The organism is Acinetobacter sp. HZNU-JH01, assembly GCF_037996845.1.
Lineage (GTDB): Bacteria > Pseudomonadota > Gammaproteobacteria > Pseudomonadales > Moraxellaceae > Acinetobacter > Acinetobacter haemolyticus.
The window spans coordinates 403701-519043 of record NZ_JBBMZX010000001.1; the positions used below are offsets into that span (position 1 = coordinate 403701).

120 protein-coding genes and 2 pseudogenes (2 of these 122 cut by a window edge) are annotated in these 115343 nt (G+C 38.5%); 54 read left to right on the forward strand and 68 right to left on the reverse strand.

The genetic code is table 11. The features are described 5' to 3' along the window. Positions 1 to 1721, reverse strand: partial view of an insulinase family protein gene (locus tag AAC851_RS01955; protein WP_340600419.1) — the 5' portion only. It extends 1219 nt beyond the left edge of the window; 1721 of the gene's 2940 nt are visible here — the first part of the coding sequence; its start codon is at positions 1719 to 1721; its stop codon lies off the left edge, out of view. A gap of 226 nt (positions 1722 to 1947) precedes the next feature. On the opposite strand from AAC851_RS01955, the gene AAC851_RS01960 reads away from it, so the two are divergent. From AAC851_RS01960 to AAC851_RS01995, 8 genes are all read left to right on the forward strand, one after another. Continuing rightward, positions 1948 to 2961 carry an adenosine kinase gene (locus AAC851_RS01960; RefSeq protein WP_004639253.1) on the forward strand — a complete coding sequence of 338 codons (1014 nt, stop codon included), beginning with the start codon at positions 1948 to 1950 and terminating at the stop codon, positions 2959 to 2961. 16 nt (positions 2962 to 2977) lie between these two features. Further along, positions 2978 to 3286 carry a Rieske (2Fe-2S) protein gene (locus tag AAC851_RS01965; protein ID WP_005080525.1) on the forward strand — a complete coding sequence of 103 codons (309 nt, stop codon included), beginning with the start codon at positions 2978 to 2980 and terminating at the stop codon, positions 3284 to 3286. A gap of 21 nt (positions 3287 to 3307) precedes the next feature. Beyond that, a complete protein-coding gene (locus tag AAC851_RS01970) occupies positions 3308 to 3919 on the forward strand; it encodes an OB-fold-containig protein (RefSeq protein WP_005080523.1) in 612 nt (203 codons plus the stop codon). A gap of 522 nt (positions 3920 to 4441) precedes the next feature. Beyond that, entirely contained in the window at positions 4442 to 4633 is a 192-nt protein-coding gene (gene cydP / locus AAC851_RS01975) for a cytochrome oxidase putative small subunit CydP (protein WP_008942550.1), read from the forward strand. Continuing rightward, entirely contained in the window at positions 4633 to 6210 is a 1578-nt protein-coding gene (locus tag AAC851_RS01980) for a cytochrome ubiquinol oxidase subunit I (protein ID WP_005080519.1), read from the forward strand. Before cydP ends, AAC851_RS01980 begins: the two co-directional genes overlap by 1 nt. Beyond that, positions 6207 to 7352, forward strand: coding sequence for a cytochrome d ubiquinol oxidase subunit II (gene cydB / locus AAC851_RS01985; RefSeq protein ID WP_005090409.1), 1146 nt, complete (start codon positions 6207 to 6209; stop codon positions 7350 to 7352). Before AAC851_RS01980 ends, cydB begins: the two co-directional genes overlap by 4 nt. A 15-nt stretch (positions 7353 to 7367) precedes the next feature. After that, positions 7368 to 7472: a cytochrome bd-I oxidase subunit CydX gene (gene cydX / locus AAC851_RS01990; protein WP_005080515.1), complete on the forward strand. Its 105-nt coding sequence runs from the start codon at positions 7368 to 7370 to the stop codon at positions 7470 to 7472. A gap of 1 nt (position 7473) precedes the next feature. Continuing rightward, positions 7474 to 7770 (forward strand): cyd operon YbgE family protein, encoded by a 297-nt coding sequence (locus AAC851_RS01995; protein WP_125501693.1) that lies wholly within the window; start codon positions 7474 to 7476, stop codon positions 7768 to 7770. Positions 7771 to 7864: 94 nt separating this feature from the next. Here the strand turns inward: AAC851_RS01995 and AAC851_RS02000 are convergent, their stop codons facing one another. The 6 genes from AAC851_RS02000 to AAC851_RS02025 all read right to left on the reverse strand — a co-directional run bounded on the left by AAC851_RS02000 (position 7865) and on the right by AAC851_RS02025 (position 12200). Then, positions 7865 to 8440: a GNAT family N-acetyltransferase gene (locus tag AAC851_RS02000; protein WP_008942553.1), complete on the reverse strand. Its 576-nt coding sequence runs from the start codon at positions 8438 to 8440 to the stop codon at positions 7865 to 7867. Between the two features lie 24 nt (positions 8441 to 8464). Next, positions 8465 to 9142, reverse strand: a complete 678-nt coding sequence (locus AAC851_RS02005) for a YccT family protein (RefSeq protein ID WP_340600420.1) — start codon at positions 9140 to 9142, stop codon at positions 8465 to 8467. A gap of 225 nt (positions 9143 to 9367) precedes the next feature. Then, the gene (locus AAC851_RS02010; RefSeq protein WP_340600421.1) at positions 9368 to 9964 is read right to left on the reverse strand and encodes a nitroreductase family protein; all 597 of its coding nucleotides are present in this window, start codon (positions 9962 to 9964) and stop codon (positions 9368 to 9370) included. Between the two features lie 174 nt (positions 9965 to 10138). After that, positions 10139 to 11254: a signal recognition particle-docking protein FtsY gene (gene ftsY, locus AAC851_RS02015; RefSeq protein WP_005090397.1), complete on the reverse strand. Its 1116-nt coding sequence runs from the start codon at positions 11252 to 11254 to the stop codon at positions 10139 to 10141. 117 nt (positions 11255 to 11371) lie between these two features. Beyond that, a complete protein-coding gene (locus AAC851_RS02020) occupies positions 11372 to 11701 on the reverse strand; it encodes a hypothetical protein (RefSeq protein WP_005090393.1) in 330 nt (109 codons plus the stop codon). Between the two features lie 139 nt (positions 11702 to 11840). After that, a complete protein-coding gene (locus AAC851_RS02025; protein ID WP_005080500.1) occupies positions 11841 to 12200 on the reverse strand; it encodes a hypothetical protein in 360 nt (119 codons plus the stop codon). A 241-nt stretch (positions 12201 to 12441) separates the two neighbouring features. Here AAC851_RS02025 and AAC851_RS02030 point away from each other — a divergent pair, with 241 nt between their 5' ends. From AAC851_RS02030 to AAC851_RS02040, 3 genes are all read left to right on the forward strand, one after another. Continuing rightward, positions 12442 to 12675 carry a hypothetical protein gene (locus AAC851_RS02030; protein ID WP_005090384.1) on the forward strand — a complete coding sequence of 78 codons (234 nt, stop codon included), beginning with the start codon at positions 12442 to 12444 and terminating at the stop codon, positions 12673 to 12675. 489 nt (positions 12676 to 13164) lie between these two features. Beyond that, on the forward strand, positions 13165 to 13542 hold the full coding sequence (locus AAC851_RS02035; RefSeq protein ID WP_004639267.1) for a DUF2750 domain-containing protein: 378 nt from the start codon (positions 13165 to 13167) through the stop codon (positions 13540 to 13542). Between the two features lie 141 nt (positions 13543 to 13683). Continuing rightward, entirely contained in the window at positions 13684 to 14115 is a 432-nt protein-coding gene (locus tag AAC851_RS02040) for a CBS domain-containing protein (protein ID WP_004639268.1), read from the forward strand. A 55-nt stretch (positions 14116 to 14170) separates the two neighbouring features. Here the strand turns inward: AAC851_RS02040 and AAC851_RS02045 are convergent, their stop codons facing one another. Next, positions 14171 to 15385: an aspartate aminotransferase family protein gene (locus AAC851_RS02045; protein ID WP_005090382.1), complete on the reverse strand. Its 1215-nt coding sequence runs from the start codon at positions 15383 to 15385 to the stop codon at positions 14171 to 14173. A gap of 167 nt (positions 15386 to 15552) precedes the next feature. On the opposite strand from AAC851_RS02045, the gene grxD reads away from it, so the two are divergent. Beyond that, complete coding sequence (grxD, locus tag AAC851_RS02050) at positions 15553 to 15894, forward strand: Grx4 family monothiol glutaredoxin (protein ID WP_004639270.1); 342 nt, start codon at positions 15553 to 15555, stop codon at positions 15892 to 15894. 63 nt (positions 15895 to 15957) lie between these two features. Here grxD and AAC851_RS02055 read toward each other — a convergent pair whose 3' ends face one another. After that, the gene (locus AAC851_RS02055) at positions 15958 to 16281 is read right to left on the reverse strand and encodes a hypothetical protein (protein WP_005090380.1); all 324 of its coding nucleotides are present in this window, start codon (positions 16279 to 16281) and stop codon (positions 15958 to 15960) included. Between the two features lie 128 nt (positions 16282 to 16409). Between AAC851_RS02055 and AAC851_RS02060 the strand changes: the two genes are divergently transcribed. Beyond that, positions 16410 to 17330: a LysR family transcriptional regulator gene (locus AAC851_RS02060; RefSeq protein ID WP_340600422.1), complete on the forward strand. Its 921-nt coding sequence runs from the start codon at positions 16410 to 16412 to the stop codon at positions 17328 to 17330. A gap of 41 nt (positions 17331 to 17371) precedes the next feature. Here AAC851_RS02060 and map read toward each other — a convergent pair whose 3' ends face one another. Further along, positions 17372 to 18166 carry a type I methionyl aminopeptidase gene (gene map / locus AAC851_RS02065; protein ID WP_100833632.1) on the reverse strand — a complete coding sequence of 265 codons (795 nt, stop codon included), beginning with the start codon at positions 18164 to 18166 and terminating at the stop codon, positions 17372 to 17374. A gap of 355 nt (positions 18167 to 18521) precedes the next feature. Between map and brnQ the strand changes: the two genes are divergently transcribed. After that, on the forward strand, positions 18522 to 19823 hold the full coding sequence (gene brnQ, locus AAC851_RS02070; protein ID WP_340600423.1) for a branched-chain amino acid transport system II carrier protein: 1302 nt from the start codon (positions 18522 to 18524) through the stop codon (positions 19821 to 19823). A gap of 396 nt (positions 19824 to 20219) precedes the next feature. Continuing rightward, the gene (locus tag AAC851_RS02075; protein ID WP_005080487.1) at positions 20220 to 20480 is read left to right on the forward strand and encodes a hypothetical protein; all 261 of its coding nucleotides are present in this window, start codon (positions 20220 to 20222) and stop codon (positions 20478 to 20480) included. Between the two features lie 12 nt (positions 20481 to 20492). Here AAC851_RS02075 and AAC851_RS02080 read toward each other — a convergent pair whose 3' ends face one another. Further along, complete coding sequence (locus tag AAC851_RS02080; protein ID WP_008941256.1) at positions 20493 to 20948, reverse strand: hypothetical protein; 456 nt, start codon at positions 20946 to 20948, stop codon at positions 20493 to 20495. A 140-nt stretch (positions 20949 to 21088) separates the two neighbouring features. On the opposite strand from AAC851_RS02080, the gene AAC851_RS02085 reads away from it, so the two are divergent. Further along, on the forward strand, positions 21089 to 21949 hold the full coding sequence (locus AAC851_RS02085) for an alpha/beta hydrolase family protein (protein ID WP_008941257.1): 861 nt from the start codon (positions 21089 to 21091) through the stop codon (positions 21947 to 21949). 681 nt (positions 21950 to 22630) lie between these two features. Beyond that, positions 22631 to 23095: a MarR family winged helix-turn-helix transcriptional regulator gene (locus AAC851_RS02090; RefSeq protein ID WP_125501702.1), complete on the forward strand. Its 465-nt coding sequence runs from the start codon at positions 22631 to 22633 to the stop codon at positions 23093 to 23095. 72 nt (positions 23096 to 23167) lie between these two features. On the opposite strand, the gene AAC851_RS02095 is transcribed toward AAC851_RS02090, so the two are convergent. The 5 genes from AAC851_RS02095 to AAC851_RS02115 form a co-directional block, all read right to left on the reverse strand. Further along, positions 23168 to 23830, reverse strand: a complete 663-nt coding sequence (locus AAC851_RS02095; protein ID WP_100833629.1) for an SOS response-associated peptidase family protein — start codon at positions 23828 to 23830, stop codon at positions 23168 to 23170. A gap of 80 nt (positions 23831 to 23910) precedes the next feature. Next, the gene (locus AAC851_RS02100; protein WP_004639284.1) at positions 23911 to 24531 is read right to left on the reverse strand and encodes a 2OG-Fe(II) oxygenase; all 621 of its coding nucleotides are present in this window, start codon (positions 24529 to 24531) and stop codon (positions 23911 to 23913) included. 135 nt (positions 24532 to 24666) lie between these two features. Beyond that, the gene (locus AAC851_RS02105; protein WP_100833628.1) at positions 24667 to 26829 is read right to left on the reverse strand and encodes a malate synthase G; all 2163 of its coding nucleotides are present in this window, start codon (positions 26827 to 26829) and stop codon (positions 24667 to 24669) included. 294 nt (positions 26830 to 27123) lie between these two features. After that, positions 27124 to 28269 (reverse strand): cell division protein ZapE, encoded by a 1146-nt coding sequence (gene zapE, locus AAC851_RS02110; RefSeq protein ID WP_075315656.1) that lies wholly within the window; start codon positions 28267 to 28269, stop codon positions 27124 to 27126. A 118-nt stretch (positions 28270 to 28387) separates the two neighbouring features. Beyond that, on the reverse strand, positions 28388 to 29407 hold the full coding sequence (locus tag AAC851_RS02115; protein WP_035375114.1) for an AraC family transcriptional regulator: 1020 nt from the start codon (positions 29405 to 29407) through the stop codon (positions 28388 to 28390). A 155-nt stretch (positions 29408 to 29562) separates the two neighbouring features. Here AAC851_RS02115 and AAC851_RS02120 point away from each other — a divergent pair, with 155 nt between their 5' ends. Together AAC851_RS02120 and AAC851_RS02125 are read left to right on the forward strand one after the other, a co-directional pair. Further along, the gene (locus tag AAC851_RS02120; RefSeq protein WP_340600424.1) at positions 29563 to 31077 is read left to right on the forward strand and encodes a flavin-containing monooxygenase; all 1515 of its coding nucleotides are present in this window, start codon (positions 29563 to 29565) and stop codon (positions 31075 to 31077) included. 47 nt (positions 31078 to 31124) lie between these two features. Further along, positions 31125 to 32042 (forward strand): lysine exporter LysO family protein, encoded by a 918-nt coding sequence (locus tag AAC851_RS02125; protein ID WP_340600425.1) that lies wholly within the window; start codon positions 31125 to 31127, stop codon positions 32040 to 32042. Here the strand turns inward: AAC851_RS02125 and pyrF are convergent. From pyrF to AAC851_RS02270, 29 genes and pseudogenes are all read right to left on the reverse strand, one after another. Continuing rightward, positions 32039 to 32719 (reverse strand): orotidine-5'-phosphate decarboxylase, encoded by a 681-nt coding sequence (pyrF, locus tag AAC851_RS02130; protein WP_004639290.1) that lies wholly within the window; start codon positions 32717 to 32719, stop codon positions 32039 to 32041. The genes AAC851_RS02125 and pyrF overlap by 4 nt on opposite strands. Positions 32720 to 32752: 33 nt before the next feature. Further along, positions 32753 to 33112 (reverse strand): lipopolysaccharide assembly protein LapA domain-containing protein, encoded by a 360-nt coding sequence (locus AAC851_RS02135; RefSeq protein WP_004639291.1) that lies wholly within the window; start codon positions 33110 to 33112, stop codon positions 32753 to 32755. 15 nt (positions 33113 to 33127) lie between these two features. Further along, a complete protein-coding gene (locus AAC851_RS02140) occupies positions 33128 to 33430 on the reverse strand; it encodes an integration host factor subunit beta (protein ID WP_004639292.1) in 303 nt (100 codons plus the stop codon). Between the two features lie 157 nt (positions 33431 to 33587). Then, complete coding sequence (gene rpsA, locus AAC851_RS02145; protein WP_004639293.1) at positions 33588 to 35270, reverse strand: 30S ribosomal protein S1; 1683 nt, start codon at positions 35268 to 35270, stop codon at positions 33588 to 33590. Positions 35271 to 35385: 115 nt separating this feature from the next. Then, a complete protein-coding gene (cmk, locus tag AAC851_RS02150; protein ID WP_125501715.1) occupies positions 35386 to 36066 on the reverse strand; it encodes a (d)CMP kinase in 681 nt (226 codons plus the stop codon). Positions 36067 to 36075: 9 nt separating this feature from the next. Further along, positions 36076 to 36516 (reverse strand): SRPBCC family protein, encoded by a 441-nt coding sequence (locus AAC851_RS02155; RefSeq protein ID WP_004639295.1) that lies wholly within the window; start codon positions 36514 to 36516, stop codon positions 36076 to 36078. Positions 36517 to 36583: 67 nt separating this feature from the next. After that, positions 36584 to 37096, reverse strand: a complete 513-nt coding sequence (gene tadA / locus AAC851_RS02160) for a tRNA adenosine(34) deaminase TadA (RefSeq protein ID WP_005080470.1) — start codon at positions 37094 to 37096, stop codon at positions 36584 to 36586. 4 nt (positions 37097 to 37100) lie between these two features. Further along, positions 37101 to 38225, reverse strand: a complete 1125-nt coding sequence (locus AAC851_RS02165; RefSeq protein WP_340601030.1) for an enoyl-CoA hydratase/isomerase family protein — start codon at positions 38223 to 38225, stop codon at positions 37101 to 37103. Further along, positions 38222 to 38935, reverse strand: a complete 714-nt coding sequence (gene ung, locus AAC851_RS02170) for a uracil-DNA glycosylase (RefSeq protein WP_005080468.1) — start codon at positions 38933 to 38935, stop codon at positions 38222 to 38224. The genes AAC851_RS02165 and ung overlap by 4 nt, the downstream gene beginning before the upstream one ends. Positions 38936 to 38981: 46 nt before the next feature. Continuing rightward, complete coding sequence (locus tag AAC851_RS02175; RefSeq protein WP_017394547.1) at positions 38982 to 39578, reverse strand: 6-pyruvoyl trahydropterin synthase family protein; 597 nt, start codon at positions 39576 to 39578, stop codon at positions 38982 to 38984. 85 nt (positions 39579 to 39663) lie between these two features. After that, positions 39664 to 40641: a type II secretion system minor pseudopilin GspK gene (gene gspK / locus AAC851_RS02180; RefSeq protein WP_005080465.1), complete on the reverse strand. Its 978-nt coding sequence runs from the start codon at positions 40639 to 40641 to the stop codon at positions 39664 to 39666. Position 40642: 1 nt separating this feature from the next. Continuing rightward, on the reverse strand, positions 40643 to 41422 hold the full coding sequence (gene gspJ, locus AAC851_RS02185; RefSeq protein WP_340600426.1) for a type II secretion system minor pseudopilin GspJ: 780 nt from the start codon (positions 41420 to 41422) through the stop codon (positions 40643 to 40645). 5 nt (positions 41423 to 41427) lie between these two features. Beyond that, a pseudogene (gspI, locus tag AAC851_RS02190) lies at positions 41428 to 41850 on the reverse strand (type II secretion system minor pseudopilin GspI); the annotation flags it as partial. A 64-nt stretch (positions 41851 to 41914) separates the two neighbouring features. After that, a complete protein-coding gene (locus AAC851_RS02195; RefSeq protein WP_340600427.1) occupies positions 41915 to 42526 on the reverse strand; it encodes a prepilin-type N-terminal cleavage/methylation domain-containing protein in 612 nt (203 codons plus the stop codon). A 14-nt stretch (positions 42527 to 42540) separates the two neighbouring features. After that, positions 42541 to 43146 (reverse strand): TetR/AcrR family transcriptional regulator, encoded by a 606-nt coding sequence (locus tag AAC851_RS02200; protein WP_017394545.1) that lies wholly within the window; start codon positions 43144 to 43146, stop codon positions 42541 to 42543. Positions 43147 to 43187: 41 nt separating this feature from the next. After that, positions 43188 to 43961 carry a TatD family hydrolase gene (locus AAC851_RS02205; protein WP_340600428.1) on the reverse strand — a complete coding sequence of 258 codons (774 nt, stop codon included), beginning with the start codon at positions 43959 to 43961 and terminating at the stop codon, positions 43188 to 43190. 20 nt (positions 43962 to 43981) lie between these two features. Then, positions 43982 to 44326 (reverse strand): PilZ domain-containing protein, encoded by a 345-nt coding sequence (locus AAC851_RS02210; protein ID WP_340600429.1) that lies wholly within the window; start codon positions 44324 to 44326, stop codon positions 43982 to 43984. Positions 44327 to 44648: 322 nt separating this feature from the next. Beyond that, the gene (locus AAC851_RS02215) at positions 44649 to 44957 is read right to left on the reverse strand and encodes a hypothetical protein (RefSeq protein WP_340600430.1); all 309 of its coding nucleotides are present in this window, start codon (positions 44955 to 44957) and stop codon (positions 44649 to 44651) included. Between the two features lie 143 nt (positions 44958 to 45100). Then, on the reverse strand, positions 45101 to 46084 hold the full coding sequence (locus AAC851_RS02220) for a DNA polymerase III subunit delta' (protein ID WP_445290548.1): 984 nt from the start codon (positions 46082 to 46084) through the stop codon (positions 45101 to 45103). Between the two features lies 1 nt (position 46085). Beyond that, positions 46086 to 46847, reverse strand: coding sequence for a 3-deoxy-manno-octulosonate cytidylyltransferase (gene kdsB, locus AAC851_RS02225; RefSeq protein WP_005080453.1), 762 nt, complete (start codon positions 46845 to 46847; stop codon positions 46086 to 46088). 9 nt (positions 46848 to 46856) lie between these two features. Further along, a complete protein-coding gene (gene lpxK / locus AAC851_RS02230; protein ID WP_340600431.1) occupies positions 46857 to 47864 on the reverse strand; it encodes a tetraacyldisaccharide 4'-kinase in 1008 nt (335 codons plus the stop codon). A 2-nt stretch (positions 47865 to 47866) separates the two neighbouring features. Continuing rightward, on the reverse strand, positions 47867 to 49594 hold the full coding sequence (gene msbA / locus AAC851_RS02235) for a lipid A export permease/ATP-binding protein MsbA (RefSeq protein ID WP_005090356.1): 1728 nt from the start codon (positions 49592 to 49594) through the stop codon (positions 47867 to 47869). Continuing rightward, positions 49591 to 50019: an ExbD/TolR family protein gene (locus tag AAC851_RS02240; RefSeq protein ID WP_005080448.1), complete on the reverse strand. Its 429-nt coding sequence runs from the start codon at positions 50017 to 50019 to the stop codon at positions 49591 to 49593. The genes msbA and AAC851_RS02240 overlap by 4 nt, the downstream gene beginning before the upstream one ends. A 14-nt stretch (positions 50020 to 50033) precedes the next feature. Further along, positions 50034 to 50663, reverse strand: a complete 630-nt coding sequence (locus AAC851_RS02245) for a MotA/TolQ/ExbB proton channel family protein (protein ID WP_340600432.1) — start codon at positions 50661 to 50663, stop codon at positions 50034 to 50036. Between the two features lie 58 nt (positions 50664 to 50721). Continuing rightward, the gene (locus AAC851_RS02250; RefSeq protein WP_005080444.1) at positions 50722 to 51609 is read right to left on the reverse strand and encodes a ParB/RepB/Spo0J family partition protein; all 888 of its coding nucleotides are present in this window, start codon (positions 51607 to 51609) and stop codon (positions 50722 to 50724) included. Continuing rightward, entirely contained in the window at positions 51606 to 52388 is a 783-nt protein-coding gene (locus AAC851_RS02255) for a ParA family protein (RefSeq protein WP_004639316.1), read from the reverse strand. The genes AAC851_RS02250 and AAC851_RS02255 overlap by 4 nt, the downstream gene beginning before the upstream one ends. 18 nt (positions 52389 to 52406) lie before the next feature. Further along, positions 52407 to 53042 carry a 16S rRNA (guanine(527)-N(7))-methyltransferase RsmG gene (gene rsmG / locus AAC851_RS02260; protein WP_004639317.1) on the reverse strand — a complete coding sequence of 212 codons (636 nt, stop codon included), beginning with the start codon at positions 53040 to 53042 and terminating at the stop codon, positions 52407 to 52409. A 152-nt stretch (positions 53043 to 53194) separates the two neighbouring features. Next, a complete protein-coding gene (gene murU / locus AAC851_RS02265; protein ID WP_005090351.1) occupies positions 53195 to 53884 on the reverse strand; it encodes an N-acetylmuramate alpha-1-phosphate uridylyltransferase MurU in 690 nt (229 codons plus the stop codon). Then, on the reverse strand, positions 53884 to 54897 hold the full coding sequence (locus tag AAC851_RS02270) for an aminoglycoside phosphotransferase family protein (protein WP_325771451.1): 1014 nt from the start codon (positions 54895 to 54897) through the stop codon (positions 53884 to 53886). Before AAC851_RS02270 ends, murU begins: the two co-directional genes overlap by 1 nt. Before the next feature lie 118 nt (positions 54898 to 55015). Between AAC851_RS02270 and AAC851_RS02275 the strand changes: the two genes are divergently transcribed. Together AAC851_RS02275 and AAC851_RS02280 are read left to right on the forward strand one after the other, a co-directional pair. Next, positions 55016 to 57484, forward strand: a complete 2469-nt coding sequence (locus AAC851_RS02275) for an LPS-assembly protein LptD (protein WP_340600433.1) — start codon at positions 55016 to 55018, stop codon at positions 57482 to 57484. Beyond that, the gene (locus tag AAC851_RS02280; protein WP_340600434.1) at positions 57484 to 58797 is read left to right on the forward strand and encodes a peptidylprolyl isomerase; all 1314 of its coding nucleotides are present in this window, start codon (positions 57484 to 57486) and stop codon (positions 58795 to 58797) included. Before AAC851_RS02275 ends, AAC851_RS02280 begins: the two co-directional genes overlap by 1 nt. A 49-nt stretch (positions 58798 to 58846) precedes the next feature. On the opposite strand, the gene fba is transcribed toward AAC851_RS02280, so the two are convergent. From fba to AAC851_RS02295, 3 genes are all read right to left on the reverse strand, one after another. Then, positions 58847 to 59884, reverse strand: a complete 1038-nt coding sequence (gene fba, locus AAC851_RS02285) for a class II fructose-bisphosphate aldolase (protein WP_005080433.1) — start codon at positions 59882 to 59884, stop codon at positions 58847 to 58849. A gap of 210 nt (positions 59885 to 60094) precedes the next feature. Then, a complete protein-coding gene (rhlB, locus tag AAC851_RS02290; protein ID WP_004639323.1) occupies positions 60095 to 61246 on the reverse strand; it encodes an ATP-dependent RNA helicase RhlB in 1152 nt (383 codons plus the stop codon). 101 nt (positions 61247 to 61347) lie between these two features. Next, positions 61348 to 61560: a cold-shock protein gene (locus AAC851_RS02295; RefSeq protein WP_000126912.1), complete on the reverse strand. Its 213-nt coding sequence runs from the start codon at positions 61558 to 61560 to the stop codon at positions 61348 to 61350. A 377-nt stretch (positions 61561 to 61937) separates the two neighbouring features. Here AAC851_RS02295 and AAC851_RS02300 point away from each other — a divergent pair, with 377 nt between their 5' ends. From AAC851_RS02300 to AAC851_RS02325, 6 genes are all read left to right on the forward strand, one after another. Further along, the gene (locus AAC851_RS02300; RefSeq protein WP_004639324.1) at positions 61938 to 62180 is read left to right on the forward strand and encodes a sulfurtransferase TusA family protein; all 243 of its coding nucleotides are present in this window, start codon (positions 61938 to 61940) and stop codon (positions 62178 to 62180) included. A 146-nt stretch (positions 62181 to 62326) separates the two neighbouring features. Further along, on the forward strand, positions 62327 to 63196 hold the full coding sequence (gene rpoH / locus AAC851_RS02305; RefSeq protein WP_004639325.1) for an RNA polymerase sigma factor RpoH: 870 nt from the start codon (positions 62327 to 62329) through the stop codon (positions 63194 to 63196). A gap of 107 nt (positions 63197 to 63303) precedes the next feature. Continuing rightward, a complete protein-coding gene (locus tag AAC851_RS02310; protein ID WP_340600435.1) occupies positions 63304 to 63669 on the forward strand; it encodes a DUF423 domain-containing protein in 366 nt (121 codons plus the stop codon). 9 nt (positions 63670 to 63678) lie between these two features. After that, the gene (thiS, locus tag AAC851_RS02315; RefSeq protein WP_005080426.1) at positions 63679 to 63876 is read left to right on the forward strand and encodes a sulfur carrier protein ThiS; all 198 of its coding nucleotides are present in this window, start codon (positions 63679 to 63681) and stop codon (positions 63874 to 63876) included. 23 nt (positions 63877 to 63899) lie between these two features. After that, the gene (locus AAC851_RS02320; RefSeq protein ID WP_004639328.1) at positions 63900 to 64685 is read left to right on the forward strand and encodes a thiazole synthase; all 786 of its coding nucleotides are present in this window, start codon (positions 63900 to 63902) and stop codon (positions 64683 to 64685) included. A gap of 122 nt (positions 64686 to 64807) precedes the next feature. Continuing rightward, positions 64808 to 65965 (forward strand): IS4 family transposase, encoded by a 1158-nt coding sequence (locus tag AAC851_RS02325; protein ID WP_008942576.1) that lies wholly within the window; start codon positions 64808 to 64810, stop codon positions 65963 to 65965. A 59-nt stretch (positions 65966 to 66024) separates the two neighbouring features. On the opposite strand, the gene AAC851_RS02330 is transcribed toward AAC851_RS02325, so the two are convergent. From AAC851_RS02330 to yaaA, 4 genes are read right to left on the reverse strand one after another with little or no spacing between them, the layout of a single operon-like run. After that, the gene (locus AAC851_RS02330; RefSeq protein ID WP_262569316.1) at positions 66025 to 66717 is read right to left on the reverse strand and encodes a hypothetical protein; all 693 of its coding nucleotides are present in this window, start codon (positions 66715 to 66717) and stop codon (positions 66025 to 66027) included. A 13-nt stretch (positions 66718 to 66730) separates the two neighbouring features. Then, positions 66731 to 67351: an HD domain-containing protein gene (locus AAC851_RS02335; RefSeq protein ID WP_262569315.1), complete on the reverse strand. Its 621-nt coding sequence runs from the start codon at positions 67349 to 67351 to the stop codon at positions 66731 to 66733. Positions 67352 to 67360: 9 nt separating this feature from the next. Then, a complete protein-coding gene (locus tag AAC851_RS02340) occupies positions 67361 to 67624 on the reverse strand; it encodes a hypothetical protein (RefSeq protein WP_262569314.1) in 264 nt (87 codons plus the stop codon). A gap of 22 nt (positions 67625 to 67646) precedes the next feature. Further along, entirely contained in the window at positions 67647 to 68429 is a 783-nt protein-coding gene (gene yaaA / locus AAC851_RS02345; RefSeq protein WP_340600436.1) for a peroxide stress protein YaaA, read from the reverse strand. A 125-nt stretch (positions 68430 to 68554) separates the two neighbouring features. Between yaaA and AAC851_RS02350 the strand changes: the two genes are divergently transcribed. Both AAC851_RS02350 and AAC851_RS02355 read left to right on the forward strand, forming a co-directional pair. Continuing rightward, entirely contained in the window at positions 68555 to 69184 is a 630-nt protein-coding gene (locus AAC851_RS02350) for an alpha/beta hydrolase (RefSeq protein WP_340600437.1), read from the forward strand. Between the two features lie 93 nt (positions 69185 to 69277). Next, a complete protein-coding gene (locus AAC851_RS02355) occupies positions 69278 to 70351 on the forward strand; it encodes a DUF2157 domain-containing protein (RefSeq protein WP_340600438.1) in 1074 nt (357 codons plus the stop codon). Positions 70352 to 70354: 3 nt separating this feature from the next. Here AAC851_RS02355 and AAC851_RS02360 read toward each other — a convergent pair whose 3' ends face one another. The 5 genes from AAC851_RS02360 to AAC851_RS02380 all read right to left on the reverse strand — a co-directional run bounded on the left by AAC851_RS02360 (position 70355) and on the right by AAC851_RS02380 (position 75308). Beyond that, positions 70355 to 71584: a type II toxin-antitoxin system HipA family toxin gene (locus AAC851_RS02360; RefSeq protein WP_008941274.1), complete on the reverse strand. Its 1230-nt coding sequence runs from the start codon at positions 71582 to 71584 to the stop codon at positions 70355 to 70357. Continuing rightward, positions 71584 to 71904 carry a helix-turn-helix domain-containing protein gene (locus AAC851_RS02365; protein ID WP_008941275.1) on the reverse strand — a complete coding sequence of 107 codons (321 nt, stop codon included), beginning with the start codon at positions 71902 to 71904 and terminating at the stop codon, positions 71584 to 71586. The genes AAC851_RS02360 and AAC851_RS02365 overlap by 1 nt, the downstream gene beginning before the upstream one ends. A gap of 450 nt (positions 71905 to 72354) precedes the next feature. Beyond that, positions 72355 to 73815 carry an aminoacyl-histidine dipeptidase gene (locus tag AAC851_RS02370; protein ID WP_340600439.1) on the reverse strand — a complete coding sequence of 487 codons (1461 nt, stop codon included), beginning with the start codon at positions 73813 to 73815 and terminating at the stop codon, positions 72355 to 72357. Between the two features lie 103 nt (positions 73816 to 73918). Further along, complete coding sequence (locus AAC851_RS02375) at positions 73919 to 74302, reverse strand: hypothetical protein (protein WP_340600440.1); 384 nt, start codon at positions 74300 to 74302, stop codon at positions 73919 to 73921. A gap of 235 nt (positions 74303 to 74537) precedes the next feature. Continuing rightward, positions 74538 to 75308, reverse strand: coding sequence for a glutathione S-transferase family protein (locus AAC851_RS02380; RefSeq protein WP_325771437.1), 771 nt, complete (start codon positions 75306 to 75308; stop codon positions 74538 to 74540). A 358-nt stretch (positions 75309 to 75666) separates the two neighbouring features. On the opposite strand from AAC851_RS02380, the gene AAC851_RS02385 reads away from it, so the two are divergent. The 7 genes from AAC851_RS02385 (at position 75667) to ychF (ending at position 82892) form a co-directional block, all read left to right on the forward strand. Beyond that, positions 75667 to 76878 (forward strand): SfnB family sulfur acquisition oxidoreductase, encoded by a 1212-nt coding sequence (locus tag AAC851_RS02385; protein WP_340600441.1) that lies wholly within the window; start codon positions 75667 to 75669, stop codon positions 76876 to 76878. 13 nt (positions 76879 to 76891) lie between these two features. Next, positions 76892 to 78115: an SfnB family sulfur acquisition oxidoreductase gene (locus tag AAC851_RS02390; protein ID WP_340600442.1), complete on the forward strand. Its 1224-nt coding sequence runs from the start codon at positions 76892 to 76894 to the stop codon at positions 78113 to 78115. Next, the gene (locus AAC851_RS02395) at positions 78115 to 79527 is read left to right on the forward strand and encodes an LLM class flavin-dependent oxidoreductase (protein WP_340600443.1); all 1413 of its coding nucleotides are present in this window, start codon (positions 78115 to 78117) and stop codon (positions 79525 to 79527) included. Before AAC851_RS02390 ends, AAC851_RS02395 begins: the two co-directional genes overlap by 1 nt. A gap of 35 nt (positions 79528 to 79562) precedes the next feature. After that, entirely contained in the window at positions 79563 to 80393 is an 831-nt protein-coding gene (locus AAC851_RS02400; RefSeq protein WP_340600444.1) for a MetQ/NlpA family ABC transporter substrate-binding protein, read from the forward strand. Positions 80394 to 80404: 11 nt separating this feature from the next. Then, complete coding sequence (locus AAC851_RS02405) at positions 80405 to 81061, forward strand: ATP-binding cassette domain-containing protein (RefSeq protein ID WP_340601033.1); 657 nt, start codon at positions 80405 to 80407, stop codon at positions 81059 to 81061. Continuing rightward, the gene (locus AAC851_RS02410) at positions 81042 to 81701 is read left to right on the forward strand and encodes a methionine ABC transporter permease (protein ID WP_340600445.1); all 660 of its coding nucleotides are present in this window, start codon (positions 81042 to 81044) and stop codon (positions 81699 to 81701) included. The genes AAC851_RS02405 and AAC851_RS02410 overlap by 20 nt, the downstream gene beginning before the upstream one ends. Before the next feature lie 99 nt (positions 81702 to 81800). Then, positions 81801 to 82892: a redox-regulated ATPase YchF gene (gene ychF, locus AAC851_RS02415; protein WP_004639352.1), complete on the forward strand. Its 1092-nt coding sequence runs from the start codon at positions 81801 to 81803 to the stop codon at positions 82890 to 82892. A gap of 102 nt (positions 82893 to 82994) precedes the next feature. Here the strand turns inward: ychF and AAC851_RS02420 are convergent, their stop codons facing one another. Both AAC851_RS02420 and AAC851_RS02425 read right to left on the reverse strand, forming a co-directional pair. Next, entirely contained in the window at positions 82995 to 83663 is a 669-nt protein-coding gene (locus tag AAC851_RS02420; RefSeq protein ID WP_151211942.1) for a hypothetical protein, read from the reverse strand. A 215-nt stretch (positions 83664 to 83878) separates the two neighbouring features. Then, the gene (locus AAC851_RS02425) at positions 83879 to 84412 is read right to left on the reverse strand and encodes an Mpo1 family 2-hydroxy fatty acid dioxygenase (protein ID WP_151211941.1); all 534 of its coding nucleotides are present in this window, start codon (positions 84410 to 84412) and stop codon (positions 83879 to 83881) included. 107 nt (positions 84413 to 84519) lie between these two features. Here AAC851_RS02425 and AAC851_RS02430 point away from each other — a divergent pair, with 107 nt between their 5' ends. Further along, positions 84520 to 85224, forward strand: a complete 705-nt coding sequence (locus tag AAC851_RS02430; RefSeq protein WP_151211940.1) for a Crp/Fnr family transcriptional regulator — start codon at positions 84520 to 84522, stop codon at positions 85222 to 85224. A 94-nt stretch (positions 85225 to 85318) separates the two neighbouring features. Here the strand turns inward: AAC851_RS02430 and AAC851_RS02435 are convergent, their stop codons facing one another. Continuing rightward, positions 85319 to 86449, reverse strand: a complete 1131-nt coding sequence (locus AAC851_RS02435; RefSeq protein ID WP_075315686.1) for a CNNM domain-containing protein — start codon at positions 86447 to 86449, stop codon at positions 85319 to 85321. Between the two features lie 139 nt (positions 86450 to 86588). Further along, positions 86589 to 87053, reverse strand: a complete 465-nt coding sequence (locus AAC851_RS02440) for a hypothetical protein (RefSeq protein ID WP_340600446.1) — start codon at positions 87051 to 87053, stop codon at positions 86589 to 86591. Between the two features lie 271 nt (positions 87054 to 87324). Here AAC851_RS02440 and AAC851_RS02445 point away from each other — a divergent pair, with 271 nt between their 5' ends. From AAC851_RS02445 to dapC, 4 genes are all read left to right on the forward strand, one after another. Continuing rightward, positions 87325 to 87714 (forward strand): tautomerase family protein, encoded by a 390-nt coding sequence (locus AAC851_RS02445; RefSeq protein WP_075315688.1) that lies wholly within the window; start codon positions 87325 to 87327, stop codon positions 87712 to 87714. 120 nt (positions 87715 to 87834) lie between these two features. Further along, positions 87835 to 89052 carry a formate-dependent phosphoribosylglycinamide formyltransferase gene (gene purT, locus AAC851_RS02450; protein WP_171055795.1) on the forward strand — a complete coding sequence of 406 codons (1218 nt, stop codon included), beginning with the start codon at positions 87835 to 87837 and terminating at the stop codon, positions 89050 to 89052. Between the two features lie 54 nt (positions 89053 to 89106). Then, positions 89107 to 91773, forward strand: a complete 2667-nt coding sequence (gene glnD, locus AAC851_RS02455; protein ID WP_125501761.1) for a [protein-PII] uridylyltransferase — start codon at positions 89107 to 89109, stop codon at positions 91771 to 91773. A 79-nt stretch (positions 91774 to 91852) separates the two neighbouring features. After that, a complete protein-coding gene (dapC, locus tag AAC851_RS02460) occupies positions 91853 to 93022 on the forward strand; it encodes a succinyldiaminopimelate transaminase (protein ID WP_125501763.1) in 1170 nt (389 codons plus the stop codon). A 54-nt stretch (positions 93023 to 93076) separates the two neighbouring features. Here dapC and AAC851_RS02465 read toward each other — a convergent pair whose 3' ends face one another. Then, positions 93077 to 93694 carry a LysE family translocator gene (locus AAC851_RS02465; protein ID WP_075315690.1) on the reverse strand — a complete coding sequence of 206 codons (618 nt, stop codon included), beginning with the start codon at positions 93692 to 93694 and terminating at the stop codon, positions 93077 to 93079. A gap of 151 nt (positions 93695 to 93845) precedes the next feature. On the opposite strand from AAC851_RS02465, the gene AAC851_RS02470 reads away from it, so the two are divergent. From AAC851_RS02470 to AAC851_RS02480, 3 genes are all read left to right on the forward strand, one after another. Continuing rightward, positions 93846 to 94298 carry an Lrp/AsnC family transcriptional regulator gene (locus AAC851_RS02470; protein ID WP_005080377.1) on the forward strand — a complete coding sequence of 151 codons (453 nt, stop codon included), beginning with the start codon at positions 93846 to 93848 and terminating at the stop codon, positions 94296 to 94298. Between the two features lie 164 nt (positions 94299 to 94462). Then, entirely contained in the window at positions 94463 to 95653 is a 1191-nt protein-coding gene (locus tag AAC851_RS02475; RefSeq protein ID WP_340600447.1) for an efflux RND transporter periplasmic adaptor subunit, read from the forward strand. A gap of 1 nt (position 95654) precedes the next feature. Beyond that, a complete protein-coding gene (locus tag AAC851_RS02480) occupies positions 95655 to 98795 on the forward strand; it encodes an efflux RND transporter permease subunit (RefSeq protein ID WP_125501766.1) in 3141 nt (1046 codons plus the stop codon). Positions 98796 to 98847: 52 nt separating this feature from the next. Here the strand turns inward: AAC851_RS02480 and AAC851_RS02485 are convergent, their stop codons facing one another. Continuing rightward, complete coding sequence (locus tag AAC851_RS02485) at positions 98848 to 99336, reverse strand: glutathione peroxidase (protein WP_004639367.1); 489 nt, start codon at positions 99334 to 99336, stop codon at positions 98848 to 98850. Beyond that, the gene (gene msrB, locus AAC851_RS02490) at positions 99333 to 99752 is read right to left on the reverse strand and encodes a peptide-methionine (R)-S-oxide reductase MsrB (RefSeq protein WP_004639368.1); all 420 of its coding nucleotides are present in this window, start codon (positions 99750 to 99752) and stop codon (positions 99333 to 99335) included. The genes AAC851_RS02485 and msrB overlap by 4 nt, the downstream gene beginning before the upstream one ends. A gap of 154 nt (positions 99753 to 99906) precedes the next feature. Between msrB and AAC851_RS02495 the strand changes: the two genes are divergently transcribed. The 9 genes and pseudogenes from AAC851_RS02495 to AAC851_RS15900 form a co-directional block, all read left to right on the forward strand. Beyond that, on the forward strand, positions 99907 to 101142 hold the full coding sequence (locus AAC851_RS02495) for a pyridoxal phosphate-dependent aminotransferase (protein ID WP_004639369.1): 1236 nt from the start codon (positions 99907 to 99909) through the stop codon (positions 101140 to 101142). A gap of 339 nt (positions 101143 to 101481) precedes the next feature. Further along, positions 101482 to 102549 (forward strand): asparaginase, encoded by a 1068-nt coding sequence (locus AAC851_RS02500; protein ID WP_026057248.1) that lies wholly within the window; start codon positions 101482 to 101484, stop codon positions 102547 to 102549. 169 nt (positions 102550 to 102718) lie between these two features. Next, positions 102719 to 106282, forward strand: coding sequence for a DNA polymerase III subunit alpha (gene dnaE / locus AAC851_RS02505; RefSeq protein ID WP_004639371.1), 3564 nt, complete (start codon positions 102719 to 102721; stop codon positions 106280 to 106282). Positions 106283 to 106295: 13 nt separating this feature from the next. Continuing rightward, positions 106296 to 107132: an RNA methyltransferase gene (locus AAC851_RS02510; RefSeq protein WP_005081202.1), complete on the forward strand. Its 837-nt coding sequence runs from the start codon at positions 106296 to 106298 to the stop codon at positions 107130 to 107132. Further along, positions 107129 to 107950: a serine O-acetyltransferase gene (gene cysE, locus AAC851_RS02515; RefSeq protein WP_004639373.1), complete on the forward strand. Its 822-nt coding sequence runs from the start codon at positions 107129 to 107131 to the stop codon at positions 107948 to 107950. The genes AAC851_RS02510 and cysE overlap by 4 nt, the downstream gene beginning before the upstream one ends. Positions 107951 to 108055: 105 nt before the next feature. Beyond that, positions 108056 to 108955 carry an ABUW_2363 family tetratricopeptide repeat lipoprotein gene (locus tag AAC851_RS02520; RefSeq protein ID WP_005081200.1) on the forward strand — a complete coding sequence of 300 codons (900 nt, stop codon included), beginning with the start codon at positions 108056 to 108058 and terminating at the stop codon, positions 108953 to 108955. A 113-nt stretch (positions 108956 to 109068) separates the two neighbouring features. Continuing rightward, positions 109069 to 111084, forward strand: a complete 2016-nt coding sequence (locus AAC851_RS02525) for an esterase/lipase family protein (protein ID WP_340600448.1) — start codon at positions 109069 to 109071, stop codon at positions 111082 to 111084. An 88-nt stretch (positions 111085 to 111172) separates the two neighbouring features. After that, on the forward strand, positions 111173 to 111565 hold the full coding sequence (locus AAC851_RS15895; protein WP_026070416.1) for an IS3 family transposase: 393 nt from the start codon (positions 111173 to 111175) through the stop codon (positions 111563 to 111565). Between the two features lie 140 nt (positions 111566 to 111705). Then, positions 111706 to 111888 (forward strand): annotated as a pseudogene (locus AAC851_RS15900) (IS3 family transposase); the annotation flags it as partial. 170 nt (positions 111889 to 112058) lie between these two features. On the opposite strand, the gene AAC851_RS02535 reads toward AAC851_RS15900, so the two are convergent. From AAC851_RS02535 to AAC851_RS02545, 3 genes are all read right to left on the reverse strand, one after another. Further along, positions 112059 to 112619: an FxsA family protein gene (locus AAC851_RS02535; protein WP_100833588.1), complete on the reverse strand. Its 561-nt coding sequence runs from the start codon at positions 112617 to 112619 to the stop codon at positions 112059 to 112061. A gap of 200 nt (positions 112620 to 112819) precedes the next feature. After that, complete coding sequence (locus AAC851_RS02540; RefSeq protein WP_005081013.1) at positions 112820 to 113254, reverse strand: I78 family peptidase inhibitor; 435 nt, start codon at positions 113252 to 113254, stop codon at positions 112820 to 112822. Between the two features lie 113 nt (positions 113255 to 113367). Next, positions 113368 to 113529 (reverse strand): hypothetical protein, encoded by a 162-nt coding sequence (locus AAC851_RS02545; RefSeq protein WP_004638809.1) that lies wholly within the window; start codon positions 113527 to 113529, stop codon positions 113368 to 113370. Between the two features lie 507 nt (positions 113530 to 114036). Between AAC851_RS02545 and AAC851_RS02550 the strand changes: the two genes are divergently transcribed. After that, entirely contained in the window at positions 114037 to 115083 is a 1047-nt protein-coding gene (locus AAC851_RS02550) for a hypothetical protein (RefSeq protein WP_125503317.1), read from the forward strand. A gap of 101 nt (positions 115084 to 115184) precedes the next feature. Here AAC851_RS02550 and AAC851_RS02555 read toward each other — a convergent pair whose 3' ends face one another. Next, on the reverse strand, positions 115185 to 115343 hold the 3' portion of the coding sequence (locus AAC851_RS02555; RefSeq protein WP_004638805.1) for a cold-shock protein. Its footprint extends 54 nt past the window's final position; 159 of the gene's 213 nt are visible here — the last part of the coding sequence; the start codon falls outside the window, past its right edge; the stop codon is at positions 115185 to 115187.

Sequence of the window (115343 nt, forward strand, 5' to 3'; positions counted from 1 at the left end):
ACAATTTCATCAGGGATTTGAATCAAAACTTGTTGATAATAAATACCATTGGTTCCCGCATGATAAAGATTCAATGGCGTGTCTAAACGATTACAAATGATCTCACGCAATTGACCTTGTACGATCTGAAGATCAGCAGGAATGTCCTCCAAGCCAACTTTTGGCAATAACTCAAGGTCATCAGGCGTATCTTGACGCTTTTTTAAAGCATCCGTTTTTTGCTGAATCTCGATCCTTTGTTCTTCAGTTAGGTTCGCAGTAATTTCAGCCAAACGCGCTTGTTCATCTTGTTGTTCTTTTGCTGACTTAGTTGCATCTGGCACCAAAGTCATTTGTACGCGATGTGGATTATCCAACAAGTGTGTCTGTATTAGATTAGACAACCACATCGGATCTTTAAGCTCTTCTTTGACTTGCTCAATTGCTGAGTCTACATCCCAAACATGAATTGGATCGTTGTGGTGAATTGCACTACTCAAACCATTCAGAATCAAACTTAAACCATAAGGTGTACCATCACCATTGATTTCACGCTGATGTAATTCGATTTGATGAAGAATTGCATCCACGAGATCCTGATCAACAGGTTTTGATGCAACCTCTTTTAAAATATTTAAAACACCATTTTTGAATGTTTCAGCATGCTCAGCATTTGAACCTTGCACGCCGCAGTAGAAAGTCATTTCAAAGTTACTGTCATCAACACCCATAATTGGTCCTGTAGATTGAGCGTAACCACAGGTTTCTAAATAATGGCGCAATGGCGAGGCAGAGTTTTCTAATAAGATCCCTTCGACTAAACGCATGCCTAAGCGTAACTTAATATCACTTGTTTCTGGCAATAACCATGACAATACGTGATAAGTCTTATCGTTTAAATCATCACTATCAACTGCATAAGATTCTGTTACTGTAATCGGTGCTGCTAAACGCTTCTCTGGTTTTGAATATAAAGTAGTCCCTTGAGAAAACTTATGTAACGCCAACTTTTCAAATTGCTCTTGTAGATCATAAGCACTTTGATTGCCAAAAGTCATAAATACGGCATTACTTGGGTGATAATGGGTTTTATAAAAATCCACCAACTGTTCATAGCTCAAATCTGGTATGTCTTTAGGATCACCGCCAGAGTTATAGTGATAGGTGGTTTCAGGGAATAAATGATGTGCAAGCTGATGATAAAGCTGATCTGTAGGGGCACTCATAGCGCCTTTCATTTCATTAAAAACAACACCTTTATAAACGGCTTGATCATTCTCAAGTTCAATTCGAATCCCTTCTTGAGCAAAGTCCAAAGGATTCAAATTCGCTGAGAAAGCTGCATCTAAATAAACAGATAATAAATTTTGAAAATCTTTTTTATTCTGTGTTGCAAATGGATAAGCGGTCCAGTCTGCTGCCGTGAAAGCATTCATAAACGTATTGAGTGAACGGCGAATCATTAAAAAGAAAGGGTCACGAACAGGAAATTTTTCAGAACCACATAATGCGGTATGTTCTAGGATATGCGCAGTCCCTTTCGAATCCATAGGTTGGGTTCTAAATGCAACCAAAAATACATTTTCGTCATGATTGGTTGCTAAGTGATAATGAACCGCACCAGTAACTTTGTGCTTATATTCTAAAACGTGAATATCGAGTGCTTCTACATGGTGTTGGCGTAATAACTGAAACGCTGGATGAGTCGTTTTAGCAATACTTTCAGAAACATCGACAGTCATATGATCTCCAATTTATCTATTTAAATAGTTACTCTTGAGAGTCTACCGAAGAATCGTAATCGATATCCATGTAAATTAGTCTATTTTTGTAGAAAAATTCATCGACTGAGCAATATCCAAGATGAATATCTAAAATCATTCTAAACTTGATTTTTTCTCAACAACCTACAGTAATCCTGAGCATTAGTGTAAACTTTATGTTTTGATTTTTAATGTGATGACAAACATGGCAACTGTTGATCTTTTTGCAATTGGGAATGCGCTCATTGACCAAGAATTTAAAGTCTCAAATGAGTTTTTAACAGAACATGCTTTGCAAAAAGGCACAATGCAGTTGGCTGATGGTGAAACTCAATCTGCGTTATATCAAAAACTACAAGATACCCAGACTTATAAAGGGCAAGCAAGTGGCGGTTCAGCAGCAAATACAACTGTTGCTTTTAGTTCATTAGGTGGAACAGCATTTTATGGATGCCGTGTCGGGAACGATGAACTTGGTTCGATTTATTTAAATGGCTTAAATGACGCTGGTATTAAAACCACAGCTCAATCAATCAGTGAAGGTGTCACTGGTACATGCATGGTCCTGATTAGTCCTGATTCAGAACGTACTATGCAAACTTATCTTGGTATTACTGCTGAGCTTTCTGATGAACAAATTGATTTTGAACCATTAAAAACAGCGAAATGGCTTTATATCGAAGGATATCTATCAACCAGTGAATCAGCTCGTGAAGCTGTGAAACAAGCACGCCAAATCGCTAGAGAACATGGTGTTAAGATCGCTCTTTCGCTTTCAGATCCAGCAATGGTGCAATATGCACGTACTGGGCTTGAAGAACTATTGGGTGATGGCGTAGATTTATTGTTTTGTAATGAACAAGAAGCGTTGATGTTTAGCGAGACTGATAATCTCAATGATGCTATTGAAGTTTTGAAAATCAAAAATCAACATATTGTGATTACACAAGGTGCAAATGGCGCAATGATCATTGATCCAGCTCAACAATTTCATGTTGCGGGCCGACATGTTGAAGCGGTAGATGCTAACGGTGCTGGTGATGCTTTTTCTGGAGCATTTTTGTATGCAATTAATGCCGGATTAAGCCTACAAGCAGCTGCACAACTTTCAATTTTGATATCAAGCGAAGTTGTTGCCCAATTTGGTCCACGTTTATCAGTCGATCATTACGCTAAACTCTTTGAGCAGTTTAAAACCACACAACAGGAATGTGCTTAACATGGAAAAGATTTGCATGACTGAAGAAGTCCCTGAACGTGAATCGCGTGCGTTTGACACAATGAAAGGGACAACTATTTTTATTACTCAAAAGGATGGTGGTTTTTACGCTTATCAAAACGTATGCCCACATTTGCAAACCGAACTTGAGTATTTAGAAAATCAGTTCTTAGATCAAGATCGTGAATACATACAATGTTCTACTCATGGTGCACTGTTCTCAGTTGAAACTGGTGAATGTATTTCTGGACCATGTCTTGGTGACTTCCTTGAAAAAGTTAATTTGGAAGTCCACTCTGATGGTGGTATTTATATTGTTGATTAATTCTTAAATTAGTATTCTGCTATGACTGAGTTTTTTCTAAACTACTATCTGATGCCTTTTCACATGAGTGTAGTCGCTTTGATTGTGCTCAGCATCGCAGAAACAATTGGTATTCTGATTGGGTTACGGCCAAGTCATCTGGTCAAAAAACTGACTCCTGAGTGGATTTTAAACTCACCTCTTTTAGACGTTAAATTTTCGAAATATCTAATCGTTGTTTTCCTGCTGATTAATTTTAGTTTTGCAGGCTATTTTTTAGAACTTTCTTTTTTTGCAATTCAACATTACTTTATCTCCCCTTACTATTTATTTATTCCAGCATTAATTATCGACATATTTTTTACGGTCTTTATGATTCACTGTCTAGATCAAGTGATTAAACCTAAAGTGACTCATACTCACGCTAACTTGGTGGGTCGTTTGGCAACAATTTCCACTGGGAATGCTCGTCCTGGGTTTTCAGCTCAAGCACGTGTTCGTGATGAATTTGGACAACTGTATTATGTACAAGTTGAGCCAGAATATGGTGAGTTAGAGCTACAATCTCAAGTACTATTAATAAGTCAAAGATCAAATGCACACTACCTTGCAAAAAAAATATCTACCTCAAACAAGCTCTTTACTGCTGATTAAAGTGTTAAAAGCACGTTTTGCAGTGCAATGTTACAAAAAATAACAATAAAGTATCCAAAAACATCTTCTTTGTCACTTTTTTAAATCAGAACAAATCAATAGAAAAAAGCTAGAGCAATTTCCTCATTTATTCTCCCCCAGAAAACATAGTATTTTACTTGGTTTAATTCATTTTAAATCTTTACGCTGTATATTTTTAAGGCACAGATATACAACCTCATGTAAACATTAAAATTTATTTAATACCCACCATTTTAATCAACTTTTTATTTTGATAAAAAATAAATAACCAACAATTTAAGTTGGAATTTAATATTTAATTATAAGTATTTTAGTCGGATTTAAAATAAATAACCAACCATTTTAATAAGGAATCAATATACAAAAGAATATAATAAATATATCACACTGATTATTATAATAATTTATGAAAAAATATATTCAAAATACATCTAAATTTTATTTTTATTTATATTTAGTAAATAATACAAATATCTTCACTTTAATATGAACTCCAGTTTTATGAACACAAGTTCTCAAAACTCAAATCGGCGATTAATTCGAGAAATCACGATTATCCTTATTATTAAAGTAATCCTTCTCATGGTAATTAAACACGTCTGGTTTGATGCACCAACAATTCCAAAAGATTTTAACAATCAAGTTGCCGAGCGTATTGCTGGTGACTTATCTAACACTCAGGAGACACGTTGATGATTTCTGAAAGCGTGGTCGATCTTTCGCGGTTCCAGTTTGCAATGACTGCGATGTATCACTTCATTTTTGTCCCTTTAACTTTAGGTCTTGCTTTTATTCTTGCCATTATGGAAACCACTTATGTGATTTCTGGTAAGGAAATTTATAAGGACATGACCAAATTTTGGGGAAAACTTTTTGGGATTAACTTTGCTTTAGGTGTTACCACTGGACTAACAATGGAATTCCAGTTCGGAACGAACTGGGCATATTATTCTCACTATGTCGGTGATATTTTCGGAGCACCGCTTGCAATTGAAGGCTTAATGGCTTTCTTCTTAGAGTCAACCTTTATTGGGTTATTCTTTTTTGGCTGGGATCGTCTCTCAAAATTTCAGCATTTAGGAGTAACTTGGTTAGTCGCAATCGGTTCAAATATGTCCGCATTATGGATTTTGATTGCAAATGGTTGGATGCAAAACCCAGTCGGTGCTGCATTCAATTATGAAACCATGCGAATGGAGCTCGTAGACTTTGCAGCCTTGATTTTCAACCCAGTGGCTCAAGTTAAATTCGTCCATACTGTATCTGCTGGTTATGTGACAGGTGCCATCTTTGTTTTAGCGATATCTAGCTACTACTTATTGAAAAAACAGGATTTACCTTTTGCACGTCGTTCTTTCGCGATTGCAGCTATCTTTGGTTTAGCATCTACTTTATCTGTCATTTTACTCGGTGATGAATCTGGTTATGAATTAGGTGATGTTCAGAAAACTAAACTTGCGGCTATTGAAGCTGAATGGCATACAGAACCAGCACCTGCTGCATTCACCTTATTTGGTATTCCAAATCAAGAAAAAATGCGGACTGACTACGCCATTAAAATACCTTATGTCATGGGTATTATTGCAACACGCTCCACTGACAAAGAAGTAACGGGTATTCATGATCTCATGAAACAACACGAGGTACGTATTCGTAATGGTATGGTGGCATATAGTGAGTTAGAAAAACTACGTGCGGGTGATCGCTCACCAGAGTTACTTGCATCATTTGAGCAAAATCAGAAAGACCTTGGTTATGGCCTTTTATTAAAGAAATATGCACCAAATGTTGTTGATGCAACTGAAGCTCACATTCAGGCAGCGACCAAAGATACCATTCCAAATGTTGCAGCGTTGTTCTTTTCATTCCGTGCAATGGTTGCTTCTGGCTTTTTGATGCTTCTACTCTTTATCTTGGCAACTTGGGCAGTGGCTAAACGTAATGCTGAAGATAAGCCATGGTTACTCAAATTTGCACTATTCTCTCTCCCACTCCCATGGATTGCGGCTCAAACAGGTTGGTATGTTGCTGAAGGTGGGCGTCAACCGTGGTCAATTGGTGAAATTTTGCCAACACACTTATCTGCATCTAGTATCAGTGCCGGTGATGTATGGGGTTCGATTATCGCTCTCGCTGCTTTCTATACAGTTCTTCTCATCATCGAAATGTATTTGATGATCAAGTTTGCACGTCTAGGTCCAAGTTCTTTACACACTGGTAAGTATCACTTTGAAAAACTTGAAGCAAAATCAGTGGAGGCTCAACCATGATCGAATATGAATTACTCAAAATTATTTGGTGGGTATTGGTTGGTGTATTGCTTATCGGCTTTGCACTCACCGATGGCTTCGACATGGGAGCAATGGCCCTAATGCCATTTGTCGGTAAAACAGACAATGAACGCCGAGCTGCAATCAATACCATTGCACCACACTGGGATGGTAACCAAGTTTGGTTTATTACAGCTGGTGGTGCATTATTTGCAGCATGGCCTATGGTGTATGCAGTTGCCTTTTCGGGTATGTATTGGGCACTACTACTGGTCCTGTTTGCACTATTCTTACGACCCGTTGGCTTTGACTATCGGTCTAAATTAGAAAACACGCAATGGCGTACGTCATGGGATTGGGGGTTGTGTATAGGTGGTGCTGTTCCTGCTCTAGTCTTTGGTGTGGCTTTTGGTAATTTGTTCTTAGGTGTTCCATTTGGCTTAGACGAAACTCTACGTTCCCAATATACAGGTAGCTTCTTCGCTCTCTTAAATCCGTTTGCATTGGTTTGCGGTATTGTGAGCTTATCCATGCTCTGCGCTCATGGTGGTTCATGGTTGATGTTACGTACAGATGGAGATTTATTTCATCGTTCTGCCAAAGCAACACAACTGATGGCGGCTATTTTTCTTGCCTGCTTCCTTGTAGCAGGTGCATGGCTATACTTCGGCAGTATTGAAGGTTATAGCTATGCCACTGCTATCGACACCAATGCCGCACTCAACCCTCTTGCAAAAGAAGTTGTAACGAATGCAAACCATGGCTGGATGAATAATTACTCAACCTACCCAATCACGGTAGCCGCACCTGTTGCTGCCATTTTAGGTGCAATACTTGCACTGATCAGTGCAGTCAAACAAAAAGCTGCTATTACCTTTACAGGCACAAGCTTAATGATCGTTGGTGCGATTCTTACAGCTGGATTTGCACTATTCCCATTCCTATTACCATCCAATATCGATCCAACCTCTAGTTTAACAATGTGGGATGCTGTATCTAGCCATAAAACGCTCGGAGTGATGACGGTTGCGGCTTGTATTTTTGTTCCACTCATTTTGATCTACACCTCTTGGTCTTATTACAAAATGTGGGGCGTAATTACCAGCAAACACATTGAAGAAAATTCACATAGTTTGTACTGATTGAGGAGCAATGATATGTGGTACTTTGCATGGATTCTAGGCATTTTAATGGCATGTTTTGCAGGTGTTCTGAGTGCACTATATATCGAACATCATCAAAATCTAGATGAGGAATCGTAAGATGGCGAAAGCAATGGCGACACCGAAAAATAGTAAAGCGCAAATGCTTGCAATGACCGTTTCGTTTTTGTTGGCATTGCCACTCGCAGCTATTTTACTGGTACATCCTGCCTTAATGTTAGATGCTCAGGGAAATTACAACCATAGCTTACTGATGTTGGTTATGATTGGAATTTCTGGTGGCTTTATTCATGGTGTAGGATTTATTCCCAAGTTTTGGTTATGGAAATGGTTATTCAGTCCATATGTTGCATGGCCACTCATGGTTTTAGGCTATTATATTTGGGTCGGTAATTAAACCTTATACAACGATCAAGTAAAGAGGCATTTTAGGTTAAACTCGAAATGCCTCTTTTTCAACACCAAACACATACAATGTAATTTAAATGCAATTACAAAATGCATTTTATCTTCTTTTTTAATTCAATAAGTTGGATGAATGTCAGAGGTAAGCCAACTTCCGCATCTAAGGGATAAGGCAACATCTTTCCTGTTTTTTGATAACCACGACGTTGATAATAAGCGATTAATTCTTGTCTTAGATCTAAAACACTCATGAAAATATCAGAAACTTGAGGATGATCAACCATAATATATTGCTCAACGAAATTAAGCATTTTACGACCACAGCCTAGATTTTGGATCATAGGATGAACTGCAAATGTACCTATCTCTACACTGCTACCATCAAATGTTAAACCCACACACGCAATAATTTTGTTCTGCTCGTCTTCACCCACAAATAATTCAAATTGTTCTTTTTCTAGCTCATCATTTAATTGCTTTTCCGTTATCCGACTGCCTTCTACTAAATCTTTTTCCGTGGTCCAACTGCGACCAGACCGCGTTCTGTATGCTATGTTCAATAATTCTATAAGTTGATCTACATCATGCCTTATTGCTTTTCTAATTTTTAAGCTCATCATTTCTTCGTTATATCTTTTTAATAAAAAAGCCGATGATAACATCGGCTTCACTAAACTATAAATACGTTAGTTACTCTGACCAGCTAACCAAGCCATAAACTTTTGACGTTCAGCTTTAGAGGCTTTTTGCCACAACTCAACCAATTGCTGATCAGTGGTTCTGTTAGCATTATTAGATGTTGTTGCAACTGTAGCAACAGGCTCAGCTATTGTTGGTTTTGCAACTGCGTATACGGCTGCAGGTTGATTAGCGGTATTATTTTTATTCTTTTGAGTTAGATCAAGTGTACGGCTTAACAAGCCATTACCAGTGAACCAAGGTTTTGCCTCATTATTAGCACCAGTTTGTTGTACGATCAATTTCTTATTTTGGTCATAAAGTGCAACTGTAGGCTGTTCGGCATATTTTTTTGCGGCTTCAAAATCTTTTGGAGCATTAACCAAACCCAAACGATAGCTTTGGTTATCTTTTAAATTTGGAGCTTGAATGGTGACAACGCCCGATCTCACGATGTCATGCTCACCACTTAAATGCTCAAAATACTCACGGTATCGAACATTCAGAGTTATGTCACCAGCATCAACTTGATAGTTATTTTTACTTGAAGGTAATAAACCAGAGTTTACCTCTTGGCCATTCACCGCAACAATAACGATTTCTTCAGGCGCAGTAATTGTAACCGCTGAAAAAACTGAACCACTGAATAACAACCCGAAAGCAGCAATACCAACTCTTAAAGACATTAGACTTTTCTCGATATAAACTATTTATGAAACCGTATGCACTATGCTACGAGATTATGACTATTTTATGACAATAAGGCGAATGACCTATCTTAAGCCTTCTCCCATCAAGTGATATATACCTCATATTTGCCGTTAAAGACCATACCACTTTTGCCCAATCTTACTGTTTTTTCTTATTACAAAAAAAGAGCGCACAAGCGCCCTTTTTATTTCACGACAATTTTAGTTAAACGTTTTAAAACGTGCTGCATCATCCATATAGGTTTTTTCACCTGCTGGTGCTTCAATTGAACCAAATACAAGCTGAGCACGTAGTTTCCAATTAGCAGGAATCGCAAAAGTTTCTGCAACTTCTTCGTCAATGATTGGGTTGTAATGCTGTAATGAAGCACCGATACCAATTTCAGCTAACGCAGTCCAAGTCGCAAATTGCGCAATGGCACTTGAATGTTCTGACCATACAGGGAAGTTATCTGCATACAATGCAAATTGTTCTTGTAAACCTTTTACAACATCTTGATCTTCATAAAATAGCGCTGTACCAAATCCAGCAGCAAAACTATCAATTTTTGCATTGGTGCTTTCAAATGCTTCAGCTGGTACGATTTTGCGTAATGTTTCGCGCACAATATTCCAGAAATTTGTATGTGACGCACCATATAAAGTGACAACACGTGATGTTTGTGAGTTAAAAGATGATGGGCTTTGCTTTACAGCCTCACGAATTGTTTCTTCAATCGTTGCTTGATCAACTGAAACATTTTTACCAATGGCATAGATTGTACGGCGTGCTTTAATGCTATTTAAAAAGTTACTCATGTTGTTATTCCTACCTCTACCCGATGGGAGTTATCTTGGATTGAATGTAGTGTATAACGACTCATTTTCCTGTAATAGCCTAAAAAATATAACAGATCGTTTCGTTTTTGAAACAACACTATTCTCAGACTATAAAAAAGACCCCTTATATGGGGTCTTTTTAGTAGAATTTCATTATTTATCTGTTTCAAACAATGCTGCTACAAATGATTTAGCTGAAAATGGACGTAAATCGTCAATCTTCTCACCTACACCAATATAACGGATTGGAACATGGGTACGGCTTGCGATATTGAAAAGCACGCCACCTTTTGCTGTGCCATCTAACTTGGTAATCGTGATACCCGTTAATCCAACTGCTTCATCAAACAATTGCACTTGATTAATTGCATTTTGACCTGTACCAGCATCAACAATCAACATGATTTCATGTGGTGCAGTCGCATCAATCTTCTGCATAACACGTTTAACTTTTTTGAGCTCTTCCATCAAATGAGATTTATTTTGCAAACGTCCAGCCGTATCTGCGATTAATACATCAATCCCTTTAGCACGAGCACTTTCAAAAGCATCAAAAATCACTGATGCACTATCAGCACCATGACCCTGAGCAACAACTGGGATGTCATTACGCTCTCCCCAAATCTGTAATTGCTCTGTGGCAGCTGCACGGAAAGTATCACCCGCAGCCAACATCACTTTCTTGCCCTCACCCTGTAAACGTTTTGCTAGTTTACCAATAGTTGTCGTTTTACCAACACCATTTACACCGACCATAAGAATCACATAAGGAGACTTATTTGGGTCAATATGTAAGGGCTTAACACGCGGAGCAAGCAATGCAACTAACTCTTCTTGTAGTGCTTTGTACAATGCATGTGAATAAATCAAATCACCGCGTGCTGTCCGTTCTGTCAAGTTTGCAATAATCGTTTTGGTAGCATCGACACCAATATCAGCAACCAATAATTGCTCTTCTACTTCTTCTAATAATTCATCATCGATTTCTTTACCACCAATCAAGATATTCACCATACCATCCGTAAAACTACGGCGTGTTTTGGTTAAACCATCTTTCATGCGACCAAAGAAACCACCTGATTTTTCTTCTTCGACAACAGGTGTAGCTGACTCCACAGAAACAACAGTAGGCGTTTTTTCTACTGTTGTTGGTGTTGCAGGTTCAATAATCGGAACATCGACAGCAGGTAAACTTGGCAGGGTCACATCATCATCACCGATGTCAGCATCTATCAAGAATTTATTTTGAATGTTCGATTGCTGTTGCATGTCGATTCCTTGAGAATAAAGCAGCTTTTAAAAAAGATTGTCAGTCTAGCACAAATTGATTTCTTTTTCCCGACTGACATAAACCATTCATTTATCATTAAAAATTTTGATTTAAAACTACTCATCCTCTCGTGCCATTGCTGGATATTGTTTAATCCGATTTGATTCAAATTGATAGGCATGCATGAGACGTAAATAGCTGAATTTTTGAATTTTAGGAAACTTTAAAATCTCTTTAGCCATCGACTGCGTCCTAGGGTGGCTTGCTTGCAGAGATAATTGAATTACATGATCAAGTTGCTGGTCATTCACTGGGCGTAGTAAAGCTTTATAACCCACTATAAAAATAGACAAAATAACAATAATGACCAAAATATTAAAAAATCGGTCTAGTTTCAGTCGATACTTAGACTGCAAAATTTTATGTTTAGAAATGATAGACAACATAACCAACCTCAGTGTTATGAAGCAGTGTATGTATCTACCTCACTTAGAGCAAGTATCAACATTCATCAATGTCTAGCAAAGTATGCGTTAAAGATTGTTTTTCAACCAATAACGCACCACCTACCAGATATCCAACTATTTAACTTGTTAGCGTACGCACGAAAGCAAAATATAAAATAAATGCAATAATGAGCAAGGTTATAAATATCGCAAACATCCCAACTCCACTTTCAGCATCTGCTGGATGCAAATCATCTTCATCTGCAATTCTAAGTAGCTCACCATTGTAAATTTCGTAAAAACGATCTTTTTCTTGAGGACTAAGATTTATCGCAAAATCATAAACACGTTTACGTTGCGCTAAACAATAATCACCAAGGTGGATCTCTTGATGAAAAACAGCCTCATCAAGCAATTTGCGATGATGATGTGCTAAAGCAATAATTTGATTCTCAGTTGGCGGCATATCAAAGCTTAAACCATCAATTGTATGTGACATATTTTTCTCCTTTTCTATTCTTCTCACTTTGATTTTACTTAAAATTATTTGCACAGAGTGTTTCATCGTGTAAGCTTTTATTTAATGTAAATAAAAATCTGCTCAGTCACTTTGGTTATTTGACAATTCAATTAATTTTGTCATAATAACTTCACAAACAAGTGATAAATTAGCTTAAATTCGGAGCAATGTAGCTTCGAATAGAATATGCGGTAATCATAATTAAAATAAGGAGTTATATATGATTCAACATTTTACACAACATGAACTAGAGCATGTTTATGCGAATGCGGTAAATACAATCCAATCGCAAAAAAACTTTCAAGACGCAGTAAAAGATCTTGAACAAGTTGCACAAGCAGGACATGGTAAAGCAGCGTTATTTCTAGCAGAATTGTACTATCAAGGTTTCCGAGTCGAACGAGACTCTTTGAAAGCCCAATACTGGCAAAAGATGGCAACCCTACAAGCATAAAGAGACGTCACCTAGGTGGCGTTTTTTTTATGCCTGAATATTCATAATACATTTTTTAAATACAGACTACGCACTTCGTTTGTCTTGCGCTGCGCCAAAGCTATAATCGCTTTGCTTCGCTCAGGTGGCGTTTTTTAATCCTTGTATAAAAGCAATGTATCAATAATACCCCTATTTATCTTGCGCTACACCAAAGCTACAATCGCTTTGCCTTGCTCAGGTGGCGTTTTTTTATGCCTGATTATTTATAATACATTTTTCAAATAGAGACTACGCACTTCGTTTGTCTTGCGCTACACCAAAGGTCGCTCATTTGTTTTTAAAATTAGCATGAAATCACTACTATGTTATCTCCTACATGAACGTAGTTATAGGCATGTTTTCATCACCTAGAATATTTGCTTACGATTTATATGAATAGTTTAAACATAAATGCCATCTAGATTTCTTATAATAAAACATAAGTTTAAATAAGATCAGTTTAACGACATGTATCGGTTCAATCATTTCAAACCAGTATCAAGTGAGTTGATGATTAAAATATCAATTCTAAAAACAATGATGTATTGCGGAGTTCTTTGGGGTCTTTATCATGATGGTTGGGCAATTAAGTCTGATCAAAATGGACATGTATTTCCTTTTTGGCTCAACGGTGTTCAAGCACATCGCTATGCTCAGTCAAATTGGAAACACTACAAACCGCGTAAAATCACATCAAAAGATTTTCATGAATCCTTACTTCCATTGCTGACGCGTTTGCAAGTAGAACCAGCTCTCTTTAACTCATCTCATTGCAAATTTAAACTCTCTACACAGCAGATGCAGCACTTTTTCTTTATGCACCATCAAACTGCAATAGCTGTTTAGGAGAAATTAGACACATGAACGGATATTTTTATTCAGAATATGTATAAAAAGTCATCACCAAGCTGCAATTAGGGCTTTGCAATTAAAAAAAATACCGTTAAGTTAAATGAAAACGACAATACAACACAGGTGGAATAAACAATGACAATCGTTGCTCAAGTCATCAAAAATAAAGCTGAACAATCTATTTTTACAATCTCGCCAAATTCGACTGTACTTGAAGCAATTAAAATTATGGCAGACAAAGGTGTTGGTGCTTTGGTCGTTGCAGAGGATGAGAAAGTCATTGGGATTTTTTCTGAACGTGACTATACCCGTAAGATTGCATTGATGGAGCGTTCATCAAATAGTACGTTGGTTGCGGATATTATGACCTCAAAAGTCATCACCGTAAGTCTAAACAACACTGTTGAAGAGTGTTTACAGCTGATGACTGATCGTCATTTACGCCATTTACCAGTATTAGAAAATGACAAGTTGGTTGGTTTTATTTCCATTGGCGATTTAGTTAAAGCCGCAATGGAAGATCAACGTATTTTAATTGAACAGCTACAACAGTATATTTCAGGCTAAATTCCTGAATAAAAAAAGGGCAATATAAAATTGCCCTTTTTTATAGAAATAAAACTTATGCTGTCAAGAAATTACGAATAGCAGGAACCAAACGTTGTAATAATTCATCTGCTTGTGCTTGAGTCATATTCAATGGTGGTAATAAACGAACCACAGATCCCGCAGTTACATTAATAATCAATTTATATTGATCTCGTGCAACTGCAACTAATTCAGCACAATCCTTAGGTAGTTGAATGCCAATCATCATACCAAAACCACGCACTTGAACATTATTTTCAGCGAGTTGAGCTCTTAATTGATCAACGATATACGCCCCAACCGTTGCTGCATTCTCTACCGCATTTTCTTGTTGAATCGTTTCAATTACGGTATAAACCACACGTGAACCCAATACAGTTCCACCATACGTAGAACCGTGACTTCCCGCACCGAGTATTCCAACAGCTTTCCCTTGCGTCATCACTGCACCGACTGGAAATCCATTACCTAAGCCTTTAGCAGTTGTCATCACGTCAGGAATAATATTGGTGTGTTGATAAGCAAAATACTTACCAGTACGACCATTCCCAGTTTGAATCTCATCAAGCATCATGAGCCAATTATGTTGATTACATAACGCACGTACTTCTTCAAGATAACTGAAGCCTTGTGGAGCAGTGTTAACACCACCCTCACCTTGAATTGGTTCAATCAAGATTGCAACAATATCAGGATGATGAATCGCAGCTTCTTGAATCGCCTCAACATCCCCAAAAGGCACACGAACAAAACCATCGACTAATGGTGCAAAACCTTCCTGAACTTTCTTATTCCCTGTTGCAGACAAAGTTGCCAATGTACGTCCATGGAAAGACTGCTCAGCTACGATAATTTTAGGATTTGAAATACCTTGTTGTGCCCCAAACTTACGTGCAATTTTAATTGCACCCTCATTTGACTCGGCACCACTGTTCGAAAAGAAAATTTCTTCCATGCCAGAGACTTCAGCAAGTTTCTGCGCTGCTGCAGTTTGCCAAGGGATTTCAAATAAATTACTAGTGTGCACTAATGTTGCAGCTTGTTCTGCTATAGCAGATGCAATGACTGGATGTGCATGCCCCAAACCGCATACTGCGATTCCTGTCAAAGCATCGAGATATTCGGTACCATCTGCTGTATATAAATACGCCCCTCGTCCTCGCACAAAACTGATCGCTTGGCGACCATAGGTTGCCATAAGATGAGACGGTTGATCAGGTTGCACAGGAGCAAGAGTAATATTTGTCATAACAAACTCAATCTATCAGTAGTTGTGTGGAAAAAAGTTATATAAGCAAAAACTTGCCTAGATTGAAAGCATAAACTCACATTTATACAAGAAAAATCTTGGGCAATGCTCGGCGAAGCGATTTTTTTAGGTATATAATGTCCGAAGTTTAGTTGAGGATCTATCTAATGACGGAACAAGCGCGTGATACAGTAGCGTTAATTCGTGATCAAATTGCGAAACACCCTGTTTTACTTTACATGAAAGGCACTCCACAATTCCCGCAATGTGGTTTTTCTGCTCGCGCAGTAGAAGCACTTAGCCAAATTGGTCGTCCATTTGCCTATGTAAATATTTTGGAAAATCAAGATATTCGTGCAACTTTACCACAAATTGCGAACTGGCCAACTTTCCCACAATTATGGATCAATGGCGAGTTAATTGGTGGTAGCGATATCATGCTTGAAATGTTCCAAAATGGCGAATTAAAGCCATTAGTTGAACAGTATAGCCCAGCGCCTGAAGCATAAGCTATCAAGCAAAAAGCCAATCATATGATTGGCTTTTTTATTGGAAATTGAGAATAGAAAGTCTTACTCTTTACTAAACCCGATATAACGAAACATCCCTTCCACGCCCAAATCTGCTTTAAAAATCTGTATATTTAAGTATTTTGCCTGAGTCACTGTTGCATAGATGTTCATATTGGGATCATCGTGAATTTCATCCACTGATTGAGACAAAGCTGCTTCAAAACGATCAGCAATGAACTCAAACCCTAAATCCATTGCCATAAACAAAGTATGTTCACATGGTTGTATATATTGCTCTTGCGTCCAATCTAAAACTGCTTGGTCACAATAAGGACAGCTAATATTCGCACTAGCATCAGACACTTCAAAGAGTTGATAAGTCATATTTATCGATCATAAAAATTTTCTGAATTATAAAGGACTTTTTACTTCACAAAAAATATCGAATACGCTCTTATTTTTGCAACGACAAATCTATAAAATATCGAATGTTGCAGAAATGGAATTGAATAATGCTAACCGATTTAGATGATTTTTACTGTTTTGCGCTAGTCGTTGAACATGGTGGGTTTAGTGCGGCTGAACGCGCAACTGATATTCCAAAATCAAAACTCAGTCGGCGCGTTTACAACCTCGAAGAGCAACTCGGTGTACGTTTAATTCAACGTAGTTCTCGACATTTTGCAGTTACAGATATTGGTATGGATGTCTATCGTCATGCACAGGTCATGATGAATGCTGCACAAGCTGCACATGATGTAGTCAACCATTTAAGCAGCGAACCTAGAGGTGTAATTAAAGTCAGCGTACCTGTAGATATAGCTCAAAACCAAATGGCTAAAATTCTACCCACTTTTCTAAAAAAATATCCTGAAGTACGAGTGCAAATGCTGGTTAGTAACCGTCGGGTTGATGTGATTAACGAAGGAATTGATCTCGCACTACGCGTCCGCTCAAATCTTGATGAAGACCCTAACTTGGTTTTAAGACAGTTTGAAACAATCGAACAACGACTTTTCGCAAGTCAGGCCTATTTAAACGAGTTTGGTCATGTCACCACACCGGAACAACTCACTGATCATCGCATCATCAGTATGTCTGAAGATCATCTTGATCAACAGTTTTTACTATCTGGACCGAATAATATTCAAAAGAAGGTTAAGGTTAATCCCGTGATTATGGGCTCAAATTTATTGATGTTAACTGAGCTAGCCAGTCAAAACTGTGGAATTGCATTATTACCGGATAGTATTGCTCAAAACTTTGTAGAATCAGGGCAACTGGTCAGAGTATTACCAGAATGGACAGCACCTCATGGTATTTTCCATGCTGTTTATCCTTCACGAAGAGGACTACTGCCTGCGGTGCGCGTTTTTATTGATTATCTAGTGGAAGAGTTAGCTCAGTGCACAACAAAAAAGGTTCGATCTTAAATCGAACCTTTCGCTTTATTCATCTAACAGTCTAAGAAATATTAAACAGATGGATAATTTCCTGTTCCATTTGGCCATGGTGTGAGTAACTCAAAACCATCATCAGTCACAGCAACCATATGCTCCCATTGCGCAGATAAAGATTTATCTTGTGTGATGACAGTCCAACCATCGCTTAACTCTTTTACAAAAGGTTTCCCTGCATTCACCATAGGCTCAATGGTAAATACCATACCTTTCTTTAACACCATGCCTTGACCTTTTTGACCATAGTGCAAAATATTTGGCTGCTCATGATAAACACGTCCAATACCATGCCCGCAATACTCACGAACAATACTATAGCCCTCGCGATGAGCCACAGATTGAATTGCGTAACCAATATCCCCTAAAGTCGCACCAGGTTTAACTGTATGAATACCAGCTAACATTGCTTCATAAGTGGTTTCAACCAGTTTTTTAGCTGCTAGACTTGGCTCACCCACAAAATACATACGACTTGTATCACCAAAATAACCATCTTTGATTACGGCCACATCAATGTTTAGGATATCACCATCCTGTAAAATCTTTTTAGCAGAAGGAATCGCGTGACAGACCTCTTCATTAACAGAAATACAAGTGGTCTTGGTAAAACCATGGTAACCCACATTTGCAGGAATAACCTGCAATGTATTCACGATGTAGTCATTGCAAATATCATCTAAATACTCTGTTGAAACGCCGGGTTTAATATAAGGTCCGATCATTTCTAATACTTGTGCCGCTAAACGCCCAGAGATACGTAGCTTTTCAATATCTTGTTCAGACTTAATGGTCACAGTAGAAGCTCTCATTCGAGATATTCCTTATAAAAAACAATTTCAATTCAAAAATGGAGCTAAAAAGATCAGCCACAATAAGTATGAGGAATAGTTTTACGCTTCAAAAGAAAAATCTTCAATCATTTTATGACTAAAATAACACTTTTATTTTACATTTAATTTCAATGCTGATTATAGAAAAAAACAATAAACTATTAAATCAGCTGAACTTTTAAACACTTACCTATAACTCAAATGAATCAAAATCATATTTTGATTTATACATGTTCTTTTTAGTCAAAAATAAACCAGTTTTCACATAAAATTGGTTCCAATTGATCATCTTTCTGTTCTAAAATCCGCACTTTTATTTAATCATCCCGCTTTTATGAACCAACTCCGTACAGGAGATATTATTGCCTTAGGTTTTATGACCTTCGCACTGTTTATCGGTGCTGGTAATATTATTTTCCCACCAATTGTTGCTCAACAAGCTGGTGAACATGTATGGCTAGCTGCTTTTGGATTTCTAATCACCGCAGTAGGTCTACCTGTTATCACAATTATGGCTTTGTCTCGTATGCAAGGCTCAATTGAAATCATCAGCTCTCCCTTAAGACGTTTTTCGAGTTTACTTCTCACGATCGTCTGTTACCTAACAGTAGGACCATTATTTGCTACGCCACGCACGGCGACCGTTTCTTATGAGATCGGCTTTGCACCTTATTTTGGAACATCAAGCAGTAGTCTTTTCATCTACAGTATCATTTATTTTGTTTTTGTCATGGCTGTGTCTTTGTACCCAAACAAACTCTTAGATACTGTCGGCCATGTACTTGCACCCCTAAAAATCATTGCATTGGCAATCTTAGGTATCGCAGCATTTGCGATCCCAACAGGAATGATCTCTCCCCCGATCAACAACTATATTGCAAGCCCAGTATCAGAAGGTTTTGTAAGTGGTTACCTAACCATGGATACCTTAGGTGCACTTGTATTTGGTATCGTGATCATTCAAGCGATTCACTCACGTGGGGTCACAGATTCTAAACTTATTACCAAATACGCCATTATTGCAAGTTTAATTGCTGGTCTAGGCTTAACTCTGGTTTATATCAGTTTATTTAAACTTGGCTTGGGCAGTCATGAAGTAGCAGCCAATGCTGACAATGGTGCAATCATTCTTCATGCATATGTTCAGCATGCATTTGGTGACTATGGCTCTTATTTCCTTACGGGTTTAATTTTCCTCGCTTGTATGGTCACTGCAATCGGCTTGACCTGTGCGTGCGCCGAATATTTCACCGAGCTAACTGGTTTATCCTATAAATTACTAGTCTTCATTCTCACAGGTTTGTCTTTATTAATTTCAAATCTTGGTTTAACTAAACTAATTGCTTTCTCAGTTCCAGTGTTGAGTGCAATTTACCCACCTGCGATTGTGGTCATCATGCTGAGTTTTTTCTGGAAATATTGGAAAAAACCATCCCTTGTTGTTGGTTCAGTAACAGCGATTGCTTTCTTTTTTGGAATTATTGAAGCCATAAAAGCTGCAGGTTTTGAAACATACTTGCCTGCTTTTATCGAGCAATTACCCTTAAATGAACAAAATCTTGCATGGTTACTCCCATCCTTGATCGTTCTTGTTTGCGCAATTACTGTAGATCGAATCTGTACCAGTAAAGATTAAAATGATTTGTCGTTAAAATGATGTTTTACCCAAACATGATTTTAGCTATACAAAGAATGTTCTTTTATCCAATGTTCATTTTTTGTTTACGACAGATCATTTTTCTATTTATCGCTAAATTATCAGTGATCAGAATTCAAATTGAAGTGAATTATGGAACACACGCTGCTTGATATAAAATGATACTTAAAAGATAAAAAATAACCTATATTTAACAAATAAATAGATTTAACTCACATCAGAAATACAAAAAAACTATATAAATCAAACCTACAAATAATTCCACTAAAAAAGAAGTCATTTAGCTATTGAAAAAATTGAAAATTCCAAGTACAACTTTAATAACAATTCCGACAAAAACACATGGTTTTGTCATCGCAACAAGGAGGGATGGAGATGTTATCAACACATTTCAACAAGCAAGTCTTCATTAACACTCTGAAGACCAATGACTCAATTATTTATGCCATCACTACACTTGCTCTAATGGCAACGTTATTGTTTCAAGGCGCTATTAAAGGCAACCTAAAACCCGAATATTTTGCTTATGCATTAATTGTTTCACTGGCATTTTGTGTATGGGCTGTTGTAGATCAGAAGTTTAGACAATTAAGTCTGGCACGCAAGAAAACTTCTTTAGGAAAAATGGATGAGTGATCATCCATTTTTTTAACCCCAAAAACTTAACATCGTTCCTAATAATAAAATGCCTGTTGCACCAAGCTCTACTATAATCAAAGCTAACATCATGATCGTCATAGACCAAGTAGGAAGCGTCAAACGTCCCAGCTGATGAGGACGTTTAAACTGATTGGTCGTATCTTTTAATAAACCATGAATGATATAAGTCAAAATTGACATTGCGAAAAAGAATAAATTGGCTAGAACACAAAATAAAACAACAGACTCAGCCAGAATCGAAAAATGACTGAGTACAGCCAAGATTAAGCTCGCTGCGGCATACAATAGGCTACTTCGATGGGCAATATCTACATAGTAATGCGCCCTTGCCTGTTCTGTTTGTCTAATTTGATAATATTTCCAAACACCTGTTAGCATTCCAATCCATAAAAACACCCCACTAAATACAATAGCAATTTGTGTTGCATCTTTTAACTCATACATCCAAGTATCCCCATTATCAATTTCATTCCATTTTCTTGCTATATTACAGAAAAATTGACTTAGGAGTCACACTTTAGACAAGTTTCTTTTTGGAACTTATGTAAAGTAGAACAATGAATCAAAAATAGAGTATGTTTTAGATGAAAACATTTGAATCATTTTGGATAAGTTGTAAAGATGGCTATCAACTTGCTGCTCAATTCTATCCTGCTCAACAAAAGGACATCAACGCACTACCTATCTTAATTTGCCCTGCAACTGGTATTACCAAAACCTTTTATCATGCCTTTGCAGAATGGTTAAGCCAACAAGGTTATAACGTCCTCAGTTTTGATTTTAGGGGGATCGGTGAATCCTTACATGGTGCACTAAAGGATTCAACAGCCAGCATTAATGATTGGGGAATGCTAGATATTCCTGCTGCCATTGAAACATTATTAAAGCGCACAAATGCAGAAAAAGTGATTATTGTTGGACACAGTGCTGGAGGGCAATTACTGGGCATTACGCCGAACTACCATAAAGTAGCAAAAGTTTTGGCTATCGCTGGTTCTACTGGACACATTAAAGGTCTGAAAGGTAAAACTAAATTACTCGCACCAGTAATGTTTAATGTAATTTTCCCTATTTCAAGTCTATTTAAAGGATATGGAGCAACTCAATTTATTGGTATGGGCGAAAATCTACCAAAAAATGTTGCTAAGCAATGGGCTGAGTTTTGCAGTAAACCTGGCTATGTTATGAATGCAGTTGGAAAAAGTATTTTCGAAGATTATCACCAAGAAATTCAGTGCCCTATCACTTCTTTTTGGGCCAGTGATGATGAAATTGCAACCCATACCAATGTCAAAGATTTACTTCGCTTATACCCAAATGCTAAAACCAAGCTTGTTGAGCTTAACCCACAAAAGCACGGCTATAAGCAAATTGGGCATATGTTGATGTTTAAAAAGTCACATCAAAAACTATGGTCATTAATTGAAAACGAATTACATATATAGGTTCAATTCTACAAATTATTTTCCTGTTTACGCATCAAAACTGTAATCCTGTTTAGATGCGTTTTTTGAGTCTCTAGTTTATAAAGCAATCCTGATAACTTAACTCATAAGTTAGAAATATTTATAAAAAGATAGTTTTAATTAGGAATACTTAACAAAAATTCACTCTAGAAAACTTTATTAAGCCACCAAAAGTGGAAGTGTGATAAAGAATGTCCTTATTCAACTGTTTCACAATATTTCTGGATTATATTTTTCAACCAGTTGTTTAATATAAAGTTCTGTATTTTTTAGTTTTTTAATGATTATTTATTTATTAAATATATTGATTTTGTATTTTTATGACATTTTAGACAGAATTTTTTATAAAAAAGTCACGTCAAAATGCATATTTTTTTTCTACAATACGTTTATTCTACAAATGAGCAGAAATGCGAAGTCGTTGGAATATCGTTGAATTAAATTACTTTGGTGAATTCATCATTCATTACAAATTTACGTGAATTTTGTGATAATTCCCTTTGTTATTGATTAAGATGATTACATCATTATCTTTAAAGAGATTGGCTATCAACGACCTGCTATGAAACTTGTGTTTTTAGCAATGAAATTGTAGACATTTCATGGAATCTAAGCGTTACGCTATATCGCTCTTCATAAAAGCATGGGGGAAAGAGGGAAATGACAAAGAAATATGCGCGTTTTTTACCTACAGCCGATTCATTTAAGCTAGAAGATTTTCCTTACTATTGGATTTCTCAAGTAAATGCACAGTACGTACAAAACATCGATAACGTACTTAAGAAATATGGCTTAGACAACTCACGTCGTCGTATTCTCGTCGCATTAGATGTTAAACCTCATGCAAGCGTATCTGAACTATCAGATATGGTCATCTCAAAAATGTCGACAACAACCAAAATTGTTTATCGCTTAAAAGATGAAGGTTACATCGAGACCTACTCTTGTAATGAAGATGGTCGTATTACTCGTGTCTATCTCACCGACAAGGGTAAAGAGATGATCATCAAAATTAATGATTTAACTTCAGTCATTCTAGAGCAATCATTTAATGGTTTGACACCACTGCAAATTGAAAAAACCATGGAAATTTTGAGACACATGTTTAAAAATCTTGCTCGTTAAAAGTTTTTCTTTATGAATAAACAAAGGCTTCAATCATGAAGCCTTTGTCATTTATATACGGGTTCGTTTTCTTCAATCAAACATATTCAACTGAGGTGTCACCTTTTCTATTTTTATTTTTGGTACATGTGAGCACTCAAACTCCTCAACTGGAAATCCGCACATAAAACGACTAAGTTGATTAGGTTGTTTTAAACTAAGCCACTCATTCAAGCCATCATGTGGAATGACAACGACGGATCGTTTAACGTCACCGGGTTCATGAAACTCTTTCATCATAGGATGATCAATCGCATTCATAGTCAACATCGTTGCAGAACGCACAATCTGATCATTTAATTTGCGTATTTCGTAAAGTGCTGCAATATAAAATGCTTGACCATCTTTTCGACGTACTCCCCAACGCTGTGGCTTACCGTCGATATATTTGCTTTCATAAAATTCAGCAACAGGAATAACACCAAATTTGCATTTTGATGCTGCTTCAAGAAAACTAGGTTTCTGAAAAATGGTTTCATGCCGTGCATTATAAGTATGTTTGGCAATATTGGTGTCTTCAGACCATTTAGGTACAAGCCCAAACAGTACATCACGCCATTCTAAGCTCTGTTCTGATTGAAATAGCAAAGGTGTTTTATAACTTGGATAAACTTCATCCACATAGTCAAACGGGATCAATGGCAATTCAAGTTGCTTCGCTTGTTCGAGTGTTAAAGGCTTATAGTTAGCACACATACTATGATGATTAAATAAATCTAAATAAAAATATGGTTTAAAAAGGAGGTATCTTTACCTCCTTTAATTTTCTTAACAGGTTATTTAAATAACTTTTTCAATTTCGCACTTAAACCATGTACAAAACGATGCTTAGCGTTGGCTTTATCACTTGTTAAAAAGTTAATTTGAATCGACTGACGCTGCCCTTCATAAGGAACATATCCGTGCCAGCCATTATCAGTTACTTTAAATGCAACCAGAGTACCTGGGCCAGCATTAATCTCCTCAACGTAATCATCCATATTTTTTTCATCATTTAAAATGCGAAGACGGCCAGTTGGTGCATCCCAAGACTCATTTAAGTAAATCAAAATAGTGAGCAGCTTAGTCTTAGAATCAGAATGAATACGACCATCTTTTTGACGTGAATAACCACGTAATGTGATCATCATTGGATGTTCCATAACATCCACATCAAATTTTTCAGTTAGGATTTGACGAAACTCTTTGGTATCAAGAGACTTTAAGAAACGATCAAAATTAGGTTTGATTTCAACATCTTCAATATTATAGCTTCCACCTTGATCAATTTTTGGGAAGTCTTGAATTACAGCCATTACCTCACTATCCACAATAGAGTTTTCTACTACAAAATATGGATACGGAGAGGTTGAAACTTGTGCTTGTTGTAAAGCATCTAATTTTAAAATTTGTGACATCGTTAAGTTTCGACTAAATGATCAAATTAAGAGAATTATAGCAAAAATTTGACTTGCTTTTATATGTTGAAGCTATAAAAACAAAGACCCTTCAAAATTGAAGAGTCTTTGTCGATTCACAGAAACTAATCGAAATTAGTCACCTGTATAACCTTTAAGTTTTAAACGTGCAGCATGTAATAATGGCTCTGTGTAACCTGATGGCTGCTCAGCACCTTTAAAGATTAAATCTGATGCTGCTTGGAATGCAATCCCATCAAAGTTCGGTGCCATTGGCGTGTACAATGGATCATTGGCATTTTGTTGATCAACAATCACAGCCATGCGCTTAAGCACTTCTTCAACTTGTTCGCGCGTTACGATACCGTGACGTAACCAGTTAGCAACATGTTGAGAAGAAATACGTAATGTTGCGCGATCTTCCATCAAACCAACGTTGTTGATATCTGGAACTTTCGAACAACCCACACCCAAATCTACCCAACGAACAACATAACCTAAAATACCTTGGCAGTTATTCTCAAGCTCATTATTTAACTCTTCTGCAGTCCAATTTGTTTCAGGTGCAAATGGTGGAGTTAATAAGTCATCAAGTGTCAACATATCTTCCGCAGCCAATTCATCTTGGCGCGCTTTTACATTGATTTGATGGTAATGCAACGCATGAAGTACTGCACCCGTTGGAGATGGAACCCATGCACAAGTTGCACCAGCATTTGGATGTGCAGTCTTAGTCGCCAACATATCTTTCATGCTATCTGGTTTTGGCCACATGCCTTTACCAATCTGAGCTTTACCTTGTAAACCACATGCTAAACCAATCGCAACGTTACGGTTTTCATAAGCAGCAATCCATTTCTGGGTCTTAACGGCTTCTTTACGTACAACTGGTGCAGCTTCCATAGAAGTATGGATTTCATCACCCGTACGGTCCATGAAACCTGTGTTAATGAAGATTGTACGATCTTTAGCCGCAGCGATACAGTTCTTCAAATTCACTGAGGTACGACGTTCTTCGTCCATGATACCGATTTTGAGTGTTTTAGCTGGTAAGCCAAGCGCTTGTTCAGCACGCTCAAACAATTCAACTGCGAAAGCAACTTCTTCAGGACCATGCATTTTTGGTTTTACGATGTACATAGAACCTTTACGAGAGTTGTGATTCTCGTTTTGGCCACGGATATCAGCAATTGTAAGTAATGGCGTAACTAAAGCATCCATGATCCCTTCAAATACTTCCTCACCATCTACAAGGATCGCTGGGTTTGTCATCAAGTGACCCACATTACGAAGAAGCATTAATGAACGACCATGTAAAGTAGTCGTACCACCAATTAAGTTTTGAACTGTGCGGTCTTTATTCAAAGCACGAGTAATGGTTTTACCATTTTTCTCGATTGACTCTTGTAAGTCACCTTTCATCAAGCCTAACCAGTTACGATAACCTTCGACTTTCTCTTCTGCATCAACTGCTGCAACAGAATCTTCTAAATCTTGAATAGTGGTGATCGCAGCCTCAAGCGTTAAATCTTTCACGCCAGCTGCATCAGTTTTACCTACAGGGCTATTAGCATCGATATCAATAATAACGTGCAAGCCATTATTTAATAAAACAATTTCTGTTGGGTTGGCAGCTTCACCATTAAAACCAACAAATTGTGCTTCATGTTCTAAGCTCGTAGTTGAGCCATCTTTTAAACTTACAACTAAACGATTATGGTCAACTGCATATTTTGTTGCATCTGCATGCGAACCTTGCGCCAACGGGAAGGTTTGGTTTAAGAAATCTTTTGCAAAAGCAATAACTTTGTCGCCACGAACTGGGTTATAGCCTTTGCCTTTTTCCGCACCATTTTCTTCAGAAATTACATCCGTACCATAAAGCGCGTCGTACAATGAACCCCAACGCGCATTTGCAGCATTCAAGCAGTAACGTGCATTACGTACAGGTACCACTAACTGAGGCCCTGCTAATAAAGCAATTTCTTCGTCAACATTTTCAGTTGTAACTTTGAAATCTTCTACTTCTGGCACTAAATAACCAATTTCAGTTAAGAATGCTTTATATGCATTGAGTTCAAATTTATTATTGCGATGCCACTCATCAATTTTAGCTTGAAGCTCTTCACGCTTAGCCAATAACGCTTTGTTCTTTGGACTAAGATCAACAACGACTTGCTCGAAGTTTTTCCAGTAAGTTTCACTATCTAAACCAGAACCTGGTAAAGCTTCATTTTCGATGAAATCGTAAAGTTCTTTAGCAATCGCTAGCTTGCCTTGTTGAATACGTACAGTCATTGTCTTTCCTGATGGTGCTAACTTTTTATAACAAGAAACCTAGTATACCGATTTATACTAGCCTGAATAGTAATATCACATTCCTAAATAGTAAGCATTTTCCCAACATGTAGTATTGACAAAAATTAAATTTCTTGTTCTGGGAAAAGCTTATGTCTTATGTCCTTACTGTTTAGTGTTATCACCCTTATTCACGGTTCAAACCTATCTAGTTATAACAAAATTCAAGCAAGAATAAAGTGCTCTCTACTTAAATTCATAAAAAAAGACATTCCGAAGAATGCCTTTTTTAAATCATGAAGTTTTTGCAATTTGTATTTGTCGATGCTCAGAATTTAAATAATCATCTGACTGCATTTCAAGTAATCTTGAACGTGTCCGTTCAATTTCAAATGCTAATTTATCGCCTTCGTATAAATCAATAATCGAATCCTCTGAGGTTAATAACAACTTTACCCCACGGTCATAGAATTCATCGACCAAATAAATAAAGCGACGTGTCCCTTCAGATAAGAAATCCGTCAAATGCGGTACATTACTGACTAAAACAGTATTGTATATGTTTGCAATTTCGATGAAATCAGCTGGACTACGCGGTTTAAAACATAGTTCAGAAAACTCACACCACAATACGTCTTCAGTATGCCCCAAAGTCTCAACAACACGATTGTTAATCATAATCGGAGAGTTTGATTGTACTTGTGTTTGGGTTAAAGCGCTAAAACGCTCAGCCATCCATGCCTGCACATCATTACCAAGCGGATGCTTAAACAATTGTGCTTGTTTTAATACCCTTAAACGGTAATCGATACCAGCATCAACATTCAAAACGGTACAATTTTTCTGAACCAATGCAATTGTCGGCAAGAAACGATCTCGATGAATCCCGTTTTTATACAAACCTTCAGGAGCAATATTTGAGGTAGCAACTAAAGTAATGCCCCGCTCAAACAACTTCTGGAATAAATCACTAATAATCATTGCATCTGTAACATTCGATACAAAGAATTCATCAAAACAGATCACCACTGCATTTTTGTAGATTTGATCTGCAACCAAATCTAAAGGATTGCGCTGACCTGAAAGTTTGTTTAACTCTTTATGTACATGTTGCATAAAGTGATGGAAATGCATACGTGTTTTTCGACGGAATGGTACTGACTCATAAAATTGATCCATTAACCATGTCTTACCACGTCCTACACCACCCCACATATAAACACCTTTCGGATAGGTTTGACGACGGAATCGTCTAAACGCTTTCTTCGATGCTTTATAACGAGTGAGCAACTCTTTCCATACACGATCTAGCTCTTGAACTGCCTGAGCTTGTGCTTCATCAGGCATGAACTGTCCTGACTCAAGTGCTTGAGCATAACGCTCAGCAGGTGATGTTGGAATGTATGCAGTGCTATGCGAGTCTGGCTTAGAATTTAACATAAGGTGTTATTACAATTTTAATTGAGAAAAATTATATCGAACATTGAGTTCAAAGACATTAGATTTTAGGCTTAATTATCATGTAGTTTAAACATCATAATGTTCCATTTTTAATCATTTAATGATTTCGGTTATACTGTCGAGGACTCTGTCCAAACCATCGTTTAAATGCATGATTAAAGGCAGCAGGTTCAGAATAACCCAACATTTCTGCAATCTGTTCAACTGAATATGTACTTGCTTCAATAAATTTTATTGCCTTTTTTTTGATAAGCCTTTCACGGATTTCTTTATAGCTGGTCTGCATTTGCTGCAATTGATGCCTTAGCGTTCGCTCAGGAATTTTGAGTGCGCATGCTGTCTCAGACATGGTCGGTATGACCCCATTTTGCAATTCGAGATAACCTTCCACATAATCAACTATTGTCACATCTAAATGCGCGACCTTCTCTAACAGCTCCAAATCGGATAGGCATTTTTCTTCATAAATTCGATAGGTCAGGATATCCGCAGATGGAATTTTAGTTTCTAAAAGTTGTGTATTCTCCATCATAAATGCAGCTTGCTCGCAACCAAACTTCACATCCACACCATAATAATCTTGGTAGGAAGCGATCAAGTGTAAATCTTTTGGCCTTTTAAAGGGTAATTCAATCTTTATTTTAGGAATCTCTAATCCCATCATTTTAAAAATATCTTGTAGGAATTTATAGGTTCCTGAGATTTCACACTGCGCTCTCAAATGCCCCAAATGTGTTTCGAGATCAACCGGTTGATATGCCAAATGAATAAAATCTTCTTGAATATCTAATTTTAAAGAACCAAATAGATGCGTGAGCTGTTGAAATCGGATTCCGTTTAGCAAAGCTTTTTCTAAAGTATTACTGGTCACCAAAAGCATAAGAAATGGACCATAACCTGCTAATGCATAATGCTGACCAATAAACAAACCTTGTTCAGGTGAAACATCTTGACTAATATGCTGCAGAATATCCCACTCAATCTCATCCGCAATGATTGAACTTGGATCTAAAGCGTCAGCATGTATTCCCATTTGGGCTAAACGTGTATCCACATCTATTCCAACATGACGCATGCCTTGAATCAAATACATCAATCCGAGGATAGATCTTTTCATAATTCTAAATCTAATTCTCAAAACTTTAATGTTGTACTATAAAAAAATAGCTAAATGAATTGCCGAAATGATCAAGTTTTACGTCTATACAATCATATTTAATCTTGGTAAAACCGTTAAACTTGCACAAAATTTAGCTGTGTAGGACGTAGACTATGCGTGATGTAACCAAAAATGCTATTCAAAAAACAAAAGTTGCGATTATTGGTGCAGGTTTTGGTGGTTTAGCTATGGCGATTCGCTTGTTGCAAAGTCAAATCAATGATTTTGTTATCTTAGAAAAAACCAACGATGTTGGTGGAACATGGCGAGAAAACCAATATCCTGGTGCTGCATGTGACGTCCAATCACATATGTATTCTCTTTCCTTTGCACCAAAGACAGATTGGTCCAAACGTTATGCCGAAGCAGATGAAATTTTTGGTTATATTCAGGATATTACGGAGCAATACAAATTAAAGGATTATTGCAAGTTTAATCATGAAGTAACACATGCTGAATTTGATGAAAACCGTAATGTTTGGACTGTAGATTTTAAAGACCAACCAACACTAGAAGCACAATTCGTAATTTTTGCTTCTGGTCCATTGCATGCTCCACAAATTCCACATATCAAAGGCATTGAGAAATTTAAAGGTAAAGTATTTCATTCATCTAAATGGGAACACGATTACGATCTAAATGGAAAATCAGTTGCATCGATTGGTACAGGTGGTAGTGCTATTCAATATATTCCAGAGATTGCACCTGAGGTTAAGCAACTCTATGTTTTCCAACGTACAGCAGCCTGGGTAATTCCACGTGATGAACGTAAATATTCAAAACTAAGTAAATCGTTATTTAAAGCTTCAAATATTTATCGTCAAATTCATCGTAGTCGTTTGTACTGGAGCAACGAGTCACGTGTTGTACCAATTGTGCAACCACAAATTATGAAATATGGTCAAAAACTTGCCGAAGCCTTTATTCGTTTCCAAGTCAAAGACAAAGCCTTAGCGAAGAAGCTTACCCCAGATTTTGTTATGGGTTGTAAACGTATTTTGATTTCAAACAAATACTTCCCTACGTTTAACCGTAAAAATGTTGAACTAGTAACAGATGGTATTCAAGAAATCACAGCAAATGGCATTATCACCAAAGATGGTAAAGAGCGTCAGATTGACTGTTTGATCTATGGTACAGGTTTTATTACGGATCCACGTATCTACTTAAAACATTTTGACTGTGTGGGTCGAAATGGCATTGAGCTTAAACAAGCTTGGAAAGATGGCGCTGAGAGTTATTATGGTGTTGCAACTAAAAACTTCCCTAACCTTTTCCAGCTTTTAGGTCCAAACACAATTCTTGGCCATAACTCTGTGATTTTTATGATTGAATCACAAGTAAACTACATTCTACAATTGATTCAAACAGTTGATAAAACAGGCACTCAAGCAATTGAAGTCAAACAAGAAGTTCAAGACCAATTCAACGAACGTGTACAAGAACAACTCAAAGGCACAGTATGGCAAGCCGGTGGATGTAGCAGTTGGTATCAAGCTGCGGATGGTAAAAACTTTTCTTTGTGGCCAACGTATACTTGGAAATATTGGTTAGAAACCCGCAAGGTGAATGTCGCGGATTACAATTTTATCAGCACAGCAATTGATACAAAAGTCGATGCAGCTTAAGCAATAATTCTTCATAATAAGCAGGTTATTCGTAACCTGCTTTTTTTATGCAATCTCTTATTCTAATTCTCCAAATATTTATCGTAATTTCATTAGGCTACTTTATTGCCCCTCACTTATCTTTCCAGATAAAACAACTTGTTTTTAAAATTCTTCCTTATTTTTCTTATATTTTATTGATCAGTGTAGCTTTTGAGTTAACTCAAGCCCTCAATCATATTGAAAATCCTATCGCTATTCTTCCTCCAGCTTTACTGATTGCATTTACAACATCTATTGGTGCTTTCTTTATTTGTTTATTCACTTATAAACTGATTGATCGCCAAAGTGTTCAAGGCAAAATATCATTACGCTTGTTTTTAAATGCATTGAAAAATATCGCTAAAGCATTTTTGGCACTTACAATAGGTGTTGCAATAGGCCTATTGATCAAAAATTTTGATGTACATATACCATTCAACAGTTGGTATCTATTACTTATTTTTATCTTCTTAATCGGTATCGAACTCGCCTTTACCCAATTTGATCGCAGTTGGTTAAGTTGGAAAATTTTGCTTGTTCCTGTTGCTGCTATTATTGGTTCTTGTCTTGCTTCTATCTTTAACTATTTTATTCTATCAGATCACTATAAGTTAAACGAAGTTCTCGCATTAGCACAGGGCTACGGTTGGTATTCAATGTCTGGAATTGTGTTTACTGAATTACACTCAGCTAAACTTGGTGGTATTGCGCTGCTTACTGATTTATTTAGAGAGATTTTTGCAATTCTATTGATGTATTGTTTAGGCTGGCGTTTTCCACGATCAGCAATTTCTAGTGCAGGTGCAACGTCGATGGATGTAACTTTAGCAATGGTTAAACAATCATGTGGCACGCATTACGTACCACACGCCATGATGAGCGGATTAATTTTATCCTTGCTCGCGCCACTCTTAATCAGTCTATTTTTAAACTTAAAATTTTAAATTGAAGCTAAAATCGATTTTAGCATCGCTGTCGGATTCTCTGCTTTAGTGATTGGGCGACCAATTACTAAATGAGTAGAACCATCTTGTATCGCTTGTTTCGGTGTCACAATACGCTTTTGATCATCAGCACTTGATCCTGCTGGACGAATTCCTGGAGTAACCAATGCGAAGTCTTGGCCGAGCATTTGACGAAGAATTTTTGCTTCTTGCGCTGAACAAACCACACCATCCAAACCACTTTCCTGAGTGAGTTTAGCTAAACGCTGCACTTGCTCAACAGGCTCAATATCTAAACCTATATCACGCAAGTCTTCACGACCCATCGAAGTTAAAACAGTAACTGCAATCAATTGGGTTTGATAATTTCCTGCTTTAAGACGCTCCACACAAGTTTCCATCATCTTACGACCGCCAGATGCGTGAACGTTCACCATCCACACCCCTAAATCAGCAGCCGCGCATACAGCTTGTGCTGTAGTATTTGGAATATCATGAAACTTTAAATCAAGAAAAACTTCAAAACCCTTATCATGCAAACTTTTAACAACAGCAGGTCCTTCGTGAGTAAAAAGCTCCTTGCCTACTTTAACTCGACATAAAGTAGGATCAAGTTGTTCCACAATCGTCAGAGCGTCGTATTGGCTTTTTGCGTCTAGGGCAACAATAATACTCAAGAGCTTTTCTTCCCGATAAAAATAAAGCCCATATTATAATGGGCTTTTATTTTCATTGGTAATATCCAATACAGTTTTTTCGTGCCTTACACTTGCAGCAGCATCAGCAGCCGCTTGTTGTGCAAGTTGAATTTGTTCTTTGCGAAGATGATCAATATCCTTACGCAATCTTTTAATTTCCCAATTCGTTTGGAAAACGCGGAAAACCTGAACACCTAAGAGCAGTCCAACCACAATGCCTAATGCTAACGTCAATAGAAGCAATAAACCTAAACGCATTGCTGGAACTTGAGTAAACAATAAATCAACTGGTAGCTCAGTTGGATTTTGAAGCACCAAGGCAAGTGAATAACCAAAGATGACAACGAGTAATGCAATTAATACATAACGCATAAACACCTCAAATTCTTATTGACCAGATTCGTTTACTGCATCACGAAGGGCTTTACCTGGTTTAAAATGTGGTACAGCTTTTGCTGCGACATCAACAGCTTTACCTGTTTTTGGGTTACGACCTAAACGTGGCTCACGATGGTGTAAAGCAAAGCTCCCAAAACCACGTATTTCAATACGATCACCATTTGAAAGAGCTTCGATCATTTGGTCAATCATAATTTTAACAGCATCTTCAACTAAAGGTTCTGCTAAGTGTGGGTTTTTAAGTGCAATCCGTTCAATTAAATCAGATTTATTAAGTGCTTCAGTAGTCATTGATGACCTCTTTAATTATTGCTACTTCTCAGTGTTTTTAATAATAACCTGTTTAAATACAAAACGGTAGCGCAGTACATGATTACTACGCTACCGTTTACAGTATTTTTGTATAAAAAAGTACATCTCTGTTACAAGAAACGTACTTTTTAACAAATTACTTCATTTGAGCTTTAATTAAGTCACCAATAGTCTTAGGACCATTGCTTTCTGCAGCTTGAGTCGCAGCAGCTTGGCGAGCGTTGTTCACAGCTTCTTTCTCTTCAGCTTCGTCTTTCGCTTTGATAGACAAGTTGATAGAGCGAGATTTGCGATCAACGTTGATGATCTTAGCTTCAACTTCTTGACCAACTTCTAAGAATTTAGTTGCGTCTTCAACACGGTCACGGTTGATTTCAGAAGCTTTAAGTGTTGCTTCGATGTCATCAGCTAATTTAACTGTAGCACCTTTAGCATCAACAGCAGTTACAGTACCTTTAACTAAAGCACCGCGCTCATTCGCAGCCAAGAAGTCATTGAATGGATCGCTGTTTAATTGCTTGATACCAAGGCTGATACGGTTACCTTCAGCGTCTACAGACAAGATAACTGCTTCAACTGTGTCACCTTTCTTGTAACGACGAATCGCTTCTTCGCCTTGTTCGTTCCAAGAAATATCAGACAAGTGAACTAAACCGTCGATACCACCGTTTAAGCCGATGAAGATACCGAAGTCAGTGATTGACTTGATTGTACCAGAAACTTTTTCGCCTTTTTCATGTGCTTTAGCAAACTCTTCCCATGGGTTAGCACGAGTTTGTTTGATACCCAACGAAATACGACGACGTTCTTCGTCAACTTCAAGAACCATAACATCAACTTCGTCACCGATCTGAACAACTTTAGATGGGTGGATGTTTTTGTTCGTGTGGTCCATTTCTGAAACGTGTACTAAGCCTTCAACGCCTTCAGCGATTTCAGCGAAGCAACCGTAATCAGTTAAGTTTGTTACACGTGCTTTAACGATAGAACCTTTAGGGTAACGGCTCATGATCGCTAACCATGGATCTTCGCCTAATTGCTTAAGACCTAAAGATACGCGGTTACGCTCGCGGTCAAATTTAAGTACTTTAACAGTAACTTCTTGACCAACTTCAACCACTTCTGAAGGGTGCTTAATACGCTTCCAAGCCATATCTGTGATATGAAGAAGACCATCAATACCGCCAAGATCAACAAACGCGCCGTAATCAGTAAGGTTCTTGATCGTACCTGTAACTGTTTGACCTTCTTCAAGTTGAGCAAGTAATGCTTCACGGTCAGCTGAAGATTCAGCTTCCATAACTGCACGACGAGATACAACAACGTTGTTACGTTTAGCATCAAGTTTGATTACTTTAAACTCTAACTCTTTACCTTCAAGGTGAGTTGTGTCACGGATAGGACGAGTGTCAACTAAAGAACCTGGTAAGAATGCACGTACAGGACCGATGTCAACAGTGAAACCGCCTTTAACCTTACCAGAGATAACACCAGTAACGATTTCGCCGTCTTCAAAGATTTTCTCAAGTTTAGTCCAAGTTTCAGCACGCTTCGCTTTTTCACGTGATAAAACTGTTTGACCCATACCGTTGTCAAGTGCTTCAACAACTACGTCAACAGTATCGCCAACTTGAACTTCAAGTTCACGTTGTTCATTTAAAAATTCAGCACGGTCAACTACGCCTTCAGATTTAAGGCCAGTGTCAACAGTAACCCAGTCAGAATCGATACTAACAACAGTACCTTGGATGACTGCACCCTTTTCAACGTTGAGGTTTAATTCACTTTCTTCAAAGAGGGCTGCAAAAGATTCGGTCATGATATACCTGATAAAGTCCGCGGTCTTGGATCAGACAAGGCCGGTTTAGTTAAGTTGTTACATTGTCCAAAAAATCTGATCAAGCAATGCTTCAACTGAAAATAAAATGGTTTATCTATTGAATACGGCTATCGATATAGTCAACCATTAATTGGAAGACTTCATTGATGCCAATATTAGAACTATCAATGATATATGCGTCGCCTGCTGGCTTTAATGGCGCAACAGCACGTTCCATATCTCGTTTATCTCTAGCCTGTATATTAGATAAAATGTCGTTTATTTTAGCATCAAGACCCATACCCTGCAACTGTTTTACCCGACGTTCGGCACGGGACTCAGCAGATGCAGTTAGATAGATTTTAGCTTGCGCTTCAGGAAATATTGATGTCGCCATGTCACGACCATCGGCCACTAAACCCGGTACTTGGATAAAAGCACGTTGGCGTTCAAATAATGCTTTTCTCAACTCTGGTACAGTCGCAACCTTTGATGCGTATTCACCAACTTGTTCTGTTCTGATTATATTGGTCACATCTACACCATCTAAATAGATAAGTGTTACAGAGGCTGATGATTTAAACTCAATGTCGAGATGAGTTGCACATTCAATACATTGCTCCAATTCTGAATCAATTTGATCTAATAATCCGCGTTGAAACAATGACAGTCCAAGTAAACGATATAACGCACCAGAATCTAACAAATTGAAACCGTAATGCGCTGCTATTTTTGCTGCCAATGTTCCTTTACCTGAACCGCTTGGACCATCTATCGTAATAATATGAACTGTCATTACCATCTCTTATGAAGCAACCGACTTCGCTAACTTTGAAAAACCTAGTGTAATCGCTGCTTTGAGTTGTGCAAGAATTAATTTACTTACAAGCGGTGCTTTTGCTGTAAATTCAATCTTATAAGTTACTAAAGTGATATAAGGCGTAATCTCTCTAAAATCAATTTGTCCCAAATGGTGCTTAACTAAAGGGTTATTAATTAGCTTATATTCGATACGCTTATTTTCTTCCAACAAAGTTATTTCTTCTTGAAGTGGCTTAATCGGCCCAAATCCCATACGTCGAATAGAACCGACTCCATCTGGGCGCTGTGGATCAGTAGAGTCCTTAACGCGTACAACTTGCAAAGGTGCAAATGCCTTATTGTATGTTGCATGTTTTGACAACAGATCAAAAACTTCGGAGATCGGTGCATTGAATTCTTTTTTTATGGTGATCGCATTACGCATAGTTTCGCCTTTTTGATTAAACCAAAATCATAGGAGCGGCTAGTCTGCCATAACTCATCGCAGATTTTTAATCATTTGAGGACGTTTTAGATAAACGGATCTGTTTCTTTTGATTACGTCTTTGTTTAAAGAAATCACTGAGTTGAGCGGAACATTTTGCTTGCATACACCCATGTTCAAAGACAAATTTGTGATTGTAATAACCACTATCAAGTAACTGACGAGCACTCACCAGCGAACCTGCTTTAGGTTCAGGCGTTGCAAATACAACACGTTGAATACGCGCATGAATCAAAGCACCTACACACATAGTACAAGGTTCAAGCGTTACATAAAGCGTTGCATCTTCGGGCAAACGATAGTTTTGAATGCTCTGACAAGCCATGCGCAATGCTTGAATTTCAGCATGTGCACTTGGGTCTGAAAGCAAGATTGGCGCGTTGTAACCTGCCCCAATAATTTTCGACTGACTTACAATAACAGCACCAACAGGTATTTCACCTTGTTCTGCAGCTAATGCAGCTTGCTCGTAAGCAAACTGCATCCAATATTCGTCATCAAAAGTATCTGGATTACTCATCGCCTTATGCAATGATGCCGTATTGTCTTAACAATACATTCCAACTATCAATCGTAGTTATAGGTGGACAATCCGACAAAATATCTTTTAATGTAATTTTTTCAGTTGCTTTCCATTCAGGCGATAGATCTTTATCCACTAAACGCGCACGCACACCTTCAACAAAATCTGGATGGCGAATTTTCCAATCAGAAATTTGGGCCTCTAATGCAAACACTTCATCCCAAGCATGTCCTTGTTTGCCCCACTGCCAAAGTAACCAAGTAATAGCCGCCGTGCTTGGAGAACCTTTTTGCAAATTCTCACTCGCCTGACGCAACCAATCACTGCTCGCTTCACTCAATCCAATGATGGCCTGATAATCAAACTCAAAGTTTTGGCCACGACAAACGCTGTGTATAACATCAATAGAGTTTTGCAATGGACCTGCCGCAACTGGACGATGCAGACTATTTAATGTGTCATCAATGGCACGAAAAGCACCCGCAGGATAGTGGTTCCAATCGACATTTAAAACTTTCTGCAAGACATTATCTCGCTGAGCTTCACAAATATGAGTTGCCCAACCAATACTAAATGCACCTGCAGCTGTCATAATCGACCCTGTCAGTCCCGTGAATAAACCAATTTGACCGCGATCTGCCAAGAAACGACTTCCACCCACATCTGGGTATAATCCAATATTGATTTCTGGCATCGCAAGGCGAGAATAAGGTGTAACTAAGCGAAATGGCGCAGCCATAAATAAACCGAGTCCACCACCCATCACATAACCCTCACCCCAAACCACGATTGGTTTAGCATAGTTATGTAACAGTAAATCTAAGGCATACTCTTGTTCAAAGAAACGATTTGCGGCATCAACTTCATTGTTAATGACAAGCTGACGGAGCTTACGTACATCGCCGCCTGCACAAAATGCTTTAGGGGTTGTTGAATCTAGCCAAATTGCTTTAACACTTTCATCTTCATGAAAATGCTCAAAAACCTTAAGTAGTGCACTAACAATAGATTCATCTAATGCATGCAATGATTTTGGGCGGTTTAAACGAATTACTCGCCAACCATTCTTTTCTTGCTCAATAATCAAATCAGGATGATAGCTATTCAAATCGGGAGAAGTCATTATGCGTCCAATTGCCAGTCTATAGGCTCAATGCCATGTTGTTTCAAATAATGATTACTTTTAGAAAATACTTTGCAACCAAAAAAACCACCACGGTTTGCTGCTAATGGTGATGGATGAGCTGCACTCAAAACAAGATGCCTATTACGATCAATACGTTGCCCTTTGCGTTGTGCATAAGCCCCCCACAAAATGAAAACAACATGTTCTCGTTGTTCGTTTAACACATCAATCACTGCATCGGTAAATTCTTCCCAACCTTGCTTTTGATGTGATGTGGGCTGACCAGCCTCAACAGTAAGTACACTGTTTAAAAGCAAAACACCTTGCTCTGCCCATTTACTCAAATCACCATGACGAGAAATGGGTATTGCCAAATCAGTAGATAATTCATGAAAAATATTACGCAAAGATGGTGGTAATGCAACCCCTCTCTGCACCGAAAAGCTTAAACCATTTGCTTGATTTGGACCGTGATAAGGATCCTGACCCAAAATTACAACTTTAACTGCATTTAAAGGTGTTGTATTCAATGCATTAAAAATCTGCTTACTCGGCGGATAAATTATTTTTTCAGCATTTTTTTGCTGCTGCAAAAACTCACGCAAATTATCCATTTTCTGACTAAGAAGAAAGTCAGATAAAGAAATTTTCCACGACTCATCCAACTGAACTTTACTTAACTTGTCCTGCTGTTGTTCAGTAAATTGCATCAACTTTCCTTGAAATTACTCCACTCTCACGAATGAAATGTACAGATTAAATATTAACTTGTAATTCTACATTTGGGTTTTGAAATTTTAACCCTTGTTTCAAGTTTTTATACAGATTTGGATCACTCCATTCAGCTTGAACTTGCTCGGAAAAAATAATTTGCTCCAAGCTCAATGCACCCATTTGCTCATTATCAATATCTTCTTGAAAACTTTGTGCATAACCCGTATCTGTTTCGTGAACAATGACCGAGTAAACTTCAACATCACCCTCACCGTTTTGAGTAATTGTTGAATTCAACACTTGTTGAGCGAGATAGAAGAAAATACGAGAAAACTGCTCTGCTGAAGGCGAAACAGGCAATGCGATCCATCGTGCACTAAACGTTTTACATGCATCAATATAAGCTGGATCATCTTTTTGCCAATAGCAAATTGCATGATCAAAGCTATCAAACAGCTCTTTAATCACGCCTTTCAACAAGCCAAAATCATAAACCATTTGCCCATGATCCAGCTTCGATGCTTTTAGCAGCAACTCAACTTTATAGCTATGACCATGAATAGAACGCTTACAGCGATCTGATGTACAGTTCCGTACAATATGAGCGTTTTCAAACTTAAATAATTTACGAATTAACATGCACCAAGCGAATCTTTTCTGCAAACGAAGTTTATTATAAAACAAAAAAACAAGCATTGGGATCGAATTTAAAATTTGTGACTATTCAATTATTCAATCCATGGCCCGTACGAAAAGGTGCTAAACTTCGAGCGTAAACCGTAACCTGCTTATCTTTCCTATATATAGCACTGGTAAATTGACGTTTTCGCTCACTCAAAACAACCTCAATCAACGCTGTAAAGTAATCTGATTTAGTATCCAACCACGCCGCTGCATCCGTTTTATTCTGTTCTTCTATCCCAGAAAATGCATTTATTTTCCATAAATCATCAAGACTAGAAAAATACGTTAAATTTGCCTGTTTTGCTTTTAATTCTTGATCAACCGTATTTACGTCAACTCTAGGATCAATACTCGCAAGCAACAATGCTGGTGCTGTATTGATATTCACTTTTGTTGGTTCAGGTAAGGCAGAAATATAGTTTTTGATTAAGTCATAATTCTTTCCTTCAAAGCCGCGGACTAATTTTAACTCTTCAATACTGTGAAATTTGGTATTTGGTGTTAAATAAGCTGGCTCTAAACCTTGATAATAATTACTTTCAGCCCCCATAGCACCTGTTGGCTCATCATCACTATCCTGCCAGTCAATTACCGCTTGACTTAATTCTGCTGGCAATCCAACGCGTTGCAACAATCTCTCAAACCATCGGCGAGCAGAATCATCAACACTACCGTCACTTTTAAGTAAATTATTGAGATTAAACTTTCCAGACTCATCAACTAAACGACCCGAAACATATCCATCCTCTACAGGAAATGCAGGCATTGGTTTCGCCCAACTTTCTTGTAAATGATCAATATTTTTGCCACTTTCATTATCCTGAATCAATAACTCAGCAAAAAATGCCTCCGCACTTTTCGCATAGAGCAAAGATTGATTCTGTCGCATTAAATAGCCTGTATTTTCAGCACTATTACTTTGGCGTTTTGCAATTGTTGCGGCGAGAATTGTTGCTAAAGCAACCATAACAAGGATAGTCAATAAAGCAACGCCATGTTGTGATCTTATATTTCTCATATCATTGACTATCCTGACTACGATCGATCAGACGATAGATCCACTCATAATCTGTACCAGCAACAGTCAATTGAATTTTCAATCCTAATGGTAGCTTTCTTAATTCAGCCGTGTTTTCTGGATCTACATTATTTTCAGGCCACTGCATTAACTCCTGTGGATTGAAAACTGATACTTTAAAGCGCTCAACATTATCCAACAATACACTTGACATCGGCTGCACACGATTTGGAATATTTAGATTTGTGTATTTCAATCGATATAGTCTTTTTTGAGACTCATCAAAACGATATTCGATGCGCTCGTATGGCGACAGCCCTTGCTTAAGCGGATCAGAAACACCAGCTTTACTGAACATAAAAACCTGATCATTAAGTACCAATGCAGCTTGCAATTGCCTTCCATCATTTGCTGTTAAAGGGATGATCTGCAAACTATCTCGCAAGATCTGCTGATAAGCGTCTTGTAATGCAAACAAATTCACTTCATGTTCAGCATTTCGATCTTTCACTTTTAACAAATAATCAAATACTTTCCAACCTAACATAGAAAGAACTGCAAAAATTGCAATTGCAACCAGCAACTCAACCAACGTAAATCCTGAGCGAGGATTAACAAAGTGAAACTTTGTCCGAGCGCAAGATGACGAACTATGTTCGGAGTGATCACGATTAAGCCGAGCACTGCTCGACCGCTCCGCAAGACGAAAAGCTAGGCTTTGAGTGTGAGGATTAACAAAGTGAAACTTTGAGATTTGCATATTATTGTTTTTATTATTCATATGATTTAACTTTCAGTCTGATGATTGAAAAACACTAGATGACCAACACCCGCTTCAACTTTGTCTTGATCAACGTTAAATAAACTCACTTGTAATTCGATCCGCTGAACTTTGGGGCTAATCGTTGCTTGTGCTTTTTTATCAATTTGCCATGTTTCACCTTGTGAAGTGATTTGTTTGGATTGGGTTCCATCCAACCACTCTTTGTTAATCTCCATCATTGCAACCTCATTCATTGCAACAAATTGAGCCTTAGTACGTAAAATTGCATTTGAGGTTGCTTGCGTATATTGCATGGCTATTTTTGTTAGCGCGATTGCAGCCACTGCAAAAATTGCCAAAGCCACCATCACTTCAAGCAGGGTAAATCCTGAGACACGATTAAATCGAGCAACGCTCGGTCGTGTCGCAAGATCGAAAGCTATGCTTGAGATGCGAGGTTTCTGTTCTTTCACAAGACAAGAAGCATTTTCTGGAAGACCTGATAAAGACTTAATTTTCATTAACCTTCCCCAAGTGATCCAATTCTAATTCATGTCCAATCGGCTGTTGAGCATAGTAAAATTGGATTCGAACAGGTCTCACTTCACCATTTCCAAACCAAATTAACTGTGGTGCTTGGCCACCCAATAAATCATCATTCTGCGCACGAGGGTAATTTTCATTATTTAAACTTTGCACACTAAATGAGACATTACTTGGTAATTGACGAGGTTTAAATTCTGTATATGGTTGCCATATACGATCTGCTTGTCGCACTCGCTCAAAGCTCTGATCATGATATTCGAACAAACTATAACTTAAGGGCGCGACATCTGTAGCATTTTGTACATTCAGAGCAAATACCTTGGCTTGATCTGTTGACTCTTTATTGATTTTCTTTAAATCAAGAATAAACATTTCTCTTGCTTGCATTGCTCGACGTTGGTCAACTCCACCAATATTCAGTACAACCAATGATGTCATAGTCGTCATAATAACGATGACAACCATAATCTCAATCAACGTAAATCCTGAGGAGCGATTAAGTCGAGCACTGCTCGGCCGCTCCGCAATACAAGAAGCTTTAGCACTTTTTTCTCGACTAAAAGATTGATAGCTCATCGTTGCTGATCAACTTATGCACTGTATTCAGGAAGTTTCGGCATCGCTAATGCCTGTTCGATATAAGCGACTCGCAATGTATCTCTTGATCCAAGATAACGTTGATAGAAACTCGAATTTAGTATCACGGCAGCTCCATAAGTTAAAGACCAAATAGAAGCAAGATAGTCACGCGTGGTCATTGTGCTATTTATATCAGCTAAATAACTTTCCGTCATACGAATAATAATCCGCAAACGCTGACGTCGAATTTTATAAAGCTCGCTAAATAACAGTTGAATACCTTGAGCCGTTGTCGATAGGCGCTCTTCAATTTGATGAAATAAAGCGGTACGTTCAGGGTGATGTAAATGATGTAACATGAAAAAAGCTAAATGCTCAGGAAATCCCTTCTCCGTATCTTGAATCATCTCAAGCAACATTCTTTCGTTGCGAATAATCAGCAACATATATAATTCATCTTTGCTTTGAAAGTGCTTATATAAAGTACCTTTTGCTAGATCCAATTCTGCCGCTAAGGCATCAAGGGTCATGCCCGCTTCACCATTTTCTAATAGGAGTTGCTCAGCGATTTGAAAAATTAATACTTCTCTTGCCCTAAATTGAGCTTGACGATCCATTTTCACGTGATAACTCTCTTTCCTAATACAACATAAACCGTTTATTTAAATTTCAAAAGATTTTCAAAATTTTGAGTCGTAATCAGACCCATTTCTTCAACTGATTTATGATATACATCTGCCAGAGCTTTGGCTACATAAGGAACGTATTTAGGTTCGTTGGTTTTACCACGATAAGGTACAGGAGCCAAATAAGGACTGTCTGTTTCGATAAGCACTCGATCAATCGGTACTTGCTTTGCAACGTCACGAAGATCTTGAGCATTTTTAAAAGAAATAATGCCTGAGAAAGAAATATAGTATCCACAATCTAGAACAGCTTTTGCAGTTTCCCAATCTTCAGTAAAACAATGCAAAATCCCATGGGTTGATTGTTCCGCACGAATAATATCGACGGTATCATATTTGGCCGAACGTGTATGCACAACTACAGGTTTTTTTACTATTTTTGATGCTTGAATATGGCGTGCAAAACACCGCTTTTGCTCTGCGATGAAATCTTGGCTGTGATAGTAATCTAAGCCCGTTTCACCTAATGCCCAAACCTTATCAGACTGCGCCAATTCAACTAAATAATCCGTTGTAGCGCGCGCCATGATATGTTCATCCTCACAAGGATGTATTCCTACTGTATATCCAACATCATCATGACGAGCAGCTATTTCAGCCAATTTCACATGATCATCAAGATCAACTGAAATTCCCATAAACTTTGAAACACCAGCAATTCGAGCTTGTGCTAATGCTTGATCTAAATCTCCATCATAAGGACTGAGATCCAACATGGTTAAATGACAATGTGTATCAACGAACACGCTTTCTTCCTACTCTTTATTTACATCGTATAACTTGGTCGTTCTAAAGCTTTTGAGCCTGCCAATATTCTTTCTGCTTCGTTCTTGTAATACACGCCTTTTTCTCCAACCAACTGGATCGCAAAGCCTTGTGGTTTAAAATGTGTTTGCTTATGTGAAATCCAAATCACTTTACCTGTAAGCGGAATCTTTTGCGCCTGCTCTGGTAAGGTTGCTAAAATAAATACTTCTTGTCCCATAGAAACTGCTTGTTTAGTCGGAACAAATAGTCCACCGCCCACCACAAAAGGCATATAACTTGATTGTAAAGTCGCTTTATCTGGAATATTGACCTGTATAATCCCACCCATCATTTGCTGCCGCATAACATTCCCCTGTTAAATCGCTAAATCACCAAAGTTTATGATCTTGATAACGCCTAGACATATAGAAAACACTATATATTTTTGTCGTCGTTTCTTTGGTTTACCGTCAAATTTAAAAATCTAAAGTTAATTTATCAATTGATTATAGAAAACAATATTCAAAACAACAAACTCTGTTTCAACGAAATGACAAGAAAAACTAAAAGATGATCCATTTATAGATAGCTTTAGTGCAAATAAGCTAAAATTTTCATAGATCAGAAAATAAAAAAACCATTCTTCTATTTTCAAAAAGAATGGTTTTTATGAGATGGATTTAAATTTACTTTTGTGTGCATTTATAATCAAAGTTGAGTTTGATCACAGCCTGATTCGTATGTCGTGTTACAACAGCGACTTGTTTTGCGCCAGCTTCAATCTGTAGTTTTCCACTGAACTGATATGCACCCTCGTTTTGTTTAGGATGGTTATATGAATAGCTATAAACACACTCATAAGATTGTGCCCCAAGATTCGAAGCATTGATCAAAATCGAAGAACCATTAATATTTGATTCAAACTTCGGCTCTGCCATAGCAATTACAGGCAGAGTGTAAAGTGATAACAAAACAGCAAATAGTCTTATTTTCATCACTATATACCTTATTTTTTAATATTATTGTGAAGTAACTCACATTTTATATATTTTTAATTAGGATGACAGAACAAGAAACAATTTAAATACAATCTTTACATAAAACGCCTAAAGCAATTTAAAGCAGGATGGTTTTAAAACTAAATATTCATAAGTTGCATAAAAAGCTCATCCATAACTAATTGCGTTTGTACGTTCTGCGCAACCATCAACTTTTTTTGCTGTAAATCACTATAGATACTGAACAAAGCATCAAGCTCATAATGTTTTTCTAGTTCTTGAAAATCTAAATCAATATTTCTTAAAGGTTGTTTCAACTTAAAAGCAATCAAATCCCCTAATAAATATTCAAACATAGTCATGAATTCTGAAAAATTTAACTCTTTAGACCACTTATTAACATAATTTAAAGGCATATTTTTTTCAGCAACCAATTTCAGCCAATCAGCGACAAAAAAAGATCTTTTTTGTAGCCAATCACTTTTTTCAATTTCAATTGCTGTCAACGGCATATCATTCGCCAGATTAAGTAGCAATGAAATCTGATTTGGCATAACTTGTGGTATTTGTTGTTGTATATATTTCTCAGCCTCTTGTTGATCCAATCGATCCAAAGCGAAATGCTGTAACCGACTACGAATTGTTGCTGGCAATTTCAAATAATGATCAGCAAGCAGAATCAAAACAACTTTTTCACCTGGTTCTTCTAAAGTCTTTAGTAATGCATTTGCAGAAGCAATATTCAGTGCTTCTGCTGGTTCAATCACAACAACACGCCAACCCTCACCCGTTTGTTGAACAAATGGCAATAAATCACGTATTTTTTCTATTTTAATCTTTGCATTTTGCTTTTTATTATCTTCATCCGTTGTGATATGTACATAGTTTGGATGAGTATCAGATTTTAACCATTGGCAACTCGAACACTCACCGCAAGCAGCTTGAGCTTGTTTATTCAAACATAATATCCAAGCAACGAAACGCGCTGTGAACTCATTTTTGGCACATCCTTTTTTGCCATAAAACAATAAGCCATGTCCAACTTCAGGAAACCTAGAACTGAGTAACTCCCATGTTTGCTGATGCCATGGATAGATCATCGTTGCTTGCGTATCTTCAATCATATTACTCAAACGCACTTATTGGCATTGCATTAAGTCGATCCAAATCTACTTGTGTATCCACACCTGGTGGAAGATTAGCTTGAGCTACAGCAATCGCAATGCGATGACCATTCTCTAAAACACGCAACTGTTCTAAGCTCTCCAGAACTTCCAATTTACCTTGTGGCCATGTTACATACTCTTGTAATAATTTAACTCGATATGCATACAGACCTAGATGGCGATAGGCTTGACTATGTAGCTTAACCTCATCTTGTTTAGCACCATCACGATCATAAGGAATCGTTGCTCGGCTAAAATAAAGCGCTTCATTTCGATTCGACATCACAACTTTAACAATACTATCGCGTTGGAACTCATCTAAATGAATAATTGGCTCACACAAAGTTGACATTGAACATTGAGGATTATCCACAAGCAATTGTGCCACTTGTTTAACAAGTAGCGCCGGAAGTAAAGGTTCATCGCCTTGAACATTCACAATAATATCGTCTTCCGCCCATCCTTTGATACGTGCAACCTCACTTAAACGATCTGTACCAGATGGATGATCAGCGCTCGTCAAAACCACATCCACGTCTTCAGCACGACATACCTCAGCAATACGAGGATCGTCAGTTGCTACACATAGATCATCAAAACCACCGACCTTTCTAGCCTGATCGACTACTCGTAGAATCATTGGACGACCATGAATCAACAAAAGTGGTTTCGCAGGTAAACGTGAGCTGGCAAAACGCGCAGGTATAACAATATGTTTCATGGTCTTTCTCTAAGAAAACTGAATACCAACTTGTTGCAATTGTTGCTTTAACAAGTCGTAGCAATCTGATGATAAAACAGCCTTGACGGGTACAACCCAAATAGGTGTATTAAACTCTGGATGCTGTTCCAATAGTTGTTTAAATTTTACCGCATCTTTTTCAGTGGTAATAATGGCATCATCTGAATCAAACATTAAATCTATAATTTCGTAATCATGATGATCAGGAAACTCATGCGCTTGAAAATGATGAACACCCAAATCTTTCAACGTTTGATAAAAGCGCTGTGGAAAACCAATCCCCACAACCGCATTAAAATATTGATTTGGATCAAACCAATCCGCCTGGAGATCCGAGTTCAGTAAATATGGGTCACCAAGACCTAAATGCATATTTAGCTTAGAATCAGCATTTTTAGTATGTTGAATCACAGTACTGTTTTGCAATCTCGATTTGGGTTCGCGCAAATAGCCCTCTGGCAATAATTTTTCATTACCTAAACCACGATTTTGATCTAAAACGATCCATTCAATTTGACGTGCTAAAGCCCAATGCTGCAAACCATCATCACTAATAACCAAATCCAGCTGAGCTGTTTTTAATAGCAACTCAATAGAAGCTTGACGATTAGGACCAACAGCCATAGGTACCTGAGTTGATTGAACAATCAAACAAGGTTCATCACCTACTTTTGAAGGTGTAGCATATTGCTCAACAATTGCTGGAAAAGGTCCTTGACCGCCATACCCTCGACTAATCACACCAACTCGCACACCATGTCGCTGCAAATACTTAACCAACTCAATCAAGAGCGGTGTTTTACCACTACCACCCACGGTAATATTACCAATCACCATCACTGGTATAGGAGCCTTGTATACTTTCTTCAAACCTAAAGTATACAAAGCTTGATTTAAGCAAAAGCCGAATCGATAGAGCCATGACAATGGACGCAAAACAATTAACCATGAGGCTTGTTGGTTCCAAGCATCTTGTATGCGTTGCGCCATCGACATACTTATTCTTCCTCAAAGTTACGTTGATGAAGTTGATAGTACATCCCGTGTTTTGCTAACAACTCAGCATGAGTTCCTTGCTCTATGATTTGTCCTTTATCCATGACAACGATCAAATCAGCATTCTCAACAGTTGAAAGGCGGTGTGCGATTACAATTGTTGTTCTACCTTGCATCGCCTCATCAAACGCACGCTGAATAAAATATTCAGACTCATTATCCAAAGCACTGGTCGCTTCATCTAAAATTAAAATTGGTGAGTCCTTTAGTATCGCACGTGCAATCGCGATACGTTGACGCTGGCCACCTGAAAGGCTTAAACCCTGCGCCCCTAGAACCGTGTCATAACCTTGCGGTAATGCCATAATAAATTCATGTGCATAAGCTGCTTTCGCGGCAGCAATCACCTGTTCATCACTCGCATTTTGTAATTGACCGTAAGCAATATTATCGCGTACCGAACGGTTAAACAGTACTACCTGTTGATTAACCATTGCGATTTGAGATCGTAGTGATAAAAGCTCTATTTGATCAATTGCTATATTATCCAAATAGATTTCACCACTACTCAACTCTTGGAATCGCGGCAACATATTCACTAACGACGTTTTACCTGCGCCCGAACGACCCACTAATGCAATCGTTTGCCCTGCTTTTATATCCAATGAGAAATCTTTAATCGCATGAGTACCATCAGAGTACTGAAGATTAGCGCGCTCAAAGCGAATACTGCCTTTGAGTGCAGGTTTTAATTGCCCCTTATTTTCTTCTTCTGGTAAATCTAGTAACTCAAAAACTGAATGTGCAGCTGCTAAACCACGTTGTAATTTCTCATTGATATCAGTTAAGTTTTTGATTGGCTTTGAAATCAAACCTGCTGCCGTAATATAAGCAACAAATTCACCTGCAGATGTGTCACCTAACACCTGTGGGCGTAATGCTAACCAAAGAATGACCGCCATCGCACAGGATAAAATCAACTGTACTACTGGGCTATTGATATTCTGAACAATTACCATTTTTAAACCGCGACGTAAATTTTCTTCAGACGATTTATAAAAACGTTGTTGTTCAAAAGCTTCACCAGTGAAACTTTTCACTACAGAATTACCATTAATAGTTTCTTGAACCACATGGTTTACATCACCCATGGTGTTTTGCACTTGAATAGAAAGTTTGCGCATGCGTTTTGCTGCAACTCTCACCAAGACCCCAATCACAGGCATGAATACAAGAATACAGAGTGTTAAACGCCAATTGGTATAGAAGAGATAGCTTAACAATCCAATAACGATCAAACCGTCTTTTACTAAAGTCTGCAATGAGTCCGATGAAGCTGCAGTCAACTGCTCCACGTTATACATCAATTTAGCACTGATATAACCGACACTATTATCAAGATAATATTGGGCAGGCAATCTAAGTAGTTTTGCGTACACTTCTTGGCGGATACTGAATACTAATCGACGAGAAATAACTGCCGAAAAGTATCCACCTAGAAATAAGCCTACACCACGAAAGAACATGAGTAATACGATTAAGGCAGGAAACCAATTTAGGTTTTCTCGGCTACCTTCTTGAATGGCATCAATAATGTATTTAAGCAACTTTGCAACAGAGACCTCTGTTGCGGCATTGATACTAAAACCAATCAATACAAATAAGGCGATACCCCAATAAGATTTTAAATAAGCTAGTAGACGAAAATAGACCTTAAAATCCTGACTCACTCAGTGAAACCTCTTGTTGGAACTTTAGTGCTAATGTTGACATTGACAAAACCGAGCTGACCAGCCACATCCATCACACGAATAACATCTTGATGTGCAGCATTGGCATCAGCAGCAATCACGAACATAAAATCACGACGATCTTGTGCAATCTGTTTGATCGCTGTGCTTAGATCAGCAACTTCCTTACTTGCCATCGCTTGACCGTTCACAGAATAATGCCCTTTTGAGTCTACCATTATTTCAATTTTGTGATCGAATTGTTTCGGTGGTACACCCTGAGCATCAGGCAACGTCAAGTTTATGCGACTTTGCTGACTAAAGGTGGTAGAAAGTAGTAGAAACACCAAAATAAACAACATACAGTCGATCATAGGTGTCAAATTTATATGAATATCATCAACTTGAGCTCGTTTAAATTTCATCATCACACCTACGTTCAACTGGCGCGACGATGTTCTTGAACATGTGGGATCTTTTTATGGAAAAGCGTCGCATGAAACAATGTTGACTGCTGTTCTAACTCAGCCACGTACTCATGAACGACTCGCTGAAAATAACGGTAAGCAATCATTGCTGGAATTGCAATCAACATCCCCACAGCTGTAGTAATCAAAGCCGTAGAAATTCCTGGCATCATCATACTTGCATTACCAGCCGACCCAACATCAACCACCAAGAACGCCTCAATAATCCCAAGAACAGTACCCAGCAGTCCAAGTAGTGGTGCAATTGCTCCTAAAGTACCTAAAAAATTTATGTTTTTTTCAAGATGGGTTATTTCTTCTGAAGCAGTAGCTTCCATTTGAGCACGAGCAAACTGCTCCCCCTGATCCTGATGATCATATCCAGCCTTTAGAATTCGTCCCAAAGCACTATGATTTATTTCAGGCTGTTCAAGAGTCGAGATAACATTCTCTACATCGGCACCTTTAACCAACAATGCTTGCGGTAAAACTTGTGAGCGTTTAAGACGAATATAACGCTCGATAATAATTGCAACCGTAAAAATTGATGAGAGAATAAGCGGCAGCATCAACCAGCCGCCTGCTTTCACAAGTTCCCACATATCATTCCCCAATAATATTTAAAAAATTATAAAAGGATGGTTTCTCAATGTTATAAGTTCAGTTAGGTAAACAAATATTTAAAATCCCATCCAACTCATCCAATGAGTGATAATGAATGACCATTTTCCCTTTACCTTTTTGATTATGATCAATTTTCACATTTGCACCAAAACGCTCTGACAGCTTTTGGGTCAATTGTTCAATATCTGGAGAAATTTGTACTTTCTCCTTTTCAGGCTTTGGTTCATTCCACTCACGTACTAACTGTTCAGTTTGACGTACCGATAAACTCTTTTCAATAACGATCTTTGCCACGTCCATTTGATCTTTTGCTTTTAAGCTCAAAATCGCACGTGCATGCCCCATATCGATTTGACCTTGCTGCATGAAATCTTTAATTGGATCAGCCAAACTTAATAGACGTAACAAATTACTTACTGTTGTTCGAGCTTTACCAACTGTCTCTGCAATTTCTTGATGACTTAATCCAAATTCATCGTGAAAACGTTGTAATGCAAGTGCCTGATCAATCGGATTTAAATCTTGGCGTTGAATATTCTCAATTAATGCTAATGCAATCGCTACCTGATCATTGAGTTCGCGAACAATTGCAGGAATTTCAGTTAGTCCCGCTAATTGTGCAGCACGCCAACGACGTTCACCCGCAATAATTTCATATGGAAACTGTTCATCATCTACAGGACGAATAACGATGGGTTGCATCACTCCATGCTTTTCAATTGATGATGCAAGCTCTTGTAAATCTTGTTCTTGAATAAAACGACGAGGCTGATATTCACCACGCTTTAATAAGTTCACATCAATTTGCTTGAGTTGACCATGATCCAAGGCTTGTGCTTCAAGTTGCAATTTCTCTTTCTGAATTGAACCTAATAGCGCATCTAAACCACGACCTTTAGCCAATCCGCGTTTTTTGATGCTCATACAGCACTTCCTTTTTTGACTTTACTTTTCTTCAACATTTCCGCGGCCAAATTCAAATAGGCAACCGCACCTTTTGAGCTCTTCTCAAAATAAATGACAGGCAAACCATGTGCAGGTGCTTCAGCCAATCGAATATTTCGGGGGATAACAGTTTCGTATAACTTCTTGCCAAAATATTGGTCTAATTCAGCAGATACATCACGTGTCAACGCATTACGAGCATCATACATGGTACGTAATACACCAACAATTTCCAAGTTTGGATTCAATGCTTTTTGTATACGATCAATTGTTTGGGTTAAGTCAGCCAATCCTTCCAAAGCATAATATTCACATTGCATTGGAATGATCACACCATTTACGGCAGCCAAAGCATTCACAGTGATCAGACTTAAACTCGGAGCACAATCCACAATAATATAGTCAAATGATGCATCAATTTCTTGCAGCGCGTTTTTTAGAATAAACTCACGACCATCCTGTTCGGCAATAGTAAGCTCAACGCCAGCAAGTTCACGGTTTGCTCCCAAGACCTTGTAACCGACTTCAGCTTTTTGTATTGCAGTCTCGATTGGTACCTCACCTAAAAGCACGTCTGCCACTGTATAAAGTAAATCATTTTTTTGAATGCCAGACCCCATCGTCGCATTCCCTTGGGAGTCCATATCGACTAACAAGACACGTTTTTTCAAGATCGCCAAAGAAGCAGCAAGATTTACCGCTGTCGTGGTTTTCCCTACACCACCTTTTTGGTTTGCAATTGCTATAATCTGAGCCATAACTACCCTTAATATTTTTTATTGAATACGTTGAAGTAACAGTAAATGACGTTGCTCATCTAATCTTGGCACACGAAGTTCAATGATTTTACAAGAATACTCATCCTTCATCTGCTCCACCTCATCCTCAGGAATGAGACCTTTCATCGCTGCAATAATGCTTTGATCATGCATATAAGGCTGTGCAGCATTCACAAAATCTGTCAGAGATGCAAAGGCACGACTTGTAATGACATCGAAATGACCGAGCTCAGATATACTATCTTCGCTTTCTACTCGTGTTTGCACTGCAATTACATTTTTGAGCTTTAAATCTGCAATAAATTGCTTCAAAAACCGAATCTTTTTCCCATTTGAATCTAGCAGTACACAGTCACGTTCTGGTTGACATAATGCAATGATCATGCCTGGCATGCCACCACCTGTGCCAACATCAAGTAAACGCCCAGCAGGTAAATCATTTAAGATACTCAAACTATCTAATAAATGTTTAACCAACATTTCTTTGGGTTCACGAATGGCTGTTAAATTATATGCCTTATTCCACAACACCAAAGCATCTTGATATTTCAACAAAAGTGTTAAGGCTTCTTCGCTTAGACTTAAACCTAAGGCTTGACTTCCTTGCTTTAATTCTTGAAAAAAAGGATGCATAACAGTGCGACATCTCGATAAATTTGCTGTGCAGTATACCTATTTCTGTCACAAGACACAGTAGGACTTGTTGAACGATTATGCAGTTAAGCATGAACAAACACGATAAACTGCACAAACTATTAAGTTTTTAATAGGGTTTGCTATTAACGCTAAGCAAACGCACCTTGTTGTATCTGTTGATCTAACTGCTGCAAACGCTCAGGAGTACCGACATCCACCCAAATTCCTTGCATTTTTTCAGCTGAAACCTGCTGTTCTAACATCGCTTCTTTCAATAATGGAGCCAATGGACGCTTACCACTCTCTAAGCCGATAAACATCTGAGGTGCTAACACCGCAACGCCACTATATGTTAGCGCTTCACCACATTGCTCTTGATCAAAAGTATAGGCCATATTGTTTGACAGAATAAAATCACCCTTTAAATGCTGTGGTGGATTATCAACCAAAACCAAATGTGCCTGTTTAGTCCCTAATTTAACATCCAGCAATGATGCGAAGTCCATTGTTGTCCAAACATCACCATTTACAAGAATGAATGGTTGATCACCAAGCAAAGGTAAAGCATTAATAATACCACCTGCTGTCTCTAAACCTTCCCCCTCGTGCGACCACAAAATATTTACGCCGAATTGAGTTCCATCACCTAAAGCAGCTACAAGCTTTTCACCCAGCCAAGCGGTATTGATTACAATCTCTTTTACACCGACTTTCTGCAATTTTTCAATATGCCAAACAATGAGCGGTTTCCCTCCCACTTCAAGCAAGGGCTTTGGTGTATGTAATGTAAGTGGTCGCATACGATTACCTAGACCAGCCGCCAGAATCATCGCTTTCATTAAGCAGCAACCTCGTATTCGCCATATTTCAATATGAACTTTGGCATAACCGTTTCACGTATAAAATGCATAAAGTCATTTAACTCATCATAACCTTGGCTTTCTTCAAGCAAATACCACATTACCCGTGGTAAATCCTTTAGATAGCCCGATTTACCATCACGCTCATATAAACGCACAAAGATGCCCAATATTTTTAAATGACGTTGAATCGCCATCAAATCAGCATCACGCTTGAATTGCTCAAAACTACGATCTACTTTCGCTGCGTCTGGCAACAACTCATAAAACACATTAAACCATTCGTGTACGCGCGCCGCATTCCATTGAACATAGGCATCACGTGTAATTGAAATTAGATCATAAGTATCTGCACCAATTACAGCATCTTGAAAATCAATGACACCCAGCTCTTGTTCATTATCAATTTTCATCAAATTACGACTATGAAAATCACGATGAACAATCACTTGCGGCTGACTTAAAGCTTCAATTGCAAGAAAATCGAATGCTTGTTCTATGGTTTCAAGCTGTTGCTCTGTTGGTTGAATTTTTAACGAAGGTAACATCCAATCGGTTAACAACCGCATTTCTGTCATTAATTTTTCATAAGAATAAACTGGCAACAACTCATGACCATTAATCTTTTGCAATTCGATTAGTTGTTTAAAACTCTGCGCATAATATTGATCCACTGTTGCATCATTGAGCAACGTCGATAGAACTACATCACCAAAATCCTCTAACAATAAAAAGCCATTTTCCAAATCTTTGGCAATAATATGCGGCACGCGCACACCATGCTGATCGAAAAACTCATCAATTGTCACGAATGGCGTACAATCTTCTTTTTCAGGAGGTGCATCCATAAGCATATATGTTTTGTTTTGTAAATTTATTCGCGCATAGCGGCGAAAGCTTGCATCCCCTGCTAAAAAGCTGATCTCAAATTGATCAGATTGTAGAGTGGCTTGCAACCAAGTTTGTATCAATTGTTCACGTTGTGTATTCATTTGCAATAAAATCTAAAACTAGCTGAGATTTTGAGAGCTTAAGTGTAGCCACTTATCAACTTTTTCTCTATGATGCGACAATAATTAATTGTGAATTAGCATACTGGTTAATGAGACAATGAAACATCAGTTTAAATTTAATCCTTTAGCAACAGCTATTTTGACACTCTTGTGTGGCGGCACGATTCAAACAGGTTTCGCGGCTTCCACCACGTCTCATGTCTCTACACTAGACAATGCTAAACTCAAGGCTATCGCCGAAAAAAATCAAGTAAAACCAGATCAGGAAAGTTATGCTGGCGAACATTTTTTTCAACAATATTATGTAGATAAAACCGCACCAGAAGCTCAACTGCGTAATAATCAGCATTTGAGTTCGTCCTTCTGTCAAGGTACATGGATTACTCCAATTAATCCTGCAACCAAGCCAGCTGATGCAAACAGCACTACGTCTGTTATCACAGCAGATTATGGTCACTACAACCCAAACGGTGATTCAATTTTACAAGGCAATGTGGTAATTGACCAAGAAGGTCGCACCATTCGTGCTGACCAAGTCACGATTGACTCCACACAAACTCATGCAAATGCTCAAGGTCGAGTTCAACTTGCTCAGTCTGGATTGCTCACCCAAAGTGACCAAATTAACTATAATCTAAAGACCCAAACAGGCGATTTAAATAACAGCTTCTATATTGCTGAGCAACAACATGCGCACGGGCAAGCGAATCAAATATTGCGGAAAAACGAAAATCTACTCGTTTTAAAGGATGCAAGCTATACAGCATGTCCTCCAGAGCAAAAACCGGCTTGGAAAATTCAAGCCAAAGAAATTGAACTCAATCAAGATACTGGTCGCGGCGTTACTCGCGGCACCAAGCTGTATTTCAAAAATGTACCCGTGATTGCCGTTCCTTATTTCAACTTCCCAATCGATGATCGCCGCACCACAGGGATGCTCAGTCCAAATTTTGGCTATAGTAGTGATGGTGGCGCACAACTGTCAGTACCCGTTTATCTCAATCTAGCCCCTAATTATGATCTTACGCTTACACCTAGCTTTATGAGTAACCGTGGTGCCAAGCTAGATGCTGAATATCGCTACATGACTGAAAACTTTGGTTCAGGTCAAATTTGGGGTGGATATATACAAAATGACAAAGAGTACAATAACAAAAATCGTTCCGATCTACATTTTATCCATAACTGGAGAATTGATGATCAATGGTCTACCAATCTAGAATACAATTACGCATCAGATAAAGAATATTTTTCTGACTTTAATAACAACCCCAACACAAGAACCGATTTAAACTTGCGCCGAGCATGGGAGCTTAATTATCGAAATGGCATCCCTGGTCTAAGAGCACAATTAAAAGTTGAAGATTTCCAAACACTTGATAAAGAAATCGATGACAAAGACAAACCTTATGCACGATTACCTCAATTCTTATTAAATTATGTCGCAGGTAACCCACAAGGATTACAGTATGAATTTAATAATGATACTGCGTATTTCAAAAAATCCATCAATGATGGATCTGCCTTAGAATCAAGTGGTACACGTATCTACAATCAATTTGCTGTACGATACAATCATATTACTCCATCATGGTTCTATGTTATTCCAGAGGCTTCCGTACGTAGTATCAATACATTCTACGATCAAGACTCTCAACAAGATCGTAGCTCTAATGATTTAGAAAAATCAGTTGTGGTACCTCAATTTACATTGGCTACAGGTTTAACTTTTGAAAAAGATGGTAAGTACTTACAAAGTATTTCTCCACGTGCTTTTTATGCTTATTCACCATATCGAAAACAGGATGATCATCCAAACTTTGATTCCACAACAGCATCGATCAATTACGATCAATTATTTAATCCATATCGCTTTTATGGACACGACCGTTTAGATGACAATAACTTCCTGTCACTAGGTGTAACTTATAGCCTCTTAGATACTGAAGGCTTAGAGCGAATCAAAGCCAGCGTTGGACAAAGTTATTATTTTAATGATCGTCGAGTCAGCCTCAACGAACAACTTGATGAATTTGATACACAACGACGCACTGGGCCTGTAGTCAATTTGACTAGCCAACTTAATCAAAACTTTACTATTAGCGCTAACTCTGCATGGATGTCGAATGGCGACAATGCGCAACGTGATTTTCAAGCATATTATACTGGCGATAAAGGCAATCTTTATAATGTTGGTTATTTTTACCGCAAAGATATCAAAGACCGACAAAATGCCTACGATCAAGTTGTTGCATCCTTTATACAACCCGTAAAAGATAATTGGCGTATTATGGGTCATGCTCAGTATGACCTTGACAATAACCTCATGCGTGAGTATTTATTGGGCGTAAATTACGAATCTTGCTGCTGGGCTGTTTCAGTATACGGTCGCTCTTACTATAACGATCTGGATGATCCAAACTCTCCTGATGTACGTAAGAAGAATGCCGTTATGGCCGAAGTTACGCTGAAAGGTTTAGGCGCTTTAAATACCAAACTATCTTCTCTGCTTGAGAATAGAGTTTTAGGTTTCAACAAAACTAATCAATCTTGGACACAACGTTAATGAAGATAAAACATTTTCAACATATCTTTAGAGCCACTGTTCTAGCAGCCCTAATTTCTTCATCAATGCATAGCTTTGCTCAACCTGCGGATGAGGTTGTCGCAATTGTAGATAGTAGTGTCATTCTTAAAAGCGACTTAGTACAAGGAATTGCTGAGGCTGAACACCAACTCAAGGCTCAAAATCAAACTGTCCCTCCAAAGCAATACTTACAAATGCAGGTTTTGGATCAACTGATTATTCGCCAAGCTCAATTAGAACAAGTAAAACGTTATGGCATCAAACCTGATGAAAATAGCTTAAATGCGGCGGTATTAAGAGTCGCCAATCAATCAGGTAGTAATTCATTATCCGCATTTCAACAAAAGTTAGATGCTATTGCACCAGGCACTTATGAAAATCTAAGAAACCGAATTGCAGAAGACCTTGCAATTGGTCGTCTTCGTCAACAACAAGTGATGTCACGTATTAAAATCAGTGATCACGATGTTGAAAACTTCCTAAAATCACCTGAAGGTCAAGCAGCTTTGGGAACACAAGTTCATGTTCTTCATATGCGTATTTCTGGTACGGACAATAATGAAGTACAAAAAGTTGCAGAAGAAGTCAGACGATCTCTTGCTACAAGTAACGATCCTAAGGCAATCAGCAGTAAATTATCGACAGAAACAGTAACAGTTGATGGCGCAGATATGGGATTCCGTACTTTATCTGAAATCCCAACCGAACTTGCTGCTCGCGTCACTCCACTACAAGTAGGACAAACCACTGGCTTAGTCAATGTTCGTGATGGAACGCATGTATTAAAATTACTTGAACGTAAACAGAATGATCAACGAGCACTTGTTCCACAATATAAAACACGTCACATTTTGATCCAAACATCTGAAGTTGTAAGCTCTGATCGCGCTAAACAAATGATTGATAGCCTATACAACCGAATTAAAGCAGGTGAAGACTTCGCAACTTTAGCAGCTACCTTCTCGAATGATCCAGGTTCTGCTCGTGATGGCGGCAACTTAGGCTGGGTCAATGCTGGTGTAATGGTGCCTGAGTTTGAAAAAGTAATGAAGGAAATACCTGTTGGCCAGCTCAGCGAACCATTCCAAAGTCAATTTGGTTGGCATATTTTAGAAGTAACAGATACACGCCAACAAGATATGACCAAAGAAGCGCAAGAACGTATGGCACGCCAAATCTTAGGTGAGCGTCAATTTGAAACGGAAGTAGATAGTTGGACTCGCGAACTACGCGCTAATGCCTACGTTGAAATCAAAGATGTAAATATGGACTCAAAAGCAGCGCAAAAATAATTTAACCAAAAAAAATAGCGGCAAATGCCGCTATTTTTATGCACCAAAATTATTTGTAACGATCAACCATTTTCTCTAGAGAGATCGGGCGAATCTTATCTGCATTACCTGCTGTACCAAAGGCCTCATAACGAGCAACACAGATATCTTTCATTGCCTCAACGGTTTCACCAAAGAATTTGCGCGGATCAAATTCACTTGGTTTCTCAGCCATCATACGACGCATCGCACCAGTAGAAGCCAAACGCAAATCGGTATCAATGTTAATCTTACGTACGCCATGTTTAATCGCTTCTACAAGCTGATCTACAGGCACACCATAAGTTTCTTTAATATCGCCACCATATTGGTTAATTACAGCCAACCACTCTTGTGGTACTGAGCTTGAACCATGCATTACAAGATGTGTATTTGGTAATGCAGCATGGATTTCTTTAATACGATCAATCGCCAAGATATCGCCTGTAGGTGGACGAGTAAACTTGTACGCTCCATGAGAAGTACCAACTGCAATCGCTAAAGCATCAACGTTAGTATCCGCAACAAATTGGGTCGCTTCTTCCACCGAAGTAAGCAATTGAGAATGATCAAGCACACCCTCTGCACCCACGCCATCTTCTTCGCCAGCCAAACCAGTTTCAAGGCTACCTAAGCAACCAATTTCACCTTCAACTGAAACGCCACATGCATGCGCCATAGCAACAACACGACGAGTTACATCAACATTATAATCATATGATGTAGGTGTCTTACCATCAGCACCCAATGAACCGTCCATCATCACAGAGCTAAAACCCAATTGAATTGAACGTTGACAAACATCAGGGCTAGTACCATGATCTTGATGCATTACCACTGGAATATGTGGCCATTCTTCAATTGCAGCTAAAATAAGATGACGTAAAAAAGGTGCACCTGCATATTTACGCGCACCCGCCGAAGCTTGTACGATTACAGGTGAATTCGTCGCATCTGCAGCTAGCATAATTGCGCGCATTTGTTCTAAGTTGTTTACGTTAAACGCTGGTACGCCGTAGTTGTGTTCTGCAGCGTGATCCAAGAGCTGGCGCATCGAGATTAGAGCCATAATATCCTCCCAGGTAATGCGCCATATTCTACATGTTGATTTATTTCAATTCAGCAACTAATCACAGGATTTGAAAAAAAAACCTGAATCTTTTGTGTAATTTGCGTATCACAACACATTTAACAATAAAAAAGGCTAAATCCAATAATGATTTAGCCTCTAATTATTTCGTGCTTAGGCATCAAATACTAAAAAGAACCAATTCAATCCTTAACAGTATCCTTCAAGGCGTGTAAGCGGTAATTTTTTACCAATTGCTTTTTCAATTTCAGGTAAGTAAAACGCATCGTCTTCAGACAGGAAACTAATGCTCACCCCTTGAGCTCCTGCACGACCTGTACGACCAATACGATGCACATAATCATCAGATTGTTCTGGCAGCGTAAAATTCACAACATGTGAGACGCCATCAACATGAATACCACGTCCAGCTACATCTGTAGCAATCATGATGTTGTGTTTGCCTTGCTTAAATTGATCCAGCATTTTCAAACGCTTATCTTGTGCAATTTCACCAGATAACATCCCAACTTTGTAACCATCACGTTTCAAATGATCATATAAACGACGAACCTGATCTCGACGATTCGCAAAAATCATGACTTTATCAATCGGCTCATCACGTAGAATATCCTGCAACAATTTATACTTGTCTTCTTTTGCAACAACATATACACGCTGTTCAACGTCAACATTCGTTTTTTGCTCAGGTTCAATTTCAACAGTAACAGGCTCAAACAACCATTGACGAGCTAAATTCAGCACATCATAGCTAAATGTTGCAGAAAACATTAAAGTTTGACGTTGCTCTTTGGATGGAGAATAACGGACAATACGCTTGACCGAAGGAATAAAGCCCATATCCAATAATCGATCAGCTTCATCAATAACTAAAAACTCGATGCGATCCAGCCACACTTCTTTCTGCTCAACAAAATCAATTAAGCGTCCAGGGGTCGCAACAATAATATCAACAAAGTTTCGATCTAACATTTTCTTCTGTTTATCGAAGTCAACCCCACCCAACAACGTTACAAGGTGCAAGTTAGAAAACTTTGTCAGCGACTTTGCATCACTTTCAATTTGTAAAGCCAACTCACGAGTAGGCGCCAAGATTAGAGCACGTGGCTCACCACGAAAGCGTTGTTCTTGAATCGGATTATTTAACAAATCATTGATCACACTAATCAGAAAGGCAGCCGTTTTACCAGTCCCTGTTTGTGCGCGACCAATCGCATCATGCCCTGCTAGCGTATATTTTAAAACCTTTTGCTGAATTGGAGTCATTTGAGTAAAACCCAAAGCATCAATCGCCTTTTTCAACTGCGGATGTAATTTTAAGGTTTCAAAACCAGACGTCATATATGCTCTCAAACCATCAATGACCAAAATAAAGTCGTTATTATAAACAAAAACGCCCCAAATAACATTGGAGCGTTTTTATATCGCGTTAAAGCAACAAATTAGTCTAACGGCTGAACGTTTTCAGCTTGGAAACCTTTTTGTCCTTGAACTACGCTAAATTCTACACGCTGACCGTCACGTAAAGAACGGTGACCATCACCAACAATTGCACGGAAATGAACGAAAACGTCATCACCGCCGTTGCGTTGAATAAAACCAAAGCCTTTAGTGTCATTAAACCACTTTACTACGCCTTGTTCACGAGCTGTCATAAGTCAATCCTCAGATATTGAAAGATAAGGACCTTCCGGTGTTGCAAACAGCAGAGCCAACAAGGTTTTAAAATCTTATAATTTTAAAGCTTGTAATCATTCTGTAAAACTATCAACAATTTCCGGTTACATCCATTTGTTATAGGGTTTTTTACGATAAAACGAAATGAAACACTTCCTAAAACGCATCGAGCTTAACATGGGTTTATGACAATTAATAGACTTATTTTAAGTTATTTCCCATGCTTCTATCTGTTTATACTCATCATTTAGTTTATTTTACAGAAACACGGTTCTCCAAAAATAACTTGTTGAACTTCCTTTACGTATATAAAATCAAATGAGATAAATTCTGATATAAGCTATATCCAACCTTTATGACTATCTCACCTACTCATTCAGCTGAAGTTATCGACGCCTTAGGGCAACCTTGCCCGATGCCATTACTTATGTTGAAACGAGCACTAAAAAAAGCAACAGGTAAAAAAACCTACCTGTTAAAGTCTTCTGATCCACATAGTGAAATTGATGTAACACGATATTGCCAAATTCAGAATCTGCAATGCCAGACAAAAAAAATCTCAGAAAATGAGTTTCACTATCTGATTGAATCCATCTAGGTCTTGTGGAACTACTATTCTTTGTTAAACTCTTGGTTACTCGTAAAGATAAATTTACATTTCTATACTCAAATTTCCTTAGTGATGAAGAACATTCGCATTAAGATGAAATTGTTGACTCAAATATCATCCTATAAGGAGACTCCATGACTACTGACAGCAGCAATCAATTGATGCCCCTGTCATTGTCTGCGCCTGGTGTAAACCTCGGTGCATATATCAGCACTGTCAATCAAATTCCAATTTTAACGGCCGAGCAAGAAAAAGAACTTGCTGAACGTTATTATTATGACCAAGATCTTGATGCCGCCAAATTATTGGTGATGTCACATCTACGCTTTGTTGTACATATTGCAAGAAGTTATGCAGGTTATGGATTACCACAAGGTGATCTCATTCAAGAAGGCAACTTAGGCCTCATGAAGGCAGTTAAGCGCTTCGATCCCAATATGGGCGTGCGCCTTGTTTCATTTGCTGTACATTGGATTAAAGCCGAAATTCACGAATATGTCATTCGTAACTGGCGTATTGTCAAAATTGCGACGACCAAAGCACAACGTAAATTGTTCTTTAATTTACGTAGTTTGAAAAAATCGAGTAAACGCCTGACTTTAGAAGAAGCGCAAGCAATCGCGAATGATTTAAATGTCACGGCAGAACAAGTACTTGAAATGGAAGGTCGATTGACCGCCTATGATGCTGCTTTTGAAGCTCAAGGCGATGATGACGATGACACACCTCATACTGCGCCAGCCCTTTACTTAGAAGATAATCGTTACGATCCAGCACGCCTAGCTGAAGAAGAAGATTATGAAGCACAAAGTACGGCGGCATTACATCAAGCGATGGACCAATTAGATGATCGTTCTCGTAATATTTTACAGCGTCGCTGGTTAGACGATGATAAATCTACATTGCATGAACTTGCTGCTGAGTATAATGTTTCTGCTGAACGTATTCGCCAGCTTGAAAAAAATGCAATGGAAAAAATCAAAACCGCCATGTCTGCGAGTTAAGATTAAATCAAACACAAGGGCTTTCATGCCCTTTTGTTGTATCTGGCTTTGTTTAAACACCCGAATATGTTAACGTTGCTTATCAAATTTCTAGTTCCATTTTCATTATGTGGATAGCGATCTCTGCAATCAATCTTGCCCTTGCAGTTATGCTCGGAGCGTTTGGCGCACACGGACTCAAATCTTTTGCATCACCTGAGCAACTCGTTTGGTGGGGTACAGCAACCCAATATTTTTTCTATCACGCCCTCGGATTATTAATTCTGAGTGTACTAAATAAAACTACACCAAGTTTTCCTATAAAAATTCCGTTTATTTTGATGCAAATTGGCATCCTCTTTTTCTGTGGTTCGTTGTACATTATCGCGCTCGGCTTACCTAGAATATTAGGTGCGATTACGCCGATTGGCGGTGCCTTTATGATTGCAAGCTGGCTGTTAATTGCGTGGCAAGCAATCAAGCATACGAAATAAGGATTTATCATGCACATCTATCTAAATGGCGAGTCCACAGACACGTCATGTGAAAATTTACAGCAACTCATTCAAGACCTAGCCCTAGAAGGCAAGCGTTTTGCTGTAGAAAAGAACCAACAGATTATTCCGAAAAGTAGACTTGAGCAAACTGCAATTGCTCCTGAAGATCGTATTGAAATTATTCAAGCTGTTGGTGGCGGCTAATCGGCTAAAAATGGAGTAAGCCCATGCAAGATTCCCCTTTAATTATTGGTTCACGTACCTTCCAATCTCGTTTATTGGTCGGAACTGGTAAATATAAAGATTTAAATGAAACCGATTTAGCCATTCAAGCAAGTGGTGCAGAAATTGTTACCGTAGCGATTCGTCGAGTGAATATCGGGCAACATGCCGATCAGCCGAATCTGCTTTCAGTGATTCCACCTGAGAAATATACGATTTTGCCAAATACAGCTGGCTGTTTTGATGCAGATAGCGCGATTCGTACCTGTATGCTGGCTCGTGAACTGCTTGATGGTCACAATCTAGTGAAGTTAGAAGTCCTTGGTGATGAAAAAACCCTATATCCGAATGTGACCGCAACACTTAAAGCAGCGCAAACCTTGATTGATGATGGTTTTGAAATCATGGTCTATACCTCGGATGACCCGATTGTTGCGCAAGAACTTGAAAGCATGGGTTGTGTTGCAATCATGCCTTTGGGCAGTTTGATTGGTTCAGGTCTCGGTATTTTGAACCCACATACCATTTCAATCATCAAAGAAAATGCCAAAGTTCCTGTGTTAGTTGATGCCGGTGTGGGTACTGCGAGTGATGCGGCGATTGCCATGGAACTAGGTTGCGACGGCGTATTAATGAATACAGCGATTGCGGCTGCGCAAAATCCAATTTTAATGGCTTCAGCGATGAAGAAAGCCGTTGAAGCAGGTCGTGAAGCATTTTTAGCGGGTCGTATGCCGCGTAAACGTATGGCCAATGCGAGCTCACCTGAGACTGGGTATTTCTTTAAGTAAAAAATACTAAAGGGAGCTTTTTAGCCACTGCTGTCCCATAGTTTTGTTTAAATAAAAAACCTGAGTCCAAAATAGTTAAAATATAAGTGCGAACAAACACTTTAACTACAAGGACTCAGGTTTTGTCACATCAGAATACCGTATTTCATCAATTACTTAAACCTATTTCACGATGTGATTTTGAACGTCTTGCCAAGCAGCATCATTGTGGACAAAAATTAAGATCAGCCACACGCTGGGATCAGTTTATTGCCATATTGATGTCCCAGCTGTCCTGTCGGCAAAGCTTAAGAGATATTCAATCCAATCTCGAATCACAGCAGGAAAAGCTCTATCACCTCGGTGCTAAGACTATTGCACGAAGCACCTTGGCAAGAATCAATCAAGAACAACCTGCCAGCCTATATCAGCAATTATTTACTCAGTTACTTCGGCATTGTGAAAACACAAAGATTGCACATAAATTTCGATTTAAGAATCCGCTGTATTCACTTGATGCAAGCCACATTGATCTTTCACTGTCCTTATGCGAATGGGCAAAAGTACATGAATCCAAAGCGAGCATTAAACTGACAGTTGGATTAAATCACAGCAATACGATTCCTGAATTTGTTGCACTCGGAGATGGTATTGAAAATGATATGGTGCAAGGCAGATTACTCAAATTTCCACCTGGAAGTATCGTAGTTTTTGACAAGGGGTATGTTGATTATCAGTGGTTTGCAGAGATGACTGACCGAAAAGTCAGCTTTGTGACACGGCTAAGACCGAAGACGGTTTATGAAGTAAAGTCAAAACGTGAAGTATACGCTTGCAAAGGAATTCTTGCGGATGAATATATTGAGTTGAGCAGTGATTATGCTAAAAAGCGTGGTGCACCGAAGCGATTAAGACGAATAGAATTTTATGATGTTGAAAAGAAAAGGACATTTGAATTTCTAAGTAACAACTTTCATCTAGCTGCATCGACTATTGCAGCAATTTACAAAGATCGTTGGAAAGTAGAATTATTTTTCAAAGCGATTAAACAGAATTTAAAATTGAAATCATTTCTAGGTCGAAGCCGAAATGCCATACAAACTCAAATATGGATTGCATTAATTGCCTATTTATTAGTGAGTTTTGCAAAACATATGGCTCATGAGGGATGGACTGTCCAGAGATTATTAAGAATTATTCAGGTCAATTTATTTGAAAGAAAACTTCTAAAGGCATTATTTTTACCCGATAAGAAGTGGCGAAAACAAGAAGAACCTCAATTGAGGTTCTTCTTGGAATAATTGTGGGACAGCAGTGGCTTTTTAGCTCCCTTTTTTCTACCTAAAAAACCAATATTTCTCTAACATTTCAATGAAATAGATAATGAGCGTTTTATATCTTCTACAATATATTCTGGTGCAAGAATAAATAAAAGCATTTCAGCCCAATATGGCTCACTCTTAGCATAAACTTCTATCGATAATTTTTTCATTAATTGACAATAATCATGATAGGCAATCCGATGTGATTTATAAACCACATTACCATCTACTAAATTAAAAATTGTATTGAGTTCATACTGAGTTATATCAGCATTTCTTCCGATCGGCTGGGGATAAAACTCTCTTAGCTCTGTATGTTTAAATAGCAACCAATTCAAAGAATAAATGACTCTAGAATCATAAATGGCATATGTTTGATGATCTACGAAAGAAGCTACTTTCGATAAAGATGAGATAACCGAAAAAGTTGATCTAGTTAAAGCACCCTTTTTAAGCTCGCTTTCAAATTTATGTAATAAGAGATCATTTTTATCATTTTTCTTAAAGGAGCGAATACCACCCCACTCTTGAATCAACCAATATCGACCAGCTAAATCACCTGAACTCAACAAATCATAGAAGTTATGTTTTAGATAAATATTTCGCTCAAATATAGAGGCCAGATCCAACGGAACTGGTAACGGATTACTTTCTGGCAACTCCCATCGAAAACATTTTTCTAACGGATGCTGTTTCGCTAGCTGTTTCAATGTTTGAATTAGCTGATCCATGATTCTCTCAATTCTAAATGTTTAATATTCGCTTTAAATTTTGCTTCGCCCTTTGCTCAAAATTCTGTTGAAAATATTCAGTTTGATACAGCGGTTCTGTCTGATAAAAATGCGCTAGAACTTCTATTCTCTTAATCGAATAAACATCTGAATCTACCCAAGCATATTCCTGCTGGATCTGCTGCTCATATTCCGCAAAACGCGCTGGCGAAGTAGCTAGAATCGCCAAATCGATATCTAATAAAAACTGCAAATCCAACTCGTTCGTTAATTCATGCTTTTGCGTCGCAATAATCCAGCGCTTGATCTTTTCAACAATCTCAACAGATAGGTCCTGAGCCATATACTTTTCAAACAGCTCAGCACTTTTCAACTCGTTATCTTTCGCTTGCGGATCATAAACCGCATCATGAAACCAAAGTGCCAAAGCAACCGCATATGCATCACTGAAATCAGCTCGACTCGATTCAAGCAAAGTCAAACATTCATACAAATGTTGCAGCGTATGATAAGCCCGCTGCTTTTCACTATAGGCAGCAATCAACTTATTAAAAACTTTCTGTGGCTCAGAAAAATGATAACGCTGATGCAACTCAAACCATGATTTTTCTAATAAGCTTAAATATTGCTGCATTGCTCATCCTTATTGGATTTCTTTATTTAGCCACTTTGCCAAGGATTCAGCATCTTTACGTTCTAGAAAAAGCTGATATAAAGTACAGGAACCAAACTCATGTTTTAGTTCCTGCTGGCGCATAGGATGATTACCAAATCGGAATCGTCGAGTGCCATCTCGATCTAGAGGCAATGCATATACCCCATAACTACGAGGTTCTGTCAGGTGTCCTTTGACACAAACTTGATCAGGCGATATCGCGTGTTTTAATAAATGTTCTTTGGTTAACATCCCACCCTGCCCCAAGGCAAATCTAAGCTGCCTGCTGTTCATCTCGCTTAAAGACCAACTCTTTATCCGATGAACTTTCAGCATCAAAGTAATACCCTTCACTATCAAATGCTTTTAATTGTTCTACTCGGCTTAATTTATTTTCAATTAAGTATCTCGCCATCAGCCCACGCGCTTTTTTCGCGTAAAAACTAATGACTTTGTATTTTCCATTTTTCTGATCCAAGAATACAGGCTTAATAATTTCTGCCTGAATTTTCTTTTCATTCACTGACTTATAATATTCATCAGATGCTAAATTTACCAATACTTTTGAATTAATGTCAGCTAAATCTTGGTTAATTTGGTCAGTGATAATGCTGCCCCAGAATTCATAAAGATTATGTCCACGTGTATTTTTTAGTTTAGTACCCATTTCCAAGCGATACGGCATCATCAAATCCAACGGACGTAATAAACCATAAAGACCAGACAACATACGTAAATGCTGCTGGGCAAAATCAATATCCTGATCTTTCAAGTGATAAGCATCTAAACCGGTATACACATCACCTTTAAATGCAAACAAGGCTTGACGTGCATTGGAAAAATCAAAATCTGCATTCCAGTCACGGAAACGTTCTACATTTAAATTGGCGATTTTCTCACTAACCGTCATCAAAGATGCGATTTCACTAGCAGAAAGCTTGCGACACACATCTATCAATTGCTGTGACTGCTCTAATAAACGAGGCTGTGTATATGTGTCAGTCGGTAAAGCAGTTTCATAATCTAGTGTTTTCGCTGGAGAAATTAAAGCAAGCATAATCAATCAAAAATAAATTTAACTTGGTGAAACTATAACAGTTGATAATTTTTAATGCCAATTCGTGTTTTCATTCTTCATTATCGGTAAAATAGTAGATTCTTCCATTATCCATTGCGTATCTTATGTCTGAGCAATTATTCATCCAAGGTCCTATTGGTCAAATTGAAATGTTTGTCGATCAACCCCAAGGTGAAATCACAGGTTTTGCTGTTGTTTGCCACCCACATCCTTTACAAGGTGGAACACCTCATCATAAAGTCCCTGTCCTATTGGCTCAGATTTTTAATGAAATGGGATGTGTGGTTTATCGTCCTAGCTTCCGTGGTTTACAGGGTAGCGAAGGTACACATGATCAAGGTCACGGCGAAACTGATGATATTATGGCTGTGATTGAATATGCCCGTGCAAAACATGCTGGTTTAACTTTTTATGCCGGTGGCTTTAGTTTCGGTTCTCATGTATTGGCTAAATGCCAAGCACAACTCAGTGAAGAGTTACGTCCAAAACAATTAGTGCTCTGCGGCCTACCAACAGGTTCTGTGGTGGGGTTACGTCATTATAAAACCCCTGCAATTGATGGTGATATTTTATTTGTTCACGGCGAGCAAGATGATATTACCCTCCTCTCAGATATGATCGCTTGGGCAAAACCACAAAAACATCCCATCACGATTCTGCCGGGTGCCAATCATTTCTTTACAGGTTATCTAAAACAGTTGCGTCAAGTCATTAGTCGTTTTTTAAAACTGTAGACTTAACAACAAATTACTAAGAAAAATATACGTCTTTTGAACCCAATGTCTGTTATATCAGTATAGATGTACAGGCATTTAGGTTCTTTAATAATGAAATTAAATAAAAAACAGGGACTTTTTTTAAAGCAAACTATTGAGCACTGGCAACAACAAGGCACGATTACGCCTGATGTGGCCAATAAATTAAATCAGAGTTTTTCGATTCGGTCTTTTGACTGGGAACGAATGGCAAAATATTCGTTCTGGATTTCAATGATTTGCACAGTGATTGCAATAGCTGCCATCACACTTGATGATTACTTGATGAAGTTAATTGAAAAAATCTTTATCGATTCCAAAATCATTCCTTGTCTGATTTTTGCTACAGTTGCGGCGGCCTTTTATAGCTTTGCCTATCTTCGACGTAAAACCAAACCCTTACATCAATTTAGCAATGAAGCGATTATTTTCGCAGGCGTGCTTTCTACCGCAGCGTCTGTCGCCTATTTCGGTCAAGCGATTGATACTGGTAGTGGGCATTTCTCTTTGTTATTCCTACTCTCTACCATTATTTATGCCGCACTTGCCTTCTGGTTTCCTTCTAAACTGATCTGGGTGTTCTCTCTACTTTCACTCGGCTCATGGTTTGGGACAGAAACAGGCTATATGTCGGGTTGGGGTGCCTATTACCTAGGCATGAACTTCCCTTTACGCTTTGTCTTTTTTGGCGGTGCCTTGATTGGCTTAAGCCTGTTATTTAAACGTTATGGGCATTTTAGAGACTTCGCCCATTCAACTTATGTCATGGGACTGCTTTATCTATTTATTGCCTTATGGATTCTCTCGATCTTTGGCAATTATGGTGACTTGGGTAGCTGGTATAACGTCAAGCAATATGAGCTGTTACATTGGGGCGTACTATTCGCATTTATTGCCATTATCGCAATTGTCTATGGCTTAAAACATGATGATGCCACCTCACGTGGTTTTGGTATCACCTTCTTATTTATTAACCTCTACACCAAGTATTTTGAGTTCTTTTGGGTTGGTATGCATAAAGCAATCTTCTTTATCATATTGGCGGCTTCATTTTGGTGGATTGGTCGACATGCTGAAAAACTTTGGAACTTGGAGTTTTTATCTAGTCAATCGCAGCGTAAAAAAGATGATCCACAATCGAAATAACATCTAAGTTTTTAAATAACTCACGCCCATAGCAGAAATGACAATTTCTGCATCATGGGGTGCGAGTTGAGCGCGATAATACTGAATCAACTCAGCTTCCCACCCAATCATCTCATCTAAAATCATTTGTGCTTGATCGGGACTCAATAAGAACTGATTTGCCATACTTAATACATTTTCTCGCCCCATTTGAGTACCATAAATACCGATCTGCATACTCAATCCTTGGGGTTTATATTCCTGATTTGGCACAATATCGAACAATGGAGCAATTCGCCAACGACCATTTAGATACATAAAAGCATGGTTCTTAGGATGATCATCATCATTTCCAATCAAAATATTAAAAATCATCCGCCGAAATAATTCATGTATATCCTGTTGTGACATCCCTTTTCGATACATTTCATTTGCCATAAGTGGATATGACCAGCGTTCATGATTAGTGCTATTCCATTCTGCATCCAGTAACGTTAAACCACTTAACATCGGTAAGCGTTTAAATTTTTGACTTTGTAAATCATAAATACGGTCAAAACGTTCTAACAGTAATACATCTTTCTGTTCACTCTGTTGAGAAACTTGAATAAGTTGATGTTTAGCAACAACCAATCCCTTTTTTTCAGCAAAGCTTAAACAGGCAAATTCAACTTGCGGCACATTAATCAAATCATCCCGATCTTTTGGTTTAGCGAGATACAACTTATCTTGATCAACCAAAGTAATTTTAGGTCTAGCCCCTCCTAATGAAGTCGTTTGCGCCATGGCCAACTGGATTCGTGTAATCGCCTCGCCTTTTCGCATGGCAACACTAAAATCAAGAAAATCTGATAATTTAACTAAGTGCTGGAAATTTTCTAAAGTTGCTTTTTGAGTGACTGTTTTAATCTCACCCACACACAAATTCCCAAAACGGTCTGCATTTTTTGCTTTGATCAAAAAATCTAAGTCCGACCAAGGTGTATCTTTTTCTCTTGCATAAATTCGTTTGAGAATTACTTTCCCCCACGCATCAGGCATAATATCCATGACAAAATTTGGGATACCGTTATTAGTGGTGATCGTATAAGGTTCTTTTCGCCATGGATAGTGGATCTCATCTACCACCCAAGTTGTCGGATAACTCGGCGCATAAACAAATTGCCCAACACCATTTTCTACTGTTAAACGCCCAAGGGTCACAAAGTCAGTTTGATCAGGAAGCTGAATATATAAATAGATCGTTTGTTTCATTAAAAATCATCCTCATCTATTCGTTCCAAACGAACTCGGCTTTTTTGGCTTTCTTTATTTTCTATTGCTGGAAGATTTTTTTGTAAATCAGTTAAAATATTCAAATACCATAGTGCTTTTATAACTACACCAAATTCGACTGAATGATCACCTTTTTCAATACGCTTAACTGTTGATAGTGAAGTAGAAATTGCTTTAGCTAAATCACTTTGACGTAGCCGTTTCTCAAGTCTTTTTTGCTTGATCAATGTAGCCAACTGCTGGGTAAATAATTGCCCATCAAGTGGATAAAACTTATTTTTATGGTTTATTTCTGACACTTTATGTAGCTTAAAAGTTCATATATGAACTTAAATATAGCACAAAATATTTAAATTCCGCAGAATGATTATTAAAAATCACCCCAACTCAAGCCAAACCGGGCCAAATACTTTTTGACCCGGTCGCTGTCATTGGTGGTATTTCGTTGCTGGCGTGAAGCAGCAAAAGCCTTTCGCATTCAATTTATCTTACACTAGAATAGGTTTTTATTTTTAGGGGGATTACCGTGCAATTCTATTACTTCAACTAGTTTTCAAAAGTTAGATTTTCTTTTCAACAAAACTTTGGAAGTATACAAAATAGGTAACTTCGAAATAAATAGTATAGAACTAACAAAGGAGGGCGTGATATTTTCAATGCTTACGGAATCATCACAACACCTATAAATTAAATGATAAATGCCGAGCAGATGAAAGAAGCTCAACAAAGAGCTTCTTTACTATGAAAATTTATTTTACAGATTCCAAAGCCGTCACCAACAACTTCCAGCATTTCTCTACAGTATCGACTTTAACCCGCTCACCCGGCGCATGTGCCCCTTGAATATCTGGGCCAAAAGACACCATCTGCAAATCTGGATAATGTTCAGCAATAATGCCGCACTCTAAGCCCGCATGAATCACTTTCAAGTTCGGTTCAATTTCAAATGCGCTCTGATAAGCCTGTTGTAAGCATTTCAATGCAGCAGAATCTGGATTTGGTGTCCAACCCGACACCAACGGCGTTAACTCAGACTGAATTTCAAAATTGGCAAAGTGCTGTTGGATATTCTGGGCAAATGTTAGTGCTTCTTGGTTCACCATAGAACGAACCATAATTAAAGTCTTCGCCTCATCTTTAGTCAATTTGACCACACCGATATTATTTGAGGTTTCAACCACATCAGCTAAAGCACTACTCCACTGGGCAATACCATATGGACAAGTTGCCAATGCTTGTAACCATGCTTTTTGCTGTTGCAAGATAATAACTTCATTTATCTGATTAACATTTTCTTGTACGGTGATTTGTAACTGATCATCAATGCCCTGTAATTTTATTTGCCATTCTTTTTGTACAGCTGCAACGGCATATTCTAACTCAGTTAATTGCTCTGTTTTAATTGCAATGGTTGCTACCGCTTCACGTGGGATGGCATTGCGCGCTGTTCCACCGACAAATTCAACCAGTCGACCATTTGATTGTGTTAAAAAATCATTTAAGAAATTGGCTAAAATTACGTTAGCATTGCCACGACCTAGATGAATATCAACACCTGAGTGACCGCCTTTTAATCCAGAAACAAGTAGATCAACATAGATTAAATCATTCGGTGCAATTTCATACTCAAGTGGCTGTTGTACTTCAATATCAATACTTCCAGCGCAACCAAGATAGAGTTCGCCCCATTCTTCGGTATCAATATTAAATAACCATTGCCCCGTTAAAACACCCGACTTAAGTAAACGAGCACCGCTCATTCCTGCTTCTTCATCAATAGTAAGTAATACTTCAATTGGGCCATGTGCGATATCATTTGATTCTAATACCGCTAACGCCAGTGCTACTCCGATACCATTATCGGCACCCAACGTGGTATTTTCAGCAATCAGCCAGCCATCTTTTAATATTGGTCGAATCGGATCTTTAAAAAAGTCATGTTGCGTACCACGATTTGCCTGAGTCACCATATCCAGATGCCCTTGCAAAATCACACCTGCAACTTGTTCTTTACCAGCTGTGGCAGCTTTTCGAATAATCAGATTACCAATATCATCGACATAGGTTTCTAGGTTGCGCTGTTCCGCCCAATCTTTGAGATGCTGTCGTAATTGTTGTTCATGTTTTGATGGTCGAGGAATCGTGCATAAAGTCTCAAAATGTCGCCAAACCACTTGGGGAGATAATTTAGAAAAATCGACCTGTATCATGCACATATACTCTCAAATAAAGCGTTTAAACAAATATACACCATACACCGAAACGGTCATGATGTTAAATCACTTCATTTAAGATGACATGTTGAAAACTAACCTAGCTTTTCCATACAAATTTAGAAAAACTATGTTCAGCTTTTAAACTATTTTCAACAGCTTGGGCCAATTGACGGATAATACTTTGCGTCTCAGTCTTTTCAAACCAAGCTTGTTCTTGCTGAGGATTTGCTGTGATCTCACACAAAATATGACCTTCAGAATCTTGCTGTGAACACAGAATTGAAAGAGGTAACTGATGATTATCAATACGCACTTCAATTTTTTCATGTTCATGACGCATATGCTGTGCATCAAAACCGTATTGTTCTAATTGTTTATACAATAATGCAGCCACATATTCTTGGGTGATATAGCATTCATTAGGTGGATGATCAATTAACCCATGTTTAGGGCAATCTGCTATAAATTGCAATGTTTTCATGGTATTCCCTCTATTTTTATGTTTTTAGCTGGATCACAGCTTAAAACCGACTCGTACGGTATGAATTATTATATATACAATTGTGTTTTATTGATTAGCCGATTGTCTTACTTCTTTTATTAATTTGATAAATTTCGACCTGATTAGATATGTACATCTTCTTATCGTTCATCTAATTAATTAAACCAAACATTTTATGTTCAGTTTAATCATTAGATCTAAGTTGAAAAACAGGTTAAAGACCGCGCCAATCCACACGGGCATTACGTTCAGTTGAGTAAATGCGTTGTACATATTGTCCAATCGGAAGATCTAACAAATAGTCATAATACTCTTTTAACTCTCCACCAAATTGATCAACATCATCATTTTCTAATTCCCAAGGTGTTCCCTTAATCACCAACAACGGCGCAAGCATGGAACAAACGGAAATATCTGCCAATCCTAAACGATCACCCACAAGATAACGCCCTTGATTGTCAATCAAACGCTGATTTAAGTCCGTAATTAACTCTGTCATACGTACTTTGGAATGGGCGACTTTTTCTGGATTTAATTGATAATTTGAAGCCACCAAACTCTTAAGAATTGGTTTTGAAAATTTCTCAAATTGACGCAAATAACCTTGCTCTCCCATCATAATTTCAAGTGGATGGTCGCTAGTGGAAAGTGCTTGTGCCAATGACCATCGACGTACATGAATACCCAATTCATTTGCAAGCGCATCTATTTCAATAGCTTGTTCACGTAATTGTTCATCACGCCGTAGTAAGGCATGCTCAGGATATGTACTGTCAAGGTACAAAGCGATTTGCGTTGAATCTGCAATCCACTGCTTATCGTCCTTCAACATCGGCAAATAGTTTTGCCCAGACTTCAAATAAGTAAACGCACGATGAAAACCCGGAATTAAATTATGTGCCACATAATCCAATTCTTTATGATCTAGCAACCAGCGAGCTTTTTCACAATAATGAGATAAAGGAAATTGGTATAAAACCCGCATAAACACTCCAAATTTATTTTTCTATTCGATCAAACATAAGCTTTTTGATACTTTAGAAGTAAAAGTGAATGATTACAATGTCGTTTTTGCTCTATCTTTTTTAAATTTTGGCTAAAAATATTTATATGTTTTTAAGGTGAAAATATTCATTTACTTCATAAAAGTATAGACCTTAAGAATTAAGAAAAAGTCTTAAAGAGTTAAATATTTGTTTTACCATTAAATTCCACATTACTTTTTATGTGCTTTTTCTCAAAAAAAATGCTTAATAATTATTATGATATCTAAGTCAAAACTTCTAATTTAGTTGAAAAGTAATTTTTATGTAAATTTCCTCTTATCTATTAGAGGTGCTTACATGTCCAGTAATCCATCAGTGATCCAAACTCCAGTACAACTGATTTTAAATGATCAGCAGGCGATTAATGCTGCCTATCAAGTTGCTGACTTTGCTTTAGAAGAACGAAATAAAAGAGATCAAAATCGTATTTTGCCAACGGAACAAATCAATCAGTTCAGTCAAAAAGGTTTAGGCGGTATCCGTATTCCAAAACAATATGATGGTGCTTTTGTCTCCAACAAGAGTTTGGCCCATGTGTTTCGTATTTTGAGTAAAGCCGATGCCAATGTAGGTCAAATTCCACAAAACCAATTCGGACTACTCAATTTTATAAATATCACCGGTTCAGAGACTCAAAAGCAGTTTATCTACTCTGAAATTCTGGCAGGCAAACGGATTGCCAATGGTGGACCTGAGAAAAACTCTAAAGATACCAAAGCGATTCAAACCACGTTAACGTTGCAAAATGGTCAATATCTTTTGAACGGGGAAAAATTTTACTCTACAGGAACCAGCTTTGCAGATTGGCTAGCCATCCGTGCCTTACATCCAGATAGTTATACCGTATTGGTGATCGTTGACCGACATGCTGCTGGTGTTGAAGTGATTAATGACTGGAATGGCTTTGGTCAACGTACCACAGCCAGTGGGACTGTCAAATTAAGCCATGTTGAAGCTGATCCAGCCTTATTTTTTGATGAGCGCATCATTGCCAACACCCCAAATGTTCGGGGTGCATATTCTCAGCTTCTACAAGTTGCCATTGATATCGGCATTGCAGAGGCTGCCTTTGATGACACCTTATCCAGCATTCGTAAGGCAAGACCGATCATCGATTCTGGGGTAGAAAAAGCCAGTGAAGAACATTACACCCTGCAAGAAGTCGGAAAGCTCAATATCTTACTCGATGCAGCCATTTTATTACTCGATGATGCTGCCGAATATCTGGATGAACTGGATCAACTCACTGAGATTTCTAGCGAGCAAGCCGCGCGCGCCTCTATTTTAGTGGCAGAAGCAAAGATCTATGCCAATGATGCTGCCCTGCATATCTCAGAAAAATTACTCGAACTTGGTGGCAGTCGTGCCAGCCTGAGCCAACACAATCTTGATCAGCATTGGCGTAATGCCCGTGTGCATACCTTACATGATCCTGTGCGTTGGAAATTCCATGTGATTGGTGACTATTACCTCAATGGTACACACCCTGCCCGCCATGCCTGGATTTAAGGAGCAAATCATCATGACTTCTTATCAAGAATTACAAGGTTTTGCCAAAACCAATTTTAAAGCAGACCATATTATCCAAAGTGATGCAGAAGCCCTAGAAATTGCAACTCAACTCAGTCAACAGTTTAAACAAAATGCGGTGGAACGCGATGCCAATCGAAACTTGCCGTTTACTGAAATCGAAGCCTATAGTCAGTCAGGTTTATGGGCAATTACGGTACCAAAGCAGTACGGTGGTGCAGAAGTTTCCAGCCTAACAGTAGCTAAAGTGATTGCGCTGTTTAGTGGTGCGGATGGTTCAATCGGTCAGATTCCACAAAACCATTTTTATGCATTGGAAGTATTACGCAATACTGGTACGGAAGCGCAAAAGAAACGCCTCTATCAGGAAGTGTTACAAGGTGCGCGTTTTGGTAATGCGCTGGCTGAATTTAAAACACGTACCTCTGCACATAAGCAAACTACATTGATTCCAAGCGAAAACGGTTATCTGATCCAAGGGGAAAAATTCTATTGCACAGGTAGCCTATTCGCCCATCGTATTCCAACACTGGTGGTGGATGAAGCTGGTAATGAATTTTTGGCTTTTGTACAACGCGACAGTCAAGGGCTTGAGCTGATTGATGACTGGTCTGGTTTTGGGCAACGCACCACGGGCAGCGGCACAGTTAAGTTTAATCAGGTCTTTGTTGCCAAAGAGGATGTGATTCCTTTTGATACTGCCTTTAAGCAACTGTCTTTAGTTGGCCCCTTTGCCCAGATCATGCATGCAGCGATTGAAGTCGGCATTGCCCGTGCTGCCTTTGAAGAAACACTGGAACGTGTGCGTGTGGCGCGTCCTTGGATTGATGCCAATATTGAATCTGCGACGCAAGATCCGTTAACCCTATCAGAGCTGGGTCGTGTGGCAACCGATGTCAAAGCCAGCGAATTACTCCTGAAACAAGCAGCTCGATCTGTAGATATCGCCAAACAGGACCTCAATGCAGAGACCTTGGCCAAAGCCTCAATTGATGTGGCCAAAGTGCGTGCGCATAGTACGGAAACAGCATTAAAAGCCTCATCTAAATTGATTGAGTTGGCGGGTAGTCGTGGCAGTCAACGTGCCGATGGTCTGGATCGGCATTGGCGTAATGCGCGGGTTCATACCTTACATGATGCTGCACGCTGGAAATATTACTTTATCGGTAATTATGTGTTGAATGGCATTCTGCCTCCACGTCGGGGGACTTTGTAATGAATCAAACGACTGCTAAAAAAATCTTATTAAATGCCTTTGATATGAATTGTGTTGGTCATATCAATCATGGCTTATGGACACATCCGCGTGATCAATCACATCGCTTTAATGAACTGAGTTATTGGACTGAATTGGCACAAACTTTAGAACAAGGTTTGTTTGATGGTTTATTCCTTGCTGATATTACGGGCGTTTATGATGTCTATCAGAATGGCATCAATCTCACCCTGAAAGAATCGATTCAGTTACCAAGTCATGATCCTTCCACTCTGATTTCGGCGATGGCTTTGGTCACGCAGAATTTGGGTTTTGGTGTCACGGTCAATCTCAGCTACGAACAGCCCTACCAGTTTGCACGGCGTTTTGCCAGTCTTGATCATTTAACCCAAGGTCGTTTGGGCTGGAATATTGTCACTGGCTATTTGGATAGTGCCGAACGCCTAATTGGGCAAAAAGGCTTAAAAGATCATGATGCACGTTATGATCAAGCCGAGGAGTTTTTACAACTTTGCTATCAATATTGGGAAGGTTCTTGGGAAAATGATGCCTTAAAGAAAGATAAACAACAGCGCGTTTTTACTGATCCGAACAAGGTCCACTCGATCAATCATCAAGGACAATATTATCAAAGCCAAGGTGTATTTCAAGTTGCGCCGTCGGTACAGCGTACCCCAACCTTATTCCAAGCAGGTGCTTCACCGAAAGGACTACAGTTTGCTACACGTCATGCGGAATGTATTTTTATTGGTGGCGATCAACCTGAGAAGATTCGTCAACAAGTGAATAAAATACGACTACAAGCGAAGCAACAAGGTCGAGATGAAGATGCGATTAAAATCTTTGTCGGGATTACCGTTGTAGTCGCAGAAACACATGAACTTGCCCAGCAAAAACTGGCTGAATATCGTCAATATGCCAGCCCTGAAGCAGGTCTAGCGCATTATGCCAGTTCAGTCGGCATTGACCTTGCTAAGTTTGAGGATGATGAAGCGATTCCCTATCAAAAGAGCAATAGCATTGCTTCCGTTAATGAGAAGTTTAAAGAACAACGTATCAGCAAAAATGATCTAAAAGCGCAGCATGTTCTGGGTGGACGTTATCCCCTCATTGTCGGCGATGCTGCTGAAGTTGCGGAATATCTGATTGAGCTGCTCGATCAAACGGGCATTGATGGTTTTAATCTGACTCGTACGGTTGCACCTGAATCACACCATGATTTTATTCGACTGGTGATTCCAGAGTTACAGCAACGCGGACGTTATAAAACTGAATATTCCACAGGTTCATTACGCAATAAACTGTTTGCCCAAGGGGATCATTTAGCTGCAAGCCATCCTGCCGATCAGTTTCGATGTAGAGCGCAGAACAACACACATGACTTAAAAACAATTGAAAAAATTAGTGCTTAGCATTTAAACATTTAAGAATAGAATTGGAGAAATATATGGCTCAAACAGCCTCAAAAAAATGGTTGGGTATTGGCCTTGTCGTTGTTGTTGCGATTATTGCCTTATTGATTTGGAATAAACAAAGACAGAACACCAGCAGTGAACTGGTAATTGGGATTAGTCCGTCTTTTGCACATCCCTTACAAGTCGCTGCGGATGAAGCCAAACAGCAGGGTTTAAATGTCAAATTGGTCGAGTTTTCCGATTGGAATACGCCGAACATTACACTAAATCATGGTGATATTGATGCAAACTTTTTCCAACATCAGCCCTTCTTGGACAATGCCATTAAAGAAACAGGCTTTAAATTAAAATCATTTGCTGCGGGCGCAGCTTCGCATGTCGGACTCTATTCAAAAAAATATAAAAGCTTCGATGAACTGCCAAATGGTGCAACTGTTGCGATTCCGAATGATCCTGTCAATCAAGGACGTGCTTTATTGCTATTGCAACAAGCCAAGTTGATTGAACTGAAAGACAGCAATAATCACCTTTCTGCACTGAAAGACATTACAGCGAATCCCAAGAACCTGAAATTTACCGAAGTTGAAGGCCCTCAAACTGCACGTGCGATTGACGATGTTGATCTCGCTTTTGGCTATCCACATTACTTACGTTTAGCTAAGACTGCTGATCCTGAAAGTGCCTTATTGTTTGATGACAACACCAATAAACGTTATGCGATTTTATTTGTGGTTCGTGATGACTATCAGGACAAAGACAGCAAGCTACAGAAATTTGTCGAGATTTATCAAAATTCGCCGAAGGTCAAAGCCGCATTAGATAGCGATTTCGGCCCAACGCTCTGGTTCCCAGGCTGGAAATAAGGAGAACGATGATGGTGAGTTTTGGTTCACAAGTTGATTTTTCAGTTCCACATCTAAAAATCCGTGGTTTAAATAAGTTTTATGAGGTACAGGGCCAACGCTTACATGCATTAAAAGACATTAATGTGGATATTCCTAAAGCACAGATTGTGGGGATTATCGGAAAAAGTGGTGCAGGTAAATCCTCCCTGTTACGTACCTTAAATGGTCTGGAGTCTATTGATACAGGCAGTATAATGCAGGTCATCCAAGAGATTTGCGATCAAGTCATCGTGATTGATCAAGGTAAAATCGTTGAGTCTGGACAAGTCTGGTCGGTATTTTCCAATCCGCAACAACAAATCACAAAGGAGTTACTCAACTTTGAACAGGTGAATTTACCCTTTGAGTTGAGCCAAACCATTCTGCCTCAGAGTACGCATCAGATTTTAAAATTGAAATATGTCAGTGAATCGAAATCAGTGCCTGATTTATATGAACTATTGGATGGCTTTAATAGCCCCGTTCAGGTGTATTACAGTCAGATAGATACCATTCAGCAACGTACCATCGGTTCACTAATCATCGGGATTCGCAATCTCGACTTTGATCTCAACCACTCACAATCTGAAAAACATCCTGCCATTACACAACTTGAGGTGATCGGTTATGTACAATCAACTCATTGATCTATTACTGACAGGAACCACCGATACTTTAATCATGGTTGGTATTTCAGCGATTCTCGCCTTTTTGATTGGTCTGCCGATCGCCTTAATTTTAGTGAGTACTGCTGATTTTGGGATTTATCCTTCCAAGAAAATCAATCAGTCTTTAGGCTGGGTGATTAATATTACCCGTTCTGTACCCTTTCTGATTTTAATGGTGGCTTTGATTCCATTTACCCGCTGGATTGTTGGAACCAGTTACGGTGTCTTAGCCGCAATTGTGCCTTTGACCATTGCCGCAATTCCATTCTTTGCTCGAATTGCAGAGGTCAGTCTACGTGAAGTGGATCAAGGTTTAATTGAAGCAGCACAAGCTATGGGCTGTAATCGTAAACAGATCCTTTGGCATGTGTTACTTCCTGAAGCTTTACCGGGCATTGTTGCAGGTTTTACCGTGACCATTGTCACCATGATCAGTTCCTCTGCCATTGCAGGTGCGATTGGTGCAGGTGGGCTCGGTGATATTGCCTATCGTTATGGCTATCAGCGTTTTGATATGCAAGTCATGCTGGCAGTGATTTTAGTTCTGATTGTTTTGGTTATGTTGGTACAAACGACAGGTGATAATATTGCTAAACAACTCGATAAACGCAAAGTTTAAGCTCGAAATAAAAAACCGCACTCGCCATGACCTGACTTTGTCATGGCTTTCATGTAAAATCAGCAGCAATTTTTAAATAACACATTTGTGAGTGGTTTCATGGGTTTTAATTGCGGTATTGTTGGTCTGCCAAACGTAGGTAAATCTACATTATTTAATGCATTAACAAAGGCAGCGATTGCTGCTGAAAACTTTCCGTTCTGTACCATTGAACCAAACACAGGCATTGTCCCTGTTCCAGATCCACGTTTAGACAAACTTACAGCAATTGTTAAACCACAACGTGTTATTCCTACTACCATGGAATTCGTTGATATCGCAGGTTTGGTTGCTGGTGCTTCAAAAGGTGAAGGTTTGGGTAACCAATTCCTTGCAAACATCCGTGAAACTGATGCAATCGCACACGTAGTACGTTGTTTCGAAGATGAAAACGTGATTCATGTAAATGGTAAAATTGACCCATTAGATGATATCGCAACCATCAATACTGAACTCGCACTTGCTGACCTTGATACTGTTGCAAAAGCATTATTGCGCTTAACTAAAGCAGCCAAAGGTGGTGATAAAGAAGCAATCGCTACCAAAGCAGCTTTAGAAAAGATCCAACCTTTGCTTGACGAAGGTAAACCTGCACGTGCCGCTGACCTTTCTGATGACGAACGTAAAGCGGTACGCGGTTTCGGTTTAATGACACTTAAACCAACTATGTATATTGCTAACGTTGCAGAAGATGGTTTTGAAAATAACCCACATCTTGACGCAGTAAAAAAACTTGCTGCTGAAGAAAATGCAATCGTTGTACCGCTTTGCAATCAGATCGAAGCTGAAATTTCATTATTAGAAGATGAAGATCGCGCTGAATTTTTGGAAGCAATGGGCATGGAAGAACCAGGCTTAAACGTGGTGATTCGTGCAGGTTATAGCTTACTTGGCTTACAAACTTACTTCACTGCGGGTGTACAAGAAGTTCGTGCTTGGACAGTTAAAGTGGGTGCGACTGCGCCACAAGCTGCTGGTGTGATCCACACTGATTTTGAAAAAGGTTTTATTCGTGCTGAATGTATTTCTTACGATGACTTTATTCAATACAACGGTGAAAACGGCGCGAAAGAAGCAGGAAAATGGCGTCTAGAAGGTAAAACTTATGTCGTTCAAGACGGTGATGTTCTTCACTTCCGCTTCAACGTATAAATCAAAGTTTTGATTTCCAAACCGCCAATTTGACCTGATTGGCGGTTTTTTATTTTCACCTTTTTCTGTAAAAACTTCATCATTGCTGATGAAGAAAATAACTTACTTCGAATACTTAGAGGCGTAGAAACTTTTTAAGTTGTCTATAAATCTTAAATTAGTAGAAATTTCCTTCTTTTCCTTATGATTCAACTTTTTAACAAAATCATTTAAGTTCTCATTATCGAATTGAATTCTTAAAATAACTGAAATAAAAAATAGAATAACTCCTCCAAGAATAACCCCAACAACTACTTTAGGTAGATGCCATGTATTTAGCAACCATTTTTCTAGAAACGGGTTGAACAAAAATACTTGGAAAAAAATATAAAGTATGAAATATCCTATTGCTTTAGTATTATTATCAAGAACCTCTTGAACTGTATCTTTATTAACAATTATTCGAGTTATTCTTTTCTTGTCAGAGGAAATAGCTAGCTTAAAACAAACTCTATGCCTAGAGAACACAGGATAATCTAGAAACACAGAGTTCACATCAAAATATTGACTAAAAAGGATAAATTCGTGGTAATTAGGTTTTTTAGCTCCAGTTAAACTTCGTACTTGAGCATTTAACCTAAGACTATTTAAATCTTTATTGGTCTCTGCATTTATTTTTTCTGTTTGTTCTATAAATTTCTCTAATCGCTCTGCTTCATCCTCATATATCTTTCTAACTGACTCTCTTGAATAAAAATTAGTTACCATTTTAATTAATTGATCATAAGCCATATTCAATCAACACTTCATTTCTAGGTTTGATATGATGAGTTTATAGCAGAATTAATTTCCCATTACATCTAATAACCTTTAACTACTCAAAATTTTAAAACTATTAACTACCATTTCACTTATAATTCCTTAAAAATAAAATTGCTGCTTAATGTTTTATCTACTAAAAAAGCCAAGTTTGATCAACTTGGCTTGGTATATGTGAGTCCAGCTCATCAAGCGACTGCTTGAGACTTGATATCCATTGTCGCACGTTTCATTTGTGCTTCTTTTAAAATACGCTGATGTAATGGTTTGCGGAAACCCAGCATAAAAATAAATTCAGCTAAAACAAACAATGGTCCGATGGCTAAACCAATCAAATCATCAACAAATGCAGGTTTTTTCTTCTCAAAATAATGCCCAATGAATTGAAATACCCAACCCACTACGAAAATACCAATACTTGCTCCTAACCAACTCCACATCGGTAATGCTGCTATTTTGACTGCAAGTGGATATACTGCAATAAATATAATCAGCATTAAAATCCCAAATAGCTTATCCAGTGAAATATAGTAAATCGTACTTAATAGGATCAGTATCGATGCCAAAGTCACTGAAACGCTAGAAATTTCCACGTCAGCGCGAGCAGTTAAGCATAAAATTGAAAAAACAATTAAAGGAATCCCTATAAAATGGGTCAAAATATTATTTCGATCTAAGTGATAAGCCGCGTATTGACTTAGTAGACGTTCCAAATTTGTCATTTCTCATTTCTCCGATTACTTCTATATGTTATTAATCTATAAGAAAACAAAAGACAAAGTTGTCATGTAGCTGACAAATGGAACTAAATTTTGAGAAAGGAAACATCGTGTTAGATCCAATTTATATTCGCCATTTGCAGCAAAACGCTTGGTTTAGTCAGCTTACAGAACCTTTTCAGCAATTTGTTATTGAGCACGGTAAAAAACTCGTCATTGAAAAAAATGCCGCTGTATTCCATGCCCAAGATCAATTTGATGGCGTATATGGTGTGCTTGAAGGTTCAATTAGCTTGGGTTACATCGATGTAAATGGTAATGAGGCAATTGCTGCAATTGCTGAGCCAATCATGTGGTTTGGTGAAATCTCTTTAATCGATAACCAACCGCGATCACATGATGCGATAGCACTTAAAAAAAGCGTTGTTCTGCAAATTCCCGGAGAGCCTCTAAAAGAGTTCTTATTAAAAAATCCGTATTATTGGTACTACTTCGCCTTATTAACCAGTCAAAAACTTCGTTATGTTTTTTTAGAGCAAATTGCAATTCAAACTCAAACGATCAGCCAGCGTCTTGCTCAACGCTTATTATTTATATTAGAAGGTTATGGTAATCGGGCTGCTATTAACGATTTGAATATTCAAATATCACAAGATCAACTAGCCAATATGCTCACCGTGTCTAGACAAACGGTGAATCAAGAACTTAACCACTTCGAAAAACAAGGCGTGATTCAATTGGGCTTCAAAAAAATACAGGTGATTGATTTAAATAAATTAAAATTATTATCTACAAAAGGTACTTTAATTGATTAAAACCTGTGTAATGTAAGTATTGTTTAAAAACGATTACACAGGTTATAGATTCACAGTTCAATGCCAACAAGCTATCGACACAGATTTAAAAAATCTATTTAAATGGCGACTCTAAATGAATCCCCATCTTTCCAACACGCTTTTCCCAAAGCTGTCTTGCCAATTTTTGCATATCCTCGACTTTGTCACCTTCATCAAGAATTTCGATCCCTAAGAGCGTTTCAACAACATCCTCTAAGGTCACCACACCTTTGGTATCTCCATATTCGCCAACGACCAAAGCAATATGTTGTCGTTGTTCCAATAAGATTTCCATTAATCTAGATAAAGGGGTCTTTGCCATGACTGTGATCAATTCACGACGAAATTCATTAATTGGATGTTCACCCTGTTCTTTGTTCTTCGCCACTAACAAATCTTCACGTAACACAAAACCCACTACGCTATCTAGATCATCTTCATAGATTGGTAGGCGTGAAAAATTTGAGACAGTTGGTATCGCAAGTGCTTCATCAACCGTTAGATCTTTTTGTAAGGCTGAAACAACAATTCTCGGTGTCATTACCGTACTGGCATCAAATGATTTGAATAAAAAGAGGTTTCTAATAATTTTAGACTCTCGATCATTTAACATCCCTTCTTCTTTACCAATACCCGCCATCGCTACGAACTCATCACGACTGAATTGTTGCGCTTTTTTATCGCCAGAAATGAGTTTGGTTAACTTTTCTGAAACTACAATTAATGGGTACATGGTTTTAATAAGGAAATTGACATAAATACCTGTAAAGGAGGCCAATTGACGCCAATATACAGCACCAAGTGTTTTAGGAATGATTTCTGAAAGGAACAGAATCAACAAGGTCATGACTGCGGAGAAAACACCGAACCACACTTGACCAAATACTGAGATCGCCTTAGCACCAGCACCTATCGCACCGACAGTATGAGCTATGGTATTTACGGTTAGAATCGCAGCCAAGGATTGATCTATATTATCTTCTTTTAAACGTCTTAACTGTTCAGCTTTTTTAGGATCAGTTTCCTTTAAACCAGCAATATAACTTGGCGTAATACAGAGTAATGTTGCTTCTGCAATCGAACATAAAAAAGAAAAAAATAATGCTAAAAAAACATATAGCAATAAAAGTAATGCATCACCGCTAAGGGCGGAAGCAAAAGAAATTTGTCCAAAAGTTTCTGAAATTAAACTGGGAGTATCCATATGAGAACTTGGCTTTTAACCACAGGTTCCTTACGTAATTTAGGAAATTTATCCTACGTTCTCCATGGCTATGAGTCAATCTTTTCAATAAAAATTTCAGGACTATTTATTTACAACTTATAACCTTAGCAATAGTGAGTTATTTGGGCGAGGTATTCCCTAGTGCTGGATTATCAATTGCACCTTTACACTGGTTTTTGTCTCTTTCATAGTCTGCTTGCTTTTGAGTTGCGCTGTTGGCATTGGCGAGTACATCTCTAGCCCAACTATCTAGACTAGTAAGCGCTTTACGGCACAGCGCATATTTCCCTTCTGTGACTGAATCCGTCATTTTGACATTGATTCGCCAATCAGTGCTCAATTGGCGCAGCGGCTTTCGTACTTTTTCTTCTATTTCATCGATTTTCTTGTCATAAACAAGTGGATCAATCTCATTGATTAATTGCCAAGCTGCATTTGCATATGCAGTTGCGTCATTTGTCAGTTTCGGCGCAGGTTTGATCTCAACCTTTTTTTCAGGTTCATTATTCCCATTACCACATGCAATAAGTAATAAGGGGGTACATAACACCGTTGCGCTGATACAGCTTTTTTTCTTTAACATCTGAAAATGGTCACCAAAACTTTTGCGACTAATGCTAGTCAATTTAGAAATAATTCTCAATCTTTGTTACTGATTTATCAATCATACCAGCGAACCAATGACTGGACTGATGTAGTATGTTGACTTATTCTCTTAAATTACCTCTTCCCAATCATCATCTTTTAACAACAATTTCTTTTGTTACTCTCAATATGTGAAAAAGAATAAAGAAGGTATAAAGCATCATTTCAAATCTTACATAAACTGTTATAACTTATGGAGTAAATTACTTATGTCACAAATAAAAATTTATGCATTAAATCAAACGATCACGCAATTTAGACCGAGATTGTCTGAAGCCATTCATCAAGCATTAGTGACAAGTTTAGCTTATCCAATTGAAAAGAAGTTTCAGCGCTTTATTCCTATGGAACCAGAAAACTTTGTTTATCCAGATGATCGCAGCGATCATTACGTCATTATTGAAATTTCCATGTTTGAAGGCCGATCAATCAAGGCAAAACAAAAACTCATTCAAACCATATTTTCAAATATCCAAAACTTGTGTGATATATCACCACAAGATATTGAAATTACTATTTTTGAAACACCGAAAAGTCATTGGGGGATTCGTGGAAAAAATGCTGATGAATTAGAACTGAATTATGATGTCAATGTCTAAGCAGATTGCGGGTATTTAGATCATTCTTTTTTGTCTAACAAAAACCATGTTTTTTGTCTAACACAAGCTTAATTCCATAAAAAGTTCTGCTATGCTTAAACACAAATTACTCAGGATAGGATTATTCGCATGAGCGTCACTCTAGGAACTCCACTTCAATCTTCTGCATTTAAGGTTTTACTGTTAGGTTCTGGAGAGCTAGGTAAAGAAGTTGTTATTTCTCTACAGCGCTTAGGTGTCGAAGTCCATGCTGCCGATCGCTATGATCATGCACCTGCAATGCAAGTAGCGCATTACGCTTATACGCTCAATATGGCTGATCCTGCTGAATTAAAAAAACTTATCGAAACAATTCAACCTAATTTAATTGTTCCTGAAATCGAAGCGATTGCAACTGAAGTACTCGTTGAGATTGAACAAAATGAAATAGCAACTGTAATTCCTTCTGCAAAAGCTGTTAACTTGACCATGAACCGAGAAGGTATTCGTCGTTTAGCAGCAGAGGAACTTGGTTTACCAACTTCCGCTTATCGTTTTGCCAACACCCTTGAAAGCTTCCGCGCTGCCTGTGATGATATTGGCTATCCAAACTTTGTAAAACCTGTAATGTCTTCATCTGGTAAAGGTCAGTCTCGCGTAAAAAGCTTCAATGAAGTTGATGCAGCATGGGAATATGCAATGCAAGGTGGACGTGTCAATCAAGGCACAGTTATTGTTGAATCGCAAATTGATTTCGATTTTGAGATTACCTTACTGACAGTACGCGCCAAAAATCCTGAAACAGGTGAGATCGAGACCCATTACTGTGATCCAATCGGTCACCGTCAAGATGCTGGTGACTATGTAGAAAGTTGGCAGCCTCAACCGATGACAGCAACTGCATTACAAGAGTCAAAACGCATTGCCAATAAAGTCACTACAGCATTGGGCGGCTGTGGTATTTTTGGTGTAGAGTTATTCATCAAAGGTGATCAAGTCTGGTTTAGTGAGGTATCTCCTCGTCCACATGATACTGGTCTTGTAACTTTAGCTTCTCAATTTCAAAGTGAATTTGAGTTACATGCGCGTGCAATCTTAGGTTTACCTGTGAATACAGCACGTCATAGTACTGCGGCGAGCGCAGTGATTTATGCAGGTGTGGATGCAAACAACTTAAGCTTCTCTGGCGTAAATCTTGCTTTAGCAAACCCGAACACGGACTTGCGTCTATTTGGTAAACCAGAAGGCTTTAAACGTCGTCGCATGGGCGTGGCGACTGCACGTGCTGAAACCACAGATTTGGCACGTGAGTTAGCACAACAAGCAGCTGACCAAGTGAGTGTAGAAACAAACGCTTAAATAATCCTAACCCCTCTTGCAATCAAGAGGGACTTTGATAGAAGACCCATTTTCATGATCAATACATCTCCATTGCTAAACTACGTGACCAGTCATCATGACATTCAAGCTATTAATCAATGGCGAACAGATGTAGAAAAGCAGTTACAAGAGAGCTATGAAAATGGTCAGTCGATTCGTGATGTCATCAAAGCAAGATCAAATTCTATCGATGAAGCACTTATATTCCTTTGGAATCATGCTGGATTAGATCAAACTGAATTGGGTTTATTTGCTGTTGGTGGTTATGGTCGCCATGAGATGCTTCCGTATTCCGATACGGATATCATGATTCTATCTGAAGATGAAATAAGTGAAGATCAAGAGAAACTTATTTCCACATTTATTTCATCACTTTGGGATGTCGGCAACTTCAAACCGGGCATTAGTGTCCGCACCATTCAAAACTGTGTTGAACAAGCGAGTAATGACTTAACCGTTGCAACAACATTGATTGAGGCTCGTTTAATTACTGGCAATGAACAACTTGCAAAATGGCCTCGTCGAATTGTTGCGCAAACATGGACGGATCAAACGTTCTATGACGCAAAAATGCAAGAACAAGCAAAACGCTATGCTCAACATAACAATACAGAAAGTAATTTAGAACCTGATATTAAAAATGCACCCGGTGGTATTCGAGATATTAATCAAATCGGTTGGATTGCAAAACGTCATTTCCGTGTAAACCGTATTTATGATCTTGTACATCTTGGTTTTATTACTGAGTTCGAACTAGCGGTATTAGAAGAAGCGGAAAGTTTTTTGTGGGAAATTCGCACCCATTTACATCGCCTCGCCAAACGTGATGAAAACCGCTTATTGTTTGAATATCAGAGAGATATTGCTGCAAAATTTGGTTATGTGCGAGAAGAAGGTCAACCTGTAAACTTTGCAGTTGAACAATTTATGAAGCGTTATTATCGCACAGCGCAACAGGTCTCTACCCTGAATGAAATGCTACTGGCGTATTTTAATGAATCCGTAATTACCCCTCGTTTACCAGACTATGAACGTCACATTATCGATATTAATGAACGTTTTAAAATCGTAGATGGCAAATTAGCAGTACAACATCACAAAGTGTTCTCAGAAGAACCGAGTGCTATTTTAGAATTATTCTATTTACTGGCAAACCGACCTGAAATTACCGGTATACGTGCACGTACTCTACGTTTGTTAGTACTTGCTGCAAAACGTATTGACCAACGTTTCCGTGACAATCCTGTACACCAAGCACTATTCATGTCTATTATTCGATCACCGCATCGTCTATATGAAACAATGGTTTCAATGAAACGTTATGGTGTATTGGGTAATTACATTCCAGCTTTTGGACAAATCACCGGATTAATGCAATACGATTTATTCCATATTTATACCGTCGATGCACATACTTTATTGCTACTACGTAATCTAAGTCGCTTTAAAGAACCTGAATTTGCCAAAGAATTCCCTGTTGTAAGCTCCGTTTTCCAACGAATTGCACGCCATGACATTGTTTATCTAGCCGCAATTTTCCATGATATTGCAAAAGGGCGTGGTGGTGATCATAGTGAACTCGGTGCACTCGATGCCATCGAATTCTGTCGCACTCATGGTTTTACTGAACGTGAATGCAAACTGGTTGCATGGTTGATCAATAATCACCTACTCATGTCACTTACTGCACAGAAAAAAGATATTTCCGACCCTGATGAAGTAAAAGAGTTCGCCGAAAAAGTCGGTGATATGGAGCATCTTGATTATCTCTATACACTAACTGTAGCAGATATCAATGCAACTAATCCAAAACTTTGGAATACTTGGCGTGCTTCGCTCATGCGTCAACTTTATACTTATTCACGCGATGTAATTCGCTCTGGTCTAGGTCGCCCTGTTGATTATCAAATGCTGATTGAAGACACTAAATTCGCCGCCAGTGAATTACTAGTCAATGATTTCTCCCTCGCTGAAGTTGAAAAAGTTTGGCAAAAACTTGGCGACGAATACTTTGTGAAAGAGTCTGCCAATGAAATCGCATGGCACACTCAAGCAATATTACAACATGGTGATAATCCAGAACCTTTGGTTCTACTCCGTGCACACCGTAACGCTGCTGATGATGCGGTTCAGATCTTTATTTATACACGCGATCAACCGAACTTATTTGCAACAACGGTAGCTGTACTTGACCGAATGAATCTAGACGTACAAGATGCACGTATTATCACTGCATCAACCTCGTTTAGTTTGGATACTTACTTGGTACTCGATCGTTTTGGTACATTACTCACAGACCCCCAACGTGAATGCAAAGTTAAGGCAGCCCTAGTTGAAGCATTGAGTCATCCAGATCAGTATCCAGGCATCATGCAACGTCGTATTCCGCGCCATTTACGTCATTTCGATATACAAAACACGGTTGATATTGTACTTAATCCAGCCTTACAGCAGCATATGGTTGAAATTTCCACACTTGATCAACCGGGTTTACTGGCTCGTATTGGTGGCTTATTCATGTTGCAAGGCTTAGATATACATTCGGCCAAAATTGCAACGCTTGGTGAACGCGCAGAAGATATTTTCTTTGTCACCAAGAAAAATGGTGTATTGCTCACCGATGAAGAAGTCAAAGCTTTTGCTGAAACATTAAAAGCAGCATTGGATGAGGCTTCTAATCAAATTTGCAATCCATCTTAAAAACACTTTGCGGAGTTATAGCTCCGCATCCCCTTTTCAAAAAGGGGGAATTTTCATTCTTACATTGGGTAACGTTTAAATGAACTCAAGCTTGTCTCTATTGCATCCTTATCCTTTTGAAAAGTTAAATCAACTTTTTAAAGATGTGCAACCTGCCAACTTACCATTGATTCCACTCTCAATTGGTGAACCAAAACATCCAGCACCTGAGTTCGTTAAACAAGCCATTATTGAAAATTTCGCGCATTTATCTACATACCCAAATAGTAAAGGTTTACCTGAGTTGCGCCAAAGTATTGCACAATGGCTAACAAACCGTTTTCAATTGAACACTATCAGTGCAGAAGATCATATTCTGCCTGTCTCTGGAACACGTGAAGGTATTTTTTCGTTTGTGCAATCACTCATCAAACGTGAAGATCAAGCTTATATCGTGATGCCAAATCCGTTCTATCAAATATACGAAGGCGCTGCACTACTTGCAGGTGCTAAACCTTATTTCATCAATTGCACTGAAGAAAATGGCTATTTAGGCGATTTTGATGCCGTCCCAGCTGAAGTTTGGGAAAAAACAGCATTATTGTTTGTGTGTACACCAGGTAATCCAACGGGAACCGTACTGTCAAAAGACCAATTTAAAAAATTAATCACTTTGTCAGATCAATATAATTTTGTGATTGCATCTGATGAATGTTATTCGGAACTTTGGTTTGACCAAGCACCTGTTGGACTATTAGAAGTTTGCGCAGAAATGGGACGTGATGATTACAAGAATTGCATCGTATTTCACTCACTTTCTAAGCGTTCCAACTTGCCTGGTATGCGTTCTGGTTTTGTGGCTGGAGATGCAGCTTTATTAAAACCTTATCTGCAATATCGCACCTATCATGGCGCTGCAATGCCAGTTCAGCATCAATTGGCATCCATTTCAGCTTGGAATGACGAAGCACACGTTGAAGAGAATCGTCAACAATACCGTGCTAAGTTTGATTTATTCCAATCTGAGCTTGGTCATCTGCTACCTTTACAAAAACCAGATGCTGGCTTCTATTATTGGTTAAAAGTAGATAATGATGAAACTTTTGCCAAAATGCTCATGGAAAAAGCCCACATTAAAGTTTTACCTGGTCGTTATCTTTCTCGAGATACTGAACAAGGTAATCCAGGCGAAGGTCATGTTCGAATGGCGTTGGTTGCAGATTTGGCACAATGTGAAGAAGTGGTTAAACGATTAAAATCAATTCTTTAATTTAGATAACCAAAGGAATCTATAATCTATCTATAGATTCCTATTTTCATTTTCTCAAACTTGCCCGACCACTAAAATTAATGCAATCAGGACCATCAAGCCACCTGAAATACGACTCACAATTTTTACTGCTGTTGGTCGTGTTCTCAATAATTTTTTTGCTGCCACGCCTACTAACATATACACCACAGCGCAACTCAGTAAATGAATCATCCCTAACATCATGATTTGTACAGTTGGAGAAAGTGCCATTTTGGGATGTATAAATGGTGGTAACAACGCAAAAAACAAAAGCAGTACTTTGGGATTTAAACCGCTAATCCCCACACCTTTAATCAACCATGCTTTAGCATTCATTAATGATTGATTTTGTCCATCAGTGTGTGAAATAGTTGCTGGCTGCAATAACAGATGAACTCCCATCCACAGTAAATATCCCGCACCTAACACTGTCATTGCCGTCAGAAGAATCGGAAAATGGTTTAAGAGTGAGCCTACACCTGCAGCAACACATAAAATTGCAATCAAATGCCCTAAAATCAATCCTGTAACGGCAGTACTAACAAACTTTCCCTCAATACCTGCCAAAATCGCATACGCCCAATCCGCACCAGGTGTAAGCACAAATAGAATTGAAACACTCCAAAAAGCGAATATCACACTTAATTCCATAAGGCAGCGCTATTCCTCAATAACATGTCATTTTTCAGCTTTGATATTTATACCAATTGATAAATATTGCTTTGAGATAGTAGGCTTTTATGATTAAAATGTTATTCTAATTACTTCTATACATTTAAAATTAAAAGGTAGTTTCTTCTAAATGGATCGCATTGATAAGAGAATTATTGCTGAACTACAAGCAAATGGACGATTATCTATCACTGAATTGGCTGAAAGAGTTGGACTCAGCCTATCTCCATGTCATCGTCGTGTGAAAGCACTGGAAGAATCAGGAATTATCAAAGGCTATCATGCAGATTTGGAAGCATCCAAAATTGGTTTGAACTTTTCAGCAATTATTTTCGTCACTTTAAAAGATGGGGACAAAAAGGCTTTATCCAGTTTTGAAGAAAAAGTCAGTGAAATCGCAAATGTAACGCAAGCTCAACGTCTATTTGGCAATCCAGATTACCTCCTACATGTAGTCACCAAAGACTTAGCAAGTTTCCAAAAATTATATGATGATAGCTTGTCAGCCCTACCTAACGTACAACGCCTCACCTCCACAATTGTCATGAAAAATGTGGTATTTAATCGTTTATTGCCACTTTAACCTCAAAAACTCATAAAACGAATGAATATCATATAGATAGAGTAAAAAAAACCGTCCTCTACTAATGTTTACTGGCAAGACTGAAATCTGACATCGAACACTTGACCATCTGTTGAAATCTTGGTCTATACTTAGCCATCACACAATTTGATGACTATGGAAAGATGGCTTCTCAAACTTCTCAAAAAACCAATAAAAAAGTTTGGCTTTTATTTGCAATCATCGTTGGTTTGGTCATTATTCTCATTACCTTAAGGTTTACTGAGACTACTAAAAAATCTACAACCGACAGTCCGCCTAACACAGCTAAAAAGACGGAGCAAAAACCTGCACTCACAGTAACAGTCGTTGAGCCAGTATTACAAAACTGGAAACAAAGCTTTACTGCCAATGGCAATGTCGCCGCATGGCAAGAAGTGGTAATTGGTAGTGAGTTATCTGGTCAACGTCTCACTCGAGTCAATGTTAACGTTGGTGATCAGGTTAAACGTGGACAGATTTTAGCCGAAATAAATAGCGATACGATTCGTGCAGATCTTGCAGCATCCAAAGCCAGTTATGCAGAAGCTCAAGCAGTTCTTGCAGATGCAGCAGCTAATCTTAAACGTGTTCAACAGCTAAAAAATACAGGCGCTATCTCAGTTCAAGAGTCTGCGCAATATCAAACATCTCAAGCGACCGCCCAAGCACGCTTAGATGCAGCCAAGGCACAAATTGAAAGTAATGAATTGCGTTTAACCCAAACCAAAGTTGTTTCCCCTGATAACGGCGTGATTTCTGCTCGTAGTGCAACTGTCGGGTCTTTAGCTCAAACAGGACAAGAATTATTCAGGTTAATTAGAGATCACCGCTTAGAATGGCGGGCTGAAGTAACCACAACCGATCTCTATAAACTAAGACAAGGTATGGGCGCTGAAATTATTTCTCCCGACCCTACTCAACCGAAAATTAAAGGTAAAGTGCGAATGATCGCACCTGTTATCGACCCACAAACACGCTATGGGATTGTGTATGTCGATTTACCTTCGACACAAGCTGTTCGTATGGGTATGTTTGTTAAGGGTGAATTTAATCTGGGAGAAAAATCGGCACTCACTCTGCCTCAAAGTGCATTATTACTCCGTGATGGTTTTACTTACATTTTCACAGTTGACCGTCATAACCGTGTGACTCAGCAAAAAGTAACTATAGGACGTCGTTTAGGTAATCGTGTTGAGATTCTAGATTTACCTGCAAATGTCAAAGTTGTCTCATCGGGTACAGGCTTTTTAAGTGATGGAGATCTCGTGAGCATCGCGAAAGAAATTCCTGATACACCGCTTAGTCAAAATCTTGTTACTCAGCAGGAGCGTTAAGATGAATGTTTCTGCTTGGTCGATTCGTAATCCGATTCCCAGTATTTTACTATTTATCATGTTGGGTTTAGCGGGTTTGTTATGTTTTCACTGGATGAAAATCCAACAATTCCCCGATATTGAACTTCCAATGGTAACCGTGACGGCAGCACTTCCGGGCGCGGCTCCCCCACAATTGGAAACGGAAGTTGCACGTAAAATTGAAAACTCGATTGCAACTTTACAAGGCCTTAGAAATCAATATACCAATATTCAAGATGGCGTAGTGAGCGTCACAGCCGAATTCCAACTAGAAAAACCACTCCAAGAAGCCGTAGATGATGTACGGAATGCGGTTTCTCAAGTACGCTCAGATTTACCTGCGGATTTAAGAGATCCAATTGTCAGTAAAATTAATTTATCTGGCTCACCCATCTTAACTTACACCATCCAATCTCCAAAAATGGATGAAGAAGCACTCTCATGGTTTGTCGACTATGATATTTCACGTGCCATGCTCCAAGTGAAAGGAGTTGGTGCGGTATCACGTGTTGGTGGTGTCACACGACAAGTTGAAGTTGAGTTAGATCCTGAAAAATTACTCGCACTCAATGCAACGGCAACCGATATCAGTCGTCAGCTACGTCTACTCCAACAAGATGCTTCAGGCGGACAAACCAAAATAGGTGGCAGTGAACAGTCGATCCGTACAATCGCTACAGTACAAACAGCAGCAGAAATTGGTGCGATGGATATTGCACTCAGTGACGGCCGCCACATCCGGCTCGATCAAGTTGCGACGATTCATGATGGTATTGCAGAGAGACGCTCAGCTGCGTTATTGAATGGAAAACCAGTGATTGGTTTTGAAATCACGCGTAGCAAAGGCGCAAGTGAAGTTGATGTTGAAAAAGGCGTTATCCTTGCATTGGATAAACTCAAAGCATCTCATCCTGATCTTGAAATCACCGAGGCATTTAACTTTGTTCAACCTGTTGAAGAAAACTATAAAGGTTCAATGGCACTACTTTATGAAGGTGCCCTTTTAGCTGTACTTGTCGTGTGGTTATTCTTACGTGATTGGCGCGCAACAATTATTGCTGCAACGGCCTTACCACTCTCAATTCTACCTGCCATGATTGGTATGTATTATCTAGGTTTTACTTTAAATATTGTCACCTTATTGGCTATGTCTTTGGTTGTCGGCATCTTAGTCGATGACGCAATTGTAGAAATTGAAAATATTATTCGGCATCTGAGGATGGGCAAGACTCCGTATGAAGCTGCCATGGAGGCTGCTGACGAGATTGGTCTTGCAGTCATTGCTACAACGTTTACCCTAATCGCCGTCTTTTTACCAACTGCCTTTATGAGTGGTATTGCGGGTAAATTCTTTGTGCAATTTGGGTGGACAGCATCACTTGCTATTTTTGCATCATTGCTTGTGGCCCGTTTGCTAACCCCAATGATGGCAGCCTATATTCTAAAACCTTGGGTGGGAAAAATTGATCACCCATTACAGAATGGCTCTGTAAATGACCAAGGAGAAACTGGACTAGCCAAAGATCGTGAAAATGATGGACAAGTCATGCGCAGATATATGCGATTGGTGACTTGGTGTATTCGCCATCGCTGGATCACCTTATTTGGTGCAATCCTGTTTTTTATCGGTTCACTGATGCTTATTCCATTACTACCAACTGGTTTCGTTCCGCCTCCAGATACTGGACAAACCCAAGTACGCTTAGAATTAACACCGGGTTCACAGTTTGCTGATACATTAAAAACTGCAGAATACGCCCGCAACTTAATTAAAGATCATCCTGAAATTAAAAGTATATATACCACCATCGGTGGCGGTGCAGCAGGTACAGATCCCTTTGCTGGTGGTGCATCAACTGAACCACGTAAAGCAACCTTAACCATTCAAACAACTGAACGTAAAAATCGTAGTGCAAGTCTTCAGCAAATCGAAGATCAAATCAGACAAAGGCTTGCCCCTCTCCCAGGTGCAAGGATTCAAGTCGGTATCGCTGGAAACAACAGTCAATATCAATTGGCTCTTTCAGGTGATGATCCCGAAGCACTGATTTCAACAGCTCGACAATTGGAAAGAGAGTTACGTACGATTCCGAATATCGGTAGTGTAAATTCAAGTGCTGCATTAATTCGCCCAGAACTAGTGATCCGTCCTGACTTTGCAAAAGCCGCTGATCTAGGGGTTACCACCTACGATATTGCTGAGACACTTCGGATTGCGACTGCGGGTGACTTTGATCAAAACTTGGCAAAACTAAATCTATCGCAACGGCAAGTTCCCGTAGTCATTAAACTTCCTTTATCAGCTCGACAGGATCAAGAGTTGATGAAACGTCTTATTGTCAAAGGTAGTCGTGGCCCAGTCATGCTCGGCACTATTGCTGAAGTCAATATTGAAAGTGGTCCTTCGCAAATTGATCGCTTTAATCGTATGCGTAATATCAATTTAAATATTGAACTTAACAATCAGCCTTTAGGTGATATTGCAGCCCAAGTTGACCAATTACCGACCATGCAAAATCTGCCACCGAGCGTGACACGCACTAACATTGGTGATGCAGAAGTTATGCAAGAGTTATTTTCTAGCTTTGGTCTCGCCATGCTAACAGGCGTATTGTGTATCTATGTGGTGTTAGTACTTTTATTTAAAGATTTCTTACAGCCGATCACCATTTTAGTAGCATTACCATTGTCATTAGGCGGCGCTTTCGTCTTACTCCTTTTAGCCCAAAGTAGCTTTTCCATGCCGAGTCTAATTGGATTAATCATGCTAATGGGCATCGCAAGTAAGAACTCTATTTTATTGGTTGATTACGCCATCATTGCACGTAATGAAAAGGGTTACTCTCGTTTCAATGCCTTACTCGATGCCTGCCATAAACGTGCACGACCGATTATCATGACCACATTGGCAATGGGTGCTGGAATGTTGCCTATTGCTTTAGGTATTGGAACCGATCCGAGTTTCCGCTCACCCATGGCAATATCAGTAATTGGCGGATTGATCACCAGTACATTCTTATCCTTGTTGGTTATTCCCGTAGTTTACACGTTTATTGATGATATTCATCAAAAGCTGTTTAACTTCAGAAAGAATAAACCCTTACCAACAGAAACTTCCTAGTAAAAAATTAAAAAGACGGTTTCATTACCGTCTTTTTTAACAATAGGAATATCTATGACTTCGCTAATGCTTTTTCAATATCCGCTTCCAAAGCTTCTGGCTTAGTTGTTGGTGCGTAGCGCCCCAGAACTTCACCATTGCGTCCAACTAAGAACTTAGTGAAATTCCATTTGATATTACGACTACCTAAAATTCCTTTTGCCTCACGGGTTAAGAAACGGAAGATCACATGTGCTTCAGGTCCTTTAACGTCTACCTTGGCAAACATGGGGAAATTAACACCATAATTACGCTGGCAGAATGCCCCTATTTCCTTATTCGTACCTGGATCTTGTCCACCAAACTGATTGCATGGAAAACCTAATACCTCTAAACCTTGAGATTTATATTTTTCATAAAGTTTCTCCAGTCCCGCAAATTGTGGTGTAAAACCACATTTACTTGCTGTATTCACAATCAGCATCACCTTTCCTTTGTAATCAGAAAGTGCTTTTATTTCTCCCTCTAACAACTCAGCTTCGAACTGATAAATGTTACTCATGGGTAAGTTTCCTCGTCATTTTTTTCTTCTGTTTTAAGTTGTAATGATGCTGAATTTACGCAATAGCGTAATCCAGTCGGTTCTGGGCCATCTTCAAACACATGCCCTAAATGTGCATCGCAATCATGGCAAACAATTTCTGTTCTAACCATGCCATGTGAAGAATCGTCATGCTCCTCTATGGCTAAATTATCAATCGGTCGATAAAAACTTGGCCAACCAGAGCCACTGTCATATTTAGTTTCAGAAGAAAATAATTTCGCACCACAGCAACGACATACATAAATCCCTTTTTGTTTACTATTCCAATATTGTCCAGTAAACGCTGGCTCAGTACCCTTTTTACGGGTAATGCGATATTCTTCTGGTGATAACTCTCTTTGCCATTCTCGGTCAGTTTTATTGACTTTTCCCATGAAAAAACTCCTTTAAATCTATGAGATTCAATGTCATGCTTCATGCTTTCCATATTTACGCTAGTCCTTGATAAATTTCTAGCGAAATTTCAAAATAGATTGTGCGTTTTCGGTAATCTATTTTTTCTTAACTTACAAAACATTGGATGGAATTATGTCCGTTATCAGTAACACTACGCCACGAGAAATTAAGAAATCATCTAAGCTCGAGCATGTTTGCTACGACATTCGTGGACCTGTGTTGCGAGCCGCCAATGAAATGGAAGAACAAGGGCACAAAATTATTAAGCTCAATATCGGTAACCCTGCACCATTTGGTTTTGAAGCACCGCAAGAGATTATCAATGACGTTGCTTTAAACTTACCCAATGCAATTGGTTACACCGATTCTAAAGGTATTTTCCCTGCACGTAAGGCAATCTGCCAGTACTACCAACAGAAAGGCATCTTTGATATGCACGTCAACGATGTGTATGTTGGAAATGGTGTTTCAGAACTTATCGTTATGGCAATGCAAGGCTTGCTAGACGACGGCGATGAAATGTTAGTTCCGATGCCTGACTATCCATTATGGACAGCGGCAGTGAATCTGTCTGGTGGTACAGCAATTCACTACAAATGTGATGAGGAAAACTACTGGTATCCTGATATTGCCGATATGGAGAGTAAAATCACGCCCAATACACGTGGGATCGTGGTAATCAATCCAAATAACCCAACAGGTTCAGTCTACCCTCGTCACGTTTTGGCGCAAATCGTTGCTTTGGCAAAAAAATATGATTTGATTTTATTTGCTGATGAGATTTACGACAAAATCATATATGACGGTATAGAACACGTTTCAGTTGCGGCATTGGCTGGCGATCAACTCTGTGTGTCGTTTAACGGCTTATCTAAAGCATATCGTATTGCAGGTTATCGTGCAGGCTGGATGGCGATTACAGGTAACAAGGCCCGTGCTGCTGATTATATCGAAGGTCTAGACATGTTGGCTTCGATGCGTCTATGTGCGAACCATCAAGCCCAGTATGCGATTCAAACAGCTTTGGGTGGTTATCAATCGATCAATGACTTAATACGTCCAGGTGGTCGCCTGTATGAACAACGTAATATTGCGTGGGAAATGCTAAACGAAATCCCTGGTGTAAGTTGTGTTAAACCAGAAGGTGCAATGTACTGTTTCCCTAAACTTGATCCAACAGTGTACGCAGTTGAAGATGATGAAGCGTTAATGCTTGATTTATTAAAAGCAGAAAAGGTTTTACTCGTGCAAGGTACAGGCTTCAACTGGCCAACGCCTGATCATTTCCGTGTGGTATTTTTACCTGCAGAAAATGAGCTTCGTGAAGCAATTAATCGCTTAGGTCGCTTCCTAGCCACACGTCGTTAAGCAAAAAAATTAAAGCAATGTCTGTACAAGACATTGCTTTTTTTAATTTTAGAATAGTTCGTCTGTCATTACACAAAATTGCACCAAGATGATGCATCTATATTAAACCCCAAAAAAAATTAAAATAAGCACCTAATATTATTTAAATTAATAAGAAAATTCTTTCAAACCACTTCAATCACTTAAATCTTTAATCAAATCTACTTTTACTCTAGACAAAGGTCTAATAAAAAATAATTTTGCCAATGATTTAAATGCTAAAACTTCAAATAATAGCTCCCGATGTCATGTCGGATTTGACATAGCACTTCGGTGGAAAACTAAAAAACAGGATTGTGATTGATGATTAAAACGGTTAAATCATTAGGATTAGCATGTACCCTACTTGCAGCTTCAGTTTCATTGTATGCAAAAAATAATGTCGTTATTATGGCGACAGGTGGCACGATCGCAGGTGCAGGCGCAAGCTCAACCAATAGTGCAACCTATACAGCAGCAAAAGTTCCTGTAGAGACACTAATTAACTCAGTTCCTCAAATTAAAGATCTAGCAAATGTCAGTGGTATCCAAGCCCTACAAATTGCATCTGAAAACATTACCGATAAAGAGCTTTTATCGCTGGCACGTCAAGTCAATGATTTAGTTAAAAAACCATCTGTGAATGGGATTGTGATTACACATGGTTCAGACACACTTGAAGAAACTGCATTCTTTTTAAATCTTGTTATCCATACTGACAAACCGATTGTTCTAGTTGGTTCAATGCGCCCATCTACTGCTCTTTCTGCGGATGGACCACTTAATTTATATAGTGCTGTTGCCCTTGCTTCATCTGATGAAGCAAAAAATAAAGGCGTACTGGTACTGATGAATGACTCAATCTTTGCTGCACGAGATGTGACCAAAGGAATAAATATCCATACCAATGCCTTTGTTAGTCAATGGGGGGCATTAGGAACAGTTGTTGAAGGAAAACCATATTGGTTTAGAAACAGTATCAAACGACATACCAAAGCATCAGAATTTAATATTGAAAATATTAAAGGTGAACAGCTACCCGTTGTTCAAATCGTATATGGTTCAGACTCTATGAAACCTGATGCGTATCTTGCTTATGCAAAAGCTGGAGCACGAGCAATCATCAACGCAGGTACGGGTAATGGATCTGTTGCAAAATATTTAGTTCCAACCTTACAACAACTACACAATGATAACGGGATTCAAATTATCCGTTCTTCTCGTGTGGCTCAAGGTTTTGTTTTACGTAATGCTGAACAACCTGATGATAAATATGGTTGGGTAGCTGCACATGATCTTGATCCACAAAAAGCACGCATTCTCGCGGCATTGGCACTCACTAAAACCAATGATGCTAAAGAAATTCAACGGATGTTCTGGGAGTATTAATTTACGTCCATAACGACTCAACCGATGTATATGATCAAATCGCATATACATCGGTTTTTTAGTTTCTGAGTCGAATACAAAGCAGATATGATCTTATTGCAAAAATATTAGACAACAGCCATAGACAGAGCGTGTTAGAATAATCGGCGGTCGCGTTAAGGATAGATCTATGCAGTTTGTTCATCTTGGTATTCATACAGAGTTTTCGATTACAGAGTCGATTGTTCGCATACCCGATTTGGTCAAAGCTGCTATAAACGATGAAATGCCTGCTCTGGCATTAACTGACCTGTCAAACCTACATGCTGCAGTGAAGTTCTATGAAGCATGCCTTAAGAAAGGAATTAAACCGATTTTAGGCAGCGTCATTCGACTCAATGATGCTGAACATCGCGCCACACTATTAGCAATGAGCAATACAGGTTGGAGAAACCTGACTGAAATTGTGTCCCGCGGTTTTATCGAGGGGCAACAACTCAGTATTCCTTGCGTCCAAAAAGAATGGGTACTCGAACAATCTGAAGACTTGATTATCTTGCTTGGGCAACACAGTGATGTGGGTAAAATGCTCTGCTCTTCAAACCCACAAAAAGCTGAACCTTTATTAGAAGCATGGATAGAAAAATTTGGTAACCGTGTTTATCTAGCATTAACACGTACCGAACGCGCGGGTGAAGAAGACTTTATCCAAGAAGCAGTCAAACTCGCCGCAAAATACCAAATTGGTGTCGTTGCGCATAATGACATTCATTTTATTGAAAAAGACGACTTTTACGCACATGAAGCCCGTGTTTGCATTGCGGATGGTTATGTACTCGGTGATGATAAACGTCCCAAAAACTATAGTCCCGAACAATATTTCAAAACTGGGCAACAAATGTCTGAACTTTTCTCAGATATTCCAAGTGCAATTGAAAATACATATTACGTCGCACAGCGATGCAATGTAGCACTGCAACTCGGAACCTATTTCTTACCAGACTTCCCTATCCCTGATGGTTATACCATTGATACCTATTTTGAGCATCTGTCTCGTCAAGGTTTAGAGGAGCGCTTAAACCACCTTTATCCAATATCAGAGCGTGATGAGGATTGGGAAGATATTCGAAAACCCTATGATGAACGAATCAAATACGAAGTTGATATCATCTTAAAAATGGGTTTCCCCGGCTACTTCCTCATCGTTATGGACTTCATCCAATGGGCAAAAAACAATGGGGTACCTGTCGGACCGGGACGTGGTTCTGGTGCAGGTTCACTGGTTGCATATAGTTTAAAAATTACCGACCTCGATCCACTCCGATATGACCTACTCTTTGAACGTTTCTTGAACCCTGAACGTGTTTCAATGCCCGATTTCGATGTCGATTTCTGTATTGCAGGTCGAGATCGCGTTATCGAATATGTTGCTCAGAACTATGGTCGCCAAGCTGTTTCCCAAATTGCAACGTTTGGTACCATGGCTGCAAAAGGTGCTATTCGAGATGTTGCACGAGTCTTGGGTAAATCATACGGACTCGCGGACCGTATCTCAAAAATGGTGCCAACCAAACCACTTGGCGTTGATCTAGCGACTGCGATTGATATGGAGCCGCAACTTAAAGATATCGTTACCAATCCATCCAACCCAGACAATGATGATGCGGCTGAAATCTGGGAAATGGCGCTTAAACTTGAAGGTATCACACGAAATACAGGTAAACACGCGGGTGGTGTAGTTATCGCTCCCGGAAAAATTACCGATTACTCTGCAGTGTTGTGCGATCCAGATGGTACCAACCGTGTAGCGCAATATGACAAGGATGATGTCGAGGCAGCAGGACTCGTCAAATTTGACTTCTTGGGTTTACGGAACCTCACGGTGATCGAGGATGCCGTTCAGAATATTAATAAACGAATCAAATCTGAAACTCCTCTCGAAATTGCAAATGTCCCTTTAGACGATAAAGATGCATACTTAGTCTTTGCTGAAGCAAATACGACTGCGGTATTCCAGTTTGAATCCGTCGGCATGAAAAAAATGCTTAAAGAAGCAAGACCAAGTAAATTTGAAGAAATTATTGCCTTCGTTTCTTTATATCGTCCGGGTCCAATGGATCTAATTCCAGACTTTATTCATCGTATGCACGGTGGCGAGTTTGAATATTTACATCCATTACTCGAAAGCGTTTTAGAACCGACTTATGGCATCATGGTTTACCAAGAACAGGTAATGCAAGCAGCACAATTCTGTGCTGGTTATACCTTAGGCGGCGCTGACTTACTTCGTCGTGCAATGGGTAAAAAGAAACCTGAGGAAATGGTAAAGCAACGCCAAATCTTTATTAAAGGTGCTGCCGAAAAAGACATTGATGAAGCCACAGCCAACCACATCTTTGACTACATGGAAAAGTTCGCAGGCTATGGTTTTAACAAATCACATGCGGCTGCCTATGCACTGGTTGCTTATCATACCGCATGGTTAAAAGCACACTATCCATCAGAATTTATGGCAGCGGTACTATCATCGGAAATGCAGAACACTGACAGTATCGTGTTCTTGATTGATGACTGCCGTAACAATAAGTTAGAAGTACTTCCTCCGTCTGTAAATATGTCCTTATATCATTTCCATGCCAGTGATGAACGTACCATTGTCTACGGTTTAGGTGCGATTAAAGGTGTTGGCGAACAGGCAATGCAGTCTGTGATCGACTCACGCATTAAAGAAGGTCCATATAAAGACTTATTCGATTTCTGTCATCGTATTGACCTAAAAAAGATTAACAAACGTACCTTAGAAGCGCTTATCCGTGCCGGTGCATTAGATTGTCTCGGCATAGAACGCTCAAGCTTGATGACGCAACTTCCAGAAGCCGTACAAGCAGCTGAGCAAGCACGTAGTAACCGAGAAACAGGAATTATGGATCTGTTTGGTGAAGTTGAAGAAGTTCAACGAAAGCCAGCCAAACCTGTGAAGCCTTGGTCTGATGAAGTTCGTTTAAAAGGTGAAAAAGATACGCTTGGACTGTATTTGACAGGACATCCGATTGATGTTTATCGCCAAGAGTTAAAAGCCTTTATTCCAGCCAAATTAAATGAACTTACACCGACACGTCGAGGGGTCACAACTGTTTTTGCAGGGTTAGTCGTAGATATTGCTAACTTCCCGAATCGAATTATGATCACCTTAGATGATGGCACTGCACGTGTAGAAATCAGTTGCAATCATGAACGTTTCCAACGTTACAAAGATATTGTTCGACTCGAACAAGTCGTTGTAGTTGAAGGCGAAATCTATGAACGTGAAGGCTATGATCGCCCAATGGCCCGTTTAAGCAAAGCATTTAGTTTAAATGATATCCGCCAAAAGCGTGCTCAAAGTATTCAAGTACAGCTAAGCCCTGATTTAATGACCAAATCCTTAGCCAAAGATTTACAAGCTATTCTGCTTCCGTATTGTAATGTCGATATGAGTCAACATATTGGTTTACAGTTACAAATTGAGCAAAGCTTTGCCTATGCTGAATTACATCTTGGACCACAATGGAAAGTTGCCCCTCAAGATGAATTACTCGCTAAATTACGTGATTATTTTGGAAAAGATGCTATTTTCATCGAATATCAAGTGAAATCAAAAGCTGCCAAAGCAATTGAAAAACCTAAAGTTAGCACTGTCGCAACACCTCCTGAAAATATGTCTATGGATGAAGCCTTGGATCTTTATCAAGCCGAAGTTTCTCAATATTCTTAAATTTGGATGATATATGAATCAGTTTGAGCAAAATAATATGACCAAACCTTTGGATCATGTCCGTATTGTTATGGTCAATACAACTCTCCCTGCAAATATTGGTAGCGCTTTACGTGCGATGAAAACCATGGGATTATCCAAATTAGTTTTAGTCGCACCTAAAACATATCCTCACCCAGATATTGATGCCTTGGCAGCAGGCGCACAAGATCTTATCGAACATATCGACATTGTAGAAACACTCGAACAAGCGATTCAAGATTGTCATCTGGTGTTTGGAACCAGTGCTCGTAGTCGTACCATACCGTGGCCATTATTAGATGTAAGACCAGCAGCAAAAGAAGCACTTCACGCGGCGTCACAACAGCAAAACATTGCTATTGTTTTTGGTCGTGAAGACCGTGGTCTGACAAATGAGGAGCTCGCCCTCGCCAATTATCATTTAACAATTCCTGTAAATCCTGAATATGGTGTGTTAAATGTCGCACAAGCCATTCAAGTTGTATGCTACGAGTTAAGAATGGCGGCACTGGAGCAAATCAGTCCAGTGGTTGACACATCAAATGAGCAAATGCAACTTAAACAACAGCAAACCATGCAATGGGACGAACCGCTTGTAACCCAACAGCAAATGGAAGAGTTTTATCCTCATTTTGAGAAAATGTTGACTGAAATTGAGTTTTTAGATCCTGATAATCCCCGTTTACTCCCTTTACGCTTGCGTCGTTTATTCGGAAGGATACAATTAGATCGTATGGAATATCATTTATTACGCGGTGTTTTTAGTCGTGTACAGTCTTTGGCAAATGGTTCATGGAAAAAATCTCAATCGGAGGATCATAACAAATGATTAAACAGCTTAAAGAAGATATTGAGGCTGTATTTGCACGTGATCCTGCAGCACGCAATACGCTTGAAGTTTTAACCACTTACCCAGGAATTCATGCATTAATCATGCATCGTATGGCGCATGAACTCTGGAAAAAAGAGTTTAAAGGGACTGCACGTTTACTCTCCTCTTTCAGCCGTTTTGCCACTGGTATTGAAATTCACCCTGGTGCAAAAATTGGTAAACGCTTTTTCATTGATCATGGCATGGGGGTCGTGATTGGTGAAACTGCTGAGATTGGGAATGACGTCACCCTATATCATGGCGTTACACTGGGTGGTACCACATGGAATAAAGGTAAGCGTCATCCAACCTTAGAAGATGGTGTGGTGGTTGGTGCAGGTGCGAAGATCTTAGGCCCTTTCACAGTTCACAAGGGTGCGAAAGTTGGATCGAATGCTGTTGTTACTAAGGAAGTTCCAGCAGGCGTTACTGCGGTGGGTAGTCCTGCCCGCTATATCTTTAAACAACAAAACACCAAAGAACAGACAGAACAAGAAGCTTTGCGACGTGATTATGCAGAGAGTATTGGTTTCGAACCGTATGCGACAACGGAAGATCAATCCGATCCGATTCTAGAAGGTATTCGTGTATTACTTGATCGCATGCAAAAGAATGAAAAGCGTATGAATACACTTTGCCAAAGACTATCTCTGCTTGATCCGACTTTTAACGGTCAGAATTCTAAAACTCAACCATATAGTAAAGAAGAATTAAAAATCATCGAAGAAGTACGTCGTGAATGTGAAGCGCAAAGTACAACCTTTAAAACTGAGTAAGTTAAAAAAATATAACATCTCGTACATTGCAAGTTGGTTCCGCTTTTCCTAGACTAGCGGAACCAATCATTTTTATCCTCTTACTAAAATTAATGGATGTAGATCATGAATTTTAAGCCCTTGGCATTACTTGTACTTTCAACCACTTTTCTAACGGCTTGTGGCGTAGCCCCAACAAAAAAAGAAAATGTTGCTGAGCCATTTGTATTTAAAGAACCTGATCCTACTCCAGCATTCTATGCTTTAAATCCAATTCAATACGATGCACCACCGAGTTTTGAGTTAGCTATCAAAGAAGCTGCTGCACAACCAGTGACTAAAATGGTAGTTTCTCTTCAAAGTGATCCATCTAAATCAATGACTTTAGATGTAAACAAAATTATTATTCCGACGATCGATAGTAAACAACGTAATGTCAAATATGCAGTGCTTGCGGGTGAAAATGAAGTTGATGTGACTGAGATTGATGATTTCTTACAGCTTGTCGAAGGTAAAGCGCGTCACTATCCGCCACGTTTTACTGAACGCCAAGAACGTAAAGGTTATGAAACTAAGCTCAAAGAAATCACACATAAGCTGGATGCGCTCGCAGAAAAACCGAATGCATCATTTGATGTATTATCGCGTGCATTTAAAGCCAGCGTCATGGCACGCAACCTTGATCTAGGAACATCATACACCTCCAAGTCGTTAAACTATGCACAACGTATTCTTGCGATGAGTCCAAATGATCCTGAAACCAATTTCTGGTTTGGATTTGGCTTGTCTGAAGGTGGTGGTCAGCGCGAAGCTATCCCTTATTTAGATAAAGCAATTAAAGGCGGTGTACAAGAAGCATATCTTTCTGCTGCAAACAACTATTTATGGTTAGAGCAAAAAAGAAATGCAATTCAAACTCTCAGAAACTATAAAATTAAGTTCCCTGATGAGGCTGAAGTCGCAGATCGTTTAATTCGTGAAATTGAATCTGGTAAGCGCTGGAACGTATGGCAAGTGATGAATTAATTTTTTATTTCTTGAACAAATAGACTGCCCTGAGCAGTCTATTTTTTTTACATTGAAAAAACATTAATTTTTCGTATTATAAATAACATCCAAGCCTACCGTGCTGATCCATCATGTTTGCATTTCAACCGAATAAATCTTTATTTATTGTTAGTCTACTCAGTGCAATCATGGTGAGTGGTTGCCAAGTCGTCAGTCTAAAGCAACAAGCGATAAATGTAACCATCGCCAATGAACGTAATAGCATTTTAACGCAAAAAAAATTAAGCGAAGCCAGTCTGAATGTCCTCTCCATGTCTGGTAAAGAAGCTAAAGTCTGCACCCAAACACCAAATGACTGTGTCGCTGATTTACACAAAATCCCACAAATTTTAGATGAACAGCTCTTATCAACTGCAAGCGAATTATATCTTGCTAAAGCATTGTCATTATCTGAATCTTCGGATTGTAAAATTAGCAAGCTAAGCAAACATCGTAAAGAAGAAGAACAGAAAGTCATTCAACAAAACTATGAAAAGTGTCTAGATCAAGAACTTGAGTCCTTAGATAAAAGTATTCGATATAGCTATGCATATTTATTCAAAACAAGTCGTCAACCACAAGAACGTATTTTTGATAACCGACAAGTTCAAATTCGAGATTTCTATAATCAAGCACTAACCAAATTAGTTAATGTACACAGTCTTCGAAATCCATCTAAAACCATTACCCCAACAATTAAAATTGGTAAAAGTATCTATACGATCGATATCGAATCTTATCAACGCCTGCAAAATGTTCAACAGCTTGAACAATTTGTTTCTAGCTATAATATGAATTTTTCAGGGTTAAGAGCCATTAACCGCAGAGATGGTTTTGGGTCTGATTTTGTGGCGGTCTTCCCGTCCTCAGAAGCCAATCGTGGGGAAAATAAATATATTCTTGATCCTCTGAATTATAAATATCCAAATGGCACCAACCCAAATATTCATAAAGCACGTTATTTGGCAGCGACAATCATTGCTCAACCTAAACAAGCAACTGCCAGCGTGGAAGATGTTTTAAATAATCCAAATTTTGAAATTAAAGTTTATGATCCTTACAACACTGAAAGAGTAAATATCGCAGGAAAAGCATACTCACTTGCCGCAAACTTTTCTGCGCCTTACGGCCTATGGTTAGCAGAAAACAATCTAGGTGCAGCTGCTTATCTTTCGTTGATTGACCGTGACCAGCATCTCACCATGCCACATCTTTATATGTTGGAACCTTATAATCCGAATAAAAAAGTTATCGTATTAATACATGGTTTGGCGAGCAGTCCTGAAGCATGGATTGCTGTTACCAACGATATTATGGGTGATCCAGTTTTGCGTGAAAACTATCAAGTATGGCAAGTTTTCTATTCAACCAATATGCCTATCTTAGAAAGTCGCTTTCAAACCTATGCATTATTGAAACAGGCTTTTTCATCATTGAATCCTAGAGATGCTGCTGCAAAAGATGCTGTTTTAATTGGTCATAGTATGGGCGGCATTATTAGCCGTTTACTGGTAAGTGATGTAGATCTATCGAAACAAGCTTTAGCAATGATGACCAGCCGTCAGCAAGCCCAGCTCAGAAAGCATCCTGTTATTAGTGAGCGATTAAAGATGAAACCAATTCATAACTTTAATCGAGCTGTTTTCTTAGCGTCACCCCATCGTGGAACTGATTATGCTGACCGTTGGTTTACCTTAGCTGCGCGGAAAATTATCCGTTTACCTGCAACTTTTCTCACAACTTTAGCAGACACACTTACCAGTGATGATATGGATCTTAAAGATTTCGTGAAAACACTGACTAATGATGTCATCCAAAATGGGCCTAGTGATTTAAGTAAAAAATCGAAATTTATGGAGTTAACTGCCGATGTTCCACCTGAAAAAGGTCTAGTGTTCCACTCTATTTTAGGCAACATTACTAAAAGTGATGATCCAAATGTCATCACAGATGGAATCGTCCCATATAAAAGTGCTCACTTAGATGGAGCAGTTTCAGAAAAAGTTTTGCATGGCGGACATTCTATTCAAGAAACGCCTGAAGCAATACTTGAGTTACGTCGAATCCTTCGTCAGCATCTTGTTGATCATGGCTTGTATAAGCAATAAATAAAAAAGCCCAAACTAAAGTTTGGGCTTTTTTGATTCTAATTTTGTCCCGTCCTGAAATAAGTTTACCCCTTAAGAGGCTTATTTTATGGAATATGAAAAAGAACAACGAGTTAAACGAACACAACGAGATTATAGTTTTGCCTTTAAAATGCTGATTGTCCATGAGGTAGAAAAAGGGCAAATCACTTATAAACAAGCTCAAGCAAAATATGGTATTCAAGGAAGATCAACTGTGCTTACATGGTTACGTAAGTACGGACAACAAGATTGGACTTCTAAAGCTATGCCTTCCACTTCAAAACGCCAACTCACCCCTCAACAACGCATTCGCCAGTTGGAAAAACAATTAGCCGCAGAAAAGCTAAAAACTGAATTTATCCAAGATGTGATTTATCACATAGACAAAGAATGTGGGAGTGATCTTGGAAAAAAGTATACCGAGCACGTTTCAAAGATTGGCAAGCCCAAAGAAGACTAAATGTCTCACGTTATTGTGAGTGGATAGGAATCACCCGACAGGCTTACTATCAATCAGAAAAACGTGCTCAAATCAAAGCTCAGGAAACCCAGCAAGTACTTGAATTAGTTATGGAGTATCGTTATTTGATGCCAAGTATCGGTACGCGTAAACTCTATTGGCTGATCAAACCAAAATTGCTAGAACAAGGACTGAAGTTTGGTCGAGATCAGTTATTTAAGGTATTAAAAGAGAATGATTTATTGATACGCCCTAAACGTCGCTATACCAAAACTATAGATAGCAAACACTGGATGAAGAAACATCCTAATTTATTAAAGGAGTTAGACCATTTAATTTCGAAATCTATAGTGATTTATAACTGCTACAGACCGCATTTAAGTTTAAATATGATCACTTCTAATCAGATGTATGAGAAAGCGAAAACCGAGCTAATTGCTTAACTCGGTTTTAAATGAAATACTGTCAATCTATTTCAGGACGGAACAATATTTTAATTTACATCTTTAAATTCAATTTTCTTTTGCTCTGGTTTTACTTCTCTTGCTTCACCATCAATGATGGTTGAATCTTGATACTGACCGCTACCTTGCTGTCTTTGCATCTCTTGCATTTGGCGCATCATATCAGCAAAAGGATTTTGTCCTGCAGCACCGCCACCCATTCCATTCATCATTTGATCCATCATCGCTTGCTGACGTTTTGCCATGGTTTTCATTAATGCATTACGAAGACCTGTTTGAACAGCAGGAATAAGCACAAGTACAGCTAACACATCTGAAATCAATCCTGGAATCATTAATAAGAAACCAGACATAGCCAGTGCTATCTTTTTCGTTACTGCTGGATCACTACCAAGCTGCCCTGTCATTTGCATTTGTTGTAATTGCGGCATAATACTTGACGTGCTTGAACGCATAATATTTAGACCGATAAAGAAGGCGATAATAAACCAGAAGAATACGTACCACATACTCCCCACAAGGTCGCCCACGCCGATCCATACTAAAACTTCAGCAATTGTGCCAAATACCACGATAAGAAGTAGATTCATGTCAAAGCTTCGTCTATCTCAGAAGGTTGAAAAAATGTGCAGCACAGAGTTTATAAAAGTAAAGCCAGTACAGCAAATAAAAAAATAACTAATTAAAGAGATGGGTACTTTTTTGGATTTATCAAGTCTTCGATGTTTCACAGATATAAAAAAGCTCCCAATCAAATATTTTTAATTGAGAGCCATAAATGATTTATGTTTTAACCACAACTTGCATGGGTAATCTTTTTAGATTTTGGATCTACGGTAACCGTAACACGATTTTCACGATAGTCCATCGTTACAGGTTGATTTGGTCCGATACTACGTACAATTTCAGATTTTGTTTTTTCTTTAATTTGTGCTTCCGTTAAACCCGTTTGACCAACTAATTTTTGTGCTTCATCAGCTAAACATTTAGGCTGGCTCGCACGGAAAAGCTCCCACTCTTCAACCACTTGACCATTTGGTAGTTTACAGTAACCAACTTGTCCATTTGCTTCGTTGCGAATTTCTAGTTGACCACCCTGTTCAACACAATATTTACTTGCAGGATTCGCCATTCCAATTTTTGGTGGTGTCATTTCACTGCTTGGTGTAGATGTACATGCGGCAAGTGAAGTCATCATTAAACCTAAAAATAAGATCTTTTTCATAAGTTTGAATTCTTAAATTTGAAAAAAATAAGATATCAAAAATGATAAATTATTATGTCTATGATTTGAAACAGAAAGTATTATTTCTGATCTAAACTCATAGTTTTGCTTAATTACTGAATAATCACATACTCTAGCCGAATAGCCTCATCAACTAAATAGTGATCCTTAATCATATAAAAATAGGGTGCTGCGCTTATCCACTCATCCATTGCAATAATCGCTTTCGTATATCCCTTTTCAGCAGAAAAATCTTTTATTTGTATAATGTCCATTGGCTTATTCCTTTTACTATAAGCCTTACATATTAAATAAAAAGCACGATTATTAAAAATAAATATAGGTGATCATTCATTCAACGAATAGAAATACTGCATAAATAAAAAGCACCATGAAGATGCTTTATCTCTCAGAGACTCGTTGCAATCAAAATCACTAGACTAAACAACAACGTTCCCATAGATCGCTTACAACAATGTACATGTATCTCTTGCTCAAACCCATGAGCATACGGTTCTAAGTTTTCCATCACTTTAGCACTCTTTAAATGTACTACACTTATTAATTTGCCTAAAAAAATAATGAAATGAAATTAGCAAAAGGTCGTATACCCGTTTAATGTATTTTCTTAAAAATTTAATTCATTTGTGACAATATTTGTCACAATCATCCACTACAACCCAAATCTACTCGTCCGAAAAATAAATTATGTCACTTGAAAAAAGCTTAACATTCAGTGCACTATAAATACATAGCAAAGGCCAGTTAAAGAAGTTAAGTGTATGAATAAAACTATTATTATTTTACCTTTAATGCTGGCTGTGTCTAGCTGCACACTTTTGCCGAAAATAGAAAACAATGCGAGCAACTTCGAAAAATTTAAGGGATTTAAAATTATGGATATCCCTAGAGAAGATGTAAACGTTGGAGCACAGTGGCAACAAGGTTTTGGTCCAACAGGTGAAGCAGCCAATCCAGAAAACCTGATATCCACCAAGTCGTACACAACAATTGATTCCAAGACTCAATTCGGTGTAGAAATAATAAGTAATTTTTATAGGATCTTAAATTTATCACCTACAGCCCAAAACCATACAAGCATTTTATTAGAAGATATTAAAATCGTTACAGTCAAAAACTTAACTGAGCTAGATCTTTCCGCGAACACTCAGGTACTCTATGAAGCAATCAGTGTCGGCAATATATCAATAAAAACAGATAGCAGCTACGCCGCAGAAGTAGAATCTGCGCTCCTAAAAAAATTTGGTAATAGCAATATCTCCCTCAATAGTAACAAACTAAGCTCTAAAAAAATTAACGCTAATGATCTCTTCGTAGCTTATCGTGTTGTCGCAATGGGAAAACCCACTATCACTGAAAAAACAAAACGTTTTACTGAAGGATCTATTCAAATTGATGATTTTATTATCAACTTAAATCCTAATGCGGCTATTAATTGTATGTGTGGAAAGTATGCCATCGGTAATGGCCCAACTTTTCAAGAAAAAAGACAATGTGAAATACAACACCCTTTGAAAGTCTCAGTTGAAAATCACTTGTTAGGAAAAACAGCCAGTGGTGGTATGAAGAAACTTTTTGACATCCCATGGAATAGAACAACTCAAGATTATCAAAACATTCATACTTCTCAACACAATGCCTCATATAAAGTTGAGAAGATTCAAATAAATGCCGTCTTAAACTCCAAAGCAGTAAATAGTTGCTTATTTATACAAGGGAGTACTTTTTATGACCGTAGTAATATTAAATTAGTCACAATTACCTATCCAATCCACCCTGTCCAAAAACCTGTTGCCAGTGGCTGGTAATCAAGCTAAATACAACCAGCTCATCACTTGCGATCATTTTTCGCATAATCAACACAAAGAAGCCCACAAATCGCGGGCTTCTTTAAAGCTATTGCTGTGTTTTAAGGCACAACAGTAATACCTGTTGCTTGTGGCCCTTTCTTACCATCAGTGATCGTAAAAGTAACTCTTTGACCTTCATGTAAAACTTTAAAGCCAGTACTTTGAATTTCACTGAAATGTGCAAAAACATCTTGTCCAGAGTCTGCATGAATAAAGCC

Excerpts from the sequence above, each read along its gene's own strand:
- AAC851_RS01960 (WP_004639253.1), top strand. The coding sequence starts at position 1,948 with ATGGCAACTGTTGATCTTTTTGCAATTGGGAATGCGCTCATTGACCAA.
- AAC851_RS01965 (WP_005080525.1), top strand. The coding sequence starts at position 2,978 with ATGACTGAAGAAGTCCCTGAACGTGAATCGCGTGCGTTTGACACAATG.
- AAC851_RS01970 (WP_005080523.1), top strand. The coding sequence starts at position 3,308 with ATGACTGAGTTTTTTCTAAACTACTATCTGATGCCTTTTCACATGAGT.
- cydP (WP_008942550.1), top strand. The coding sequence starts at position 4,442 with ATGAACACAAGTTCTCAAAACTCAAATCGGCGATTAATTCGAGAAATC.
- AAC851_RS01980 (WP_005080519.1), top strand. The coding sequence starts at position 4,633 with ATGATTTCTGAAAGCGTGGTCGATCTTTCGCGGTTCCAGTTTGCAATG.
- cydB (WP_005090409.1), top strand. The coding sequence starts at position 6,207 with ATGATCGAATATGAATTACTCAAAATTATTTGGTGGGTATTGGTTGGT.
- cydX (WP_005080515.1), top strand. The coding sequence starts at position 7,368 with ATGTGGTACTTTGCATGGATTCTAGGCATTTTAATGGCATGTTTTGCA.
- AAC851_RS01995 (WP_125501693.1), top strand. The coding sequence starts at position 7,474 with ATGGCGAAAGCAATGGCGACACCGAAAAATAGTAAAGCGCAAATGCTT.
- AAC851_RS02000 (WP_008942553.1), bottom strand. The coding sequence starts at position 8,440 with ATGTTATCATCGGCTTTTTTATTAAAAAGATATAACGAAGAAATGATG.
- AAC851_RS02005 (WP_340600420.1), bottom strand. The coding sequence starts at position 9,142 with ATGTCTTTAAGAGTTGGTATTGCTGCTTTCGGGTTGTTATTCAGTGGT.
- AAC851_RS02010 (WP_340600421.1), bottom strand. The coding sequence starts at position 9,964 with ATGAGTAACTTTTTAAATAGCATTAAAGCACGCCGTACAATCTATGCC.
- ftsY (WP_005090397.1), bottom strand. The coding sequence starts at position 11,254 with ATGCAACAGCAATCGAACATTCAAAATAAATTCTTGATAGATGCTGAC.
- AAC851_RS02020 (WP_005090393.1), bottom strand. The coding sequence starts at position 11,701 with ATGTTGTCTATCATTTCTAAACATAAAATTTTGCAGTCTAAGTATCGA.
- AAC851_RS02025 (WP_005080500.1), bottom strand. The coding sequence starts at position 12,200 with ATGTCACATACAATTGATGGTTTAAGCTTTGATATGCCGCCAACTGAG.
- AAC851_RS02030 (WP_005090384.1), top strand. The coding sequence starts at position 12,442 with ATGATTCAACATTTTACACAACATGAACTAGAGCATGTTTATGCGAAT.
- AAC851_RS02035 (WP_004639267.1), top strand. The coding sequence starts at position 13,165 with ATGTATCGGTTCAATCATTTCAAACCAGTATCAAGTGAGTTGATGATT.
- AAC851_RS02040 (WP_004639268.1), top strand. The coding sequence starts at position 13,684 with ATGACAATCGTTGCTCAAGTCATCAAAAATAAAGCTGAACAATCTATT.
- AAC851_RS02045 (WP_005090382.1), bottom strand. The coding sequence starts at position 15,385 with ATGACAAATATTACTCTTGCTCCTGTGCAACCTGATCAACCGTCTCAT.
- grxD (WP_004639270.1), top strand. The coding sequence starts at position 15,553 with ATGACGGAACAAGCGCGTGATACAGTAGCGTTAATTCGTGATCAAATT.
- AAC851_RS02055 (WP_005090380.1), bottom strand. The coding sequence starts at position 16,281 with ATGACTTATCAACTCTTTGAAGTGTCTGATGCTAGTGCGAATATTAGC.
- AAC851_RS02060 (WP_340600422.1), top strand. The coding sequence starts at position 16,410 with ATGCTAACCGATTTAGATGATTTTTACTGTTTTGCGCTAGTCGTTGAA.
- map (WP_100833632.1), bottom strand. The coding sequence starts at position 18,166 with ATGAGAGCTTCTACTGTGACCATTAAGTCTGAACAAGATATTGAAAAG.
- brnQ (WP_340600423.1), top strand. The coding sequence starts at position 18,522 with ATGAACCAACTCCGTACAGGAGATATTATTGCCTTAGGTTTTATGACC.
- AAC851_RS02075 (WP_005080487.1), top strand. The coding sequence starts at position 20,220 with ATGTTATCAACACATTTCAACAAGCAAGTCTTCATTAACACTCTGAAG.
- AAC851_RS02080 (WP_008941256.1), bottom strand. The coding sequence starts at position 20,948 with ATGTATGAGTTAAAAGATGCAACACAAATTGCTATTGTATTTAGTGGG.
- AAC851_RS02085 (WP_008941257.1), top strand. The coding sequence starts at position 21,089 with ATGAAAACATTTGAATCATTTTGGATAAGTTGTAAAGATGGCTATCAA.
- AAC851_RS02090 (WP_125501702.1), top strand. The coding sequence starts at position 22,631 with ATGACAAAGAAATATGCGCGTTTTTTACCTACAGCCGATTCATTTAAG.
- AAC851_RS02095 (WP_100833629.1), bottom strand. The coding sequence starts at position 23,830 with ATGTGTGCTAACTATAAGCCTTTAACACTCGAACAAGCGAAGCAACTT.
- AAC851_RS02100 (WP_004639284.1), bottom strand. The coding sequence starts at position 24,531 with ATGTCACAAATTTTAAAATTAGATGCTTTACAACAAGCACAAGTTTCA.
- AAC851_RS02105 (WP_100833628.1), bottom strand. The coding sequence starts at position 26,829 with ATGACTGTACGTATTCAACAAGGCAAGCTAGCGATTGCTAAAGAACTT.
- zapE (WP_075315656.1), bottom strand. The coding sequence starts at position 28,269 with ATGTTAAATTCTAAGCCAGACTCGCATAGCACTGCATACATTCCAACA.
- AAC851_RS02115 (WP_035375114.1), bottom strand. The coding sequence starts at position 29,407 with ATGAAAAGATCTATCCTCGGATTGATGTATTTGATTCAAGGCATGCGT.
- AAC851_RS02120 (WP_340600424.1), top strand. The coding sequence starts at position 29,563 with ATGCGTGATGTAACCAAAAATGCTATTCAAAAAACAAAAGTTGCGATT.
- AAC851_RS02125 (WP_340600425.1), top strand. The coding sequence starts at position 31,125 with ATGCAATCTCTTATTCTAATTCTCCAAATATTTATCGTAATTTCATTA.
- AAC851_RS02135 (WP_004639291.1), bottom strand. The coding sequence starts at position 33,112 with ATGCGTTATGTATTAATTGCATTACTCGTTGTCATCTTTGGTTATTCA.
- AAC851_RS02140 (WP_004639292.1), bottom strand. The coding sequence starts at position 33,430 with ATGACTACTGAAGCACTTAATAAATCTGATTTAATTGAACGGATTGCA.
- rpsA (WP_004639293.1), bottom strand. The coding sequence starts at position 35,270 with ATGACCGAATCTTTTGCAGCCCTCTTTGAAGAAAGTGAATTAAACCTC.
- cmk (WP_125501715.1), bottom strand. The coding sequence starts at position 36,066 with ATGACAGTTCATATTATTACGATAGATGGTCCAAGCGGTTCAGGTAAA.
- AAC851_RS02155 (WP_004639295.1), bottom strand. The coding sequence starts at position 36,516 with ATGCGTAATGCGATCACCATAAAAAAAGAATTCAATGCACCGATCTCC.
- tadA (WP_005080470.1), bottom strand. The coding sequence starts at position 37,096 with ATGAGTAATCCAGATACTTTTGATGACGAATATTGGATGCAGTTTGCT.
- ung (WP_005080468.1), bottom strand. The coding sequence starts at position 38,935 with ATGCAATTTACTGAACAACAGCAGGACAAGTTAAGTAAAGTTCAGTTG.
- AAC851_RS02175 (WP_017394547.1), bottom strand. The coding sequence starts at position 39,578 with ATGTTAATTCGTAAATTATTTAAGTTTGAAAACGCTCATATTGTACGG.
- gspK (WP_005080465.1), bottom strand. The coding sequence starts at position 40,641 with ATGAGAAATATAAGATCACAACATGGCGTTGCTTTATTGACTATCCTT.
- gspJ (WP_340600426.1), bottom strand. The coding sequence starts at position 41,422 with ATGAATAATAAAAACAATAATATGCAAATCTCAAAGTTTCACTTTGTT.
- AAC851_RS02195 (WP_340600427.1), bottom strand. The coding sequence starts at position 42,526 with ATGAGCTATCAATCTTTTAGTCGAGAAAAAAGTGCTAAAGCTTCTTGT.
- AAC851_RS02200 (WP_017394545.1), bottom strand. The coding sequence starts at position 43,146 with ATGGATCGTCAAGCTCAATTTAGGGCAAGAGAAGTATTAATTTTTCAA.
- AAC851_RS02210 (WP_340600429.1), bottom strand. The coding sequence starts at position 44,326 with ATGCGGCAGCAAATGATGGGTGGGATTATACAGGTCAATATTCCAGAT.
- AAC851_RS02215 (WP_340600430.1), bottom strand. The coding sequence starts at position 44,957 with ATGAAAATAAGACTATTTGCTGTTTTGTTATCACTTTACACTCTGCCT.
- AAC851_RS02220 (WP_445290548.1), bottom strand. The coding sequence starts at position 46,084 with ATGATTGAAGATACGCAAGCAACGATGATCTATCCATGGCATCAGCAA.
- kdsB (WP_005080453.1), bottom strand. The coding sequence starts at position 46,847 with ATGAAACATATTGTTATACCTGCGCGTTTTGCCAGCTCACGTTTACCT.
- lpxK (WP_340600431.1), bottom strand. The coding sequence starts at position 47,864 with ATGTCGATGGCGCAACGCATACAAGATGCTTGGAACCAACAAGCCTCA.
- AAC851_RS02240 (WP_005080448.1), bottom strand. The coding sequence starts at position 50,019 with ATGAAATTTAAACGAGCTCAAGTTGATGATATTCATATAAATTTGACA.
- AAC851_RS02245 (WP_340600432.1), bottom strand. The coding sequence starts at position 50,663 with ATGTGGGAACTTGTGAAAGCAGGCGGCTGGTTGATGCTGCCGCTTATT.
- AAC851_RS02250 (WP_005080444.1), bottom strand. The coding sequence starts at position 51,609 with ATGAGCATCAAAAAACGCGGATTGGCTAAAGGTCGTGGTTTAGATGCG.
- AAC851_RS02255 (WP_004639316.1), bottom strand. The coding sequence starts at position 52,388 with ATGGCTCAGATTATAGCAATTGCAAACCAAAAAGGTGGTGTAGGGAAA.
- rsmG (WP_004639317.1), bottom strand. The coding sequence starts at position 53,042 with ATGCATCCTTTTTTTCAAGAATTAAAGCAAGGAAGTCAAGCCTTAGGT.
- murU (WP_005090351.1), bottom strand. The coding sequence starts at position 53,884 with ATGAAAGCGATGATTCTGGCGGCTGGTCTAGGTAATCGTATGCGACCA.
- AAC851_RS02270 (WP_325771451.1), bottom strand. The coding sequence starts at position 54,897 with ATGAATACACAACGTGAACAATTGATACAAACTTGGTTGCAAGCCACT.
- AAC851_RS02275 (WP_340600433.1), top strand. The coding sequence starts at position 55,016 with ATGAAACATCAGTTTAAATTTAATCCTTTAGCAACAGCTATTTTGACA.
- AAC851_RS02280 (WP_340600434.1), top strand. The coding sequence starts at position 57,484 with ATGAAGATAAAACATTTTCAACATATCTTTAGAGCCACTGTTCTAGCA.
- fba (WP_005080433.1), bottom strand. The coding sequence starts at position 59,884 with ATGGCTCTAATCTCGATGCGCCAGCTCTTGGATCACGCTGCAGAACAC.
- rhlB (WP_004639323.1), bottom strand. The coding sequence starts at position 61,246 with ATGACGTCTGGTTTTGAAACCTTAAAATTACATCCGCAGTTGAAAAAG.
- AAC851_RS02295 (WP_000126912.1), bottom strand. The coding sequence starts at position 61,560 with ATGACAGCTCGTGAACAAGGCGTAGTAAAGTGGTTTAATGACACTAAA.
- AAC851_RS02300 (WP_004639324.1), top strand. The coding sequence starts at position 61,938 with ATGACTATCTCACCTACTCATTCAGCTGAAGTTATCGACGCCTTAGGG.
- rpoH (WP_004639325.1), top strand. The coding sequence starts at position 62,327 with ATGACTACTGACAGCAGCAATCAATTGATGCCCCTGTCATTGTCTGCG.
- AAC851_RS02310 (WP_340600435.1), top strand. The coding sequence starts at position 63,304 with ATGTGGATAGCGATCTCTGCAATCAATCTTGCCCTTGCAGTTATGCTC.
- thiS (WP_005080426.1), top strand. The coding sequence starts at position 63,679 with ATGCACATCTATCTAAATGGCGAGTCCACAGACACGTCATGTGAAAAT.
- AAC851_RS02320 (WP_004639328.1), top strand. The coding sequence starts at position 63,900 with ATGCAAGATTCCCCTTTAATTATTGGTTCACGTACCTTCCAATCTCGT.
- AAC851_RS02330 (WP_262569316.1), bottom strand. The coding sequence starts at position 66,717 with ATGGATCAGCTAATTCAAACATTGAAACAGCTAGCGAAACAGCATCCG.
- AAC851_RS02335 (WP_262569315.1), bottom strand. The coding sequence starts at position 67,351 with ATGCAGCAATATTTAAGCTTATTAGAAAAATCATGGTTTGAGTTGCAT.
- AAC851_RS02340 (WP_262569314.1), bottom strand. The coding sequence starts at position 67,624 with ATGTTAACCAAAGAACATTTATTAAAACACGCGATATCGCCTGATCAA.
- yaaA (WP_340600436.1), bottom strand. The coding sequence starts at position 68,429 with ATGCTTGCTTTAATTTCTCCAGCGAAAACACTAGATTATGAAACTGCT.
- AAC851_RS02350 (WP_340600437.1), top strand. The coding sequence starts at position 68,555 with ATGTCTGAGCAATTATTCATCCAAGGTCCTATTGGTCAAATTGAAATG.
- AAC851_RS02355 (WP_340600438.1), top strand. The coding sequence starts at position 69,278 with ATGAAATTAAATAAAAAACAGGGACTTTTTTTAAAGCAAACTATTGAG.
- AAC851_RS02360 (WP_008941274.1), bottom strand. The coding sequence starts at position 71,584 with ATGAAACAAACGATCTATTTATATATTCAGCTTCCTGATCAAACTGAC.
- AAC851_RS02370 (WP_340600439.1), bottom strand. The coding sequence starts at position 73,815 with ATGATACAGGTCGATTTTTCTAAATTATCTCCCCAAGTGGTTTGGCGA.
- AAC851_RS02375 (WP_340600440.1), bottom strand. The coding sequence starts at position 74,302 with ATGAAAACATTGCAATTTATAGCAGATTGCCCTAAACATGGGTTAATT.
- AAC851_RS02380 (WP_325771437.1), bottom strand. The coding sequence starts at position 75,308 with ATGCGGGTTTTATACCAATTTCCTTTATCTCATTATTGTGAAAAAGCT.
- AAC851_RS02385 (WP_340600441.1), top strand. The coding sequence starts at position 75,667 with ATGTCCAGTAATCCATCAGTGATCCAAACTCCAGTACAACTGATTTTA.
- AAC851_RS02390 (WP_340600442.1), top strand. The coding sequence starts at position 76,892 with ATGACTTCTTATCAAGAATTACAAGGTTTTGCCAAAACCAATTTTAAA.
- AAC851_RS02395 (WP_340600443.1), top strand. The coding sequence starts at position 78,115 with ATGAATCAAACGACTGCTAAAAAAATCTTATTAAATGCCTTTGATATG.
- AAC851_RS02400 (WP_340600444.1), top strand. The coding sequence starts at position 79,563 with ATGGCTCAAACAGCCTCAAAAAAATGGTTGGGTATTGGCCTTGTCGTT.
- AAC851_RS02405 (WP_340601033.1), top strand. The coding sequence starts at position 80,405 with ATGGTGAGTTTTGGTTCACAAGTTGATTTTTCAGTTCCACATCTAAAA.
- AAC851_RS02410 (WP_340600445.1), top strand. The coding sequence starts at position 81,042 with ATGTACAATCAACTCATTGATCTATTACTGACAGGAACCACCGATACT.
- ychF (WP_004639352.1), top strand. The coding sequence starts at position 81,801 with ATGGGTTTTAATTGCGGTATTGTTGGTCTGCCAAACGTAGGTAAATCT.
- AAC851_RS02420 (WP_151211942.1), bottom strand. The coding sequence starts at position 83,663 with ATGGCTTATGATCAATTAATTAAAATGGTAACTAATTTTTATTCAAGA.
- AAC851_RS02425 (WP_151211941.1), bottom strand. The coding sequence starts at position 84,412 with ATGACAAATTTGGAACGTCTACTAAGTCAATACGCGGCTTATCACTTA.
- AAC851_RS02435 (WP_075315686.1), bottom strand. The coding sequence starts at position 86,449 with ATGGATACTCCCAGTTTAATTTCAGAAACTTTTGGACAAATTTCTTTT.
- AAC851_RS02440 (WP_340600446.1), bottom strand. The coding sequence starts at position 87,053 with ATGTTAAAGAAAAAAAGCTGTATCAGCGCAACGGTGTTATGTACCCCC.
- AAC851_RS02445 (WP_075315688.1), top strand. The coding sequence starts at position 87,325 with ATGTCACAAATAAAAATTTATGCATTAAATCAAACGATCACGCAATTT.
- glnD (WP_125501761.1), top strand. The coding sequence starts at position 89,107 with ATGATCAATACATCTCCATTGCTAAACTACGTGACCAGTCATCATGAC.
- dapC (WP_125501763.1), top strand. The coding sequence starts at position 91,853 with ATGAACTCAAGCTTGTCTCTATTGCATCCTTATCCTTTTGAAAAGTTA.
- AAC851_RS02465 (WP_075315690.1), bottom strand. The coding sequence starts at position 93,694 with ATGGAATTAAGTGTGATATTCGCTTTTTGGAGTGTTTCAATTCTATTT.
- AAC851_RS02470 (WP_005080377.1), top strand. The coding sequence starts at position 93,846 with ATGGATCGCATTGATAAGAGAATTATTGCTGAACTACAAGCAAATGGA.
- AAC851_RS02475 (WP_340600447.1), top strand. The coding sequence starts at position 94,463 with ATGGCTTCTCAAACTTCTCAAAAAACCAATAAAAAAGTTTGGCTTTTA.
- AAC851_RS02480 (WP_125501766.1), top strand. The coding sequence starts at position 95,655 with ATGAATGTTTCTGCTTGGTCGATTCGTAATCCGATTCCCAGTATTTTA.
- AAC851_RS02485 (WP_004639367.1), bottom strand. The coding sequence starts at position 99,336 with ATGAGTAACATTTATCAGTTCGAAGCTGAGTTGTTAGAGGGAGAAATA.
- msrB (WP_004639368.1), bottom strand. The coding sequence starts at position 99,752 with ATGGGAAAAGTCAATAAAACTGACCGAGAATGGCAAAGAGAGTTATCA.
- AAC851_RS02495 (WP_004639369.1), top strand. The coding sequence starts at position 99,907 with ATGTCCGTTATCAGTAACACTACGCCACGAGAAATTAAGAAATCATCT.
- dnaE (WP_004639371.1), top strand. The coding sequence starts at position 102,719 with ATGCAGTTTGTTCATCTTGGTATTCATACAGAGTTTTCGATTACAGAG.
- AAC851_RS02510 (WP_005081202.1), top strand. The coding sequence starts at position 106,296 with ATGAATCAGTTTGAGCAAAATAATATGACCAAACCTTTGGATCATGTC.
- cysE (WP_004639373.1), top strand. The coding sequence starts at position 107,129 with ATGATTAAACAGCTTAAAGAAGATATTGAGGCTGTATTTGCACGTGAT.
- AAC851_RS02520 (WP_005081200.1), top strand. The coding sequence starts at position 108,056 with ATGAATTTTAAGCCCTTGGCATTACTTGTACTTTCAACCACTTTTCTA.
- AAC851_RS02525 (WP_340600448.1), top strand. The coding sequence starts at position 109,069 with ATGTTTGCATTTCAACCGAATAAATCTTTATTTATTGTTAGTCTACTC.
- AAC851_RS15895 (WP_026070416.1), top strand. The coding sequence starts at position 111,173 with ATGGAATATGAAAAAGAACAACGAGTTAAACGAACACAACGAGATTAT.
- AAC851_RS02535 (WP_100833588.1), bottom strand. The coding sequence starts at position 112,619 with ATGAATCTACTTCTTATCGTGGTATTTGGCACAATTGCTGAAGTTTTA.
- AAC851_RS02540 (WP_005081013.1), bottom strand. The coding sequence starts at position 113,254 with ATGAAAAAGATCTTATTTTTAGGTTTAATGATGACTTCACTTGCCGCA.
- AAC851_RS02545 (WP_004638809.1), bottom strand. The coding sequence starts at position 113,529 with ATGGACATTATACAAATAAAAGATTTTTCTGCTGAAAAGGGATATACG.
- AAC851_RS02550 (WP_125503317.1), top strand. The coding sequence starts at position 114,037 with ATGAATAAAACTATTATTATTTTACCTTTAATGCTGGCTGTGTCTAGC.